This window comes from Nitrosovibrio tenuis, from assembly GCF_900109785.1.
Lineage (GTDB): Bacteria > Pseudomonadota > Gammaproteobacteria > Burkholderiales > Nitrosomonadaceae > Nitrosospira > Nitrosospira tenuis_A.
This window is the reverse complement of sequence record NZ_FOBH01000006.1, coordinates 57672-166163: the sequence shown is the minus strand read 5'-3', so window position 1 is coordinate 166163 and position 108492 is coordinate 57672. Positions and strand designations below refer to the sequence as shown.

At 53.5% G+C, this 108492-nt stretch carries 79 protein-coding genes, 5 tRNA genes and 3 rRNA genes (1 of these 87 cut by a window edge); 41 read left to right on the top strand and 46 right to left on the bottom strand.

The genetic code is table 11. From position 1 onward, the window contains the following. Positions 1 to 1079 precede the first annotated feature (1079 nt). Positions 1080 to 3281 (top strand): primosomal protein N', encoded by a 2202-nt coding sequence (locus BMX00_RS09550; RefSeq protein ID WP_090828776.1) that lies wholly within the window; start codon positions 1080 to 1082, stop codon positions 3279 to 3281. A 75-nt stretch (positions 3282 to 3356) separates the two neighbouring features. On the opposite strand, the gene BMX00_RS09545 is transcribed toward BMX00_RS09550, so the two are convergent. From BMX00_RS09545 to BMX00_RS09515, 7 genes are all read right to left on the bottom strand, one after another. Continuing rightward, positions 3357 to 4244, bottom strand: coding sequence for a fructosamine kinase family protein (locus BMX00_RS09545; RefSeq protein ID WP_090828775.1), 888 nt, complete (start codon positions 4242 to 4244; stop codon positions 3357 to 3359). 25 nt (positions 4245 to 4269) lie between these two features. Then, positions 4270 to 5697 (bottom strand): argininosuccinate lyase, encoded by a 1428-nt coding sequence (gene argH, locus BMX00_RS09540; RefSeq protein ID WP_090828774.1) that lies wholly within the window; start codon positions 5695 to 5697, stop codon positions 4270 to 4272. A gap of 250 nt (positions 5698 to 5947) precedes the next feature. Next, positions 5948 to 7618 (bottom strand): peptide chain release factor 3, encoded by a 1671-nt coding sequence (locus BMX00_RS09535; protein WP_090828773.1) that lies wholly within the window; start codon positions 7616 to 7618, stop codon positions 5948 to 5950. Next, positions 7618 to 9801, bottom strand: a complete 2184-nt coding sequence (locus BMX00_RS09530; RefSeq protein ID WP_090828772.1) for an ABC transporter ATP-binding protein — start codon at positions 9799 to 9801, stop codon at positions 7618 to 7620. Before BMX00_RS09530 ends, BMX00_RS09535 begins: the two co-directional genes overlap by 1 nt. 8 nt (positions 9802 to 9809) lie before the next feature. After that, positions 9810 to 11303 (bottom strand): ABC transporter permease, encoded by a 1494-nt coding sequence (locus BMX00_RS09525; RefSeq protein ID WP_090828771.1) that lies wholly within the window; start codon positions 11301 to 11303, stop codon positions 9810 to 9812. Between the two features lie 19 nt (positions 11304 to 11322). Next, positions 11323 to 12300 carry an ABC transporter permease gene (locus BMX00_RS09520; RefSeq protein WP_090828770.1) on the bottom strand — a complete coding sequence of 326 codons (978 nt, stop codon included), beginning with the start codon at positions 12298 to 12300 and terminating at the stop codon, positions 11323 to 11325. 64 nt (positions 12301 to 12364) lie between these two features. Next, positions 12365 to 14590, bottom strand: a complete 2226-nt coding sequence (locus BMX00_RS09515) for an ABC transporter substrate-binding protein (protein ID WP_090828802.1) — start codon at positions 14588 to 14590, stop codon at positions 12365 to 12367. Positions 14591 to 14781: 191 nt separating this feature from the next. On the opposite strand from BMX00_RS09515, the gene BMX00_RS09510 reads away from it, so the two are divergent. Continuing rightward, positions 14782 to 15576: an enoyl-ACP reductase FabI gene (locus tag BMX00_RS09510; RefSeq protein WP_090828769.1), complete on the top strand. Its 795-nt coding sequence runs from the start codon at positions 14782 to 14784 to the stop codon at positions 15574 to 15576. 39 nt (positions 15577 to 15615) lie between these two features. Here BMX00_RS09510 and BMX00_RS09505 read toward each other — a convergent pair whose 3' ends face one another. From BMX00_RS09505 to groES, 13 genes are all read right to left on the bottom strand, one after another. Then, a complete protein-coding gene (locus tag BMX00_RS09505) occupies positions 15616 to 17505 on the bottom strand; it encodes a SurA N-terminal domain-containing protein (protein ID WP_090828801.1) in 1890 nt (629 codons plus the stop codon). Positions 17506 to 17566: 61 nt separating this feature from the next. Then, positions 17567 to 17643, bottom strand: a tRNA-Asp gene (locus BMX00_RS09500). Positions 17644 to 17663: 20 nt separating this feature from the next. Further along, positions 17664 to 17739: transfer RNA gene (locus BMX00_RS09495), tRNA-Val, on the bottom strand. Between the two features lie 12 nt (positions 17740 to 17751). Then, a complete protein-coding gene (locus BMX00_RS09490; RefSeq protein ID WP_090828768.1) occupies positions 17752 to 18024 on the bottom strand; it encodes an HU family DNA-binding protein in 273 nt (90 codons plus the stop codon). Positions 18025 to 18593: 569 nt separating this feature from the next. After that, the gene (lon, locus tag BMX00_RS09480; protein WP_090828766.1) at positions 18594 to 21005 is read right to left on the bottom strand and encodes an endopeptidase La; all 2412 of its coding nucleotides are present in this window, start codon (positions 21003 to 21005) and stop codon (positions 18594 to 18596) included. A gap of 89 nt (positions 21006 to 21094) precedes the next feature. Beyond that, the gene (gene clpX / locus BMX00_RS09475) at positions 21095 to 22372 is read right to left on the bottom strand and encodes an ATP-dependent Clp protease ATP-binding subunit ClpX (RefSeq protein ID WP_177171824.1); all 1278 of its coding nucleotides are present in this window, start codon (positions 22370 to 22372) and stop codon (positions 21095 to 21097) included. 58 nt (positions 22373 to 22430) lie between these two features. Further along, positions 22431 to 23066, bottom strand: coding sequence for an ATP-dependent Clp endopeptidase proteolytic subunit ClpP (gene clpP / locus BMX00_RS09470; RefSeq protein WP_090828764.1), 636 nt, complete (start codon positions 23064 to 23066; stop codon positions 22431 to 22433). Position 23067: 1 nt separating this feature from the next. Further along, complete coding sequence (gene tig / locus BMX00_RS09465; RefSeq protein WP_090828763.1) at positions 23068 to 24372, bottom strand: trigger factor; 1305 nt, start codon at positions 24370 to 24372, stop codon at positions 23068 to 23070. Between the two features lie 96 nt (positions 24373 to 24468). Further along, positions 24469 to 24553, bottom strand: a tRNA-Leu gene (locus tag BMX00_RS09460). A 260-nt stretch (positions 24554 to 24813) separates the two neighbouring features. Then, entirely contained in the window at positions 24814 to 25560 is a 747-nt protein-coding gene (locus tag BMX00_RS09455) for a YciK family oxidoreductase (RefSeq protein ID WP_090828800.1), read from the bottom strand. A gap of 120 nt (positions 25561 to 25680) precedes the next feature. Continuing rightward, positions 25681 to 26529 carry a presqualene diphosphate synthase HpnD gene (gene hpnD / locus BMX00_RS09450; RefSeq protein WP_090828799.1) on the bottom strand — a complete coding sequence of 283 codons (849 nt, stop codon included), beginning with the start codon at positions 26527 to 26529 and terminating at the stop codon, positions 25681 to 25683. 387 nt (positions 26530 to 26916) lie between these two features. Continuing rightward, positions 26917 to 28572, bottom strand: a complete 1656-nt coding sequence (gene groL, locus BMX00_RS09445; protein WP_090828762.1) for a chaperonin GroEL — start codon at positions 28570 to 28572, stop codon at positions 26917 to 26919. Positions 28573 to 28624: 52 nt separating this feature from the next. After that, positions 28625 to 28915, bottom strand: coding sequence for a co-chaperone GroES (gene groES, locus BMX00_RS09440; protein ID WP_090828761.1), 291 nt, complete (start codon positions 28913 to 28915; stop codon positions 28625 to 28627). Between the two features lie 306 nt (positions 28916 to 29221). On the opposite strand from groES, the gene bioA reads away from it, so the two are divergent. Beyond that, positions 29222 to 30532, top strand: coding sequence for an adenosylmethionine--8-amino-7-oxononanoate transaminase (gene bioA, locus BMX00_RS09435; protein ID WP_090828760.1), 1311 nt, complete (start codon positions 29222 to 29224; stop codon positions 30530 to 30532). An 84-nt stretch (positions 30533 to 30616) separates the two neighbouring features. Continuing rightward, entirely contained in the window at positions 30617 to 32221 is a 1605-nt protein-coding gene (dacB, locus tag BMX00_RS09430; protein ID WP_177171823.1) for a D-alanyl-D-alanine carboxypeptidase/D-alanyl-D-alanine endopeptidase, read from the top strand. Between the two features lie 142 nt (positions 32222 to 32363). Here the strand turns inward: dacB and polA are convergent, their stop codons facing one another. Next, complete coding sequence (gene polA / locus BMX00_RS09425; protein WP_090828759.1) at positions 32364 to 35081, bottom strand: DNA polymerase I; 2718 nt, start codon at positions 35079 to 35081, stop codon at positions 32364 to 32366. 19 nt (positions 35082 to 35100) lie between these two features. Here polA and BMX00_RS09420 point away from each other — a divergent pair, with 19 nt between their 5' ends. The 4 genes from BMX00_RS09420 (at position 35101) to BMX00_RS09400 (ending at position 38378) form a co-directional block, all read left to right on the top strand. Further along, positions 35101 to 35829, top strand: a complete 729-nt coding sequence (locus tag BMX00_RS09420) for an LOG family protein (RefSeq protein WP_090828758.1) — start codon at positions 35101 to 35103, stop codon at positions 35827 to 35829. A gap of 22 nt (positions 35830 to 35851) precedes the next feature. Next, the gene (locus tag BMX00_RS09415; protein ID WP_245727991.1) at positions 35852 to 36250 is read left to right on the top strand and encodes a DUF2782 domain-containing protein; all 399 of its coding nucleotides are present in this window, start codon (positions 35852 to 35854) and stop codon (positions 36248 to 36250) included. A gap of 335 nt (positions 36251 to 36585) precedes the next feature. Then, a complete protein-coding gene (locus BMX00_RS09405) occupies positions 36586 to 37536 on the top strand; it encodes a homoserine kinase (protein ID WP_090828756.1) in 951 nt (316 codons plus the stop codon). Positions 37537 to 37655: 119 nt separating this feature from the next. Next, on the top strand, positions 37656 to 38378 hold the full coding sequence (locus tag BMX00_RS09400; RefSeq protein WP_090828755.1) for a BPSS1780 family membrane protein: 723 nt from the start codon (positions 37656 to 37658) through the stop codon (positions 38376 to 38378). An 18-nt stretch (positions 38379 to 38396) separates the two neighbouring features. Here BMX00_RS09400 and BMX00_RS09395 read toward each other — a convergent pair whose 3' ends face one another. Next, the gene (locus tag BMX00_RS09395) at positions 38397 to 40559 is read right to left on the bottom strand and encodes a UvrD-helicase domain-containing protein (protein ID WP_090828796.1); all 2163 of its coding nucleotides are present in this window, start codon (positions 40557 to 40559) and stop codon (positions 38397 to 38399) included. Between the two features lie 133 nt (positions 40560 to 40692). After that, complete coding sequence (locus BMX00_RS09390) at positions 40693 to 41565, bottom strand: phosphoribulokinase (RefSeq protein ID WP_090828754.1); 873 nt, start codon at positions 41563 to 41565, stop codon at positions 40693 to 40695. Positions 41566 to 42020: 455 nt separating this feature from the next. On the opposite strand from BMX00_RS09390, the gene rplM reads away from it, so the two are divergent. The 6 genes from rplM to erpA all read left to right on the top strand — a co-directional run bounded on the left by rplM (position 42021) and on the right by erpA (position 45979). Then, positions 42021 to 42455, top strand: a complete 435-nt coding sequence (rplM, locus tag BMX00_RS09380) for a 50S ribosomal protein L13 (protein WP_090828795.1) — start codon at positions 42021 to 42023, stop codon at positions 42453 to 42455. A gap of 4 nt (positions 42456 to 42459) precedes the next feature. Beyond that, the gene (rpsI, locus tag BMX00_RS09375) at positions 42460 to 42852 is read left to right on the top strand and encodes a 30S ribosomal protein S9 (RefSeq protein WP_090828752.1); all 393 of its coding nucleotides are present in this window, start codon (positions 42460 to 42462) and stop codon (positions 42850 to 42852) included. Between the two features lie 296 nt (positions 42853 to 43148). After that, positions 43149 to 44177, top strand: coding sequence for an N-acetyl-gamma-glutamyl-phosphate reductase (gene argC / locus BMX00_RS09370; RefSeq protein ID WP_090828751.1), 1029 nt, complete (start codon positions 43149 to 43151; stop codon positions 44175 to 44177). A gap of 204 nt (positions 44178 to 44381) precedes the next feature. Then, the gene (locus BMX00_RS09365; RefSeq protein WP_245727989.1) at positions 44382 to 45122 is read left to right on the top strand and encodes a DUF6776 family protein; all 741 of its coding nucleotides are present in this window, start codon (positions 44382 to 44384) and stop codon (positions 45120 to 45122) included. 10 nt (positions 45123 to 45132) lie between these two features. Continuing rightward, a complete protein-coding gene (locus tag BMX00_RS09360; protein WP_090828750.1) occupies positions 45133 to 45552 on the top strand; it encodes a bactofilin family protein in 420 nt (139 codons plus the stop codon). A 58-nt stretch (positions 45553 to 45610) separates the two neighbouring features. Then, positions 45611 to 45979, top strand: a complete 369-nt coding sequence (gene erpA, locus BMX00_RS09355) for an iron-sulfur cluster insertion protein ErpA (RefSeq protein WP_245727987.1) — start codon at positions 45611 to 45613, stop codon at positions 45977 to 45979. 234 nt (positions 45980 to 46213) lie between these two features. On the opposite strand, the gene BMX00_RS09350 is transcribed toward erpA, so the two are convergent. Then, a complete protein-coding gene (locus BMX00_RS09350) occupies positions 46214 to 47314 on the bottom strand; it encodes an anhydro-N-acetylmuramic acid kinase (RefSeq protein ID WP_090828792.1) in 1101 nt (366 codons plus the stop codon). Positions 47315 to 47378: 64 nt separating this feature from the next. Beyond that, entirely contained in the window at positions 47379 to 48695 is a 1317-nt protein-coding gene (locus BMX00_RS09345; protein WP_090828749.1) for a M23 family metallopeptidase, read from the bottom strand. Between the two features lie 389 nt (positions 48696 to 49084). Between BMX00_RS09345 and BMX00_RS09340 the strand changes: the two genes are divergently transcribed. The 7 genes from BMX00_RS09340 to BMX00_RS09310 all read left to right on the top strand — a co-directional run bounded on the left by BMX00_RS09340 (position 49085) and on the right by BMX00_RS09310 (position 57096). Then, positions 49085 to 50257 carry a sensor histidine kinase gene (locus BMX00_RS09340; RefSeq protein WP_090828748.1) on the top strand — a complete coding sequence of 391 codons (1173 nt, stop codon included), beginning with the start codon at positions 49085 to 49087 and terminating at the stop codon, positions 50255 to 50257. Between the two features lie 99 nt (positions 50258 to 50356). Further along, positions 50357 to 51844 carry an apolipoprotein N-acyltransferase gene (gene lnt / locus BMX00_RS09335; protein ID WP_090828791.1) on the top strand — a complete coding sequence of 496 codons (1488 nt, stop codon included), beginning with the start codon at positions 50357 to 50359 and terminating at the stop codon, positions 51842 to 51844. A 110-nt stretch (positions 51845 to 51954) separates the two neighbouring features. After that, on the top strand, positions 51955 to 52860 hold the full coding sequence (glyQ, locus tag BMX00_RS09330; RefSeq protein ID WP_090828747.1) for a glycine--tRNA ligase subunit alpha: 906 nt from the start codon (positions 51955 to 51957) through the stop codon (positions 52858 to 52860). After that, positions 52827 to 55046, top strand: a complete 2220-nt coding sequence (glyS, locus tag BMX00_RS09325; protein WP_090828746.1) for a glycine--tRNA ligase subunit beta — start codon at positions 52827 to 52829, stop codon at positions 55044 to 55046. Before glyQ ends, glyS begins: the two co-directional genes overlap by 34 nt. A gap of 10 nt (positions 55047 to 55056) precedes the next feature. Then, positions 55057 to 55596: a D-glycero-beta-D-manno-heptose 1,7-bisphosphate 7-phosphatase gene (gene gmhB / locus BMX00_RS09320; protein ID WP_090828745.1), complete on the top strand. Its 540-nt coding sequence runs from the start codon at positions 55057 to 55059 to the stop codon at positions 55594 to 55596. Further along, the gene (locus BMX00_RS09315) at positions 55593 to 56324 is read left to right on the top strand and encodes a lysophospholipid acyltransferase family protein (protein ID WP_090828744.1); all 732 of its coding nucleotides are present in this window, start codon (positions 55593 to 55595) and stop codon (positions 56322 to 56324) included. The genes gmhB and BMX00_RS09315 overlap by 4 nt, the downstream gene beginning before the upstream one ends. A 13-nt stretch (positions 56325 to 56337) precedes the next feature. Continuing rightward, entirely contained in the window at positions 56338 to 57096 is a 759-nt protein-coding gene (locus BMX00_RS09310; RefSeq protein ID WP_245727985.1) for a M48 family metallopeptidase, read from the top strand. A gap of 875 nt (positions 57097 to 57971) precedes the next feature. Here the strand turns inward: BMX00_RS09310 and BMX00_RS09300 are convergent. Further along, a complete protein-coding gene (locus BMX00_RS09300; protein ID WP_090828742.1) occupies positions 57972 to 58343 on the bottom strand; it encodes a hypothetical protein in 372 nt (123 codons plus the stop codon). A gap of 82 nt (positions 58344 to 58425) precedes the next feature. Between BMX00_RS09300 and lptM the strand changes: the two genes are divergently transcribed. Together lptM and lysA are read left to right on the top strand one after the other, a co-directional pair. Further along, entirely contained in the window at positions 58426 to 58599 is a 174-nt protein-coding gene (lptM, locus tag BMX00_RS09295) for an LPS translocon maturation chaperone LptM (RefSeq protein ID WP_090828741.1), read from the top strand. After that, positions 58596 to 59888: a diaminopimelate decarboxylase gene (gene lysA / locus BMX00_RS09290; protein WP_090828740.1), complete on the top strand. Its 1293-nt coding sequence runs from the start codon at positions 58596 to 58598 to the stop codon at positions 59886 to 59888. Before lptM ends, lysA begins: the two co-directional genes overlap by 4 nt. A gap of 15 nt (positions 59889 to 59903) precedes the next feature. Here lysA and mgtE read toward each other — a convergent pair whose 3' ends face one another. From mgtE to BMX00_RS09265, 5 genes are all read right to left on the bottom strand, one after another. Next, entirely contained in the window at positions 59904 to 61337 is a 1434-nt protein-coding gene (gene mgtE / locus BMX00_RS09285) for a magnesium transporter (protein WP_090828739.1), read from the bottom strand. Positions 61338 to 61477: 140 nt separating this feature from the next. Next, positions 61478 to 62176 (bottom strand): monofunctional biosynthetic peptidoglycan transglycosylase, encoded by a 699-nt coding sequence (gene mtgA / locus BMX00_RS09280; protein WP_090828738.1) that lies wholly within the window; start codon positions 62174 to 62176, stop codon positions 61478 to 61480. Positions 62177 to 62209: 33 nt separating this feature from the next. Continuing rightward, entirely contained in the window at positions 62210 to 63028 is an 819-nt protein-coding gene (gene aroE / locus BMX00_RS09275) for a shikimate dehydrogenase (protein ID WP_090828737.1), read from the bottom strand. A gap of 26 nt (positions 63029 to 63054) precedes the next feature. Then, positions 63055 to 63972 (bottom strand): energy transducer TonB, encoded by a 918-nt coding sequence (locus tag BMX00_RS09270; RefSeq protein ID WP_090828736.1) that lies wholly within the window; start codon positions 63970 to 63972, stop codon positions 63055 to 63057. Between the two features lie 327 nt (positions 63973 to 64299). Continuing rightward, positions 64300 to 66153 (bottom strand): ribonuclease catalytic domain-containing protein, encoded by a 1854-nt coding sequence (locus tag BMX00_RS09265; protein WP_090828735.1) that lies wholly within the window; start codon positions 66151 to 66153, stop codon positions 64300 to 64302. A gap of 536 nt (positions 66154 to 66689) precedes the next feature. Here BMX00_RS09265 and BMX00_RS09255 point away from each other — a divergent pair. Both BMX00_RS09255 and BMX00_RS09250 read left to right on the top strand, forming a co-directional pair. Then, complete coding sequence (locus BMX00_RS09255; protein WP_281245904.1) at positions 66690 to 68867, top strand: di-heme-cytochrome C peroxidase; 2178 nt, start codon at positions 66690 to 66692, stop codon at positions 68865 to 68867. Positions 68868 to 68918: 51 nt separating this feature from the next. Continuing rightward, positions 68919 to 70187, top strand: coding sequence for a cytochrome P450 (locus BMX00_RS09250; RefSeq protein ID WP_090828733.1), 1269 nt, complete (start codon positions 68919 to 68921; stop codon positions 70185 to 70187). Between the two features lie 290 nt (positions 70188 to 70477). Here the strand turns inward: BMX00_RS09250 and BMX00_RS09245 are convergent, their stop codons facing one another. Then, complete coding sequence (locus tag BMX00_RS09245) at positions 70478 to 71155, bottom strand: ankyrin repeat domain-containing protein (RefSeq protein WP_090828732.1); 678 nt, start codon at positions 71153 to 71155, stop codon at positions 70478 to 70480. Between the two features lie 179 nt (positions 71156 to 71334). On the opposite strand from BMX00_RS09245, the gene BMX00_RS09240 reads away from it, so the two are divergent. Further along, entirely contained in the window at positions 71335 to 71850 is a 516-nt protein-coding gene (locus BMX00_RS09240; protein ID WP_090828731.1) for a DUF3617 domain-containing protein, read from the top strand. A 146-nt stretch (positions 71851 to 71996) separates the two neighbouring features. Here the strand turns inward: BMX00_RS09240 and mpl are convergent, their stop codons facing one another. Beyond that, positions 71997 to 73352, bottom strand: a complete 1356-nt coding sequence (gene mpl / locus BMX00_RS09235) for a UDP-N-acetylmuramate:L-alanyl-gamma-D-glutamyl-meso-diaminopimelate ligase (RefSeq protein ID WP_090828730.1) — start codon at positions 73350 to 73352, stop codon at positions 71997 to 71999. A gap of 349 nt (positions 73353 to 73701) precedes the next feature. On the opposite strand from mpl, the gene BMX00_RS09230 reads away from it, so the two are divergent. The 7 genes from BMX00_RS09230 (at position 73702) to BMX00_RS09200 (ending at position 82246) form a co-directional block, all read left to right on the top strand. Continuing rightward, a complete protein-coding gene (locus tag BMX00_RS09230) occupies positions 73702 to 76515 on the top strand; it encodes an LPS-assembly protein LptD (RefSeq protein ID WP_090828729.1) in 2814 nt (937 codons plus the stop codon). A gap of 37 nt (positions 76516 to 76552) precedes the next feature. Beyond that, a complete protein-coding gene (locus BMX00_RS09225) occupies positions 76553 to 77869 on the top strand; it encodes a peptidylprolyl isomerase (protein ID WP_090828788.1) in 1317 nt (438 codons plus the stop codon). A 13-nt stretch (positions 77870 to 77882) separates the two neighbouring features. Next, positions 77883 to 78890, top strand: coding sequence for a 4-hydroxythreonine-4-phosphate dehydrogenase PdxA (pdxA, locus tag BMX00_RS09220; protein WP_090828787.1), 1008 nt, complete (start codon positions 77883 to 77885; stop codon positions 78888 to 78890). A gap of 109 nt (positions 78891 to 78999) precedes the next feature. Then, positions 79000 to 79767, top strand: a complete 768-nt coding sequence (rsmA, locus tag BMX00_RS09215) for a 16S rRNA (adenine(1518)-N(6)/adenine(1519)-N(6))-dimethyltransferase RsmA (RefSeq protein WP_090828728.1) — start codon at positions 79000 to 79002, stop codon at positions 79765 to 79767. Positions 79768 to 79885: 118 nt separating this feature from the next. After that, entirely contained in the window at positions 79886 to 80689 is an 804-nt protein-coding gene (locus BMX00_RS09210) for a lipase family protein (protein ID WP_090828727.1), read from the top strand. 151 nt (positions 80690 to 80840) lie between these two features. Continuing rightward, a complete protein-coding gene (locus BMX00_RS09205; RefSeq protein WP_090828726.1) occupies positions 80841 to 81332 on the top strand; it encodes a c-type cytochrome in 492 nt (163 codons plus the stop codon). A 260-nt stretch (positions 81333 to 81592) separates the two neighbouring features. Next, positions 81593 to 82246, top strand: coding sequence for a lytic transglycosylase domain-containing protein (locus tag BMX00_RS09200; protein WP_090828725.1), 654 nt, complete (start codon positions 81593 to 81595; stop codon positions 82244 to 82246). Positions 82247 to 83726: 1480 nt separating this feature from the next. On the opposite strand, the gene lpdA is transcribed toward BMX00_RS09200, so the two are convergent. From lpdA to ttcA, 7 genes are all read right to left on the bottom strand, one after another. Next, positions 83727 to 85571, bottom strand: coding sequence for a dihydrolipoyl dehydrogenase (gene lpdA / locus BMX00_RS09190; RefSeq protein ID WP_090828723.1), 1845 nt, complete (start codon positions 85569 to 85571; stop codon positions 83727 to 83729). 51 nt (positions 85572 to 85622) lie between these two features. Continuing rightward, a complete protein-coding gene (locus tag BMX00_RS09185; protein ID WP_090828722.1) occupies positions 85623 to 86888 on the bottom strand; it encodes a glutamate-5-semialdehyde dehydrogenase in 1266 nt (421 codons plus the stop codon). A 179-nt stretch (positions 86889 to 87067) separates the two neighbouring features. Then, positions 87068 to 88084, bottom strand: coding sequence for a DNA polymerase III subunit delta (gene holA, locus BMX00_RS09180; protein WP_090828721.1), 1017 nt, complete (start codon positions 88082 to 88084; stop codon positions 87068 to 87070). Between the two features lie 79 nt (positions 88085 to 88163). Further along, the gene (locus BMX00_RS09175) at positions 88164 to 88655 is read right to left on the bottom strand and encodes an LPS-assembly lipoprotein LptE (RefSeq protein ID WP_090828720.1); all 492 of its coding nucleotides are present in this window, start codon (positions 88653 to 88655) and stop codon (positions 88164 to 88166) included. Between the two features lie 30 nt (positions 88656 to 88685). Beyond that, positions 88686 to 91283, bottom strand: a complete 2598-nt coding sequence (gene leuS, locus BMX00_RS09170; RefSeq protein ID WP_090828786.1) for a leucine--tRNA ligase — start codon at positions 91281 to 91283, stop codon at positions 88686 to 88688. Positions 91284 to 91478: 195 nt separating this feature from the next. Beyond that, the gene (locus BMX00_RS09165; protein WP_177171822.1) at positions 91479 to 92843 is read right to left on the bottom strand and encodes a DegQ family serine endoprotease; all 1365 of its coding nucleotides are present in this window, start codon (positions 92841 to 92843) and stop codon (positions 91479 to 91481) included. A 54-nt stretch (positions 92844 to 92897) separates the two neighbouring features. Further along, positions 92898 to 93791 (bottom strand): tRNA 2-thiocytidine(32) synthetase TtcA, encoded by an 894-nt coding sequence (gene ttcA, locus BMX00_RS09160; protein WP_090828719.1) that lies wholly within the window; start codon positions 93789 to 93791, stop codon positions 92898 to 92900. Between the two features lie 326 nt (positions 93792 to 94117). Here ttcA and BMX00_RS09150 point away from each other — a divergent pair, with 326 nt between their 5' ends. The 8 genes from BMX00_RS09150 (at position 94118) to BMX00_RS09115 (ending at position 103103) form a co-directional block, all read left to right on the top strand. Further along, positions 94118 to 94354, top strand: coding sequence for a YezD family protein (locus BMX00_RS09150; RefSeq protein WP_090828717.1), 237 nt, complete (start codon positions 94118 to 94120; stop codon positions 94352 to 94354). Positions 94355 to 94494: 140 nt separating this feature from the next. After that, positions 94495 to 96168, top strand: coding sequence for an alginate export family protein (locus BMX00_RS09145; RefSeq protein ID WP_090828716.1), 1674 nt, complete (start codon positions 94495 to 94497; stop codon positions 96166 to 96168). Positions 96169 to 96625: 457 nt separating this feature from the next. Continuing rightward, positions 96626 to 98326 (top strand): alginate export family protein, encoded by a 1701-nt coding sequence (locus BMX00_RS09140; protein ID WP_090828715.1) that lies wholly within the window; start codon positions 96626 to 96628, stop codon positions 98324 to 98326. Between the two features lie 46 nt (positions 98327 to 98372). Beyond that, positions 98373 to 99371 (top strand): sulfate ABC transporter substrate-binding protein, encoded by a 999-nt coding sequence (locus tag BMX00_RS09135; RefSeq protein WP_090828714.1) that lies wholly within the window; start codon positions 98373 to 98375, stop codon positions 99369 to 99371. 62 nt (positions 99372 to 99433) lie between these two features. Then, on the top strand, positions 99434 to 100288 hold the full coding sequence (locus tag BMX00_RS09130) for an EAL domain-containing protein (protein WP_090828713.1): 855 nt from the start codon (positions 99434 to 99436) through the stop codon (positions 100286 to 100288). A gap of 17 nt (positions 100289 to 100305) precedes the next feature. Beyond that, positions 100306 to 101139 carry a sulfate ABC transporter permease subunit CysT gene (gene cysT, locus BMX00_RS09125; protein WP_090828712.1) on the top strand — a complete coding sequence of 278 codons (834 nt, stop codon included), beginning with the start codon at positions 100306 to 100308 and terminating at the stop codon, positions 101137 to 101139. A 10-nt stretch (positions 101140 to 101149) separates the two neighbouring features. Continuing rightward, a complete protein-coding gene (gene cysW / locus BMX00_RS09120) occupies positions 101150 to 102049 on the top strand; it encodes a sulfate ABC transporter permease subunit CysW (RefSeq protein WP_090828711.1) in 900 nt (299 codons plus the stop codon). Next, complete coding sequence (locus BMX00_RS09115; protein ID WP_090828710.1) at positions 102030 to 103103, top strand: sulfate/molybdate ABC transporter ATP-binding protein; 1074 nt, start codon at positions 102030 to 102032, stop codon at positions 103101 to 103103. The genes cysW and BMX00_RS09115 overlap by 20 nt, the downstream gene beginning before the upstream one ends. Before the next feature lie 141 nt (positions 103104 to 103244). Here BMX00_RS09115 and BMX00_RS09110 read toward each other — a convergent pair whose 3' ends face one another. From BMX00_RS09110 to BMX00_RS09085, 6 genes are all read right to left on the bottom strand, one after another. Then, positions 103245 to 103682, bottom strand: coding sequence for a cupredoxin domain-containing protein (locus tag BMX00_RS09110; RefSeq protein ID WP_090828709.1), 438 nt, complete (start codon positions 103680 to 103682; stop codon positions 103245 to 103247). A gap of 176 nt (positions 103683 to 103858) precedes the next feature. Beyond that, positions 103859 to 103971, bottom strand: a 5S ribosomal RNA gene (gene rrf / locus BMX00_RS09105). Between the two features lie 164 nt (positions 103972 to 104135). Next, positions 104136 to 107025: ribosomal RNA gene (locus BMX00_RS09100) — 23S ribosomal RNA — on the bottom strand. 389 nt (positions 107026 to 107414) lie between these two features. Beyond that, positions 107415 to 107490: transfer RNA gene (locus BMX00_RS09095), tRNA-Ala, on the bottom strand. 5 nt (positions 107491 to 107495) lie between these two features. Then, positions 107496 to 107572: transfer RNA gene (locus BMX00_RS09090), tRNA-Ile, on the bottom strand. 129 nt (positions 107573 to 107701) lie between these two features. Next, positions 107702 to 108492 (bottom strand): 16S ribosomal RNA (locus BMX00_RS09085) (it continues 745 nt past the right edge of the window). Together the 16S, 23S and 5S rRNA genes with 2 tRNA genes alongside form the textbook arrangement of a ribosomal RNA operon.

The window sequence follows — 108492 nt, the reverse complement described above, 5'->3', positions numbered from 1 at the left end:
ATGGTGATGAGTCCGAATTTGTACCACCTCGAGTCGTACCACAGCGACATGTCATAGTCGCGGCCACCAGACTTCGCCTGGCTTGACGTTCCTAGGGTTGTTGCCATTTTACTTTTCTCCTATTGCGTTAATCGGGTAATGCTTGACTTCCAAGGCAAATCCCATGGCTTCATCCAGCCTCTTGACCTCCCCGGCCATAAGCCCCGGGCTTGCCTCTACCTCTATATGCTCCTTGTACTGCACCGCACAACTTGTCTATCTGTTCCAAAACTTCTGCTTGCGCTTGAACTTCCCGTAAGGCTTAAGCTCTTACCCTTAAATAGCTTCTTACACCTAAAGCTTAACCTAAGCTTCTTACATTTACACGGGGTCCTTGCACTTGCCATTCCTTGCTTATCGTTCGTGCTGCCACTACTCAAATCTTTAAACCTGAATCTGTAAACCCAAGCTCATGCAGTGGTTGTAATTACAGCCCAGTACCGTCCCTATAAACTGTTGTAAATACAATACACTGTTGCACATACTATTACGGGCACGTTACATACCCACAACCCTGTAAAGACTATCCGCGAAGATCCCCCAAGTCAAGCGGTTTGTCGTGGATGCCCAGGCTGGAACATAACGCAATTTCCGTGCCCAATCGCATCCCACCAATACCCAATCCGAAAGGCATGTTACGCTATCGTATCCATTGATCCAGGCAAACACCTGTTGCCATTCCAATCGTCCACAGTTTGAATTGCTGTGATTGTATTCACGCTAAACTCGCGCTAACGGATGCCTCTACATGGCAAATGGATTTGCGAAGCACGTTTTGTGCCATTATTTATATCTATTTAAAAATCCATGGGTTGGAAATAAACCAACCAGTTATTTTTACAGAACTGTAAAAACTCTCGACAGAAAATTCCCGCAAATGCCCCGAAACAACCGGGCGGCCAGGTAAAGGAATATCAGATAAAGAAATAAATCGTAGAAGCATGAGCTATCGAATCAGGTAATAACCCTTGGCTGGTTTCAGGAATATGTTGGCCCGCCTGCAAGGCTAACCTTGCCTTATTTTGTATTAATTCTCCTGTATGCCGATACTGCGCGTCGCACTTGATGTGCCCGTGAACACTTTGTTCGATTATCTTGGGCCGGATACCGTGGTAACGGAGCAGGATGTCGGCACCCGTGTACGAGTCCCATTCGGGAAACATCTCATGACAGGCGTGATCATGGAAGTGGCCACTTACTCTTCCATTGCTTCGCCTAAGCTCAAGCCGATAGCTCATATATTTCGAGACGTCCCACCTCTACCCGAAACACTGCTGGATCTGTTCCGCTTTTGCAGTGCTTACTATCATCACCCGCTGGGGGAAGTGGTGATGAACGGACTGCCCGGCAGGCTGCGCAGCAGCAAACCCTTTGTGCAGCAATACCGTCCCATTCTCGAATACCGGCTCACCGGAACCGGACGCGCGGCGGACCCATCCGTAATACCGCCACGCAATATCGTCAAGCGAAGGCTGTTGGCGAGGCTGAAGGAGACGGGTTCAATAACTATTGAAGAGGCAAAACAGTTATCGCAACGGGCGCCTGGCGTGCTCAAAGAATTTGCGTCGTTATGGTGGGTTGAAGAACGAGCCGAGATTGAGTCTTCCGCCATTGCTGCGGCCAACACATCATCCCCCGTTCCCGTGCTTACGCCAGCTCAGAAAAATGCAGTCGACGAGATTGTGCCCACAATCAAACAGTTCAACACCTGGCTGTTGCATGGCGTAACGGGCAGCGGCAAAACCGAGGTGTATCTGCGGCTGATTACACTCATGTTGCATCAACGACGGCAGACCTTGGTGCTAGTCCCGGAAATCAACCTGACCCCGCAATTGGAAGCCGTGTTTCGCGCGCGCTTTCCCGCCATACGGCTGATCAGCCTGCATAGCGGACTCAATCCTTCCGAACGCGCAGGCGGCTGGCTGCAAGCACAACGGGGAGATGCCCAAATCATACTGGGCACACGCCTCGCGGTATTCACCCCCCTGCCAGACCTCGGGTTGATTATAGTAGACGAAGAACAGGACATGTCGTTCAAACAGCAGGACGGCTTGCGCTACTCCGCACGAGATGTGGCGATTTTTCGGGCCAGGCAAACTGGCGTACCCGTGATACTCGGTTCCGCCACGCCCTCACTCGAAACGTATTACAACGCCATCAATGGCCGCTACCTCCGATTGCAATTGCCGTCCCGTGCGGTCAGGAATGCCACGCTGCCGCTGGTACGCTGCATTGACACCCGCATTGCTAAAACCGAAGAGGGCCTTTCCCCTCCTCTGATCTCGGCACTGGAAACATCCCTTGCGTTAAACCAGCAGAGCCTCGTTTTCATAAACCGCCGCGGTTATGCTCCTGTACTGCTGTGCAGGTCATGTGCATGGACAGCAGCCTGCCAACGGTGCGCCAGCCGTCTGGTCGTACACCTGCGTGAAAAGAAGCTACGATGTCATCATTGTGGCCACCAGGAGCGTTTTCCGACCAATTGCCCCGAGTGCGGAGACCAGGATATTGCGCCGTTCGGTCACGGCACACAACGGGTGGAAGAGGCTCTGTCCCGTCGGTTTCCTCATGCACGGATCATGCGTATCGATCGCGACAGTACACGCCGAAAGGATGCCTGGCAAAAAATGCTGGAAGAAATCCAGGGGCAGCGCGTGGATATACTGATCGGGACGCAAATTCTCGCCAAAGGCCATGATTTCCCCAATCTGTCGCTCGTGAGCGTCCTGAATTCGGACGCATCACTGTTCAGTTCCGATTTTCGCGCGTCGGAACGCCTGTTTGCACAACTGATGCAAGTTGCGGGGCGAGCCGGACGGGGGGGTATACCAGGTCAAGTACTGATCCAGACCGAGTTTCCTAATCATCCGCTGTATCAGGCATTATGCCGCCATGATTATGACTCGCTGGCGCAGACGCTGCTGGTCGAAAGAAAACTGGCACGGTTTCCGCCTTTCATTTATCAGGTTTTATTATGGGCGGAGGCGCCAAGCATCGATCTGGCGTTGGCTTTCCTGGCGAATGCAGAAGGCATCAGCGCAAAGCCAAAACATATCGAGATTTTCGATCCGGTTCCAGCACAAATGCCGCGGTTAAAAGGAATGGAACGCGCCTATTTGCTGGTGCAGTCGAGCTCGCGTAGCAAATTGCAGAAATTCCTGGGCGAATGGCGAACGCAGCTCGACGCCCTTCCTGATCGCAAGGTACGCTGGGCATTGGACGTGGATCCGCTGGAGTTTTGACTTGAGCCCGACCTGAATTATTCGCATTCAGGCCGCCTTTCCAGCTCGCCTACCGCGCTTGATGCGCGCCCGATATTATTTGACTTCGGCCAGTAATCTGCTCAACATCTGTTCCGCCTGGTGGCGATAGCTGCCCCCGAACAGGTTAAGATGGTTGAGGATATGATAGAGGTTGTAGAGGGTCTTGCGGATGTCATATCCTGGGTCGAGTGGATAGCTCTCCCGGTAAGCCGCGTAAAAGGCAGCGGGGAATCCGCCAAAAAGTTCGGTCATGGCAATATCGGTCTCGCGATCGCCATAGTATACAGCGGGATCAAATAATATCGGCCGCTCCCCTTCCCTATCGAAACCATAATTGCCACTCCATAGATCGCCATGCAATAGCGAGGCATCCGGTCCCGCTCCTGGAAAAAAAGAATCCAGCGTAGCCAACAATTTTTCGCCAGATATCTGTAGTTTTCCTGTATGACCGTTGGCTTGGGCTAATTTCAATTGATAGCCCAGGCGGTGTTCCCGCCAGAACTGGACCCAGTCCGTCGCATATGTATTGATTTGCTGGGTCGCACCGATCGTGTTATTACGTTTCCATCCGAACTTTTTTGAAGCGCAACGATGCATCGCCGCAAGTCCCAACCCCAGGGCCGCGGCACCGCGGGCGGAGGCTTTGCCCATCTCAAGATATTCCAGCACCAGCCATGCTCTGGAACTGGCTTTACCCCAGCAAACGGGCTCAGGCACATGCACGGTATGGGAATCGCGGATTTCCTGCAGACCCGCTGCTTCCGCTTCGAACATCGTCAGGCTTTCAGCATCATTTAGCTTGACGAAAAATCGCCGCCCGTTGCCTTCGATGCGTTGAGCCTGATTAATGCAACCGCCACCAATTGAAGAGATTTTTTCGACAACAAAAGGGATACCCGTGCAAGTGGAGATTTGCGCAGCAATTTCCGTCCAGGGCGACATTCAGATAACACTAACAGATAAAAAACTATCGGGTTTCCCGGCTATCTATCCATTCGCGTGCGCGGCTGATAGCGGCGCGCGTCTGTTCCGGCGCGGTCCCGCCAATATGATCGCGGCTATCGATCGAGCCTTCCAGCGTCAGCACGCAGAAAACTTCGGCATCAATTAATGGCGAAAACTTCTGTAACTCCGGCAGGGCAAGCGCGCTCAGGTCTCGGCCGCTTTCGGCCGCGAAGCGCACGGCTTGCGCTACCGCTTCATGCGCTTCTCTAAAAGGCAGGCCCTTCTTCGTCAGGTAATCGGCGAGGTCGGTGGCCGTGGCATAACCGCGCATCGCGGCCTCGCGCATCGTTAATGGATTAACGCGTATTCCGGTCAGCATGTCGGCATAAATACGCAGAGTATCGGTAAGTGTATCCACCGTATCAAACAAAGGCTCCTTGTCTTCCTGGTTATCCTTATTGTACGCAAGTGGCTGAGCCTTCATCAGCGTGAGCAGTGCAACCAGGTGACCATTGACGCGTCCGGTCTTGCCGCGTACCAGCTCGGGCACATCAGGATTTTTCTTTTGGGGCATGATGGATGAACCCGTACAAAAACGGTCAGCCAGTTCGATGAAACCGAATGAGGGGCTCATCCATAAAATCAATTCTTCGGATAGTCGCGACAGATGCGTCATGATGAGGGCGGCGGCGGCACAGAATTCAATGGCAAAATCCCTGTCAGAAACGGCATCCAACGAATTTTCGCAAACACTGTCGAACTCCAGCTGTTTCGCCACCATTTCCCGACTGATGGGATAGCTGGTGCCCGCCAGGGCGGCCGCGCCCAGCGGCAGTTGATTCACACGCTTGCGGCAATCCGTCAAACGCTCGGCATCGCGTTTGAGCATTTCGAAATAAGCCATGAGATGGTGACCGAAAACGACTGGCTGCGCCACCTGCAAATGCGTGAAACCGGGCATTACGGTATTGGTATGCTTTCCGGCAAGATCCAGCAGGGCATGTTGCATCCTATGGATGAGGCTGAGAATGCCATCAATCGAATCGCGCAGATAAAGCCTTATATCCGTCGCGACCTGATCGTTGCGGGATCGCGCCGTGTGCAGGCGTTTACCGGCATCCCCGATCAATGCGGTCAGGCGTTTCTCGATATTGAGGTGTACGTCTTCCAGCTCCGTACGCCAGACAAATTCCCCATTGCGGATTTCCTCACGGATCTGCCCCAGGCCATGCCTGATTGCGGCAAGGTCGTCCACGTTGATGATACCCACGGCGGAAAGCATCTGCGCGTGAGCAAGGGATCCCTGGATGTCATAATCCGCGAGCCTCCGATCAAAGCCCACCGACGCCGTATAACGCTGCACCAGCGCTGAAACCGGCTCGCTGAAGCGCCCTGACCACGGGCTATTGCTTGTTTCCACCGGCGTGATTATATTTTTTGAGGCCGCCATATTGTCTTCTAAAAGATGAGGAGATCAACTCGTTCCCAGGATCGTCATAAAGCGCAAAATCCGAGGCCGCTCCACTGCCCCGCTAGATATCCGTGACTCGTGGCGTTCGAACGACGAGTATAAAGCAAAACCGGCCGCCCAATGGCCCGCCGAACCCCTCGTCCGGCGCGGATGTAAATTTCGGAATATGAATATGCTGGTTTCGTATACCTGTACTATTCGTCAGCCCAACGACAAACGGTCAATCGTGCTACGCGTCAAGATGAGTCTGAAATTCCAGTCCGGCGTGTTCCCGCATTTTATGGAATTGAATCGACTCCCAGTTTTCCTCGGCGACGCTCAGTTCCGCCCCGAATGCTGCCAGAAAGGTGGGAGCATCAACTGCATCATAGGCGACCCGGTAGGCATTAATGTCGATGAAGCGCTTGAGTTCGCGGGAGTTGTCGGAGGTTATCCACCGCGCTAACTGGTACTTCGCGGGAACAAGCCGAGCCTCCACGCCGTACTCATGCTTGAGCCGATGCGCCACAACTTCGAACTGTAGCGTACCGATAGCGCCGAGCAGTAAAGCGCCGCCGGAGTGCGGCCGGAACACTTGAATCGCTCCCTCCTCGCCCAATTGGGCGAGCCCCAGTTTGAGTTGTTTGCTGCGCATTGGATCCCCGATCTCGACCGTCTGGAAGATTTCGGGCGCAAAAAACGGCAGGCCGGTAAACTGAAGCCGTTCGCCTTCCGTCAGGGTGTCGCCCAGCTGCAGGGTTCCATGGTTAGGAATCCCGATGATGTCGCCAGGATAGGCGATATCGAGCAAATCGCGCCTCTGGGAGAGAAAAGATACTACCCCGTTCGTGCGAATATCCTTACCGTTGCGCACGATCCTCAGATTCATGCCGCGCTCGAACCGACCCGAGCAAACTCTTACAAACGCAATGCGGTCGCGGTGTGCCGGATTCATATTGGCCTGAATCTTGAATACTACGCCCGAGAATCCGGGTTCGGCGGGTTGTACCTTCCGTTGAAAAGCTCTGCGCGATCCCGGTGGCGGGGCGAGATCGACCAATGCATCCAGTACCTCCCGCACTCCAAAGTTATTGATGGCTGAGCCAAAAAATACCGGAGTTTGTAAACCTGCAAGGAAAGCGGCATGATCGAATTCCGATGATGCGCCGCGTATCAGCTCGATTTCCGCCCGCGCACCGGCAGCAATCTCGGGAAAACGCACCGAAATCGCCGGGTTATCCAGTCCTTCAATGTTTTCATCTTCGTCGCTCAGCTTATCCTCGCCCGGACGGAAAACGCGCATACTGTCGCGTCGCAAGTCGAATACGCCGCGAAAGCCCCGGCCCATGCCCATCGGCCAAGTGAACGGTATCACTGCCATGCGCAGCGTGCGTTCGATCTCGTCAATGAGGTCCAGCGGTTCACGCACTTCGCGATCCATTTTGTTCACAAACGTGATAATAGGTGTGTTCCGCGCACGACATACTTCCAGCAGACGCAGTGTCTGCGCTTCCACGCCGTTGGCGGCATCGATTACCATTAGCGCCGCATCCACGGCAGTCAGGACGCGGTAGGTATCCTCGGAGAAATCCTGGTGACCGGGCGTATCGAGGAGATTGATAACACAATCTCCATACTCCATCTGCATAACCGAGCTGGCAACGGAAATACCCCGCTGCTTCTCGATTTCCATCCAGTCCGAGGTAGCATGGCGGCTCGCCTTTCTTGCCTTGACGCTGCCCGCGATATGAATTGCGCCGGCAAACAACAGCAACTTTTCCGTAAGCGTGGTCTTGCCCGCATCCGGATGGGATATGATGGCGAACGTGCGGCGTCGCCCTACTTCCCTGCCGACGTCCTTACCCGGGTCCTTACCCGCGTCCTTACCCGCGTCCTTACCAACTTCTTTACCCAACGTCATTAACCTACTCCTGTGCTTGTTGATTCGGGCTCCTGTTTCTGCCCTTGTTTCTGCCCTTGTTTCTGCCCCTGTTCCTGTTCCTGTTCTGGCGGATAAAGATAACACCGCGCGCTGTGCGTTGAACTGAATGTGCTGGTTGCCGGATAAGTCTTGCGGCATATCGGCATAACGTGCGGACAGCGGGGATGAAAATGACATCCGGGTGGCGGATTGGCCGGTGAGGGTAGATCGCCGTGGAGGTGGATGATGTGGCGTCTGGATTCGAGTTCGATCACAGGGACCGCCGACAGCAGCGCCTGGGTATAAGGATGCCTGGGATTGTTCAATACTTCATCCACGCTTCCGTATTCAACGATTCTGCCGAGATACATGACGGCCACTTCATCCGCGAGATATTCCACCACCGAGATATTGTGGGTGATGAACAGATAAGCCAAGCCCAGGCTGTCCTGCAGCTGCTTCAGCAGATTCAGAATCTGGGCCTGTACCGAAACATCCAGCGCGCTGGTCGGCTCGTCGCAGACGATCAGTTTGGGATGGACTGCCAGAGCACGGGCAATTGCGATACGCTGGCGCTGGCCGCCGGAAAATTCATGCGGATAGCGCCACTTGGCTTCCGGCGGCAACCCCACGCTCTTCAAAAGTGCATCGAGCCTTTCCGCACTGGCTGTCCCCGATTGGCGGGCTGCCGTGTTTTCCTCTCTGTCGTCTCCGGCATTCAAGGAATTGATGCCTTCCTCGATAATCTCAACGATTCGCATCCTCGGATTGAGGGAAGCGTAGGGATCCTGAAATATGAGCTGAAATTGGGCACGCATTTCCCGCAAACGCTTGCGTTCCAACCCGACCAGCTCCAGCCCGTTATAACGCACGCTACCCGCGGTAGGTGGGATCAATTGCAGTATGCTCTTGCCAACGGTGGTTTTGCCGCAGCCGGACTCCCCTACCAGCGCCAGCGTCTTGCCCTGTTGTATGGAGAGAGAGACACCGTCCACCGCTTTGACATATCCTGCCACGCTTCTCATCAGGCCCTTGTATATCGGAAAGTAGACTTTGAGATCTTTGACAGACAACAGGCATGAATCGGGGGTTTCAGTTGCAGCAACCGCTGGTCTGATCTGGGAATCAGGCTTAAGCCAACTTCCTGAATCCTGAGTTCCGGATTCCGGTTTTGTACCCTTGAATCCCCCCTCCCGGATCACCGCCGGCATATCCTTGTCAAAAAGATGACATCGAACGCGATGTCCATCAGTCACTGTTATCCACTCCGGCGCGACTTCATGGCACAATTCCCAAGCATGATCACAGCGGTCCGCGAAGCGGCACCCGACGAATTCGCGCGACAGCAAAGGCACGTTTCCCTGAATAGCCGAGAGCGGCAATCCCTGCCGGCGCCGTTCCCTCCGGGGCAGCGAAGCAAGCAATTTCTTCGAATAGGGATGTGCAGGACCGCGGAAAAATTCGTCGCGTGATGCGGTCTCTACAATTTCCCCCGCATACATTATTCCCACCCGATGCGCCGTTTCCGCCGCTATGGCAAGATCGTGGGTGATGAGTAGGATCGACATGCCGTTGCGCTGCTGCACCTCACGCATGAGGCCAAGCACCTGGGCCTGAATGGTAACGTCCAATGCCGTGGTAGGCTCGTCAGCGATCAGCAATTCAGGTTCCCCGGCTAACGCCATGGCGATCATGATCCGCTGCTTCATCCCGCCCGAAAATTGGAAGGGATATTCGCTCATACGACGCGCTGCGTCTGGAATGCCCACCTGATTCAGTATTTCCAGGATGCGCTTTTGCGCGGCTGCTCCGCGCAAACTGAAATGCCGCTGCAATACTTCACCGATCTGTTCAGCCACCGTCATGACCGGGTTCAGGCTTAGCATCGGCTCCTGAAAGATCATGCTGATCCGTCGCCCGCGAATTCCACGCATTGCGGTTTCCGGCAGCAGAAGCAGATCCTCGCCATGCAGACAAACGGAGCCCGAGGCAATTTCCCCCACTTCGGGCAATAGCCGCATAACGGAAAGGGCTGTCATGGACTTACCGCATCCCGACTCACCAAGCAGCGCGAAAGTTTCGCCCTTCATGATGTGCAGCGTAAGCCCGTCGACCGGCCATGCCAGCGCTGCAGCACTATGGATAACCGTTGTCAGATTGTTGATTTGCAGCAAGGGACTCATGAAAGGGGCTAATTTCCTGTTCCGGAAAGAGACTCAGCCGACTCGGCTTTTGATTGTTTCGCGCCCCGCCTGCGGAGTATCCTCACCTTTGCAGGCGCGATCCTCATTCGCGGATCAAACGCATTCTGTACCGCATCGGCAAACAGATTGGCGCTCAATACCAGCGCAAACATGAAACTGAAGGCAGCGAGCAACGCCCACCACACCATTGGCTCACGCGCCATTTCCAGCCGTGCGGCATTGATCATTGTGCCAAAACTGATCATCGAAGGGTCAACGCCGACCCCCACGTAGGAGAGTACCGCCTCGGCCAAAACCAGCCCGCTGAAATCCATCACGGTAGTGATCAGAACGATATGCATCACGTTGGGCAGAATGTGCCGGCTGATGATGCGCCAATGTGATACGCCGAACGCGTGAGCTGCCTGTATGTATTCCATCTCGCGCAGCTTCAGTGTCTCGCCGCGCAGCAGGCGGCATAAACCGGTCCAACTGGTGACTCCGAGTATGATGCAAAGAAACAGCAGGCGCAGATCGGCGCGTGCTGCAATTGTATCGAACAGCTCGGGATGCGTTTCCATATATACCTGCATCATCAATACGGCGGCCGCGATCAGCAAGACACTCGGAATCGAACTCAGCGTGGTATACAGGTACTGAATCACATCATCGACCCAGCCCTGAAAATAGCCCGCCGTAATTCCGAGAAGGAGCGCAAAGGGAAGCATCATCAGCGTGGTAAGCGTTCCGATCACCAGCCCCGTACGAATGCTTTTCAAGGAGAGATAAAATACGTCCTGCCCGACCTTATCGGTGCCGAAGATATGGTAATCGCCGCACAGAGCCAGCGCAGCACCACTGAGTAACAGCATCAATGCAAGCGTGATGCATATGGCATTCCATGGAACATCAGTCGCGCCTCGCCAGATGCCGGCAAGTGCGGACAGGAACGTTTGGCGACCACGGCGCGCCAGTGACACGCTTAACGAAGCTACGATGAGACACCAGAGAAAAAGCCCCAGTGCGCCGCCGCGCGCAGCTCTCCAGATGACATCCCCGATAAGTTGCGCTTCTGGATCTTCCAGATGTGCACCGCCGAATTTCAGTCGAGGAAATTCCCGTGCCTGTCCGCCATCCGGAAGCTCTACTGTCTCCTTGGCGTAGAGATGCGCGGCGAACGGCGCGGAATAAGTCTTTTCCACCCGTGTCCGCAACGGCGCCGCAATCACGTCAAGCAGGCTTAATACCTCGATGCTGTACGCTTTTTCGGTGGCTGCATTATTGGTCACGGCTGGACGCATATGCACGGTATCGAGCAGCCCGATGACCATAAAGAATGTCAATATTGTCAATGCCGCCATGCCGCTTGCGCTGTGCCCCACACGACGCCACGGCACCAGCAGATGCTCGCTGCGCCGCACATGCCAGACGAACACACCTATTACCGTTACCAGCAGGTAAACGAGTGCATCTGTCCAGAGGATGATGGGTTCGAAGGGCATCGTCAGCCTTGGGGGAAGATCATTGCAGCCTTATCCTGGGATCAACCAGGGTGTATGAAATATCGGTCAATATCAGGCCAAAGATATAGAGCAGGGACCCCAGAAAAACCATGGCGCGTACCACCGCGAAATCCTGGGAATTGATCGCGTCGATCGTGTAGCTGCCCAACCCGGGAATACCAAAAAAGGATTCCGCAAGGAGACTCCCAAGGAACAATAACGGAATGACCACGACGGCCCCGGTAAGTATGGGAATCATCGCATTATTGAGCACATGCCTGAACAGTACGATGCTTTCCGGCAACCCTTTGGCACGAGCAGTACGAACATAGTCCTTGCCCATTTCCTCCAGAAAAATGGTGCGGTACCAGCGCGTGTTGGAACCTGCCGCGCTGATCACGCCGACTATGACCGGCAAAACCAGAAATTTGGTAGCGTTCAACCCTTCTCCGTACCCTGAAATCGGCACCAGGTGCCATAGCTTGCTGATCAGAAATTGTCCACCAATGATATAGAACAGACTGGAGATGGACATCAGCGCCACGCACAGGACCACGCCTACAAAATCAACGTAGGTCGCCCGAAAAAATACCATGATCAACGCGGCCACAATATAGACCCCGAGTCCCAACACAAATACCGGTAGTGCAATAGCGAGGCTGGGCATCATTCTTGTCTTGATTTCGCGACCAATGTCGCGGCCATCGTCGGCCTGCCCGAAATGGAACGCAAACATGGCAGCCGATTTCTCGAAAAAAATGGTACGGGTAAATTTGGCGATGCCCTTCTCCGAGCCGTTGAACATGAGCGGTTTGTCATAGCCGCGCTCCTGCTTCCACTTTGCAATGGCATCGGGCGTGACACGCTTGATTCCCAACTGCATCCGCGCCATGTCGTCCGGTGTGTTCACGACAAAGAACAACGTGAAGGTAATCAAGTTCACCCCGATCAGAATGGGAATAGCGTAAAGGATGCGCCGAATGATGTAATTAAGCATTCAACGAACGGGTGAATAAGATACCGTAGCAGTATTCAATAACCGAGCGGGTAAGATCGGGTTGTTACTCAGAGGTTCCATAAGCCCCTGCGTTATCGATTTTTCCCGAATCACTTTTGATCCCCACGCCCCGTTCCTTGCGGCGGTAGACGACTATGGCGGGGATCAGGATCATCGCTAAAAGAATCATCCCCAATACGACGGGCCACATCACCGGCTCATTCCATTCGCGCCGCTTCTGCTCTCTCAAGGCGGCATCTATACGGAAGTATTTGGTGTTGTTGTTGGATAACCTGTTGGGCTTAACATTGTCATACCAGGCGTGATACAGCCCGTAATCCTTGGGATGGTATCCCCAGAGCCAAGGTGCGTCATGACGCAGGATATTTATCATTTTGTCGATAATGTGCTGCCGTTCCGGGCCGTTTTCCATATTCTTCATTTGGTCGAACAACCTGTTATATTCAGCGTTGAAATAGTTGGCGGCATTTTCACCTTCATTGCCGACCTTCAACTGCAAACCATGCAGCAGGAATAGGAAATTCTCCGGATCGGGGTAATCCGCGTTCCAACCCCATTCGAAAATTTGCGCATTCCCCTTGCGTATCTTGTCCTGGAAACGGTTATAGTCAGTACTCCGGACCACCAGTTGGATGTTGAGCTTTTGGAATTGTTTACGCATCCAGTCGAGACTGGATTTGTCCTCCGCGCCACGGGCCGTCACATCAAAATACAGTACCAGGGGCGCGCCCGTTTTAGCATCCGTCCCTCCCGGATACCCTGCCTCGGCCAATAACGCCCTGGCAGCTTCTATCGGTTTACGCTGTGGCCGTCCGTTTACCCAATCATATACCACGTGATTAAGCCCTTCCCTGCCCTCGCGGTGACCGAAAATTCCTGGTGGGATCGGTCCTTGTGCCGGCACCCCCCGGCCATTCGCAAATATCGAAACATACTCTTCGTAATCCACTGCAATCGAAATCGCCTGGCGCAATTTTCTTGCGGACTCGCGCCCATGCTTGCCGGTACCGCCTACCACCGGGTCCAGCATATTGAAACCCATGTAATTCGTGGAAGCCGCCACTGCCGTTTCCAAGCGGATCCCCTGCTCCTGCATCGCCTCAGTCACTGTCGCTTCACCTTGCCCGGTCAGTTGCACTGCCTGATCAAAACTGTCGGAACCAATGTTCGAGGCATCGTAGTATCCTTGGAGGAATTTGTTCCAGCGCGGAATGCTTTCCCTTTCGCGGCTGAATATGACTTTGTCAATGAACGGCAACGGCTTTCCGGCATCGTCGAGGAAACCCGCCTTTGCATCACCGGGCATCCCTTCAGCTGGATAAGCTTCGCCATGGAAGTTGGGGTTCCTTTCAAGCGTCATTAAACGATTGGGGTTGTTCTCGGTAAGCATGTAAGGCCCGGTGCCCACGGGATACCAATCAAGATTGATATTTTTTTGGGCCAATCCCTTCTGGCTATAAAAGCGTTCGGCTTCCCATGGAATAGGCGCGAAAAATGGCATGGCCAGCCAGTACATGAATTGAGGATACTTGCCCTTTATTTTTACGCGGTAGGTATGGGAATCCACTACCTCCGCGCCTTCCAGAGGGTAATTGTTCAAATCCAGATAAGCTTCTCCATTTTCTTGGAACTGCCCCACGGTAGCGGTCTGCAGCAGGATCGAGTATTCCTTGAGACCAACGATATAGTCCGACATCAAGCCCAGAATCGGTGAATGCAGACGAGGATGTGCCAGCCGCTTGATCTGGAAAACATAATCTTCAGCAGTCAGCTCGCGTGAGCCTGTATGGGGAAAATCGCTCAGTTTATAAATCGTCGCCAGTTCCTTCGCACCGAGGCGATGGTAGAGCAACTCGCCCTGTTCGTTCCTGGCGAAAGCCGGATGAGGCTGATAGCGGATACCCGGCTTGATGGAAATCTCGTATATCGTATAAGCAATCTGTGCGGCGTCCGCCGTGGCAGGCAGGCGCTTTCCCTCACGGTCGAAATATCGCGCTTCCGGCAATTCCGCCGCCGCTAAAGGAATCAGTTCATATGGACGCTTCAGGTAATGATATTGCAATGGCGGCTCGTAAATCTGCGCAGTAAACTGGATCTCGTTGGAGCTGTAGGATTGCACCGGATCCAGGTGCTTTGGACGTTCGGCAAACGCGCTATACAGAATGTTTTTTCCTGCATCGGTAGCAGGATAGGGGCTGTTCCACGGGTTGCCACTGCAAGCACACACCGAAACCGCAAGCAGCGCCAGTAAGCGTTTGAGTAATGACATTATCGATGTGGCAGAACTAGGCGGGACTGAATCAATGCTCGGCAAATCTCCATAATTTTGCAAAATCATTTGAGTAGCGCGATCGCAGGAGGGTTCCGCGATTATCTCCAACCGATCTTTATGATTCTATAGTCGGTTACTTGAAGCTATAATCCCCGAATCGCAAAAACCGTTATCGCAAAGGAACTGAAATGGCTTTTCTCGCAGGTAAGCGCATCCTCATCACCGGATTGCTCAGTAATCGCTCCATTGCTTACGGTATCGCAAAAGCGATGCATCGCGAAGGGGCCCAACTCGCCTTCACTTATCAGGGGGAAGGAGTACGTGAACGGGTTGCAAAAACCATCGCCGAATTCGGCAGCGACCTGCTTTTTCCGTGCGATGTCTCGAATGATGCTGAAATCACCCGCTGTTTCGACGATCTGGGAAAGCAGTGGGACAGCCTCGATGGAATCGTCCATTCAATTGCCTATGCCCCGCGAGAGGCGTTAAGCGGGGACTACCTCGAAAGCGTAAATCGCGAGGCTTTTCGCATTGCGCATGATGTCAGCTCCTATAGCTTCGCCGCTTTGGCAAAAGCCGGCATACCGTTGATGCAGGGCCGGAATGGCTCGCTTCTGACACTTACGTACCTGGGTGCGGTGCGAGTCATGCCGAGCTACAACGTGATGGGGCTGGCCAAAGCCAGCCTTGAAGCTAACGTGCGCTTCATGGCGTCCAGCCTGGGCCCCAAGGGAATTCGCGTTAACGCGATTTCCGCCGGACCGATCAAGACGCTTGCTGCTGCGGGAATAAGCAATTTCGGAAAACTGCTCGGCTATACCGAAAAGGTCGCTCCATTGCGGCGTAATGTTTCTATCCATGAAGTCGGTAACGTTGCAGCATTCCTGTGCAGCGATCTGGCGAGCGGCATCACCGGGGAAATTACCCATGTTGACGCGGGGTTCAATACCGTCGCTTTCGACATCGTCGAACCCTGCCCCTGATCGTGCGTGCTGTCCGTCCTGCCGTTCTTCAGTCGCTCTTCACTTCTTATCCAAGCTCTCACTCTTCACGGATACGTCGTACCGCTTTCTGACTCCGGCCAGATAAGATGAGAGCTCCTCCTCGGTGACCACCTGGTGTAATTGTCTCTCAAAAGCTTTGCGCCCGGCCGCATCCGGCAATGTTGGTTCAATCACGCGGCTGACGCGTATCAGGGTGAAACCGCCTTGGGGATTGGGGAGACCGGTGAAGGCCGGCAATCGGGTTGCCCCGATCATGAAAGCGGCCCGGAGCGTTTCATTGTCAAGACCCTGAGGCTCCCTTCGGGAAACCTGTTGGGCAGGACTCCAGGAAATATTTACGTTTTTCCCATCCTGTAACTGTGCAAGCTTCTCCCTGCCGTCTTTTATAGCCGCTCCGGCCGCTTCCTGCCGTGCTACCAGCCCGACAATTTTATCCCTTAGCTCTGCAATAGAGGGGGTCGATGCCGGCCTATGGTCCAGCACTCTCGCTGAAACGAGGGTGTTCGGCGCGACTTCGACCGCCTCGGTATTTTGCTTGTTCCGGATTGCGCCATCTGAAAATACCGCCTGGAGCAGCCTCGCATTGTTGAAGTAAGGAGGCTCACCGGTATTTTTCCCTATCCAGCCGCTTTGCTGCAGAGGTAAATTGAACCTTTCCGCAGCAGGCCGCAGACTATCGCTTTGTTCATAGACTGCATTGCTAAAGCCCTCCGCCCTCTCGTCAAAGAGCGTCCTCGCTTTTTGTTTTTTGATTTCCTGCTCAACCTGGCTCTTAACTTCATTAAAACTGACCGGTTTCCCGGCTTTGATTCCCGTGAGCCTGATAAGATGAAAGCCGTGGTCTGTCTCAACCACATCGCTGATCTCGTTCAGCTTCATCTGAAACACTGCATCTTCAAACGACTTCACCATCATATTACGTGAGAAAAACCCAAGGTCGCCCCCTTTTTCCGCAGTGCCCGGATCCTGGGAATGCTGCTTGGCAAGCTTCTCGAAATCCTGCGGAGCCTGTCTTAACTGACCGAGCAACTGCTCGGCCTTGGCGCGCGCCGCAGCCTTCTGCGCATCCGAAGCATTTGCCGGCGCGCTTATCAGAATGTGGCTCGCACGGCGCTCTTCCGCCTGTTCGAACTCGGCTCTATGCTCATCGAAATACCTTGCCCCCTCGTCGGCACTGACCGTTGCCTGTTTCGCCAGGTCGTCAAGCGACAGTACGATATATTCAACACGAACTTGTTCCGGCAGCTGAAACTCAGCTTGATGACGCTCATAATATGCCTTGACGGCAGCATCGTCGGGTTTCATTTGCGCCCGGAATTGCTCCGGCTGTATCTGGGCAACGCTCACTTCACGTTTCTCTTCGCTTAACCGCATGATTTTGTCCGCTACCGAGCTGGGAACGAAGCCATGCTCGCTATATGGAGCAATTAATTGTTGACGCATCAGTTCCTGGCGAACACGAGCTTCAAATACGCGCGGACTCATTCCCTGGCCGCGCAGTAACTCTTCATAACGTTTTTTTGAAAATTTTCCGTCTTCCTGGAAGGCAGAAATATTCTGGATCATCTCCACCAACTGCGGATCCCCCACGGACAGCCCCACGCGGGCCGCCTCATGCTTCAGTAGCCGCTGTTGAATCAGCCCTTCCAGAACCGCAGAACGTACTTCCGGTCTATCCAGCATTGCTTCATTGAAATTCGCCCCCAAGGTAGCCCGCATGCTCTCCTGCTGGTTCCGAAGCGCCTGCTCGAATTCCTGGGGGGAGATTTTTTCCCCTGCGGCCGATGCAACGTAATCTTCACCACCCGAGCTGCGGTAAGACTCGATCCCCCAGAACAGGAATGGCAGCGTAGCCAGCCCCAGGATGATCTGAACTATACGTTTTTTCCTGTGAACAAAATCAAACATTGCGAACTCGAAAACGAACAAAAAAGGCGAACTTGCGTTCGCCCTGGTTTAGTATGAAATCTGGCGGAGTGGACGGGACTCGAACCCGCGACCCCCGGCGTGACAGGCCGGTATTCTAACCAACTGAACTACCACTCCAACAAAAATAAAACCACTGATGGTGGGTGCTGACGGGGTCGAACCGCCGACATTCGCCTTGTAAGGGCGACGCTCTACCAACTGAGCTAAGCACCCGTCAAAAACGTATTAGTTTACTGCATCCTTGAGCGCCTTGCCAGCGGTAAACTTCGGAACTTTCGCGGCCTTGATTTTGATAGCGGCACCGGTACGGGGGTTACGACCGGTGCGAGCTGCTCGCTTGCCCACTTTAAAAGTTCCGAATCCAACGAGGGTTACACTTTGGCCTTTTTTTAATGCGTTTTTTATTGCCGTTAATGCTCCGTCCAGCGCGTTCCCTGCAGAGGCCTTGGATATGTCGGAAGACTTTGCGATGGCATCGATCAGTTCAGATTTATTCACGTGATTCCCCTTTCATTATTGTAGAGAGAGTTACAAAAACCCTGCAATTGGTTTTATATCAAGCCACTTGTGCTTGGTCAAGCGATTGTCGAAATATTTCAATAACATTATGCATGAGTCCACTGCGCCGATTTCATGCTGCAATTCCCCGCAGGCTGAATCTCATTTTCATGATATCAGATAGAACAGGCTGGAAAAAAACCGCGTGAATGTACGTATCCACTATAGTATTTTATCGCGTACATATCATTGGTGCGGCTGGGTTAGCAGGTGGATGGGCACCCAGGCTTCAATTATTCAATTGGACAGAAGCCAATGGAGCTCTTGAGATCCGGCCGCACGACACTCAGCGCCGGGATCTCGATGCCCTCCAGAGCCGGAGCCAACGGTTCCCAGCAAATGGTGGTGGACAGACATACAATGGTATGAAACCAACGGTACTTGGTCAATGACAAAAACCGATGGCATGAGACCTATGATCGTATGAAACCTCGGAGGCCAACCTTATCCGACCTGAAACCGAATCTGCCCAGCGCATGCTGGGGCCCTAACCGATACTGGGGCGATCCCTAGTGCTTGATAACAGTATTGGATGCGTCTCCCTCAACCGCAACAGGCGCAGGTACCGGCGGCGGAACTACAGGAAGCGCCTCCGGCTTACGCTCCAACGCCAGCTCCAGTACCTGATCTATCCATTTGACGGGGTGGATATCCAGGCGGTTTTTGATGTTCTCGGGAATTTCCGTCAAATCCTTGACGTTGTCCTCGGGAATCAGGACCGTTTTTATCCCACCGCGATTCGCCGCCAGCAGTTTTTCCTTCAGCCCGCCGATAGGCAATACTTCGCCGCGTAATGTTATCTCACCCGTCATCGCCACGTCCGCTCGCGCCGCGATGCCCGTCAGTGCTGATACCATTGCTATGCAAATACCAATCCCTGCGCTGGGACCGTCCTTGGGCGTCGCGCCTTCCGGCAAGTGAATGTGAATGTCGTTCTTCTGGTAGAAATCGTCAGCAATGCCTAATGCCCTTGAGCGGCTACGCACTACCGACAGCGCAGCCTGAACCGATTCCTGCATCACCTCTCCCAGTTTCCCGGTGGTAATGGTTTTCCCCTTGCCCGGTAGCACGACCGTCTCGATAGTCAGCAATTCTCCACCCACCTCGGTCCAAGCAAGACCGGTGACCTGGCCGACCTGGTTTTTCTCTTCCGCGACACCATAGGTATAACGTCTTACCCCCAGATACTTGTCCAGGTTCCTGCCATTGATAACTATTTTTTTCTGATCACTTTTCAGCAACAACGCTTTCACCACCTTGCGGCATATTTTCGAGATTTCCCGTTCCATCGCGCGTACACCGGCCTCCCGAGTATAGTAGCGTGTAATATCCCGCAAGGCCGATTCCGACACGGTCAATTCATTTTCCTTCAAACCATGGTTTTTGATCTGCTTGGGCAGCAAATAACGTATCGCGATATTAAGTTTTTCATCCTCGGTATAGCCCGACAGCCTGATCACTTCCATACGGTCCAGCAATGCCGGAGGTATGTTCAGTGTGTTTGCGGTAGCGACGAACATGACGTCGGATAAATCGTACTCAACCTCGACATAATGGTCCACGAACGAATTGTTCTGCTCCGGATCGAGCACCTCCAGCAGCGCCGATGATGGATCACCGCGGAAATCCATACCCATTTTATCGACCTCGTCCAGCAAGAATAATGGATTCTTGACGCCGACCTTAGTCATGTTCTGCAGGATCTTGCCGGGCATTGAACCAATATAAGTGCGGCGATGCCCGCGAATCTCGGCCTCGTCGCGGACTCCGCCCAGGGACATGCGCACAAATTTACGATTGGTAGCGCGAGCTATCGATTGACCCAGTGAGGTCTTTCCTACCCCCGGCGGGCCAACCAGGCAAAGAATGGGGGCTTTCAACTTATCCACGCGCTGCTGCACCGCCAGGTACTCGACGATGCGCTCTTTGACCTTTTCAAGACCGTAATGATCCTGCTCCAGCACCAATTCGGCGGCATGAAGATCTTTGCTGATTTTACTTTTTTTCTTCCATGGCAGGGCCACCAGCGCATCAATATAATTGCGCACGACCGTTGCCTCGGCTGACATGGGCGACATCATGCGCAATTTTTTAAGCTCGGATTCTGCCTTGGCGCGACCTTCCTTGGACATCTGCGCAGCCTTGATTTTTTTGTCGATCTCTTCCAGATCCGCGCCGTCCTCGCCCTCCCCCAACTCCTTCTGGATAGCTTTCACCTGCTCGTTGAGATAGTAGTCGCGCTGGCTTTTTTCCATCTGGCGTTTGACACGCCCGCGGATGCGCTTCTCCACCTGGAGTATGTCAAGTTCGGTTTCTAGCAGCCCCAGCAGGTGTTCCAGTCGCTTCGGTACATCAAAAATTTCCAGAACTTCCTGCTTTTGCTCGAGCTTTAAAGGCAGATGGGCAGCGATTGTGTCAGCCAAGCGCCCCGCTTCATCTATTCCAGTCAATGAAGTCAGTATTTCGGGAGGGATCTTCTTGTTGAGCTTCACATATTGGTCGAATTGTGCAAGTGTTGCACGGCGCATTGCCTCAATCTCATGATTGTCGACGGCATCAGGAGGAACCAGCGAAGCCTGGCCGGAAAAGTAACTGCCGTCGTCGACTACTTTTAAAATTCGCGCACGGCGACTGCCTTCCACCAGCACCTTTACCGTGCCATCGGGCAATTTGAGCATTTGCAGCAGATTCGCAACGCTGCAGACACCATAGAGGTCTTCCGGTACCGGCTCATCCTTGGCCGCAAATTTCTGAGCCACTAACAAAATGCTCTTGCCGGACTCCATGGCAATTTCCAGTGCCTTGATGGATTTTGGCCGTCCGACAAAAAGCGGAATTACCATGTGCGGGAAAACCACTACATCCCTCAATGGCAACAGCGGTAGGGATATCTGATTGGGATCGTTAACTGGAGAGGGCATATCGGCTCACCTGTAAAGGAGACAAGCAAAGGTTATGGGGATGCCACAGGAAAATTCAAGGCGTGGGATCAGGCAACCTGGAACTGGAACTAGAAGCTCTTGGCCACCTTCGGCTTATCCGAATAGATCAGGATTGGTTTGATGTCGCCGTTGACCGAGCCGTGATCGATCACGACTTTGGCGACGTTTTCCAGAGAAGGGAGGTCGAACATCGTATCCAGCAGGGCGCTCTCCAGAATGGAGCGCAATCCTCGCGCCCCTGTCTTGCGCGCGAGTGCTTTCTTGGCGATCGCTTTGAGAGCCTGCTCGCGAAATTCGAGATCGACCCCACCTTCCATGTTGAACATCTTCTGATACTGTTTGATCAGCGCATTCTTCGGTTCGGTCAGAATTTGAATCAACGCTGCTTCCCCCAACTCTTCCAAGGTCGCGACCACTGGCAAGCGCCCGACGAACTCCGGAATCAGGCCATATTTGACCAGATCTTCCGGCTCTACACCACGCAGCAACGTACCGAAGTCCTTGCGATTCTCCTGGGTTTGCACATTTGCGCTGAACCCTATCCCTCCCTTCTCGGAGCGGGCTCTAATAATCTTGTCAAGCCCGTCAAATGCACCACCGCAAATGAAAAGGATATTGGTAGTGTCAACCTGCATGAATTCCTGGTTGGGGTGCTTTCTTCCGCCTTGCGGCGGTACTGAAGCAATAGTTCCCTCGATCAGCTTCAGCAACGCCTGCTGCACACCTTCACCGGAGACATCGCGCGTTATCGACGGATTGTCCGATTTGCGGGAAATCTTGTCGATTTCGTCGATATAGACAATACCTTGCTGAGCTTTTTCCGCATCATAATTGCATTTTTGCAGCAGTTTCTGGATGATGTTTTCCACATCCTCGCCGACATAGCCTGCTTCGGTAAGCGTCGTGGCATCGGCCATGACGAAAGGCACATCGAGCAGTCGCGCCAGCGTCTGCGCGAGCAGCGTCTTGCCGGAACCTGTCGGACCAATAAGCAGGATGTTGCTTTTCGCCAGTTCAATGTCGTCAGCGTCGCCAGCTTTGGCAAGGTTTCTCAGACGCTTGTAATGATTATATACAGCAACGGACAGGATTTTTTTCGCCGGCTCCTGGCCGATTACATATTGGTCAAGAATTTGACGTATCTCGTGCGGAACGGGCAAATCCGACTTGGTGAGCTTCGCAGCTTCGGCCCCTTGTATTTCCTCACGGATGATGTCGTTGCACAGCTCGATACACTCGTCGCAAATAAATACTGATGGACCGGCAATAAGCTTCTTCACTTCATGCTGACTTTTGCCGCAGAAAGAACAGTAAAGCAGTTTCTCGCCGCCAGTTTTCTCTGACATAGTTTTATCTCGCATTATCCGAGCCGGTACGCTCGTTGTTGATTCCTGGCTCCCATATTCAACCCGTGCTCTCACTTCTGGAGGTTAGCACAGCATCCACCAAACCATACTTTACTGCTTCGTCCCCGCTCATGAAGTTATCCCGATCGGTATCTCTCTCAATGGTTTCTATACTTTGACCGCTGTGGTTTGCCAGGAGCTCATTCAGACGCTTTTTAAGAAACAGGATTTCCCGCGCATGGATTTCGATGTCCGAAGCCTGCCCCTGGAACCCACCCAGTGGCTGATGAATCATGACGCGCGAATTAGCCAGGCAGAAGCGCTTGCCCTTTGCGCCCGCCGCCAGCAGCAGCGATCCCATGCTCGCAGCCTGCCCTATGCAAAGCGTGCTGACATCAGGTTTAATATACTGCATGGTATCGTAGATCGCCATCCCCGCCGAAACCAGGCCGCCAGGCGAATTAATATAAAAATGAATATCCTTGTCCGCGTTTTCCGATTCCAGAAACAGAAGTTGCGCCACAATCAGGTTGGCTGAAACTTCAGTGACTGGACCTACCAGGAATATCACCCGTTCTTTGAGTAAGCGGGAATAGATATCGTACGCACGCTCGCCCCTTCCACTGGTCTCGATCACCATGGGAACCAGGCCTAGACTGCTGGGCTCGAAGCTATTCTGTTTCCAATGCATCATGTCATGCTCTTCCCATCAATTCGTCTAAGGTCATGGACTTATCTTCCACCTTGACCTTTTCCAATACCCATTGTACGACGTTGTCTTCCAGCGCCAGGGACTCGGCCTCGTTAAGGCGATCCGGAGCCGCATAGTGCCATTTGACCACCTCAGCGGGATTTTCGTAGCCCTGGGCAAGATCCTCCACCATTGCGCGCACCTGTTCAGGTTTGGGGTGCAGACTATGCATCTTTACCAGTTCCGCCAAAATGAGGCCAAGATTTACGCGCCGTTGCGCGCGCTCGTAAAATAAATCATGGGGCAGTGGCACGTTCTTCGCGTTCATTCCGCGTGATGCAAGGTCGTGTCGTGCGTCATGCATCAAACGTTCCAGTTCAACTTCCACCAACGCTTTGGGCGCCTGGCTTTTAGTCGTGTCAAGCAAGCATTGCATGACCTGTTCTTTAATTCGCGCTTTTATCCTGTTGGCGACTTCCCGTTCAAGATTGGCGTGAATTTCTCCGCGCAGCCGTTGGATATCGCCCTCTTCAACCCCTAGCGATCGGGCAAATTCCGCATCTACCTCGGGCAGTCTGGGCGCTTCGACCGCGTTGAGTTTAACGTCAAAAGTAGCGGTCTTGCCGGCGGCCTCTTTACCATGATAGTCCCCCGGAAAGGTAACTTCAAACGTTTTGCTCTGCCCGATGCTCATGTCGGTCAGCGGTTCCTCGAAGTCTTTGAGAAGCCTGCCTTCACCGAGCACGAGCGAATAATTCTCGGCATTGCCCCCGGCAAACTCTGCTCCATCAATGACGCCATGGAAATCGATATTGATCCGATCGCCTTTTGCAGCAGGCCGTCCCACGGGCTCATACTGGACACGCTGCTTGCGGAGGGTCTCTATTGTCTTGTCAACATCTGTTTGAGTCACCTGGACCACCGGCCGCTCGACCCCGGTCGCGCCCAGGTCGCCCAGAACCACATCGGGGTAGACCTCAAACGTCGCACTAAATTCAAACTGAGAGGCATTCTCCGCAATATTTTTTGGTTCAAAACGCGGATAACCTGCAACTCTCAGGTTCTTTTCCCGTACAGCGTCGCTGAAATTCTTCTTCAGCACGTCGCCTATTACTTCCTGGCGCACCTGCGGTCCATATTGCTGCTTCACAATTTTCAGCGGGACCTTGCCCGGGCGAAAACCATGTATTTTTGCCGTGCGCGCCAGACGCTTCAGGCGGCTTTCCACTTCCGTTTCGATTTTTTCCTGAGGGATTGAAACGTCGAGGCGGCGCTCCAGTGCACCCAGCTCTTCCACATTTGATTGCATTGAATTTCCTGACTATTGATAAGATTCATGCGGCGTTAGCGACCAGGGTTACAAGGGGATGAACTACAACACCGCCCGCAGGCTTATTGACTCCCCTGGTGCGAAAGGGGGGACTCGAACCCCCACACCTTTCGGCGCCAGAACCTAAATCTGGTGCGTCTACCAATTCCGCCACTTTCGCGCCGCTTTCTTCATTGGTGCGAATCAATTATACCTATTTCTACTGGAGACAGCAGCCTATACCGCAGGCTGTACAAAGGACCCCCATACCGAGCACTTTCCATTCTTGACTTCCGGATAAAGCCCGCGAGCTTGCCAGGAGGGCGTACCGGGCGTCATGCCGTGCATAGCGGCTTATGGCTTATATAATAAAGGCCGTCCATAGGGCAGGCAGCAAGGCGGATAGCGTATGGCTGAACGAGTGACAGCCGGGAAGGTGATCTAACAGAATATCGTCTTGCCGCTCACCGCTTTACTATCCGGACCCATCAGGTACAAATAACTGGACATCAAATCCTGCGGCTGTCTCAAGCTTTGCTTAACTTCGCCCGGATGAGTCCGGTTTCGTTGCGGGGTATTCACGGGCCCTGGTATTACACAATTGATGCGCAGATTTGAGAACATTTCCCATTCCTGCGCCTGTATTTTGACCAGAACCTCTACGCCCGCCTTGGCCACGGCAAATCCCCCCCAATAGGCTGAGGGTTCATGACCATGTGTTTCCGACGTCATGATAACACTGGCATCCGATGAAGCTTTCAGCAACGGCAAGCAGGCTCGCGTCAATGCAAGCGGGGCGATCAGATTGACGCGGAGCAGCGCCAGCCATTGTTCCAGTGTCTGGGTTTCAAGTGGGGACAGATTCAGCAGCAAAGATGCGTTGTGCAATATCCCATCCAGCCGGCCTAACTGTTCCTTGATGGCGCCGGCGATAGCGGTAAAATCGTTATCTCCGGCCTTTTCCAGATCAAGCGGGAAAATCGCTGGCTGTGCGCCCCCCTGTGCCTCAATTTCATCGTAGACCTTTTCCAGCTTCTTGATGTTGCGCCCATGCAGAATGACGGTGGCGCCGTGAGAGGCATACGTCAGCGCGGCGGTACGGCCCAGGCCTTGCCCCGCGCCGGTCACAAGGATGACACGGTTTTTGAGCAGATCCATGGGAGCGTGGTAGTTTTTGGAATTATCCATTTGAGAATCTATGATAAAGAAGCCCGACTGTAACATTGAAGACGCGAAATCCCCCTGGAGCGCGGTAACCAATGTGTCGGAATATCGGGAGCGGGGAAGTAAAACGAAAAATGCCGTTATTCAACCCTTCATCCAGGTTGTCCATGCGATCCATAACTTACGCAATGGTGTGAGGCTTACGCGCTGCCGCATAACGTGACAACCATCGGTTTTTATCTCGGTCAGCAGGGCACGGTAAATTGCGGCCATAATGATCCCCGATCGCTGGCTTTTACGGTCCTCCGCAGGCAATGCCGCGAAAGCTTCGGCATAATAGTGTTCCGCCCGCTCAATCTGAAACTCCATCAGGCGCCTAAAATTGTCGCTTTCGCGAGCGCGCAGGATATCTTCCTCGGTGACCCCAAAGCGTGAAAGCTCATCCTGAGGCAGATAAATGCGGTTACGGCGCGCGTCCTCGCCGACATCGCGTATGATGTTGGTAAGCTGGAAGGCGAGCCCCAGATTTTCGGCATAATTCAAGGTCTGCGGATTACGATAGCCGAATATACCGGCGGAACACAATCCGACCACGCTTGCCACGTGATAACAATAGCGCCGCAAGGTGTCGAAATCGGCGTAGCGATTATAGTTGAGGTCCATTTCCATACCGTCTATGATCGCGTTCAGCCGCTCGGCCGTAAGGTCAAAAGTTTCTGCTATATTCGCCAACGCCTTTGCAACAGGGTGGCTGGGTTTATTCCCGTCGTCTGCCTTGTTGAATATGGCATTGATTTCCTGGCGCCACCATGCAAGCTTGGTGCGCGCTACCGACGCGTCGGTGCATTCATCGACCACATCGTCCACTTCGCGGCAGAAAGCATAGAGTGCGGTGATAGCGCGCCGCCTCTCCAATGGCAGATAGAGAAAGCTGTAATAGAAGCTGGAACCACTCTGTATCGCTTTTTCCTGACAATACTCGTCTGGAGTCATAATAAAATTTAAGATATTTGCCGTTGCATACGGCCGCCAAGTGCCGCCCGGTCCGCCCGGTCCTTTACGCACCGTCCTGAATAAAACTGGGTATTTTCATGAGTACCTGCTCGCCTCTTCGGTAGCCAGCGGCAAAGCGAAGATCACGCCACAACCATTCGATTTTACTCGATCGGGCATCCCAGTGGGCAGGAGTGGGCATGAGCGGCCAGCACAGCTGACAGATAAGTTCCAGCTCAATCCGGCCGGGCCCCTGGCAGTATGCGCTTGAGTCTGGCGTGGGGTGGGGAAGATAACATATTCGGTCGACCCGGTACACTTTCCAAATAAAAACCCCGCCGAAGCGGGGCTTTTATGCTGCATTCGGAATGAGCAGCCAAGGGCTTCTTACATGTCCATCCCGCCCATGCCGCCCATGCCACCCATGCCGCCGCCCATGCCGCCCATTCCGCCCGCGGATTCTTCCTTCGGAAGCTCCGCCACCAGAGCGTCGGTTGTAAGCATCAGGCTTGCTACCGAAGCAGCATGCTGCAAGGCATAACGCGTGACCTTGGTTGGATCGAGAACCCCCATTTCAACCATGTCACCATATTCGCTGGTCGCGGCGTTATAGCCAAAGTTGCCATGGCCTTCCAAGACCTTGTTGATGACCACGGATGGCTCATCGCCGCAATTCGCGACGATCTGGCGCAGGGGTTCTTCCAGCGCCCGCAGGACGATCTTGATGCCGGCATCCTGATCGGTGTTATCACCCTTAATTCCGGCTACCGCGGCACGGGTACGCAACAGCGCCACGCCGCCACCGGGAACGATGCCTTCTTCCACTGCCGCACGGGTTGCGTGCAGGGCGTCCTCAACGCGGGCTTTTTTCTCTTTCATTTCTACTTCCGTGGCCGCGCCCACTTTAATCAACGCTACTCCGCCGGCCAACTTGGCCACGCGCTCCTGTAATTTCTCTTTGTCGTAGTCGCTGGTGGCTTCTTCTATCTGAGCACGAATCTGCTTCACCCTGCCTTGAATGGCCTGGGGATCGCCGGCACCGTCGATGATGGTGGTTTCTTCTTTGCCGACCTCGACGCGCTTCGCCTGACCCAACTCCTTCAACGTCGCTTTCTCCAGCGACAGGCCGACTTCCTCGGCAATTACCGTGCCGCCCGTGAGAATGGCTATATCTTCGAGCATGGCTTTACGGCGGTCGCCAAAGCCCGGGGCTTTGACGGCGCAGGTCTTGAGAATGCCGCGGATATTGTTTACCACAAGGGTCGCAAGCGCCTCGCCATCCACATCTTCAGCAATAATCAGCAGCGGCTTGCCAGCCTTGGCGACCTGTTCCAGCACGGGGAGCAATTCCCTGATATTCGAAATTTTCTTGTCATGCAGAAGGATAAAGGGATTTTCCAGCAACGCGATTTGCCTGTCGGGGTTGTTTATGAAATAGGGGGACAGGTAGCCGCGATCGAATTGCATCCCCTCGACTACTTCGAGTTCATTTTGCAACCCCGAACCATCTTCAACCGTAATGACCCCTTCCTTACCCACTTTTTCCATGGCATCAGCGATGATTTTTCCAATCTCCGGGTCCGAATTGGCGGAAATGCTGCCTACCTGTGCGATCTCTTTCCCGGTCGTACAGGGTTTAGAAAGCTTCTTGAGCTCTTCAACCGTTGTGGTAACGGCTTTATCGATGCCGCGCTTGAGGTCCATTGGATTCATTCCGGCTGCAACATACTTCATGCCTTCCTTGATGATAGCCTGAGCCAGCACGGTAGCGGTGGTGGTCCCGTCGCCCGCTACATCCGAAGTCTTGCTTGCCACTTCCTTAACCATCTGCGCACCCATATTCTCGAACTTGTCTTTCAGTTCGATTTCTTTAGCGACAGAAACACCATCCTTGGTAATGGTAGGGGCGCCGTAAGAACGCTCCAGCACTACGTTACGACCCTTCGGTCCCAGGGTGACCTTAACCGCATCAGCAAGGATATTTACCCCATTGACCATTTTGTGACGGGCGGAATCTCCGAATTTAACTTCTTTCGCTGCCATAATCTCTTTCTCCTAATTTTCAGAAATGTTGTGTAAGGCCGTCGCTCGCAAATTAACCTTCAACGACACCCATGATGTCTTCTTCGCGCATCACGAGAAGTTCTTCTCCGGATACCTTCACCGTTTGGCCGGAATATTTGCCGAACAGCACCTTATCGCCGACTTTCACTTCCAGCGGGCGGACTTTGCCATCGTCGCCGACCTTGCCTTTGCCCACAGCGACAATCTCGCCTTGATCGGGCTTCTCCGCAGCACTGTCAGGAATGACGATACCGGATGCGGTCTTGCGTTCTTCTTCCAGCCGCCTGACAATAACGCGGTCGTGTAAGGGACGAATCTGCATGTTTCTTTCTCCTGTTGAAAAAATTAAGGTAATGAAGACGTGAGGAAACTGACGCTGGCCAGATTCCCGGAAATAATTCCATTCTCATTCTGTTCTGTTAGCACTCACCGCTAACGAGTGCTAATAATAGGGGCTGCTGCCGGGAATTTCAAGTGCGTGAGAACTAAATACTTGTTGGAACGCAGCTTTGGAATCGAAATCGAGTAGTAGAATTCACGATCAGCGTCCCGGTTTGCAATAATCAAGTCAAGTGTTTATACCTGACTTCATTCAACTCATCCCTGACCCACACAGCCTCATTCAATAATGACTGATAACGCTTTACCTGAACGCAGCCGGAAGGCGGTCTGGCATCCATGCACTCAGATGAAGCAGCATGAAACGCTGCCGCTGATCGCACTCGCCCGGGCTGAAGGTGTTTGGCTTTACGGCCATGACGGGAAACGCTACCTCGACGCCGTTGGTTCCTGGTGGGTGAATCTGTTCGGTCATGGTAACAGCCGTATCAATGCTGCCATCCGCAGCCAGCTCGATACAATGGAACACGTTATGCTGGCCGGTTTTACGCATGAGCCGGTGGTGGAATTATCCGAGCGCCTGAGCAAGCTCGTCCCGGGAAAACTCGGCCATTGCTTTTACAGCAGCGATGGCGCCTCCGCAGTGGAAATAGCCTTAAAGATGAGCTTTCATTACTGGCGCAACAGCGGTCATCCTGAAAAAAGTGTTTTTGTCAGCGTGCAGAATGGCTACCATGGGGAAACGCTGGGCGCCCTGTCGGTCACTGATGTTGCACTGTTCGCGGATGCCTATGCGCCGCTGCTGCGTCAAAGCGCGCACGTCAGCACCCCCGACTGGCGTTATGCATCCGAAGGCGAATTCCCTCGGGATCATGCGCTGCGGGCGGCCGCAACGCTTGAAGCCTATCTGGCAGAACATCATGCCCAAACAGCGGCATTCATTGTCGAACCGCTCGTGCAGGGCGCGGCGGGTATGGGCATGTATCACCCCGATTATCTCAAGCGCGCACGGGAGATTTGCGATAAGTACCAGGTCCATCTCATCGCCGATGAAATCGCTGTCGGTTTTGGCAGAACCGGAACCCTGTTTGCATGCGAGCAGGCCGGTATTGCAGCGGATATTATGTGCCTCGGAAAGGGTTTGAGCGGGGGCTATTTGCCCTTATCCGTCGTGATGACTACCGAAAAAGTTTATGAGGCATTTTATGATGACAACGTCGCCCGCGGTTTCCTGCATTCTCATACCCATGCAGGGAATGCACTTGCCTGCCGCGCCGCGCTGGCGGTGCTGGATATTTTTGAGCAAGAACATATCATTGACGCCAATCGCGTGAAGGCAAGCTATCTCAACCATGCAGCGCGTCCGATCGCATCCCATCCCAAGGTGAAAAACTTTCGTAACTGCGGCATGATCTGGGCATTTGACGTGGAAACCTCCGATCCTGCTTTTGTCGGAAAATTCTCACAGGCGGCGCTTAAACAGGAATTGTCGTTGCGCCCATTGGGCAACACCGTCTATTTCATGCCCCCCTACATCATTGATCAGCCGCAAATGGATCTGCTCGTCTCAGGGACGTTGCGGGTATTGGAGTCATGCTAAAGGCAGATGACGAGCACCGCAATTCGTGCGGTTGTACTGGCGAATACCGGGCGCTGTGGCAAATTGCACTGGTCGAGCTCTAGCATGATTTGGTGCAAATGCCTCGGGCCGCTGCTTACGCCTGTTCCCCACTTCATCCCATACGCGGTTTCATATTTCGCGGTTGTTCTCACGTTTTTGGTCCAGGCAGCGCCCGCGTTTTCCCATAACCTGCCAGCTCCAGTTCGCCAGGCGCTCAAGCAAGCGGGCATTCCGGAGTCCGCAGTGGGTGTGTATGTTCATGAAATCAGCGCAACGCAGCCGCTGCTACAGCTCAATGCGGGGGTAGCGATGAATCCCGCATCGGTCATGAAACTGGTCACGACGTTTGCGGGACTGGAACTGCTAGGACCGGCTTATACCTGGAAAACCGAGTTATACGCAGATGGTCTTCGAAATGGCGATACCCTTCAGGGGAACCTCATAATCAAGGGCTACGGTGATCCCAAGCTGAACCTCGAAAATTTCTGGCTGCTCACGCGGCGCCTGCGCCAGACCGGCTTGCGCGAAATTGCCGGGGACCTGATGCTGGATAACAGCCATTTCGATCTACCCAACGCACACCCGGCTGACTTCGACGGCAAACCCCATCGCGCCTACAACGTGCTTCCGGAAGCACTGCTAGTGAATTACCGGACGTTGGCCATACGCCTGATTCCGCAACCCGAAAGCAAGACCATTCGAATCGTGGTGGACCCGCTACCTGCATTACTGGACCTCAAGAACAATCTGATGCTGAGCAATGGGCCATGCAGCGATTGGCGCGATGCCCTTGCCACCGATATTCGCATTGACCCCCAGGATAATAGCCGCGTATCAATTATTTTTGACGGCAATTATTCGACCCATTGCGGCGAAAAAACGTTGTTTCTCAGTATTCACGATAACGCTTATTACATCCTGAGTCTCTTCAGGCAATTATGGCAAGAACAGGGTGGGACATTCCGGGGCAGGGCAATAAGCGGCACAGTGCCGGAAGGATTGCTTCCAGTTGAGATCCATCAATCGCCTCCACTTGCCGACATTGTTCGCGATATCAATAAATTCAGTAACAATGCCGCCGCACGGCAACTCTACCTGGCATTGGGGCTGGCCGCCAGCGGCGCAAATGGTGCCACTGCCATGACCACGGGGGTGACAAGCGGGATGACAAGCGGATCAGCCGGCAATACACGGGGCAGTGCGGAAAAAGATTATGGAGTACCTGGAGTACCGCCTGCGACCCTCGCGAAGTCGGACTTTGCAATCCGGCGATGGCTGACATCGAAACGGCTCAGTTTCCCTGAACTGATCATCGAAAACGGCTCGGGGTTATCAAGGAACGAGCGCATCAGTGCCCGTCATCTGGGGCAACTTTTACTCGCAGCCTTTCAAAGTCCTGTCATGCCAGAGTTCATTTCTTCTCTGCCCATCGCGGCAGTGGATGGCACCATGAAAAAAAGGCTTAACGGCAGCGCCACTGCAGGCCAGGCCCACATCAAGACCGGGTTGCTGGACGGCGTGCGAACCATGGCAGGTTATATGCTCGATAGATCGGGTAGGCGCGTGGTGATCGTGTTTTTGATCAACCATCCAAAATCAGGAAATGCTCAGTCCGCAATGGATGGGCTGGTTGATTGGGTGTATGAATTTCCGGATAAGCGGAGCTAGGTCTGGGACAGGGCCTCGAACAAAGGGCCTCGAACCAAGGATCTCAAGCCAGGGCCTATCGCGCAGTCAGCCGAAAAGCTCAAGCCCGAGATATGAATTTTGGCTATGAATTTGAGGTTTATTAGTCCGTCAAGTGTTGAACTCAATGCGCTCTTTCCCAATTCGGTCCTATGCCCATTTCCACCAGCAACGGTACCTCAAGCTCGGTGACTGCGCCCATGAGCGACGGTAACTCGTTTTTCATCTTTTCAATTTCATGATCCGGCACTTCCAATACCAACTCGTCGTGCACCTGCATGATAACTTTGCTGAGCAGATTTTCGCGCTCCAGCCAACCATGCACTGCAATCATGGCGAGCTTGATGATATCTGCCGCGGTGCCCTGCATGGGCGCATTAATTGCAGCCCGTTCCGACGCTTGCCGGCGGTTGGCGTTGGAACTGTTGATCTCCGGCAGCCATAATCTGCGCCCGAAAACGGTTTCGACAAAGCCTGTTTGCCTGGCTGTTTCCCTCGTGCGCTGCATGTAGTCCGCCACCCCGGGATAACGGGCGAAATAACGGTCCATATAAGTTCTGGCAGCAGCGCGTTCGATGCCGAGTTGCGACGCGAGTCCGAATTCAGACATCCCATAGATCAACCCGAAATTGATGATTTTGGCATAGCGGCGCTGCTCGTTGCTTACCGCCTCCGGTAAAATGCCGAATATCTCCGCGGCGGTGGCACGATGGATGTCCTCACCCGCCCCGAATGCTCTCAGCAAGCCAGAATCGAGGGAAATATGGGCCATGATGCGCAACTCGATTTGTGAGTAATCGGCCGAGACGATACTGTGACCGGGCGATGCGATAAAAGCTTCGCGAATACGGCGGCCTTCGGCGGTGCGTACCGGAATGTTTTGCAAATTGGGTTCGTTGCTGGCGAGCCGGCCCGTCACGGCCACGGCCTGCGCATAATTGGTGTGCACCCTCCCGGTTGCGGCATCCACCATGCGTGGAAGCTTATCCGTATAAGTGGATTTCAGCTTGGCAAGACCGCGATAATCGAGCAGCGCTTTTGCCAGTGGATAATCCGGGGCCAGACGCTGTAGCACGTCTTCATCCGTGGATGCCGTGCCGCCCGGCGTCTTTTTCAAGACGGGGAGCTTGAGCTGGTTGAACAGCACCTCCTGAATTTGTTTCGTGGAATTCAGATTGAATGGCTGCCCGGCAATCATACACGCACGATCCTCCAGCACCAGCATTTTCTCGGCCAGTTCGCGGCTTTGCGCTTCAAGCAACTTCAAGTCCAGCAGTACACCGTCGCGCTCCATTTCGAACAGTATTTCCATCACCGGCATTTCGAGGACGCGATAAACATGATCAAGCTTGCTATCGCACGCAATTTGCGGGTAAAGATGCTGATGCAATCGGAGCGTGATATCGGCATCCTCCGCGGCATATTGCGTTGCCCGCTCAATGTCCACCTGATCAAAACTTATACGGCTTGCGCCCTTGCCGGTGACGTCATCATAACTGATGGTTCCGACATCGAGGTGCCGCAACGCCAGGTTGTCCATATCGTGCGAACGATGGGGTTCAAGCACATAAGACTGCAGCAGGGTGTCATGAACGATACCGTTCAAGGTAATGCCATGATTGGCAAAAACATGCTTGTCGTACTTGAGGTTCTGCCCCAATTTGAGCCTGGCTGGATCCTGCAACCAGGGTTTAAGCTTGTTAAGCACAAAATCGATGGGCAGTTGCGGCGGCGCGCCGGCATAGCGGTGCCCCAGGGGCACGTAGGCGGCGCGGTGGGGTTCTATGGAAAAGGAAATACCGATAAGTTGCGCCCGCATCGGATCCAGCGACGTGGTCTCGGTGTCAAGCGAAACCACCGGCGCGGTATTGAGACAAATTATCCATTCTTCCAGTTGGGATTGGGTGAGAATTGTCTGATAGTCTGCCTGTACCACATCCGGGCTTTTCCGATATCCGGGAGCGGCAACAGATCCGCCTTGTTCGCTCGTGCCCGATTGCTGCCCCAGTTCTCGCAGCCAGGTTTTAAAATCCAGCCGCTCGTATAACTCTGCCAATTTTGCCGTGTTTTGTGGTTGCAGCCCAAGGTCGTGCAAGCCGACCGGGAGAGGGACGTCGCACTTGATGGCGAGGAGTTCAGGTGACTTGCTCAACCAACCGAGCGCGTTGCGCAAATTTACCCCCACTACACCGCCAATTTCGTCGGCATGGGCGATGAGATTATCCAGAGTGCCATACTGGGCAAGCCATTTCACCGCTGTCTTGGGACCGACCTTTTCTACACCGGGGATGTTGTCGGTCGCATCACCCACCAATGCCAGATAATCGAGCATGCGCGCCGGCGTCACGCCGAACCTGGCTACTACGCCGGCTTCATCAAGAATCTCGTTAGTCATCGTATTGACCAGTGTCACGCGCGAATTCACCAGTTGCGCAATATCCTTGTCGCCGGTGGAAATGATGCAGCGGATATTTTCGGGCTCCGCCTGTTTAGCCAGCGTACCGATCACGTCGTCCGCCTCCACCCCTTCCACGATCAGCATCGGCCATCCCATCGCACTGATGCATTCAAACAGCGGCGTGATTTGCGCCGCGAGATCGTCGGGCATGGGCGGCCGGTGTGCCTTGTATTGGGGGAACAAGTCGTCGCGGAAGGTCTTGCCTTTTGCATCAAATACGCACGCGCTATAATCAGCGTGATAATCCTTATGCAAACGGCGCAGCATATTGAGAACGCCGTAAATCGCTCCGGTCGGCTCGTTGCTGCGGTTACGTAAATCAGGCAGCGCGTGAAAAGCACGATACAGGTAAGATGAGCCGTCGACCAACAGCAAAGTTTTCATTTAACTCCAAAGGCTTTCGATGAACTCGCAAGAGAAATTAGCCCGTACTCTGACATCTGATTTTCTGGAAAAAACCTGGTCCGCGCGTGAGTCATGGCGTGTGTTCGGAATTATGGCAGAATTTGTGGAAGGGACGGAACGTCTGAATTCGATCAGGCCGGCTGTCAGCATTTTCGGCAGCGCACGTACCTCTCCCGAACATCCCTACTATAAATTAACCGAACAGATCGCCCGTCAATTGTCGGATGCCGGTTTCTCGGTAATCTCCGGCGGCGGACCGGGCATCATGGAAGCGGCCAACAAGGGTGCCTATTTTGGCACATCGCCCAGTGTCGGTCTGAATATCCAACTCCCCCATGAACAACACCGCAATATTTATCAAGACATCAGCCAGACCTTCCGCCACTTTTTTGCGCGCAAGTATATGTTTGTCAAGTTCGCTACCGCATACGTGGTATTACCGGGTGGTTTTGGAACGCTGGACGAACTCATGGAGGCGCTTACGTTGGTCCAGACGGGCAAAACCAGAAAAATGCCGATTATTCTGGTCCGTTCGGAATTCTGGCGGGGCATGCTCGATTGGCTTCAGCAATCCCTGGTGGCTGAGGGCATGCTTTCTCCGGAAGATATGGATTTAATCCAGGTAATTGATGAACCCGGTGAGGTGGTCAATGCAATATTCCGATACTACGAAACCCGCGGCTTCGAACCTTCACCAGCAGAACGGGAGGTGCAGCTCAATCTGTAATCCCGGCCCTTTTTCGGATAGAATGGAATATCAATCCCTGACCCTGCCGGGAGGCGCCATGCGTCGAGTAGTCGTTGCATTGTTGTTGAGCTTTGCACTGCCGGCGTCAGCGCAGTCCAATCAGCCCAAGGATTTACGGCCTCTGCCGGAAGTGCCGGAACCGCCGGAACTCGCGCTGCCTGCGCCTGGCACCGATCAGGAGGATGCTTCACTTGAACCGCAGATTACAATCACCAGGCGCGGAGAGGACAAGGTCGAAGAGTATCGCATCAATGGCCGGCTCTACATGATCAAGATCATTCCGAGGATAGGTCTGCCGTATTATCTGATCGATAATTATGGGGACGGTACATTTGCAACGGGTAGTGGCGGTCTTGACCAGCATATTCGGCCCCCGATGTGGGTGATACGCCAGTTTTAATTTTTTCGAAAGGCGGTAAGACTATTTAGGAGCAGCCCTGAACAAGTTCAGCCGGCGCTTGGTGAAGTCCGCTTGGTGAAGTCAGATACCTGATGCGTTGCGCCTCCCTGGCACAGGAGAATCGTAAAAGCAACTCAGCCTGTGTCGTTGCTCGTGCGGGTTTTCCTGTCCCGAAGTTATAAGTCGTTAGCCCCTTTGCTGTTGGCTTTGTTGTCAAGCTTATTGCCGACTTGGTTATTGCGAACTTAGCGGGCAGGTCGCCTGCCAGCGCACCGCATAATATATTTCGTAAAATCCCCGGCTTATACTGCTTCTTCTGTCTTTCTCTCATCCTCATGTCAGTCTTTACTACCGTTACTCCACATCAGCTTTCCGTTTGGCTAAAAAAATATTCGCTCGGCACGCTGATCGATCTGCAGGGCATCTCTTCGGGCATCGAAAATACGAATTATTTCGTGACGACCAGCCACGGCAAATATGTCCTGACGCTGTTTGAGAAACTCACCTCTTCCGAATTGCCTTACTACCTTAACCTGATGGCCCATTTGTCGCGCCACGGCATTCCCTGCCCCAGCCCTGTGGCCGATCTCGACAATAAATTCCTCGGTGAACTCAACGGTAAGCCGGCAAGCATCGTCACCTGCCTGCCCGGCAAATCGCAGGAACATCCGGGGCTCTTGCAATGCGCCGAAGTGGGCGACCTTCTGGCGAATATGCACCTGTGTGGCTTTTCCTATCCCGAAAAAATGGAGAACTTGCGCGGGCCGAAATGGTGGAAAGCTGCCGCGCTGGCGGTTATGCCATATTTGACGATGGAGGAAGCGGCCGTGCTCAGGGAAGAGCTACGTTTCCAGTCGTCATATCGCCTCGAGGAGTTGCCGCGCGGAGTGATCCATGCCGATCTGTTTCGTGACAATGTCCTGTTCAATAACGGCGCCTTGGGGGGTGTCATAGACTTCTATTTTGCCTGCGATGATGTCTTGCTGTACGATCTCGCCATCACCGCCAATGACTGGTGCCTGGATAAAAATGCAGAACTGGACGCAGAGCGAACGTCATCCTTGCTCCAAGCGTACCATCGCACCCGCCCGCTTATTGATGCCGAACGCAGTGCCTGGCCGGTAATGCTGCGGGCCGCCGCGCTACGCTTCTGGTTATCGCGACTGCATGATTATCATTTGCCTCGTATGGGAGAGCTTACGCATGTCAAGGATCCTACCCACTTCATGCATATATTGAAAAATCATGCGGCGTCTCACTCCCAACTTGGGAAAGTCTGGGTTTAAGGAACCTCCGAACAAGTTCTCGCGCCCGCGTGGGACTTGTTCAGAGGTTCTTCAAGCATCGCGCATTGCGCGGGAATCAAGGGTTGGAGCAGGGATTGCAAGCATCGGAGATATGGAGAATGGAAGTCAGGCAAGTCGATGGAAAACACGGTTGGCAGTGGATAGTAACCGGATTTCTTCTGTTCCGCAGAGTTCCAGTGGTATGGATCATACTATGCACCACTTTGCTGCTCATCGCCGCGACACTGGCGCTTATTCCCGTGGCTGGGCAATTTATTTTCACCCTGCTCTCCCCGGTATTTTTAGCGGGGTTGATGTTGGGATGCAGAACTCTGGATCAAGGCGGAGAACTCGAAGTCGCTCATTTGCTTGCGGGCTTTCGCAACACCGCCACGCCGCTTATAACGGTCGGCGGAATCTACCTGGTAGGACAAGTGTTGATCTTCGGTGTGGCCATGCTGATCGGTGGAGAAACGATGAGAGATCTACTGATCGACGGAAGGCGGGTTGACGAGAACGAGTTGCAGGAAGTCATGAGCAGCAGTTTATCTGCTCTGCTGGTTGCGCTGACACTTTCGATTCCGTTAATGATGGCTGCCTGGTTCGCGCCTCTGCTCGTCATATTCAAGAACCTGCCCGCCATTGAGTCAATGCGGCTAAGCTTCTTTGCGTGCGTTAAAAATATCGTCGCGTTTCAGATATACGGCTTTATCCTGGTAGTACTGACCATAATCGCAACCATACCCTATGGTCTGGGGTTATTCGTGCTGGTGCCGACCCTGTTCGCTTCGATTTACGCAAGCTACAAGGATATCTTCGGCGACAGTCCTGAAGCAGCATGAAAGATTGGTCGCATCCCGTCAGACCGGGATCAGTTTGGCATATTCCAGCAATAGCCATTTCGTGCCAGCCCGGCCGAATCGCACCTCAACGCGAGCATCCGCACCACGACCTTCGCAATTGATAATCACGCCCGCCCCGAACTTCGCATGGATCACATTCTGCCCTATCCGCCAACCCGGGGCGGAGTCACCTTCAGGTCCCCGCGCTGGCATCCCGCGCGCAAGTTCAGTATTCGAGTCGCTTCGTTGCTGATTCCGGCTCACTGTCTTTTGAACCGGTTGGAGGCTTTTGAGCAAGCGATCAGGGATTTCCTGCAGGAAGCGCGACGGAACGTTGTATCGGGTCTGCCCGTGCAGCATTCTACTTTGAGCAAAACTCAAATATAACCGCCGGCGCGCCCGCGTCAATGCAACGTACATCAGGCGCCGCTCCTCTTCCAACCCCCCCGCCTCGTTACGACTGTTATCATGAGGAAAGAGACCTTCTTCCAAGCCGCTCAGAAAGACGCTGTGGAACTCCAACCCCTTGGCCGAATGTACAGTCATCAACTGCAGCGCATCCTGCCCCCCGCCAGCCTGATGTTCGCCCGCTTCCAGCGATGCGTGACCAAGAAATGCCACGAGGGTATCGTCTTCCGCTTCATGCACGAAGCTGGCTGCCGCATTGATCAATTCGTTCAGGTTCTCCAGGCGGTCGGCGCCCTCGCGCTCGGCGCGATAATGTGCCGTTAATCCGCTATGCTCCAGCATGTGCTCGACAATTTCCGGAAGCGGTAAGCGCTCACAAGCCCCACGCATCGCATCGATCAGTGCGACAAAGCCTGGAATTCCTTTTTTTTGCCTATCCGGTCCCTTGCCTGTTCCGAGCATTGCAGACCACAGGCTGCTCCCCTGGCGCTCGGCCTCATCCTGCAGCTGTTCCAAACCGCGCAGGCCAATACCGCGCGTGGGAAAATTGACGACTCGGAGTAGCGCATTATCGTCGTCCGGATTGGCTATCAACCGTAAATATGCCAGTGCATGCTTAATTTCCTGCCGTTCAAAGAATCGCATGCCGCCGTATACCCGATAAGCCAGCGAAGCATTGAATAAGGCGTGCTCGAGTACCCGCGACTGTGCGTTGGAGCGATAAAGCAGCGCCATCTGGGACAATGGCACGCCTTCCGCATGCAGCGATTTCACCTCTTCCACGATAAAGGCAGCTTCATCGAAATCCGTAGCCGCGTTATAGACGCGTATCGGTTCGCCATGTCCTTCCGAAGTCCAGAGATTCTTTCCGAGACGGCCACTATTATTGCGTATCAATGCGTTGGCGGCATCCAGGATATTGCCGTGCGAGCGATAATTTTGTTCCAGCTTGATGATTTTCGATACACGGAAATCTCTCTCAAACTCTTTCATATTGCCGGTGTTTGCACCACGGAATGCATAAATGCTCTGATCGTCATCCCCCACCGCGAACACGGCCGCGCGATTGCTGGCAAGCAGCTTCAGCCATTTGTATTGCAACCTGCTGGTATCCTGGAATTCATCCACCAGAATATGGCGGAAGCGCATGCCATAATGCTCCCGGATGATTTCATTGCGGGTCAGCAATTCGTAGCTGCGCAATAGCAGCTCGGCAAAATCCACCACGCCTTCCTTATTGCATTGCTGCTCATAACATAGGTAAAACTCGACCATCTTGCGCGCGAAGTCATCGTAAGTTTCCACTTGCGAGGCTCTGAGTCCCTCTTCTTTCGCGTTATTGATAAACCATTGCACCTGGCGCGCGGGAAATTTTTCATCATCCGCACCCAGACTTTTTAGAATGCGTTTTGTTACCGCCAACTGATCGGCAGAATCAAGAATCTGGAAAGACTGCGGTAATCCAGCATCCTGATAGTGAGCACGCAGCATGCGATTGCACAGGCCATGAAACGTACCTATCCACATGCCATGCGTATTGATCGGCAACATGGACGAAATGCGAACAAGCATTTCCTTTGCAGCCTTGTTGGTAAATGTAACAGCCAATATACCGTGGGGACCGACCTGCCCGGACTGGATTAAATGAGCAATGCGAGTGGTGAGCACCCGTGTCTTGCCGCTGCCCGCACCAGCCAGCACCAACACCGGCTGGTGCGGCAAAGTGACTGCTTCGAGTTGTTCGGGATTGAGGGCTGAAAATAGGGAAGACATTGGGAAAAGCGCTGGAGCCGCTACCGGGGGATCATCTAAAAAGATCCCCATTCGCGGCTAAGCGTGTAAAACAGGTTTATCCAGGGAAATGGCAAGCTCAAGGTTCCAGCCGGGCTTATCCATGGGCAGCCGACTACTTGTTCCGGCTTGCTTTGACCAGATCCAGAATCAGCGGCGTTAATATCAGCTCTATCGCCAACCCCATCTTTCCACCCGGCACAACAATTGTGTTCGGACGGGACATGAATGAGTTATGAATCATCGCAAGCAGGTACGGAAATTCCACGTTTTTGGGGTCGCGGAAGCGAATCACGACAAAACTCTCGTCCAGGGTCGGAATATCGCGCGCGACGAAGGGATTGGACGTATCCACCGTCGGAACCCGCTGGAAATTGATGTGGGTACGCGAAAACTGGGGAGTAATGTAATGCACATAGTCGTGCATGCGGCGGAGTATGGTATGGGTCACGGCCTCCGCTGAGTAGCCACGCGCATTCATGTCGCGATGGATTTTTTGAATCCACTCCAGATTGACAATGGGTACAACACCCACCAGCAGATCCACATATTTTGCGGCATCGGCGGTTTCACTTTTCACTCCGCCATGCAGGCCTTCATAAAAGAGCAGATCGGAACCCGGTTTGATCGAGCTCCATGGGGTGAATGTACCCGCCTTCTGCTGATAAGGCGCAGCTTCTGCATCATTGTGCAAATAGAGGCGGGTCTGGCCGGCTCCGCTCTCACCATATTCCTTGAATAATGCTTCCAATTTCTCGAATTCGTTGGCTTCGGGACCGAAATGACTAATCGGATGGCCTCCGTCCTTCTCAGACTCGGCTACGGCCTTCTTCATTTCATCCCGATCATAGCGATGGAAACTGTCGCCCTCTACCACCGCAGCAGTCAGTTTCTCACGGAAAAAGATGTGCTCGAAACTATTCTTGACTGTCGACGTACCGGCGCCGGACGAGCCAGTAACGGCGATAACCGGGTGTTTTTGTGACATACAACTTTCTCCTCAGGACAATAAGATGATAAGACGCGCTATGCGTTTGCACTATTTGTAATGACTGCATTTCGGCAAGTCAAAAAGAATCCTCTGAACAGGTTCTATGCACGACGGCCGCACGCAAGAGCTCCGGAAATAGATGGGTTCCGGAGAGAGCTGCCTCATGCATGATGAGCAATGCTGGTGATGGTCGGCCGGAAGACTTGTTCAGAGGCTCCTTGGCTTTATATAATACCGTTTTCCCAATAATTTTGGTAGGAACTGGGACTAGATCGGGGGGCCAGGATCGACGCATCTGCGAACGTGCGTCGGTGCACAGCGAGCGAGCCATCGTTCCGGGCGTTAGTTGGGAACGATCAGAACGATCGAAAAGAGGAAACGGCTCAAGTTTGACAATCATGCGAGCCTCCCATAGAATAGTCGGCTTTACTGAGATAGCAGGGGTAGGTTTCGTGAAGACCTTTTCAGCCAAACCACATGAAGTGATTCGCGACTGGTTTGTGATTGACGCAGCCGACAAGGTGCTGGGGCGTCTCGCCGCAGAGATCGCCTACCGTCTGCGCGGCAAGCATAAGCCTATCTTTACTCCACATGTAGATACTGGTGATTATATTGTTGTGATTAACGTCGATAAGCTGCGTATCACCGGGAATAAGGCAGAAGACAAGCGTTACTACCGCCATAGCGGTTACCCGGGCGGTATTTACGAAACTAGTTTCGCTAAAATGCATGCCCGCTTTCCCGGGCGGCCATTGGAAAAAGCGGTCAAAGGTATGTTGCCGAAGGGCCCCCTGGGGTACGCGATGTTAAAGAAACTCAAGGTTTATGCAGGTGCTGCGCACCCGCACGCGGCGCAACAGCCGCGTCAACTCGAAGTCAGGGCTTGATATCATGGGCGAAAATCATAGTTACGGTACCGGACGGCGCAAAAGCGCTGTGGCACGGGTGTTCCTCAAACCGGGCAGAGGCCTGATTACTGTCAATAACAAACCGGTGGACGAGTTCTTCTCTCGTGAAACAGGCCGCATGGTGATTAGACAGCCGCTTGAGTTGACTGGAAATCTTACGACTTTCGACATCATGGTCAATATTCACGGCGGGGGTGAATCAGGGCAGGCGGGTGCGGTACGGCACGGCATAACCCGCGCGTTGATTGACTATGACGCCACCCTCAAACCAGTATTGAGCAATGCGGGTCTGGTTACCCGCGATGCCCGTGAAGTGGAGCGCAAAAAAGTAGGTCTGCGTAAGGCGCGTCGACGCAAACAATTTTCCAAGAGATAAGTTTCATGCGCTCGATACCAAAGCCGCCTGTTCTGGCGGCTTTTTTATTTGTTGTTATAATCGATGAGCCGATTTAGTGTCTCTGGCGAGGGAGCGAATAAAATTATAAATAGGGGCTCTTACAGGGAATTCAAAGGGTCCGCTATCTGTCTCCTTGAAAGAGTCAGCCCAAGGTGCTGTTTAGAGTGCTGTGTTGAGGTGCCTGGGGTAAGGGGAGCGAGAAGACAACCAGCGGTGGATGCAGCTTGAACTACTCTTAATAGGTTTGTCCCTGCTCTATAAATCCGAGGATTTCTATGCTTAAAGTCGGTATCGTAGGCGGAACGGGTTACACCGGTGTAGAACTACTGCGTATTTTGTCGCAGCATCCCGAGGTCAGCATACATGCCATCACCTCGCGCAACGAAGCCGGCCTGCCGGTGGCTGATCTGTTTCCCAGTTTGCGCGGACGAGTGCTGCTTGCATTTTCTGATCCCGCCACAGCAAGCCTGGACAAGTGCGATGTCGTATTCTTTGCGACACCCAACGGTATTGCCATGCATCAAGCCCGGTCTTTGCTGGAGGGTGGAGTACGCATCATAGATCTGGCCGCCGACTTCCGTATCAAGGATATAGCGGTGTGGGAAAAATGGTACGGCATGACTCACGCCTGTCCTGACCTAGTAGCGGAGGCTGTCTATGGCCTGCCGGAAATAAATCGCGAAAAAATCAAGCATGCCCGCCTTATCGCCAATCCCGGTTGTTATCCTACTGCGGTGCAACTGGGCTTTTTTCCCCTGATCGAAGCGGGTATCGTGGATCTGGATCATCTCGTCGCTGACGCGAAATCCGGCGTCTCAGGCGCGGGACGCAAAGCAGAGGTACATACGCTATTTTCCGAAGCCACCGATAATTTCAAAGCATATGGTGTGCCGGGACATCGGCATCTGCCGGAGATCAGGCAGGGTTTATCTCAGGTAGCAGGCAAGCCGATCGGGCTGACATTTGTGCCCCACCTCACGCCCATGATCCGTGGGATTCATGCAACACTCTACGCACAACTTACGGCAGGTGCCGATTTACAGGCGTTGTATGAAACCCGGTACGCCGATGAACCATTCGTTGACGTGTTGCCGCCGGGCGCTCATCCTGAAACCCGCTCAGTAAGAGGCTCAAACCTCTGCCGTATCGCGATCCATCGACCGCAAGGTGGCGACACGGCCGTTATACTTTCGGTAACTGATAACCTCGTCAAGGGTGCGGCTGGACAAGCGGTACAAAACATGAACCTGATGTTCGGGTTGCCGGAGACCTTGGCCATCGACCAGGTTCCGTTGCTGCCGTAATTCTTCGTCAAACGTTGCCGTTAAACGGTGAGGCGCTGCCGATGTTTGTCTCTCTGTGAGAGTAATGAAGCTTCACTGTCTGATGTTAATCCGGCATTTCATCCCGCACGCAGGGAAATTTGGCAGCTACTTGATTGAACAGATTTCCGCGATGATTTCCAGGCTGAGCTCGGCATTGTTGCTGTCATAGGCATACAGATTGTTATGATGAAATCGCTTAAAAGAAAGTTCGGGATATCAGCGTCGCGAGTGGCGGTGCGTCCGCAGATTCCTGCGTACGTGCGCTGGTTGGCTATTACAGTCCTGGTGGCTCTGGCAATGGTCCTGTCGTGGAGTATGTACGATGCCGGGCGCAAGTTTGCAGGCTTTGACAAGAACGAAATAAGCTATGAATTGGAACGGCTGTCACAGTTGAATACCCGTCTGCAACGGGATAACGACGAGCTGCGCATGAAGGTGGCAAGCGTCGATCGCCAGTTGCAAATGGACCACGTGGTGCGCGAGGACATTACCAAACAAGTCAAAGCTCTGGAAACCGAAAATATCCGCTTGAAGGAAGATCTCGCGTTTTTCCAAAACCTTGGATCGGTTCCGGGAAAAACGGAACAGCGCGTTTCCATAGGGCGTTTAAAGCTGGAACGAGGCCAGTTGCCTGGGGAATATCATTACAGCCTGCTGTTGGTCCAAGGCGGGCAGCGCCAGAAGGATTTTCAGGGTAGCCTGGAATTTACGATCAATTTCCAGCAAAATGAAAAAAAATTGACCATGCCTCTGGCAAGCGAAAGCCCTTCAAAATTGTTTGATGTTCGCTTCAAGTTTTACCAAAGGGTAGAAAGGAGCTTCCGTATGCCCTCGGACGCCACTGTCGAGAGCATGCAGGTGAAAGTGTTTGAAAACGGTATAGCACAGGCAAGATTGATGCAAACCGTGAATCTGTCTTTATAAGGAGAGGAAAATGTTTGGGAAAAAAACGGGCAAGCCCCAAAACCAGATTGATTCGCTTATCGGAGCAGACACTCACATCGACGGCAATATTAACTTCAGTGGAGGTTTGCGCGTCGACGGTCATGTCAGAGGAAATATTATTGCGTCAAGCGACAAGCTCAGCACCCTGGTCCTGAGTGACGAGGCGATTATTGAGGGAAAAATACAGGTCTCTCATGCCATTATCAATGGCACTGTAATCGGCGCCATACAGACGAGCGAATATGTGGAACTCCAGGCCAAAGCGAAAGTCTCGGGAGATGTACAATATAAGACCTTGGAAATCCACGTGGGTGCCTCGGTCCAGGGAATGTTGCTTCACCGGGACAGGGATGATATACAACCCGGCAATAAGGTGGTGCCGCTGATACCAGCGGCCCATGGGGATTGACCATTATTCAGGAGCAGAGGATAATTTTTTTACTTATTTTTTCATTCGGGAATTCAATATGAACACAGCAGCCGAGGCAGACTTGGTCGCCGGAATGCAGGTTCCGTTGATCTTCACCGATAGCGCGGCAAATAAGGTCAGAGAATTGATCGAAGAAGAAGGAAACAACGATCTCAAACTGCGAGTATTTGTAGCGGGTGGCGGATGTTCCGGCTTCAAATACGGCTTCACGTTTGACGAGCTAACGAACGAAGATGATACGGTAATGGAAAAGAATGGTGTAAAACTCCTCATCGATGCGATGAGTTTTCAATATCTGGCCGGATCGGAAATCGACTACCAGGAAAACGCTGAAGGTGCGCAATTCGTTATCAAAAACCCAGGCGCTTCCAGTACCTGTGGCTGTGGATCTTCATTTTCTGTTTGAGCGTTGAAATAACTTCATGAAAAAACGAAAGCCTCGGCTTCCGTTTTTTGTTGCTGTTTTTGCGTTTCGAGTCATTGGCAACAGCAAAGTAAACTTGAATCTCAATCTGGCCAATCCGGTAGTTGACCCGCTTATTTTTTAGTTGGCACTATCATCTCATCGCAATTTTTTGCGCTACTTGACCTTCACCTTTCTGGTTGATCGCTATAAGGCGGATGTGGGTCCAAACCGGGTTCAAGCCCGGTAAATCGCGCCGAGCACTCTGGCACCTTTTGCACCTGTTACCTTGGGAAGGCTACCGGGTATTCCGTTAACGGCCTGTTTTGCCAACCACGCAAAGGCAAACGCTTCCAGCCAGTCCGCATCGATGCCGAGCTTATCTGTCAGTTCTATCCTCTTGCCGGGCATGGCTGCTCGCAATCGGGCAACCAACGCCCTGTTTCGTGCTCCACCGCCACAGAGATACAGTTCCGAAGCATCTGGACAATACGCGAACACTGAATTGGTAATTGCGTCTACGGTCAATTGTAAAAGCGTTGCCTGCACGTCCGCTGGCTTCTCATTCCCGGTCAGGCAACTCTCCAGCCACGCAAGATTAAATAATTCTCTTCCAGCGCTTTTAGGCGGCGGGCGAGAAAAAAAAGGAAGCGCCAGTAACTTCTCAAGCAACGCTTCGATGACTTCGCCCGATTCAGCCCACATCCCGTTTTCGTCATATGTTCTGCCGGTATGACGCAAGCACCACGCATCCATCAGGGTGTTGCCGGGTCCACAGTCATATCCGCTGGCACCTTCACCGGGAATAAGACTGGTCAGATTGCAAATTCCGCCGATGTTAATGACGAGGCGGTGAATGTGCGAGTCGTTGAATAGCATCTGGTGAAAGGCCGGAACCAGGGGCGCGCCTTCCCCACCAGCGGCGATGTCACGGCTTCGGAAGTCTGCCACCACGGTGATACCGGTGAGTTCAACCAGCAATGCGGGATTTGATAGCTGAATAGTGTAACCCATCTCCGCTTGCGGGCAGTGACGTACAGTCTGCCCATGGCAGCCTATCGCAACAATTTCGCTCGGTTTTACCCGTCCAACGTCAAGCAGACCGATCACTGCCTCCGCATAATGCCGCGCAAGCTCATTACCAAGCATGGCTGCGCGGTGCAGCTCATCAGGACCCGGTTGATGCAGATCGAGCAATCGGCTGCGCAGATCCGAATTGAAAGGCAAATAAAAGGAGTTCAGCAGGGACGGCAGTGAAGGAGTGAAATCAGCCAGCACTGCATCGATTCCATCAAGACTGGTGCCTGACATAAGGCCGATATAGTAAGCGGATTTCAACCCGCCCACCGTTGCGCTTGAAGTCTGATTTTGGCTGATCTGGCTGATTGGCCGCTCGTTGAAGCTAATCCAGGAACGCGAGATTGGTTCCCCGTAGCATATCCAGCCGTGCCATCAGCGGCTTCGTATGCTCGTAAAACGTCGGCATGTGCCTGGCTAAAACGGGATGCGCGGCGGGCATCGCAACCTTCAATGGGTCGCGCTGGACGCCGTTGAAGCGAAATTCATAATGCAGGTGGGGACCTGTAGCCATTCCAGTAGCTCCGACGTGGCCGATAACGTCACCCTGGCTGACACGCTGGCCCTTGCGCAAGCCTTTAGCAAAGGCCGACAAATGGCCGTAAACGGTGGAATACGTTCCTTGATGTTGCAGGATAACGACATTTCCATAACCGCCCTGCCAGCCTGCCAATGCCACAGTCCCATCGGCTGCGGCTTTTACTCGCGTGCCAGTTGGGGCGGCGTAGTCTATGCCGCTATGGGCGCGCCATGTTTTCAGGATTGGATGGAAACGAGCGCTGGAAAAACCGGAACTGATGCGAGAAAACTCAAGCGGAGAACGCAGGAAGGCCTTTCGCAAATTCTTGCCGTCGGGGGCGTAATATCCGCTTTCACCACTTTCAGCCTGGAAATATAAAGCCCGATGAGGCGTACCCTGATTGACGAACTCCACCGCAAGCACTCTCCCCGGCCTGGCGGGCTCGCCGTTACAATAGAGCGAATCGTACACTACGGTAAAGCGGTCGCCTTTGCGCAAATCCCGGTGAAAATCGATGTCAGACGCCAAAATATCGACAATCTGCAAGGCGATGCTTTCAGGCACACCCGCGCTATCTACGGCTGCAAATAACGAGCTGTTTATGACGCCGGATTTCATCTGGATGTGCGTCTCCAGTTGAGCCGGCTGCTCACTGGTTTTGAAGCCGCCATCGGATTTTTCCATCATCAACTGTTCACTACCACCGGGAAAATAGCGCAGCCAAAGCAATTGCCCCATCGCATTGGTCTGTACGTGCACTATCTTGCCAGGCACCAGTTGATGCATGGCTTTGACATTCCGTGCATCACGCAGAAAGCTGACTACATCCTTATTATCCACCTCAAGGCGGGAGAGCAGGGTTGCAATCGTGTCGCCGCGCTGGATGCGTTCCTGGCGCCGGAACTCCAGATTGGTATCGAAAGACGGATGAATTTCAGGAAGATCGAGGCCGAGGACGACCTGCTGCACAGGCAGATCTTCCAGCGAAGTATCCGGCGCGATACCAAAGGCGGCCATCATGCCGAATAACGGAAAGCTCGATAACAGAATCAGCCAGCGCAACCTTTTTTTTGTCAGCGCCAGTGGCTTTTGTGCAATAAGCCCGCTTTTATCGTCCCGCATGCTCCCCTCGTGCTTTTGAGAGGCAGAGTCTAACATAAAATAGTCGTCGAGCGTGAAGCCCGGGTCATGCCGGACCGATGTAACCGATCCGCCTTTCCGTGCTGTTCGGCCATCGCTCCGCCCGACCGCGCGGCCGCGAGAATGCTTAATTTTATCTTCAGAAGCAACTATCGTATAATCGCGGCTCCCAGAACGGCGGCTTTCTAAAGGAAGCTCCGAGAATCTTTATAGTGCGCCACTCCCTCCCACCAGGCCATATTCGGCATGAATCACGTTCACGGCGTCTCATCCATTCCGACCCTAACTCCAACCCGGGCGTGACTTGGCTTAACATCTTTTTGGATTCCTATTCATCATATTAACCATCTTATTTACACGGGGAGCCGCACATGTCCACAGAAGATCTGACGCTTGATTTACTGGCATATCATGCCTTTCCCCGCCTTGCAACAGCCGTGCGTATGCGCTCAGATGCTATTATCCAGTCGTGGGAAGTGGCAGTGCGTCAAACACTTCCCGCTGCGGACAAACTCACCCTTCAGCAGCTTAAAAATTCGCTGCCTGCGATTCTGCAAGAGATCGCGGACGCATTTGCTTCAGATCAACCCCGGGATACCCAAGAACTTATCGAAGGCAGCAAAAGCCACGGCACCACTCGCTTTCACGAGAATTACAACATAGGGGAATTAATTGTCGAATACCGGCTGCTCAGGAGAATAATCATTGACCAAGTCTCTGAGGCCCTGCACGAAGAATTGGATACAAGGTGCGTGGTCGCCCTGAACATGGCTATTGACGCTATTCTCCAGGGCGGAATCACCACATTTACCGCTCACCTGCAACAGGAGATTAAGGCCTCGGCAGAAATCCAGGCCAAGTACCTTTCATTTCTTTCACATGACCTACGGAATCATCTCAACCATGCCACGGTCCAGTTGCAGCTGCTCGCCGCAAGGCTAGCTCGAGCTCCGGAATATGCGGACAGCGCGGAGAGTATTCAATCGATCAAACGGGCAATCCTTCATACGACCGCTGGAATGGACCAGTTGCTGCAGGCAGAGCGGTTGCGGCATCATGCCGTTGACTTCGATGGGCAGACCGTGGATCTGCGTCTACTGTTGTCGGAAGTGGCCCAACAGTGCTTGCATCAGGCACAATCCAAAGGATTACGGTTAGAAGTGGAAGTGCCTGATGAGGCCCTGATCACGAGCGATGAGGGGCTGCTAACGCTCGTATTGCAGAACCTGTTGGGTAACGCGGTAAAATACAGTTCCAGGGGCACCGTAAAAATATCAGCTCACAATTTATCTAACGGCGATGCCACCGGTTGGGTACTCAGCGTGAGCGACCAGGGACCGGGCATTGCGCCGCACAACCTGACAAATCTATTCGATGCCTTCAAACGCGGCGATACGTACGGCAAACCGGGCGTGGGGTTAGGGCTGACCATCGCAGTGCATTCCGCCAGGCTGTTGGGTGGCGAACTGGAAGTAGAATCGGAGCTCAACGTCGGCTCAACCTTCCGGCTGGTTTTGCCAAACCGTGATGCTTCGGCTGCCTGATCATTCCCGCTGCGTCTATTTGTCTCGTTGCCGCCAGTATTTTAAGATGGTATCAGTCTTTAAAGTCCCGACGCAGAACGCGTTATTGAAGCACGATTGATTAAATTTCGCTCGGAACCCTTCACCGCTTTTCCGCTCGGCGCGTTCACCGTTTTAGGTTTCGCACCGTTTTATCTTTTTCCCGTCCCCCTCTTCACGCTCGCACTGCTGTGCCATTTCTGGCGGAGGAGCACAACACCCAGACAGGCGGCTGTGCTGGGATTTTCTTTTGGCATGGGCATGTTCAGCGCGGGCGTGACATGGATTTATGTGAGCCTGCACGATTTTGGCGGGATGCCGATGCCAGCCGCAGTGCTTGCACTGTTTGTTCTTTGCGCCTACCTGTCCTTATTCCCTGCAGTGGCAGGCTGGCTGCTGAAGAAACTGAATATCGTTATGCCTTTGGTTTGGTCATTGGCTGCGGGAGCGCTATGGGGATTATCCGATTGGCTGCGTAGCGTATTGTTCACCGGATTTCCGTGGTTGACAATGGGATATTCCCAAGCCCCTGCGAGCCCCCTGGCGGGCTACGCCGCCGTGCTGGGTGTCTACGGTATTTCGCTGATTCTGGTTTCAAGCGCAGCACTGATGTGTCTGCTTTTTGAAAAAGAATTTCGTAATCGGCGGTATCTGTTGCCTCTGTCTGCAATCTGGATTACCGGTTTCGGCTTGCAACACGTCCATTGGACCGAACCACAGGGAGAGCGGGTAACGGTAAGCCTGTTGCAGGGAAATATTTCGCAAGACATGAAATGGCGAGCGGATCAAATCGTCAATTCGATGGAAACTTACGCCAGACTCGCGCTGGAAAGCAGCAGCCGCCTGATCATCACGCCGGAAATCTCGATACCACTGCATCGCAACGAGGTCCCTTCAAGCTATCTGGCCCAACTTGCCACCCATGCTAAACGAAATAATGGTGATATTCTCGTCGGCATGGTTGAAGCGCCCGGTGGCGGCGACGAATATTATAATTCCATGTTCAGCTTTGGCGCCTCGCCCGATCAGACCTATCGCAAGCACCATCTGGTGCCATTCGGTGAGTTTATTCCGTTAAAATTTTTGTTCGGCTGGGTCGCCAACGTTTTCCCGTTGTCAGATTTTTCCCGGGGCGGCCTTGATCAGAAACCCATGAGTCTGGCCGGTCAAAAAGTGGCGGTGAATATTTGCTACGAGGATGTTTTTGGAGAAGAGATCATCAAGCAGTTGCCCGAAGCCACGCTGCTTGCAAACGTCAGTAATGATGCGTGGTTTGGCCGATCCATCGGCCCCCGGCAGCACTTGCAGATTTCACAAATGCGCGCGCTGGAGACAGGCCGCTATATGCTGCGCGCGACCAATACCGGCGTTACGGCCATTATTAATGAACGCGGAGTCGTTTTGCAGGAAGCGGAGATATTTACCACAACCGCCCTTCATGGTGCAGTCCAGGGGTTTTCCGGCTCAACTCCTTACGTACGCTTCGGCAATATGCTCTTATTCGGGCTCTCCGGCTTGCTGCTGGTTATAGCCGTCTTGTCCCGGTTTCGCGGTAAAACGAAAAGATAAACGAAAAAAACCGGTAAAATCTCATCCTTATGCGCAGGACACGGCCGTCGGCCGTCCGCCATATGCACGAGTCTCTGCCCGAAATTTGCCGTACGTCTGCCGGAACCTCTATGCATACTTTTCAGGAAATCATACTTTCATTGCAACATTACTGGGCCAGGCAAGGCTGCGCGCTGCTGCAACCGTATGACATGGAAGTGGGCGCGGGCACTTCGCATACCGCCACCTTTCTGCGGGCGCTTGGACCGGAGCCGTGGCGTGCCGCCTACGTGCAGCCTACGCGCCGCCCCAAGGATGGCCGATATGGTAAAAACCCCAATCGCTTGCAACACTACTATCAGTTTCAGGCTGTGCTGAAACCTGCGCCATCCAATATCCTCGAACTGTATCTCGGCTCGCTGAAAGAACTCGGGTTCGACCTGAAACAAAATGACATTCGTTTCGTCGAGGACGATTGGGAGAACCCCACCCTCGGCGCCTGGGGTCTAGGCTGGGAAGTGTGGTTGAACGGCATGGAAGTGACGCAGTTCACCTACTTTCAGCAAGTCGGCGGCATGAATTGCAAGCCAATCACGGGCGAAATTACCTACGGGCTGGAACGGCTGGCCATGTACCTGCAAGGTGTGGAAAATGTATTTGATCTTACCTGGACGGAAGGTCTTTCCTACCGGGATGTATACCACCAGAATGAAGTCGAGCAGTCAGCATATAATTTCGAGCACAGCGATGTGGATGCTTTGCTGAGCGCTTTTGCCAACCATGAAAAACAGGCGAGATATGTTATGGATCAGGGTCTGGCGTTGCCCGCCTATGAACAGGTATTGAAAACCGCGCACACCTTTAATCTGCTGGATGCGCGCGGTACGATCTCCGTTACAGAGCGGGCTGCATATATCGCGCGAATTCGCGACCTCGCTCGAAGGGTAGCGCACGCCTATTACGAAAGCCGCAAGCATCTGGATTTTCCCATGGCGCCGCGCGAATGGGTCGAACAGTTGACGGAGAATGCGGCTTGACTCTCGCGACCGGAAACGCAACCAAAAATTTGCTCGTTGAGTTGCTCGTTGAGGAATTACCGCCCAAATCGCTGAAGAAGCTCGGTGACAGTTTCGCGGAAAACTTGCTTGCTAGCCTCCGAATGCAGGGCTTGGCCTCGAACGATTCTGTCAGCATCTCTTTCGCCTCACCTCGGCGTCTCGCCGCACATATCCGCAATGTAGCGTTCGAAGCCCCGAATAAATCCATCTCGCATAGGCTGATGCCCGTAGCGGTCGGCCTGGACGCGAATGGAGAAGCCACACCGGCGTTGCGCAAGAAACTCGGCGTTCTCCTCGGCGACTGCGCGTTGGTGCCAGTGCCCCAGCTTAAGCGTGCTTTGGATGGTAAAGTGGAAGCATTGTTTTTCGACAGCATAGTGAAAGGCGCGAGGTTGGCTGAAGGTTTACAGAAAGCACTCGAGGAAGTGCTCGCGAATCTCCCGATCGCCCGGATGATGACCTACCAGCTCAGCGACGGCTGGACCACTGTGGATTTCGTGCGGCCCGCGCATGGCCTCGTTGCTCTGCATGGCCCGGAAATCGTGCCGGTCGGCGTGCTGGGCTTGACCGCCGGGCGCGAAACGCAAGGGCATCGGTTTGAAAGCCGCTTGAACCCGATCGTGCTCAAAGACGCCGACAGTTATGCGCAGCAACTGGAAAGCGAAGGTGCGGTGATTGCCGGTTTTGCGGAGCGTCGGCTTGCGATAATCGAGCAGCTTAATAAGCTTGCGGGCAACGACTTAAAATGGATTGACGACAGGCAGCTGCTTGATGAAGTCACCGGGCTGGTTGAGCACCCCAACGTTCTGATGGGCAGATTTGAATCCGACTTCCTTGAGGTGCCGCAGGAATGCCTGATTCTGACCATGAAAGTGAACCAGAAATATTTTCCGCTGCTGGACACGAACGGCAAGCTTTCTCATAAATTTCTGATCGTTTCCAACATCTGTCCGGCTGATCCCAGCCACATCATTGCCGGCAATGAACGTGTGCTGCGTTCCCGCCTGGCGGATGCGAAATTCTTCTATGATCAGGATCGCAAGAAGACGTTGGCTTCGCGCGTGGAAGCCTTGCGCGAGGTGGTTTATCACAACAAGCTGGGCACTCAAGCCGATCGGGTGGAAAGAATCTGGGCCATCGCCCAGGCGATTGGTCTGCAATTAGGCGGTAGTGAACTGGCGGCCGAGGCGGGCGAAGCCGCCATGTTGTCCAAGGCCGATTTGCTCACCGACATGGTGAATGAGTTTCCCGAGTTGCAGGGTATCATGGGGGGCTATTACGCGAAACATGATGGGCTGGCTGAAGATGTCGCGCATGCAATCGAAGATCACTACAAACCTCGATTTGCAGGTGATGAATTGCCGCGTAATATGGCAGGGGTTTGCACGGCATTGGCTGATAAGCTGGAAGCACTGGTGGGCATGTTTGGCATCGGACAAATACCGACAGGCGATAAAGATCCGTTTGCGTTGCGCCGTCACGCGTTGGGGGTTATCCGCATATTGATCGAAAAAGACCTACCGCTGTACCTGGATACGCTGCTGGAACAAACATCGGGTATTTTTGGCCACAGGATTAACCACGCATCGGACACGCTGAGTGATTTCATTTACGAGCGGCTTCGCCACTATTTCAGTATCAGATATTTTGATGATGCGGCTTTTTCCTCGGGTAAAGACTACTATGGAGCCGACGCTACGGATCAGGTTGGTTTTTCCCCCCAACAGATTGACGCAGTACTCGCATTGCGGCCCCAGCGCCTGGATGACATCAAAAAACGCCTTACGGCAGTGCGTGCCTTTGCCTCGTTACCGGAAGCGGAAAGTCTCGCGGCAACCAACAAGCGCGTCGGGAATATTCTTAAAAAAGCTGCGATCAGCGGCGCAGGCAAAGTGGATGCGGCACTGTTACAGACGCCTGCCGAACATGCTTTGCATCAGGCCTTGTGCCACATTGCGCCGCAAGCTGACGCGGCATTCGCTGCGGGCGACTATACCGGTTCACTGCAGCTTCTGGCCGCGTTAAAACAGCCGGTGGATGAGTTTTTCGATCATGTGATGGTAAATGTAGAGGATGAAATATTACGTAACAATCGGCTCGCCTTACTTGCTCAGTTGCATCAGGCAATGAATCGCGTGGCCGATATTTCCAGACTGGCTGTTTGACAACACGACTATGAAACTGGTCATTCTCGATCGCGACGGTGTCATCAATTATGACAGCGAAGCCTTCATCAAGACACTGGACGAATGGAAACCCATCCCAGGCAGCCTGGAAGCCATTGCACATCTTACCCAAGCGGGTTATCGGGTCGTTGTTGCCACCAACCAGTCGGGTATCAGCCGAGGCCTGCTCGACATGGGCACACTCAACGCCATCAATGACAAGATGTGCAAGGCGGCCAACCAGGCTGGCGGTCGTATCGACGCGATGTTTTTCTGCCCGCACGCCACTACGGATAACTGCGATTGCCGGAAGCCCGCGACCGGAATGTTCAAGGAAATCTCGGAGCGCTTCGGGCTGGAGTTGAACGGCGTTCCTGCAATCGGTGACTCACTGCGCGATTTGCAAGCCGCGGCCGCGGTGAACGCAATCCCGGTTCTGGTATTAACCGGCAAGGGCGAAAAAACCAAGGCGGAAGGGGGACTGCCGGTAAACACCTTGATATTTCCAAACCTTGCGGCCGCCGTTGATGCGCTGACAGAACAAGCATGATCCTTGCAGTGCTGCGCTCGGCGATTTACACGTTATGCCAGATTGTCATTACCCCGCTCTATTTCCTGATTATACTGGCCGCGTTTCCGCTGTCTCCACTCAGCCGCTACCGTATCACTTCCGGCTGGGCACATCTGATGCTGTTCCTGCTGCGGATTATCTGTGGCATCCGTTACCGCGTTATCGGGGCGGAGCGGATTCCGCAAACGCCGAGTATCATACTGTCCAAACATCAATCGGCATGGGAAACGCTCGCATTTCAGCAGATTTTTCCACCCCAGGTCTGGGTGCTGAAAAAAGAGCTGCTGCGTGTTCCGTTTTTCGGTTGGGGACTGGCGATGACAAGTCCGATCGCGATCGATCGCAACTCGGGTAAAGCAGCGCTTAAGCAGATTGTCGTTCAGGGAAAAGACAGGCTTAAACGGGGGTTCTGGATTGTGGTTTTTCCGGAGGGCACCCGCATTCCGCCCGGACAAAAAGGCAAATACCGCATTGGCGGCGCATGGCTGGCCACTCACACGGGTGTGCCCGTGGTCCCGGTAGCGCATAATGCGGGGCGGTTCTGGGGTAGGAACGCCCTTGTCAAGCTGCCTGGCACCATCACAGTAAGTATCGGGACGCCGATAGATCCCACTGGAATGGAACCCGACGACCTCAATGCCAAAGTGGAATCATGGATAGAAGCTGAGGTGGCGCGGATTGACCATGGGGCACCGGACGCTTTATGACTCTGGAAAGACCATGAGAGAGACATTAGCCCAGACCTCGGCAGCAGCCAGATTATCGACAGGTGAGGTTCGGCGCGTCAGCCTCAACGGCAAGGAGGTCGCCTACACCCTCATGCGCTGCAAGCGGAAAACCATCGGCATGAGAGTGGACGGCACCGGCCTGACCGTTCGTATCCCGACGAGAGAATCGTTACGCTGGGTCGAATCGGTGCTACAGAACAAAGCCGACTGGATCGTCAAAAAACTGGACGAATGGACACAAAGAAAACCCCGCGGTCCGGAGTGGGAAGAAGGTGCCGTCTTTCCGCTGCTGGGTGAGCCCTGGCAATTGGTGCCCACCCCGAACGGATCGGCGCAATTGGTTCCGGCGGCGAAAAATATCAAGGCTGAGCAGGCACAGCTGCAATTATCGCTGCCATCCGTACTGACTGCTCAGCAAATCGAGCGCATCGTAATGAACTGGTACCGCAGCCACGCCCTGGCATGCTTCAGCGAACGTATCGCCTTGTACGCGCCCAGGCTCGGCGTTGAACTGCCGCGATTGCGGTTATCGTATGCCCGAACCCTATGGGGCAGTTGCACATCGCGCGGAGTGGTCCGCCTGAACTGGCGGCTGATCCAAAAGCCACTCCATCTGGTAGATTATGTTGTCGCGCATGAATTGTCCCACCTCATTGAAATGAACCATTCCTCGGCGTTCTGGCAAACGGTGGAACGTGTATATCCCAACTATGCGGCGGCGAGAAAAGAATTGAAGAGTGATGGACCATAGCAGAGCTATTGTCTAGCAAGTACTTCTGTTATTGATTAGCCGTAGCAGTCCCATTTTAGTTGGACCGAGCGGAGAATCTGCCATTGACAGATCGGAGGGCCTCGCGCCAGAGTGTCTCAAATATAGACCCCAAGCGGATGAAGGAGGTTTCCCCAGACCAATGTCCACTATGGGCGGTGGAGCAGCCTATGCCGAAAGGACCGTATCTTGGCCTTGGAGGTCATTCTGGACAGTTCTGTACCCACTTATCGACGAGCTTGAAGCCCCGTTAGCCAGCGGCCCACATCTTCCGTAAGCGTTGACACCCTTCACCGTTCTGCATGTATCGGATGTGCCTGATGTGGGCTACGTCGAACGGAACATCAGCCGCTGATTGGGTCTGATTGGGTGATCATGATCACATCTTTACCAAGCGTGTGTGCAATCCCCCATTTCGTAGAACACGTTAGCATTGCGTCCCGTCAAGTCACAAATCACAATACTTGCCCTATAAATCAGCGACACGACATCTTGAATGATGTGGTCGCGCACCCAGATGTCATCCACTCGCTGACAGTCCATGCCAGCTGCAGTCACCGCAGACTGCAACGCATTGTAAACAGAGTTGAATCGTGCCTCGAATGCCATCATGACTGCCACTAGGTTAATGTCCTGTAATGGCACATTTGAGATATTTGTATTTATAAGTGGCCGACTTGACCCAATTCGTCCGGTAATCTATTCACAGTGGACACTCCATATTCCACTTAGCCGCTGGCCCTTCGCGTTTCCTTCGGTCGCGCTCCCGTCCAGCCGGCGAGTTGGATCCCAGTTAGCCTTTCATAGGCTTGTGTTCATGTTGGACAGGCCTTTGCCCGTTTCAACTGAAACGCTGTCTACACGATTTTACAGGGCACGATAGCGTCCTCATCATAGGGGTAGATCGCGCACAACCGATGATAGCCATCGGCAATGGTAACCCTGCCATTGGCTGAATCCCGTACCAGCAAAAGCGGCCGGAGCGCCTGCCCCGACTCTATTTTCTGTTGATCTTTTTCGACGTGCGCGTTGCTGATCCCAAGCAGGGACAGACGGGATGCCCTGAAAATGTCTTTTGCCTTGAACTCCGATAGCGAGCCGCGTCTCAATTTTTCCACATACGCGTTTGCCATAGATTGCTCATATATCAGGCTCAGATACGACTTCGCCGCCAGGTAGTCGTGTTCTTCCGGTTCGCTCAGCCACTTGATTTCCACTTTCTTCGCCATTTCCAGTTCTCCCAGGAATTGAAAGGAGCTACCGCTGCCGATATTGCATGGCCGTAGTTTGAGCTAATACAGATTAGCCGTTATGTTAGTATTTCTCATCCATATTCATTATTGTTTATTTGTCATGCGTAGCTTCTTCACTACTGTTCTGATGGTCTTGCTGCTAAACGCCTGCGGTCTCAAGGGGCCGCTTTATCTACCCCAACCAGCCGCACCCGAATCGGGACAAGCCCCGGCTGATGGGAAAAAGAAGTGAGCGGTTGGCCGTTCGATTATCGCAGCAACAGGCTTTGGGGTGAATCGGTTCCCCTGGATCGCATTGCCGAGGAAATTGGCACTCCGTGTTATGTTTATTCCCGAGCGGCGCTGGCTGCCGCTTACGAGGCATTCGATGCCGCGTTTGGCGGGCGCGACCATCTGATTTGCTATGCGGTGAAAGCCAACTCCAATCTGGCTATTCTCAACTTGTTCGCCCGGCTCGGCAGCGGCTTCGACATTGTTTCGGGCGGTGAACTCCAGCGGGTTTTGAAAGCGGGAGGCGATCCGCAAAAAATCGTATTTTCCGGTGTGGGCAAGCGGCCTGATGAAATGCGGGCCGCGCTTGACGCGGGGATATTCTGTTTCAATGTGGAATCCCGGTCAGAGCTGGAAATGCTGGATCGCGTTGCGCGCGAAGTGAAGAAGACAGCGCCGGTGAGCCTGCGCGTCAACCCGGACGTGGACGCGAAGACTCACCCTTATATTTCCACCGGCCTCAAGGAAAATAAATTCGGAATTCCCTTTGAAGAAGCGGAATCCCTATATGCCTTGTCTCGGCAATTTGAGAATTTACGCATCACCGGGCTGGATTGCCATATTGGCTCACAACTGACAGAACTCGCTCCTTTCGCAGAAGCCTGCGGGAAAATGCTGGAATTGCTTGATCGCCTGCAGACTCAGGGGTTGGAAATCGATCACCTCGATTTGGGCGGTGGGTTGGGTATTCGCTATTCCGGAGAAAGCCCGCCATCCGCCCGCGACTATGTCAACGCGTTATGCGGCCAGATCGGCCAGCGCAAGCAACGCGTATTGATCGAGCCTGGACGGGCGCTCGTGGGAAACGCCGGTGTGTTGCTGACGCGCGTGGAATACCTGAAACACAGTCCCCATCGCAACTTCGCCATTGTGGATGCGGCAATGAACGACCTTATGCGCCCTGCCTTGTATGATGCCCACCATGAAATCGTTCCAGTAATTTCGAAAAATGATGGGAACGTAAAAACCTATCAGGTTGTCGGCCCTGTTTGCGAAACCGGGGATTTTCTTGGGCATGACCGCGATCTGGCCCTGTCTGAAGGAGATTTGCTCGCCATCATGTCTGCCGGAGCCTATGGCATGAGCATGAGTTCGAATTACAATACGCGCCCGCGGGCCGCCGAGGTGATGATCGATGGGGACCGGATCCATGTCATACGCGAACGCGAGTCCATAGACCAGTTGATCGCTGGCGAAACAATACCGTCCTGGCGGACTGCGGGGTTGGACTGCTTTCTGTCACCTCTTTGAAAGCGTCACTGGCCGTTACAACAGAAAAAGGGTAGCCAACCCGAGGAAAATGAAGAAACCGCCGCTATCAGTAACGGCTGTTATCAGTACGCTCGAACCTGTTGCCGGGTCACGGCCGAGTTTATGAAGAGTCAGGGGTATCAGCACGCCCAATACCGCCGCCAGCAGCAAGTTCAACAGCATTGCCAATGTCATCACCAGGCCCAGGGACGCGCTCCGGTAGATCAGAAAGGCGAACAATCCGACGATACTCCCCCATACCAGACCGTTTACCACGCTCACGCCCATTTCCTTGGCAAACAGCTTGCGCGCGTTCGCTGCATTAATCTGGCCCAACGCGAGCGCACGCACGATCATCGTAATGGTCTGGTTGCCTGAATTGCCGCCAATTCCGGCAATGATCGGCATCAGCGCCGCCAACGCTACCAGTTTTTCAATCGAGTCCTCGAATATGCCAATGACACGGGAGGCAATAAACGCGGTGACCAGGTTGATAGCCAGCCAGGTCCACCGGTTTTTCAGGCTTTTCCATATCGGCGCGAACAGATCCTCTTCTTGCCGCAGACCACCCAGATTGAGCGCTTCGCTTGAGGATTCCTCCCGAATAAAATCCATCACCGCGTTAACGGTAACACGCCCCATCAGTTTGTCTTCTCCATTTACGACGGCGGCCGAAACAAGATCATAGCGCTCGAATGCCTGCGCGGCTTCGTGCGCCTTCTCGTTGGGATGAAATGCCACCGTTTGACGGGTCATAACCGAGTCCACGGTTGCGTTCGGATCGCTTACCAGCAACCTGTTCAATGGCAACACACCCTTGAGGTGCTCGCCTCGATCCACTACGAACAATAGATCGGTATGATCAGGGAGTTCATCAAGGCGTCGCAGATAACGCAATACCACTTCCATTGTCACGTCTTCGCGGATGGTCACAACGTCAAAATCCATCAGCGCGCCAACCGAGTCTTCCGGATAGGACATCGCGGCGCGCAACTTCTCGCGCTCCTCCATCGGAAGGGACTGAAACACATCATGGATCACTTCACTTGGAAGATCGGAGGCGATGTCGGCGATTTCGTCGGCATCCAGCTGTTCTGCCGCAGCGAGCATTTCCCCGCTGTTCATGGTAGCGATCAGCGTTTCACGTACCGCATCCGAGACTTCCAAAAGGATTTCACCGTCGCGCTCGGCCTTGACCATATCCCAGACGATCAGGCGCTCTTCAAGCGGCAAGGCCTCCAGAATGTGCGCGACGTCGGCGGGATGGAGCCTGTCGAGAAGGTTCTGCAATTCCGCCAGATCCGGTTTTTTTTCTACAGACTCGCCCAGGTCCGGATGCGCAACATGCGCGCGCTCTTCCGCCAGTTCCTGTTGGCGCAACAGGTGGATTATTCGCTGCAAGTGCTCTTGCAGGTTTTCCGTTTCCCTGAGTTTATTTGCTTTTGTCATGACAGATCGCTTTATCGGAGCGGCGGGAGCGACGGAACGGTGGGAGAAAATCGGGCGCTATTATGACAGGACGGACGAGGAACCGAAAGTATGCATGGCTCTCCCGACCCTTATACTCTGCCTTTGAGACAGCGAGAATACTATGGAATTTCCACCAGGGCCATGCGGCTGAGGATGATGCCGGTTTTCTTCGATAACCACGGTGTATTGCGGTGACGGTCGTAGAAGCGAGGATTCGGAACCATTGCCGCGAGGCGGGCTGCCTGTTCCGCGCTGATCGAAGAAGCCGAGGCGCCGTAATAATGGCGGATCGCAGCCTCCGCGCCAAACACGCCATTTCCCCACTCAATCACATTCAGATAGATTTCCATGATGCGGCGTTTGGACATCACGTTTTCAAGCATCAATGTGATGAGCGCTTCCTGGATCTTACGCCATGGGGTCTTTTGACCCGAGAGGAATAAGTTTTTTGCGAGCTGCTGGCTGATGGTGGAGCCGCCTGCCACCAGCCTGCCTTTTTTCAGATTTTTTTCGTAGGCTTTCTGGATGGCCTCGAAATCAAAACCCTCGTGCTCCAGAAATTTGCTGTCCTCGGCAGCAACGATTGCCCGCTTGAGATTGGGTGAAATTCGTTCATACGGCATCCATTTCATCCTCAGCGTGGCGCCGGGATCTTTCTGCCGCAATATCTCCAGCCGATCCTGCATGAAAGCACTGGTCGACGGGTTATAAAAGTTCCAGTAAACAACGTGGCCAAAGATCCATAACTGGTAGATCAACGCCAGGCCGATGAGAAATAGAGGGATGCGCCAGAACCAGCGCCGGAGAAACGGCTTCATGCGTTTGACGCACTATGACGTTTTCAAGGTATTTCACGCATGGGACCTGAGCATTTCAATGACCGTATCCGTTCTTGGCCTGACCCCCCGCCAGAGAAAGAATGATTCCGCTGCCTGCTCTACCAGCATACCAACCCCATCGGAGAAATGCGTAACGCCCTGCAGCGCTGCGAATTGCAGAAAAGGAGTATCTCTATTTCCATACATCATGTCATACGCCAGGGACTCGGCGGCAAAAACGCCGGCTGGCAGCGGCGGCAGTTCCCCATTCAGACTGGCGGAAGTGGCATTAATGACGAGGTCGAATTGCTCCCCATGAAGATCAGCGTAATCAATGGCTACGACGTTCCCTGAACTGGAAAACCGCTGCTGCAGCTCATATGCTTTTTCTTGCGTACGATTGGCGACAGCCAGAATAGACGGTTCATATTCAAGCAGCGGCATGATTACCCCGCGCGCAGCGCCCCCCGCGCCGATCAGTAATACCCGTTTGCCTGTAAGCGAAAATTTCAGGTTGGCCGTAATGTCACGCACCAATCCCGCGCCATCGGTGTTGTCGCCAAGAATTGCTTCGTCTTCCAATACGAGCGTATTGACCGCCCGTGCAGCGTCAGCCCGCTCGGTGTGATGGGTAGATATCCTGAAGGCTTCGAGCTTGAATGGAACAGTCACGTTCAAGCCTTTACCCCCGTGCTGGCGAAACTCGGTTACCACGGTGGGGAATTCGCCAATCGGTGCAAGTATCTTTTCATAACGCATGTCCTGGCCAGTCTGCCGGGAAAACTCACCATGAATCAGGGGTGATTTGCTATGGGCAACAGGGTTGCCGATAACGGCGTAATAATCAGACATGAGGGAAATGCCCGGCTTGAAATTGGCTATTCACTCGTCAGTTCGTCTGAACGAGTAAATGCCCAAGTGCGCGTGATGTGCAGGATGTCAATGTCCCGGCTGATATCGGGTGGAAAAGGGGCAAATCCATTTTGTCCAGCCAATTTCACGATGCGTACCGCCGCCTCATCCAAAACGGTTTTGCCCGACGGCCGGTTGATTTCGATAGATTCCAGGCTGCCATCGGACCTGATGCCAACGGTGAGCTGCAGGTTTCCGTAGAGTTTTTCGCGTTTCGCTGCTTCGGGATAATTGAGATTCCCGATCCTCTCCACCTTGATGCGCCAGTCTTCAACATAACGGGCAAAGCGGTATTCCTGTGTGCGGGCACCGATGAATTTGCGTTTTGGACGCTTCTGATAAGCTTCGTAATCCTGCGCAGTCTGCGCTTCCAGGCGTGCAATCTCGAGGCTTCTTTGAACCAGATCGCCGGCATCGGTAATTTTTGAGTCTTGCTCCAACCGATCCGAGGGCTGAGCGGTTTGCTTCACCTCCTCGTCGCTGCTGATCGCTGTCATCAGCCGTTTCGCTTCCTGCTCAAGCTGCTCTGTTCGTTGATTGACAGCGGCCGCCTCGGTTGCATTCTCAGGCTTCGGCATGAGCGAAACAGGCGTTTTCGCCCGGCGATTGCTATCGGTGTTGCCCCCCCCGTCCAGGTTGGCCTGCGCCAGCGCATCTGCTTTTCGCGGTTTCGATGCTGACTGGCTGTTTACCAATACGACTTCCAGCGGAACGCTGGCATGCTCTTTTTTTGCAGAGGGGAGTTTGAAGTTGATACCGAACAGGACAATGGCATGAATTACTATTGATACCGCTATTGCCACGTTTAAGCGTGACGAACGGTTCAGCAGCCAATCATGGACATAGGCTGAATGAAAATCGGAAATATTTGAGGTTGCGCTCAATTGGTCAGCAGAGTATCGGAATTACGCTGGAAAAATATTTTTCAGGATTTACCGGAATGCTTGGCATGGAGCGTCTGGCAGGCAACTGAGCGGGCAACTGAGCGTACACAACGAGAGAGGACAGTCGGGGTCATTTGCGCGCGGATTGTAGCGTGTGCACATCCATTGACGACGTTCAACCCAATGCGAATTCAACCTAATGAGAGCCGGCTCCTGTCTCAGCAACCAGGATGAGATCTATGTTCATTCTATCTTCAGTACCCATCTATTCTAAACAATAAAAAACTTTTTTGTCACGTTAGAATGATCTTACTGACGGTCAACCTCTCATGCCTGAAGTTTATGCAGAAACCGTACGCTGAAAGTGAGTTCCAGCAGGTCAATCTGGGACACTTCCACTTCAATGCTTGTTTCCGGCGGCATATCCGGTAGTGAGGATACCCGCGCTATCAACGGTAAATGGTCCAGCTTTACCAGGTTCTCCTTCAACACCTGCGCACCGGTTATTTCAATTTTTTCCTGCAACAGCCACCGCAGGCACCAGTAGCGCTCCATGCTGCGTTGAAAATCTCCATAAATTTCGTACGCCGCCTCGAAATCACGCATGAATGTATGCAGGCTCTCGCTCTCTCGGGTGTAAGGCGGAATTTCGCCGCGCAACAATGCAACCAGCTGACGCTGATTGATGAAATCGACATAGCGGCGCATCGGCGAACTGATCCAGGAATACTGGGATACGCCCAAACCCTGATGCGGCGCGGGCGAAGTGCTCATTCTGACCTTGCCCCCGCCCTGACTGCGATAGATGCCCGCAACCCCGGCATCGGCAAGCTGCTTGCCCCACTCGGCGTTAACGTAAATCATCAGTTCCGACACCACCTTGTCAATCGGCGAGCCCCGCCGGCGCTGACTGATGGTAATGCGATCGTCTTTGACATAGAAACTGTAATCGATCCGCTCATTATTGCTGTCATTGGTCTTGCCCCGAAGCGCTTCCAGCCTGGACGCAAAATTCCACAACGCCAGCAATTCCTTTCCGAAAGGATGGTCGAGGTGACCACCCGCCAGAGTGGACTCATTGAAGTGTTCCTCCAATGTGTCGTGCCTGAGGTTTGCGGCGACTTTCACCCGCTCGATCCGGCTGCTTGTCGCGATGACCGTAAAATCGTCGGTCACGTCGAGATACATTGAAAGTGCGGGGCACAACCCATCTTCGCGCAACGTGTAGTGCTGTATCACGGCATCCGGAAACATGGTAATTTTACTTCCGGGAAGGTACACCGTGGACAGGCGCTGTGCCGCTACTGTATCCCACAGCGAACCCGGCGGGATTCCCAAAGTGGGAATGGCGATGTGGATACCCACGCGAAAACTGCCCAGAGTAAGTGGGGTTACAGAAAAAGCATCATCGATTTCTGTAGTGGTGACGTCATCGATGCTGAAGGCAACCACATCCGCGACCGGTATATCTGCCGGGTCGATCAACTCGCCCGCATCAAGTTCGCCAAAGTCCGGGCCTTCGGGAAAATGCTCCAGCACGAACCGGTTGACGTGGTATTCATGCGTAGAAGGGATGGCGCCACACTTCTCAAGCAGTTTGGATACGCTCAGTTTGGTTGCATTGCATGCGGCATCGAGCGCTTTCCACTCGACTGTATTCTTTTCCGGCCGATAGAGGAGACTGGATAATAATGGCCTGAACTCTTCTGGCAGCGTGAATGTGCTTAGTAATTGCGTATAGCGGGTCTGCTGTTCTGCCTGTAGTCGCCTTTTTTCCTGGCTGGCCAGAGCCGCCTCGAGCGCTTTCGGTGGCGCAGCCTTATACCGTCCCCGGCCTTTTTTGTAGAAATACATCGGCGCGCTGTGCAGCCGGATCAATATTGCCGCCGCTTCCTCGGGAGTTGCCGTATGGCCGAAATAATCCGCAGCCAATTTATCGCTCGCGAATTCCGCCTCGCTCTCGCAGCATTCCCAGAGGAAATTCGGATCCAGGTCCTCTGCCGTTTTTTGGGCAAGATCCATGAATTCGGATAGTGATGGAGCGTCAAACCGCAGCAATACCGAAGCAGCTTTTATTTTAGCGCGCCTGCCATGGGGCGCCTCCACCTGCAGCGACGTTGTGTTGTCGGCAAGGACAGCGCCCACTTTGAAAGTGCCTTCCTCTTCGTAAAATACATTCATGAGTTCTATTTGCGGCTAGATCAGCCGCACCTGGACAACGCTGGGCAGGATTGAAAAACTTCCGAGTTATTCTCTGATTACTAATTACTATATGGCCGAGGCCTATTTCAGAGATTTCCAACTTTTGGATATTTCAAATTATAGCCCGAAAGACGACCTTCACGTGCTTGACTCGGTCCGGCCGGTAAACCTTCGGGTATACGAATCCGAGCCTTAAGCTCTTGGGATAATGATTGCTCTCAGAAGTAATATTTTATAAAAGATACCGGTACCACTTTATAAAAGTACCGCGATTAGAGGAAAATACAGGCGAGAAGTTTGCATGCACGATTAATTTATTATCACATATCGCTATCAGATCTCCAGAATGACTCGCCGCATGCAACGGCGTCTTTGTCGATAGCATTACCCGGCCGATGGCTTATGCTCAGCTCATCATTGCCTGATAATTCGCAGGAATCGACTATAATGTTTAAAAAAGGATATTCCCGAATTCCCGCATCGTCATTACCATTTCCGCTATAAGGGGGGCCGCTTTGAACCAAGCTTCTGTTGCGCTGAACGTACGGCGTACATATCTCGTTCCTGTGGTGTTTCTCGTGATCGCACTCTTGCCTTCTTGCGCAGCGCTGAGTGACACCGATCCGGATCGAGGCGCAACGACCGTCAAGCAGGATGTTTTTGGCGATCATTTCAGCACTGTCGAGTATCTTCCCCAGAATTGGGCGCCCGCCGATAGTCTTTGGTTTTATACCGTCACGCAGGGATCGAACATGATGCCCTACGATTTTTTTCTTACGTTGGAGCAAGCCGGCAAGACCGAGCTGTTTCGGTCCAACGAAAACATGAACTTCTACCGGTACCTGCCGCAGAAAGCTACCTCCAGTAATCCCGATGGGCTACCGGTTGGCTTCGTCAAGGATACCTATAAGGGCAAGGATTACGTCGGCTTGACATGCGCCGCCTGCCATACCGGGCAACTGAACTATCAGGGCAAAGGCATACGCATTGACGGAGGTCCGGCGATCGCTGATATGGAAGGTTTTATGAGAGACCTGGTCAAGGCGCTCCGGGTCACCCAGAACGATGACGAGGTTAAAAAGCGTTTTGTGCAGAATGTATTGGCCAAAGGTAAGTATAAAACCGAAGCCGAGGTACTTGCCGACCTTGGCCGATATGAAAGGCGCCTCGCGAATTACATAACGATCAATTACAGTACGACCCACTATGGCCATGGACGGCTGGACGCATTCGGACGCATATACAACCGGGTACTGGAGCACATCATAAGTGTAAGAGAGCTTAATGAACTGCTGCGGGACCCGAGGGTAATGGGTGATCGAGCCTTGACCGAAGCGGAGCTGACATCAATGACGGATCAAACCGGTAACGTCCTTACCGGTGCTCAGCGTGATCAAATGGGGGAGGATATTGTTACCCGACTGAATGAGACCAACGGATGGGAAGCACTCGGAAAACTACGCAAAAAAATATTCAACCCGCCTAATGCGCCGGTCAGTTATCCATTCCTGTGGGACACCCCTCAACATGACTACGTTCAATGGAATGGCCTTACCGAGAATGCCGGGTTGAAAGCCATCGCCCGCAACGCGGGGGAGGCGATTGGCGTATTCGGCACACTTGACTGGACGGAACGGGATGGGTTTTCGTTGCCCTCTTTTATCACGGGGCAGGGGCTCTCTGGCAAACATATCAGCTTCGACTCTTCGGTGAACGTTATGAACCTGCGCCGGATCGAAGCCCGTCTCTGGAATTTGCAGTCCCCGGAGTGGCCGCAGAATATTCTTGGCGGTTTCGACGAGAAACGCCTGGCGAACGGAAGATCGCTGTTCAATAAACATTGCGTAAGCTGCCACGCGAGAATTGTTCGCAACGATACGGATCGCCGCGTCGTGGCGCATATGTCGAGAGCCAGCGATGCCGGAACCGATACGCAGATGGCGCACAACGCGGTAACTTACCAGGGTTTTTCCGGTATTCTGCGTAACCAGTACGTGAGCCTCGGTGTGGGTGACATTCTGCTTGATCGCAAAGCACCGGTTGCGGCTCTGCTGACTAAAGCAACAGTCGGTGTCGTCGCGACGCCAGAACCGGACAAGTGGTTTCTGCAACGCTGGGCCGAGTGGGCCTATAACCTGGCAACCGGATTTCGCGACAACCAGATCAAAGCATCTATGAAACAAGGGGAATATGACCCGGACACGACTGCCAATCCGGTGGCTTCGCTGAGCGCCTATAAAGCGCGTCCCTTGAACGGCATCTGGGCAACAGCGCCTTATCTGCATAATGGCTCGGTGCCCACTCTCTATGATTTATTGCTTCCCAAGAAACGTCCCGGGGACCCTGAAGATGGCGAGTACCGGCCTGACGAGTTTGAAGTGGGGTCGCGCGAATTCGACCCGGTCAAGGTTGGCTTGAAAAGCAGTGGTTACGGAGGCTTCATATTCAGCACGCAAGGTATTAAGGACGACATGGGAGGCTATACCAAGGGAAACAGCAATGCCGGGCACGAGTATGGGGCCCGTCGCGTGGCCAATGAGGCTGACGGGCGTGTAGACCAGAAAATTCGGGAACTCTGTGCAAACGAGCAGATTAAGGATGGCGACCTGGATGCATCTGCCAAGGAAAAATGCCTGTACCCCATGTCCAAGCAGGAACGGCTCGATTTGCTTGAATACCTGAAGACATTGTGATCGAACCGCACACATCATTATTTAAAACAAACTTCAATAAGGGAGCAACCGATGACAAGCTACCTGGAACAGTATGATGCAGCTGCCGAGGCAGACAAATCTTTTCTGGCTCGCCGCTGGATCGATACCGAACCTCTGCCGTTTTTTAAGGAATTACGCGAAAAGCGGCCCATACTGATAACTCCAAAATTCACCCTGATCACGCGCTTCGATGATTGCAGGGAAGTGCTGAACATGCCGAAGGTATTTACGGTAGAGCCCTATGTTTCAAAAATGGGCGATTACCTGATGATGCACGACGACGACGCACTGCATACGCGCGAAAAATCCCTCATGCAATGCATGTTGAATCGCGACGATCTGCCGGCAGTCCGTGACATGGTCGGCAGGGTTGGCAAGGAGATACTCGACAGCGCCAATGGAAATATCGAGGTAGTCAATAGCTATTGCCGCATGGTGCCGGCAACCTTGGTACGGGAGTATTTCGGGCTGACCGGGGCCAAAAGATCAGACTTGATTGAATGGTCCTACTGGAATCAGTATGACACGTTCCACAACCAGCCCTTCGATTTGCTACCCCCTGAAAAATCCCAATCCATCATCGATCGGCACGATGAAACTTCCAAGGACCTGGGGAAGTTCATAGTCGAGCTTATTGCCCGACGCACGTTGCAAGTGAAAGCGGAAGAACTAACACTCTCAACGCTCGTGCGGCTGGATGACGATATCGTAACCAGAATGTTGCGGACGGATTACCCGAAGCAATTGAATTTCGATATCAAACGCCTGGGAATCAACGCTGGCGGACTGTTGATTGGCGCGGTCGAGACGACCTCACAGGCAGTCGCGCAGGTTATCCAGTACCTGATGCAGCATCCGGAGTGGCTTGCCAGGGCAAAAGCCGTGGCTCCCTACGCTGACCCCAAAGAATTTGATGGCATCGTCTGGGAAGCTCTGCGCTTCGTCCCCATCACTCCCTATTTATTTCGGCGCACCGCAAGCGACTACACCGCGGCCAAAGGCACAGGGCATGAAACGGTTCTTCGCGCCGGCACTTATGTGCTGCCGGTCACGCTGTCGGCATCATTCGACGAGCGGGCATTTGAATCACCGGATGAGTTTATACCGCAGCGCAATTGGTATAATTATTGCCATTTCGGCTTTGGCAGTCATGAGTGCCTGGGGCGCTACGTGGGCGGGGTTATGATTCCCGAAATGGTGCGTCAGGTCTTATTACGGCAAAACATAACCGCCAAAGCGCCTATCGATTACAAGTCCGGCCCCTTCCCCGAGCAGTACGATCTCTCCTGGACCATGTAATAAAGCGCCCTCCCGTATAAGTGCCCGCCACGCTTGACAGCCAACAGCTATGGCGGACCGCGTGACTGGCAGCAGGTAGCTATCGATCCGGCACGCAGATACTACAAATCCCTACCGGAGGAAGCGGGTATCCGGTGCATGCGAGCATCTCATTCCTGCTGAACGGGTTGGATTCGGGGTGGATTCCGGTTGAATTCTTAAGCCCGGCATGACGAATTCACAGTATTATCTCGCCAGAATAATTTGTTTCCGCTTGGTTGCGTTGCCCGCGTTGCGTTCCCCCGATTGCTCTATTTCGCACCGGCTTCCTTAAGGAGTTTTACCACATCCTGGTGACGATACTTCGATGCCAGCACTAGTGCCGTAGCACCATTGCCGGCTTTTGCATTCACATCGGCCTTGCCGGCGAGCAGTGCCCGTATCACCCCGGTGTGGCCGATTTGCGACGCTAGCATTAATGCGGTCGCGCCATTGCTCAGCCGGGCGTTCACATCAGCGCCGGCGTCGAGCAACATCTGTACTATCTCGGGCTGTCCCTCTTGTGAAGCCTGCATCAGTACCGTTACGCCATCATTCCTGCGGGCATTCACATCCGGTTTGGCGGTAAGCAACTCTTTCACTACCTGTGGATGGCCCCTTTGCGTCGCTCGCAGCAATGCAGTATTGCCATTGTCTGTCTTCAGGTTTACATCCGCTTGGGCCCGAAGCAGTGTTTGCACTACGTCTTCGTAACCGTTTTCAGATGCCGCGATCAGCGCGGTGGTGGTGCCATCGTCCGTTTTTGCATTCACATTGGCTTTGGCAGCAAGCAGGGCTTTAACGCGGGAGAGGTTTCCATTCCCTGCCGCAGTGATAAGTTCGATGTCGCCCGTGCTCGCCCAGGTGCTGACCGAAGCGCCGAACAAAGTTAACAGGATGAGTAAAAGACGCGTATTGTGCGGCAACTTCATTGCAATTCTTTTCTGCATGGCATGCTCCTCAAATTCCCCACCCCAGCTCTAAAAAAATAACTCACGGCCCCAAATTCTTCCGTTGGTTGGACACAACCATTGCATGAACGAATCTCTCACGTTATATCGAACTTACGACAGACGGGTGTATCATCCACCACATTTCCAGATGACGTGTTAGCGCTTAAGGAGATTCCATGCGCAAAGCCCATTTTATCGGCTTATTGTTGCTGTTGGCGCCGTCAGTAAGCTCAGCGGATTTTACGGCGCGCCCAGGACTTTGGGAAGTAACGACCACTTCGGTGTTACTCAATCTGGTGCCCGAAATTCCCCCGGATCAAGTACAAATGTTGTCTAAGCTGGCCAAGCAATATGGCGTTGTCATGCCTAAAATCCAAAACGGTGCAGCTATGTCTAAAATTTGTATCACACAACAAATGGCTGAGCAAAAGATTCCCGACTATTTTCATCAGCGCCAATCGGGCTGCAGCGTAAAAAAAACGGCGCAGACAGAAAACGGCTATAAGCTTGATCTCGTTTGTGCGGGACCGGAAATTAAGGGAAGCGGAAAAGCCGAAGGAATGTTCACGAACCCCGAGACGTTCTCAGGTCAAACCGAATTTAATGGCGTTGTGCGGGGAACTCCCGTCAATGATCGGGCCGATACGAGCGGCAGGTGGATTGGTGAGAATTGCACGACGGCAAGTCCGTAATAACATCCGAATAAGAATCGCCTTGCGATAGCTGAGCTGACAACTGGGCTACTGAAAACTGGCTGGCAACCGGCTGACAGCTCGGCGAACAACCGCGCAGGCAATTGAGGAGCCGAAAAGCGCGTTTAGGTTAAAGAAGGGCGAATTCACTTTGCACCAATTCCAGCGATGGCTTTGAGCAGCTTTTCCTGAATTCCGCCAAAACCGCCGTTGCTCATTATAAGTATATGGTCGCCCGAATGAGCGGCGCTTGCGATAGCCACAATAAGCGGCTCCAGGCTGTCATGAGCGCGAGCCTTTGCGCCGATGGGGGCCAGCGCGCTTTCCACGTCCCAACCCAGGCCGGCGGTATAGCAGAACACCAAGTCTGCTGCAGCGAGACTGTCTGCTAAGCTGTCTTTCCAAATACCCATTTTCATTGTATTGGACCGGGGTTCCAGCACAGCGATAATTCGCGCGCCCTCCACCTTATCGCGCAGACCCTGGAGAGTTGTCCGGATCGCCGTGGGGTGATGAGCGAAATCGTCATAGATAGTAATGCCTTTAACCTCTCCACGCACTTCCATGCGGCGCTTGACGTTTCTAAATTGTGACAGTGCGTCGATGGCTGTGTTGACCGGCACGCCCGCATGACGGGCGGCCGCCACCGCAGCGAGCGCATTCATGCGGTTGTGTTCCCCCAATAACTGCCAGTGCAAGATCCCCTGAGGCTGGCCCCTGAAGGAAACGGCAGTACTGCCGGCGGTGACCATGTCAGACTGCCAGCCATCTATAACCCCTACTTTTTCAACGGGTGTCCAGCAACCCCTGGCTAGCACACGTCCAAGGCTCTCCTCCCGCCCATTGCTGATGATAAGCCCGTTTCCGGGAATTATTCGTACCAAATAGTGAAACTGCTGCTCAATCGCCGCAAGATTCGCAAAAATATCGGCATGATCGAATTCGAGATTATTGAGTATCGCCGTCCGCGGCCGAAAATGGACAAATTTCGAGCGCTTGTCAAAGAAGGCCGTGTCATATTCATCCGCTTCAATAATAAAGAAAGGGGACGCTCCAAGCCTGGCGGACAGACCAAAATTTTCTGGAATGCCGCCGATAAGAAATCCGGGCGCCATGCCTGCATAGTCAAGTATCCAGGCAAGCATGGAACTGGTCGTGGTTTTGCCGTGCGTCCCCGCGACAGCCAAAACCCATCTGTCATGGAGCACATTTTCTGATAACCATTGAGGTCCGGAAATATACGCAAGATTACGGTTGAGGATCTCCTCCATGAGAGGGTTGCCTCGTGTTACCACGTTACCTATTACGTACAGGTCGGGGTTCACCTTGACCTGTTCCGGAGAGTATCCTTCGCTCAGTTCGATTCCCAGAGAACTCAACTGGGTGCTCATGGGGGGGTAAACACTTGCATCGCAACCGGTGACCTTATGGCCGGCTTCGTGCGCTATTGCCGCTATCCCGCCCATAAAGGTGCCGCAAATGCCGAGAATATGGATATGCAAGCCTCAACTCCTGAATATTAACTGTGCGCCCTACCAACAGCCCATTATGAGGGGAAATAGATCTATCTGATCTGCTGAATGAGAATCTGGAAAAGAACGGTATAACCATCGCCCGCCCGGTTTTTTGTTACACTTACAGCTTTGCTTTCGTCAATTCGCCATCAAGTCCAGCTGAGCGTCGGGCTCGGTGCAGGCATCCCAGATTTTCACAATATTAACTCTAATACAACTCTAATACCGCTACGTGCCCTCATGCCCCGATAACTGTGATGCGAGACTTATTACTCTGAAAACGGCAATTCATCCATCCGCATAGAAGTGAAATGTTTCTCAGGATGAATACCTTCACATGAAATCGCGTTTTTCCCGCCCTGTTTGTTGGTCAGTCTTGTTGTTTTGTCTTGCATGTGATGTACGTGCCGAAACACCATCAACCGAATCGAAGAACAAACAGGAACGCGTAGCTCGTCCCGCCCAGAAGGAGACCAACGGTAATAAACCCGTGCTTATCGATACCGAGCCCATACGGGGACGACATGAGTATGAAACCGAAGCCAAAGGCGATGCTGATCTGCGCAGCAGCTCCGTAATCTCGGCCGAAGAACGGCCTGACAACCTGCCGGAAAGTATCCGCCCCAAGCCACAGCAGAACTATACATCGCCGGCAGTAAAAAATGCACCTGCCAAAAATGAACCTACGGTTGGCGTTTCAGCCGTCGATGCCGAACATAAGGAGAATCAGCCTGTGACTGCCGGCGTTGAGAGCGTGGCGGAACATGCCCTGCATGAAGGTGAACCCGCGCTGAGGACTACTACAAAGAGGCCCTCGGGCATTGCAGCGACACCTCCACAAGAGGGAAGCAGATTGGCAATGCCCGGTCCGGAAATGGGTAAAAATAGATTTGCCCGTACTGAGACCGATCAGATCCGTGGGCATTTCGAGCAGGAAAGCGACTTCAAGCTGCGCCTCGGGGGTCAGGTTGAACCAGACACTGGAACCAGGGTGGGAGTGGCCGGCGCCCCGGTTGAATCTGCCAAAAACAAACCGATATTCGTAGCGGCTGACCGCTTGCAAGGTCACCCAGGGCGGGACATCGAAGCAATCGGCAAGGCTGAACTGACTAACGGCGACCAATTTATCTCCGCAGATCGAATGAAATATTATGAAACGACCGAGGACGCAGAGGCAGAAGGTGCGGTGCGTGTCGAACAACGCGGAGACATCCTTGAGGGTTCACGCCTCAAGTTTAATCTGGCAAGCAAAACCGGTGAATTGAGTCAACCGAGCTACCAGTTAAAGGACGCCAGTAGCCGGGGCTCCGCCGATTTGCTGCGATTCGAAGGGGAGAACAAGTATCGGCTGCAACACGCGACTTATACCACTTGCCCGGCAGGAGATGAATCCTGGTTCATCCAGGTTACAAACATAGTACTCGACAATTCCACAAAAACCGGCACGGCCCGCGGCGTTAAGCTTACATTCAAGGATGTGCCACTCTTTTATACGCCCTGGATGAGTTTCTCTTACGGCAAGGAACGCAAATCCGGGTTGCTGGCCCCAACGTACGGTACCAATGTTAAAACGGGGCTCGAACTCACCTTACCATTTTATTGGAACATCGCGCCCAACTACGACGCAACAATTTCGGCGCGCATGATGTCCAAGCGCGGCGTCGCATTGAACAATGAATTTCGCTATCTGACCAAATATTCAAGCGGTACCGCGCTTCTGGACGTGCTGCCGTATGATCTGGATACAAAGCATAACCGCTGGCGCACGTCGTTCTGGCACGATCAGAACCTGACCAACGGCTGGTGGAGCCGCCTTGACTATAACCGGGTATCCGATGATAACTACTTCCGCGACCTTGGCAATAACCTGAATCTTACTTCCAGAACTAACCTGTTGCAGCAGGGTGTGGTGGGGTACAACCGCAACCTCGGGGAAGAAGGTACATTGAGTCTTACCGCGATGGCGCAACAGTTCCAGACGATCCAGGATCCGCTTGCGACAATCGTAGCGCCTTACAAGCGCCTGCCACAAGCAACCTTGATCATAAATAAACCGAATGTTTTTGGAGCGGACTTCAATTTCTTAGGCAGCGGGACGAATTTTTCCCACCCAACGCTGGTGAGCGGGCAGCGCCTCGTGCTCTTTCCCAGCGTCAGCTACCCCATGCAGAGCGCATTTGGCTACATCACGCCCAAGATCGGAATACACCATACCCGGTACTACCTGGATGCCCTCGGCACGTCGCCCGAATCGAATCCAACCCGGACCTTGCCGTTATTCAGCGTGGACACCGGCGTTATGTTGGATCGCAACATTGCTCTTCGTGGGGAGCAATTCACCCAAACCCTTGAGCCGCGCCTCTTTTACGTTTATGTGCCGTTCCGCGACCAGAGCAGCCTACCCAATTTCGACTCGGCCAAGACCGATTTTAGCTTCGCGCAGATGCTGACCGAAAACCGCTTCAGCGGCAGTGACCGCATCAACGATGCGAATCAGGTTACCTTTGCGCTTACATCGCGCCTGATAGAGCCTGGCTCCGGCAAAGAACGCTTGCGCCTTGCCGTTGGCCAGCAAGTAAGTTTCACAGATCGGCGAATTTCATTGGACGCACCGAATACCATCAGCAGAAGGCCAGATTTTATTGCCGCAGTTTCAGGGTTTATCACGCCGACAATCAGCACGGATAGCAGCATGCAGTTTGATCAGAGAATGTTCCGCACCGAGGTGGTACGGTCCGGCCTGAGCTACCGCCCCGAACCCGGCAAGGTGATCAATGTGGGATACCGTTTTACCCGGGATGTTTTGCATCAGGTCGACGCTTCGAGCCAATGGCGGTGGGCGGAAAAATGGCAGACTGTCGCACGGATAAATTACTCCTTGCAGGATCATAGAATTCTGGAAGGACTTGCCGGACTTGAGTATAATTCCTGCTGCTGGTCATTGCGATTCGTAGTCCAGCATCTTACTACCGCCACGCAAAGAACAACCACAGCGGCTTTTTTACAGCTTGAGCTGAACGGACTGATGCAAATCGGATCAAACCCCCTCCAGGTGTTGCAACGCAGTATTCCAGGCTATACCCAAATCGGCAGTCAGGGGAGCAGCCCGGTCGAAGGCCCGCAAAGCGGGGAACATAGACTTTCACAATGAGTTCAATCCCCTGCAATTTGTAATAATGCTTATGCGCATGGGCACCCAATTTTTGGTGCGCTATTCTATTCTGCTGACCATGCTGGTGATTGGAGCAGCCGTTGCTCAGCAACCTTCCGCAGGCGGCATCGAAACCATAGATCGCATCGTGGCGGTTGTGAATGAGAATGTGGTTACCCGCCAGGAACTCAATGAGGTGCTCAGAGCCACCCTCAAGCAACTCCAAAAGCAGGGCGTGCAGCCGCCCGCCCCTGCGATATTGGAAAAACAGTTGCTGGAGCGCATCATCCTCAACCGCGTCCAGTTACAGCTTGCAAAAGAAACCGGCCTTACCGTAAGCGATACGGAACTCGACCAGACCCTGCGGCGTATCGCCCAGGAAAACAAAATGACGATGCCGGAATTTTATAGCGCGCTTGAACGGGACGGGATCAGTTTTAACAAGTTCCGGAACGAGATTCGCGACGAGATCATTCTGGTACGGCTAAAGGAACGCGAAGTCAATAATCGGGTTAACGTAACCGAAGGAGAAGTCGACAATTTTCTCCACAGCCAGGAAGGCTCATCCAATCATGACGATGAATACCGTTTGGCCCATATTCTGATACAACTGCCCGAGCAGGCTAATGTGTCACAAATCGCCGACAGGCGGCTGCGTGCAGAAGCCGCCCTTGCGCAATTACAAAACGGTGCTGACTTTGCGCGGGTAGCTGCCGAATTCTCCGAATCCTCGGACGCAATGGACGGCGGCTTGCTTGACTGGCGCCCCGGCGGCCAGTTGACCAAAAAATTTGCGGAGATATTGGCACCCATGAAGCCCGGCGAGATCACCCCGGTCATTCAAACCCAGGCCGGCTTACATATTCTCAAGCTGGTCGATCGCCGTAATCAGAAATCGGGCGAAACAACAGTGAATCAGACCCATGCCCGCCATATTCTTGTAAAAATAAGCGAGCTGACTTCCGAAGCCGACGCAAGACGCCGCATTGTAGAGCTGAAGGAACGCCTGGATCATGGCGGTAAATTTGACGAACTGGCCAGACTTCATTCCGAGGATGCCAGCGCTCCTTCAGGCGGGGACTTAGGCTGGCTCTCACCCGGCGATACTGTGCCAGAATTCGAGCGTGCCATGAGCACGCTTAAACCCGGCCAGATCAGTGAGCCGGTGCAGAGTCCGTTTGGCTGGCACTTGATCAACGTTATTGACCATCGGACTAAGGACGTTAGCCAGGAACGCCAGCGTCAATCGGCACGCCAGGCGATCAGAGCGCGCAAGGCGGACGCCGCTTTTCAGGAATGGCTGCAGCGATTGCGCGACCGTGCTTACGTCGAATACAGGCTTGAGGAAGGTTAGAATCGAAAAACCGCTGAATACATCTCCGAGACCGCAGTCGGATGCGAAGCCGATACTCGCTCTTACAGCGGGCGAGCCGGCGGGAATCGGCCCCGACCTGTGCATTCAGATTGCCCAGCTGGATCTGCCATATAACCTGGTCGTCATCGCCGACCGTGAACTGTTGCAGGAACGTGCCAGTTTATTACGGCTTCCCCTGGAAATAATCGACTACCCGCCCCCCGCTAATGCTGAGCACAAGGCGGGTGCGTTACGTATCCTGCACATCCCGCTCGCCGGACCTGCAACGCCGGGCAAACTGGATGCGGCCAATGCGCGTTACGTTCTAAATACGCTGGAATGCGCTGCTGAGGGGTGCCACAGCGGCGAATTCGATGCAATGGTTACCGCGCCAGTGCATAAGAGCATCATCAACGATGCCGGCATTGCGTTTACCGGCCACACGGAATACCTGTCCCATCTCATGAACGGCCAGGCAGTCATGATGCTCGTCGGGGGGGGAATGCGGGTAACGCTTGCCACCACCCATCTACCGCTCAAGGATGTGTCCGGGGCTATTACACAGCGCCTGCTGGAGCAGAAACTCAGCATAATTCGGCAGGACTTGATCGCACGCTTTGCGATCCCCAAGCCACGCATCGCCGTGGCTGGGTTGAACCCTCATGCCGGTGAATTGGGCCATCTTGGCCGAGAAGAGATAGATATCATCATCCCAGCGCTCGACAGGCTACGCGCGATCGGGATGGATTTGATCGGCCCCTTGCCCGCCGACACCTTGTTCAACCCATCCAAACTAAAAGGATATGATTGCATTCTCGCCATGTATCACGATCAAGGCTTGCCGGTTCTCAAACACGCCAGCTTTGGCACGGCAGTCAATGTAACGCTGGGCTTGCCGATAATTCGCACCTCGGTGGACCATGGCACCGCGTTGGAGTTGGCCGGAACCGGGGAGGCCGATCCGGGCAGTCTGATTGCCGCAATCCAAATGGCGGCGGTACTGGCTGAAAACCGGAAATAGATTGGAATAGATCGGAATAGATTGGAATAGATCGTCTAATTGATGCCACCCGAAAACTCGTGGCGGGCATCTCAATACATAAGAACAGGTTCTGCGACCCTGGCATATTATGCGTCACGTACCCCGTAAGCGCTTCGGCCAGAATTTTCTCGTTGATCCTCAGATCGTAACCGACATTGTTCGTGCTATTCATCCATCCAAGGACGACCTACTGGTTGAGATCGGCCCTGGACTGGGTGCGCTGACGCGGCCTTTGCTGCAATTTCTCCGTTGTCTGCATGTGGTGGAAATCGACCGGGATATCGTCGAACGCCTGCGCGGGGCGTTTTCCCAGGACACGTTGGTTATATACACGGGCGACGCCCTTGAATTCGACTTCTCAACCTTGGGGAACGATCTTCGGGTGGTAGGCAACCTTCCGTACAATATTTCCACCCCCCTCCTGTTTCATTTGAGCCAATTCGCAAAAGGGGTCCGGGACATGCACTTCCTGTTGCAAAAGGAAGTAGTGGCGCGCATGGTAGCTGCTCCTTCCAACTCGAATTACGGACGGCTTTCTGTCATGCTTCAATGCCGTTTCGAAATGGAACAGCTTTTCATTGTCCCACCCGAGAGCTTCTGCCCCGCACCAAAAGTAGAGTCCGCAGTAGTCCGCATGATCCCGCGCAGACAGCCGCTTATCGCGGCAGACAGGGAAAAACTATTTTCCGCCATTGTGTCCGCCGCATTCGCGCAACGACGCAAAACCCTGCGCAACACGCTGCGCGACCATCTCAAACCGGAGGATTACCAGCGGCTTGAAATCGATCCAGGCCAGCGGGCGGAGAATCTATCGGTAGCGCAGTTTGTGGCGATTGCAGAACATCTAAGCAAATGATAGCGCGGTGGTTCGCCCTATTTGTTAACGTCTCCCACTGTGGAGCTGCAACCTCGATTTTGCCATTTGCAGTCATACAGCCTATAAAAAAGCTTGGGTCGGATGCAAAGGAGAAACGATGTCGGCCGTTACAACATGGGAGGACCTACTTCAGCCAGGAAAAGCGACCGACTTCTTCGCCCGCAACAAATTTCCGCCATTCAACCCGGAAGCCAAATCTGTCTATAGCCGTGGGAATGCGCTGTGGCTCGCTGAGCTCAGCAGGCTAGTCTATCGGCATGACATAGAGGAAGAAGACCCGCCCCGGCAGCCGACCCGAACCAGTTTCCTGGAGAACGTGGGATTCAAACAGCGCCGTTTCTTTATTTCGCAGAATACGCAAGCAATGCTGGTCGAATCCGCAGCAGAGCCGTTATTTGCCGTTCTGGTATTTCGGGGCACTGAGCAAAACATTAACAGCTTGATCACCGATTTTGAATTTGGAATACTCCCGCTCGATCAAAATACCGTGGGCGTACACCAGGGTTTCAGGAAAGCGCTTGACTCGGTCTGGAATAGCATGGAAAAGGAGCTTGCCACGCTTGCCTGTCCGGTTTTCTATACCGGGCACAGCCTGGGCGCCGCGCTTGCCACGCTTGCGGCGCTCCGCCGCGCCCCCCAGGCAGTTTATACTTTTGCCTCGCCACGAGTCGGGAATGAAGCGTTCGCGGCTTCATTGGGCAGCTTGCCTATCTTTAGAATTGTTGATGACGAGGATGCGTTGACCTCGCTGCCCCCGGAAGTATTGGGATACCGCCATGTTGGTGCTCTGCAATTGTTAAAAGGACCGGAGACAGGTTCCGCTCTTGGATGGACCGGTTTTTCTGCGCCACCGAAGCCCCTGGCTGACCATGCGCCCGTGAATTACGTGGACAGAATATGACAAATAAACCGCCCGGCGGGTTTATTTTATTGCGGCAACACACGCACTGAGCTGTAACTGATGGGGCTGCATCCCAGTCTTCTTTGTTCGGCCCGAGGAATATACTTTCGAAACATTAATAAAAACGGTAAAACTGCTGATCCTTGCCGCCGTGATTGGGATTCTCGGCATTGCCGTGTTCATTTACTCCGGTATATTCAATATTGCGGCAGACGACCCCCATTGGCCGGTAACCTTCAAAATCCTCAACACAGTACGCGATAGTTCGGTGCAGGCGCGTTCCGGGGCACTAACGCCGCCCGATTTGAACATCGACACTCGCATCAAGCTGGGTGCCGGGAACTACGACGCGATGTGTACCAACTGTCACCTCGGACCCGGTATGGAAGAATCGGAGTTGAGCCTGGGCCTGTATCCCAAGCCTCCGTCATGGCGCAAGATCGGCAAGGTCGATCCGCGTGAAGCTTTCTGGGCAATCAAGCACGGCATCAAGATGAGTGGCATGCCGGCTTGGGGCAAGAGCATGGGTGACGGCGACATCTGGAATATCGTCGCCTTCCTGCAGAGGCTGCCGCATTTAACCCCTGACAATTACCGCGAACTCGTTGCCAGTAGTAATGGACACAAGCACGACAGCAAATGAAACCCAACCGCATTATCATGGCGAAATGCGAAGGTGAATATGCCGCGCCCCAGCGATATTTTCACAATGATTTCAATTATTCTGAAGGAAGGTGGAAAAACGGAAAATAAGGTCAGGCGTTGCCTGAATACATCCTTATGTCAATATATGAGTACAAAATGGCCCTATCAATCGCATCCGTTCCCATAGGCATGAGTATAATTGTGAGTCAGTCGGATTACAGGAGAAGAAAGCAACCAGGGTTGGTTGGTTCACCACACATGATCAAGAAACCCGTCCTACATCCTTTAATCCTTGGAGTCTTGCTGGCATGCGGCCTGGCACAGCCAGTCCACGCAGAAATCTATTCGTTTATCGACGAAAATGGCGTAACGCATTTCAGCAACGTACCAACGGATCGCCGTTACGTTCCACTTACAGGATCAGCGTCAGACCGCAGCGCTGGCTATCAATTCATCACGCGCCCGCGCATCAGGCGGCCTGAGCCGGCTGTTAAAGTTCAGTACGGTTCAATCATCGACACGATCGCCCGGACTTACGCCCTGGAAAGCGCACTGCTACACGCGGTAATATCCGCCGAGTCGGGGTACAACTCCGCGGCGGTTTCAAAAAAAGGCGCTGCGGGACTGATGCAGCTCATGCCCGAAACCGCGCAGCGGTACGGCGTCACCGATCGGTTCGATCCCGTGCAAAACCTTCATGGCGGCGCCCGCTACCTGAGCGACCTGCTGAGAATGTTTGATGGCAATTTAAGCCTGGCGCTGGCTGGCTATAATGCCGGAGAGAACAGCGTGGTCAAACACGGATATCAGATCCCGCCGTATGTAGAGACCAGAACTTATGTGCCGAAGGTACTGAATCTCTATCGCAGGTATCAGTTAAGCAAACTGCCCCAAACAAAACGGGGAGCATAAAAAGCTCTTTGAACCAATCGAGTCTGACACCTCTCGATCCAAATGGAGGTGTAGCCACGCGCTTTGTGAGCCCGCTAATTAAACGTTAGCGCAAAGAAGGTATACGGTTAAGTCGAGAGTGCTTGCACCCGTCGGTTCCCCCGCCGCAACCTCCCCACCCGAACGGTCATTCTTGGGGATTGCATACAGAACCGGAACATATTTGCCCGGGTAGGTAACATATGCCGAGCCGGTAACATACAACACTTTTTTCCCTGCGGGACAAGCTACACTCTCCGTTCGAACGGATGCTGCCGAGTGATGAAAGGTCTGCTTAACAAGTTCCAGATTCATGTTTGTGGTTGGCTGGTTGCAGTTTACGTTGTCCCCGCAGAGCTTGTTGAGAGCATTTTGCAACGAGCTAACCTTGTTCTGCAGCGCGTCAATCTGCGTTTGTAGCGACTGCAGAGAGGGATTGGGAGATTCCCCAAAAGCATTCTGGCTGACCATCAATATCGATAAGCATATGCATGCCAACGATGCGGCACGGGGTCGACTGTGTCCAAGCATGGTAACCTCCATTGAACGAGACTGTGCTGAATCAAGTGAGGGCTCGTCGGTAAGGCTGGCCAGCGTCGTGCGGCATAGCCAAACCCGCGCGGAACCGTAACGCCAAAATCAACTGCAACGGATTTATACCGCCCGTTTCGTTATAACAAGTGAATAATGGATAGACTAAATTAACACATGATGCGTGAAGAATATATTTTGTATGCGTGAGCAATTTGTGAATGTTACAAGTACCAAAGGTATCCTTTTATATCTTTTATCCAGCGTTTTTTTCCAGAATTTGCAATACGCTTACAGAATATGTCCAGGAGACTATAGGGCTCCTCATCAATTCCGCCCGCAATCCTGCATTAGCAGGTAAATTGACCTATTCTCTAAAAGAACAGGTTTTCAGGTTACCGTCAAATTGCTTTTGCCGTCGTCAAGCACTGGCACATAAGTTGGCTCGGGCGAGCTAGCACATCCTGAGCAGCCCCGTCTGACGGGAAGCGCTATGCTTCACCTGATGCGTTTAAAAGTGGCGCAGCGCGTCTGAGTGGATGCTGCCATCGCCTGGCTGTTGTACTCCGGTCGTCTGCCCGGTGAGCCAGTTGGGGATTGGACACAAACGAACAAGCCATGGGTCTGTGACCATGACCCCGGGTATTCTGGGCGGCACCAAGGTTTCTTTAGAGCGGAATGCTTCCGCCAATGCAGATCCAGAATATCGGAGCCTGCTTGATCCACATCGGAGAGGCACGACTCGGTCGTAGCTGTTAACGTGGAAACGTGTTCGACTTGAGTAACAGCCAGGTCCGAAAAAAGAAAACCTTGCTGTCAGAAAAATAAAAGGATCAGATTCAGTTTGCCCTTGATCCAAGGCCGACTGATGAGTGACCAATTAATGGAGTTACGATTCGTTGGGAAGGATTACATGCAGGATGCTCGCGAGTTATTTCTTCGGCATATAAAGATCGGTAATCAACCCCTCTGCAATTTCCGCCGCGAAAAAGATTGTTTCCGATAATGTCGGGTGCGGGTGGATGGTGAGCCCAATATCTTCCATATCCGCTCCCATTTCCAGGCCCAGGACGGTTTCAGCAATCAGTTCGCCGGCGTTGACGCCCACCATTCCCGCGCCGAGGACGCGCCGGGTCTTTTTGTCCAGCAGCAGCTTGGTCATGCCTTCGTCGCGCGCCATCGCAAGTGCCCGGCCGCTTGCCGCCCAGGGGAACACGGCTTTTTCATATTCCAGGCCCTGTTTGCCGGCCTCGGTTTCGGTCAGCCCCATCCAGGCAATTTCCGGATCGGTGTAAGCCACCGAGGGGATGGCGCGTGCATCGAAAGCGGCCTTGTGCCCCGCAATGATTTCCGCCGCGAGCTTGCCCTCGTGAGAGGCCTTATGTGCCAGCATGGGTTCCCCCACGATATCGCCGATGGCATAAATATGCGGGACATTGCTGCGCAACTGCTTATCCACGGGAATGAATCCGCGCCCATTCACGATGACGCCTGCATTTCCAGCGCCGATATCGCCCCCGTTGGGGCGGCGACCCACTGCAAGCAGAATGCGGTCATACACTTGCGGTTCGGGCGCAGGAGTATCTGAAACGCTCTCGAATGTAATCCTCAGGCCGTTTTCATGAGCCTCGATGCCGGTAACTTTGGTTTTGAGGTAAATCGCTTCGTAGCGTTTTTGTATGCGCTTATGCAAGGGCCTGATAAGGTCCGCATCCGCACCGGGAATCAATTGATCCATCAGTTCCACCACGCTGATCCTGCTCCCGAGCGCGTCGTAAACAGTTGCCATTTCCAGGCCGATGATGCCACCGCCTATGATGAGCATGCGCTTGGGTATATCCTCCAGCTTCAGCGCGCCGGTCGAATCCATGAGGCGGGGATCGTCGTAGGGAAAACCGGGAATGCGTGCCGCGCTTGAACCTGCGGCAATGATGCAGTGTTCGAACGACACGGTTTTTACCCCCCCCTTTGTTTCCACCTGGATCATATTCGCTGAGGTGAACTTGCCTTTCCCCTGCACCACCGTCACTTTGCGTTGCTTTGCCAGACCCGTTAGTCCCTTGGTCAGTTTGCCGACCACAGATTCCTTCCAGTCTCTCAGCTTATCCAATTCTATGCCGGGCTTGGCGAAACCAATGCCCTGGCGCGCGGTTTCCTCCGCGTCCGTAATGACCTTGGCGATGTGCAGCAGAGCCTTGGACGGTATGCAGCCGACATTGAGACACACACCGCCGAGCGTGGGATAGCGCTCGATCAACACCACTTTCTTGCCCAGGTCGGCCGCGCGGAATGCGGCGGTATAGCCGCCAGGACCCGCACCCAGCACCACCACATCGGCATGAATGTCTCCGCGCGGAACAGAAGGAGCGGCTCGGGACGGCACTGATTCCGAAGTGATCGCAGCGGTGGACTCCTGCATGCGTTCTTTTTCCAGAGCAGAAGGAGCGGGCTTCTTGACCGGCTCAGTCGATTCCGCAGGTTCAGCAGCTTTAACGGATTCAGCGGCTGGGGTAGTTTCCGCCTTGGCTGCTGGTGCCTCTGCTTCCAAAGTAAGTATTACAGAACCTTGAGATACCTTGTCGCCCACCTTGACGTTGATTTCCTTCACCACGCCAGCTTGAGGTGAAGGAACTTCCATTGTCGCCTTGTCGGTTTCCAAAGTAATAAGGGGGGTTTCCTTCTCGACCGTGTCGCCGGGCTTCACCAACACTTCGATAACGGGAATATCTTTGAAGTCGCCAATATCCGGGAGTTTGATTTCGCTAAGCTGAGCCATGGAATCCTTGATTTAAAAACGGGGCGCTTTTTAAGACTATTGTTGCGCCGCTTATTGCCTGATGTGTCCATCGCCCAGCACAATGAATTTCTGGCTGGTCAATCCTTCCAGCCCGACTGGGCCGCGGGCGTGGATTTTGTCGGTCGAGATGCCGATTTCCGCACCCAGCCCATACTCGAATCCGTCGGAGAAGCGGGTGGAGGCATTCACCATTACCGAACTGGAGTCTACTTCGCGCAGAAACCGGCGCGCATGGCTGTAGTCCTCGGTAATGATTGAATCGGTATGCTGCGAGCCATAGACGGCAATATGTTCGATGGCATGATCCACTCCGCTAACCACCCGCACGCTCAGAATCGGCGCGAGATATTCGGTGTACCAGTCTTCTTCCTTGGCTTCACTCATTGTTGGAACGATGGCCCGGGCAGCCGCGTCACCGCGCAATTCCACTCCCTTGTCGTGGTAGATTTTACATAGAGGAGGCAGTACTTCGCCGGCGATTTCTTCGTGCACCAGCAAGGTTTCCATAGTGTTGCAGGTCCCATAGCGCTGAGTCTTTGCATTATCGGCAATGCGTATGGCCTTCTCCAGGTCGGCGCCCTGGTCGATATATACATGGCACACGCCATCCAGGTGCTTGATGACCGGAACGCGTGCCTCATTGGAGATGCGTTCTATCAGGCCCTTGCCACCGCGCGGTACGATGACATCGACAAATTCCTTCATGGTGACCAGCTCGCCCACGGCTGCGCGGTCGGTGGTTTCGATCACCTGTATCGCCGTTTCAGGCAATCCCGCGGCTTTCAACCCTTCCTTCACGCAAGCCGCGATGGCCTGATTGCTGCGAATTGCTTCCGATCCACCCCGCAGTATCGCCGCATTGCCCGCCTTGAGGCACAATCCCGCGGCATCCGCGGTAACGTTGGGTCGCGCCTCATAAATAATGCCGACCACACCGAGCGGCACGCGCATTTTTCCGACCTGAATACCTGAGGGTCGATAATTCAGGTCGCTGATTTCGCCCACCGGATCAGCCAGTGCCGCGATTTGCAGCAGACCTTCCGCCATACTTGCAATACTTTTGGGTGTGAGGGACAGACGGTCGATCATGGCGGGCTCCAGCCCTCGGGCTTTGGCGTTTTCCACATCCCCGGCATTCGCATCCAGCAACCGCTGCTCATCGCGCTTGATGGCCATGGCCATTTGAGTGAGCGCGCGATTTTTGGCCCCGGTCTCGGCCTTGGCGACCAGGCGCGATGCGGCACGCGCTTCACGTCCAATCGATTGCATGTACGTTTTGATATCTATGATATCCATCAGAGTTCCTTTCATTCGAGAGAACGAATTAATCTATGCGGGTGGGTGCATCAAGGTAAGCGGCATAAAGTGGGGCGCAGTGCATCGTATGAGAAATTGTTTACACACTCTGCCGCTTTGTCGCAGCTGGTCGGCAGGACCGGCCCCGATCAGCCTGGGGAGCCATCGCCGGCATTCTCTTATTGCCGACGCGCAACTGCAGCAAACCGCAACCCCAATTGCAGCAATTCATCCCAGGCATCACCTTGTGCAGCACCTTTGCTGATCCTGTCTATTTTTGCCGCGTGCAATAATGCCGCGACCAACTGTTTAAGGTCAAGACGCCTGGCTGCGCTTTCCATCGCTTTCTGTTGATCTATCCTCGCCCTGATTTGATTCATCAGTTGGGCGAGCGGTCTGCCTGAATCCAGTCCCTTGCGAATCGTAATCAGGGAGCGGATGAATCCCGCGAGTGTGAAGACAATGAACGGCAACGCTGTCCCCTCTCCGTGCAATTCCTCCAGCACGCGATTGTAGCGCGCTGTGTCGCCAATCATCATCGCGTCCGATAGTTTGAAAACGTCATAACGCGCCACATCCAGTACCGCGTCTTTAACCTGACCAAAGGATAACGTTCCTGCCGGATACAGCAAAGCAAGTTTCTGAAGCTCCTGATGGGCTGCAAGCAGATTGCCCTCCACCTTTTCGGCAAGAAAGTGCAAAGTATCCGGGCTCGCATTTTGACCTTGCCTGTCCAGGCGCTGGCCAAGCCATGCTGGCAAACGGGCGCGTTCCACCGGAAATACCGGAACCATTACGCCCGCGCCTTCAAGCGCTCTGAACCATTTTGCCGCCGAGCCTTGCCTGTCGATTTTGGGCAGCATGACAAGCGTGACAGTATCCGGTGGCAGTGTACTGCAATATTCCTCAATAACCGCGCCACCCCTATTTCCCGGTTTTCCGGAAGGGATACGCAGGTCCATTATCCGCCGCTCCCCAAACAGCGACAGGTTGCTGCTGCGTTGCTGAAGCTCCGCCCAATTGAAATGGTGGTCTATCGCAAAAATTTCGCGTTCCACATAGCCCGACTGGCGCGCCTTGGCGCGGATCAGATCGGAGGCTTCGATCGTCAGCAGCAATTCGTCGCCGAATACCGTGTAAAGCGGTGCAAGCTGTTTGTGAAGATGCTGGCGAAGCTGATCGGAGGCAACACGCATGGCTATGCACGGCTCACGGAATTTGAAATATGTTCCGGATGCGGAGCCATTACTGACAGAACCATTACTGAGGGAGCCATTACTGAGCCGAAGCTGTTTTCACCGCCTCCATGCGGCGCACGATTTGCGCCGCGGAATCGCCCTGCATTTCCCTGACCAGCATGGCTTCCTCTCCCTCTTTCGCCACGACTTGCGCATCGGTAAAGGGGATGATCCGGCGCAGGGCAATTTCATTCGTGGGAATGAGTTCAACGCCTTTGGCATTTATAAGCCGGAATGAGACCCGGTAACGCAATTCGAACTCCCGCACCCGCCCTCCGCCTGAGACGGACATGATTTCCTTGTCATTAGTCACGCTGATGATTTCGAGTGTAGCTTGCGCGGTTTTCGCTTCCCCGACAATACGGGTCTTGGTGCCTGCCTTGACAAGGCGCTTGAGATCGGTACCAATAGGATGCCCCGCGGGAGCTGATATAAAAAGCGTCTCAAACGGCAGTGTAGCCTGACCGCGCAACTGAAAGCCGCACGCCGTGAGCAAAACACAACACATAACCAGAAGAATATTTTTCATGATAAGTCCTGATGTTCCAGTCTCGTGCGGTTAAACAACGATATTGACCAATCGGCCCGGTACCACTATCACTTTCTTCACCTTGCGCCCTGCGACGAACTTTTCCACCTGATCGCTTTCCAGCGCGAGGCGCTCGATAGCCGCGGGTTCCACATCACTTCCAACGCAAATCCTGCCGCGCAGTTTGCCGTTGACTTGCACGACCAGTTCAATCTCGTCCTGCACCAGAGCAGCACTATCGGCTTGTGGCCATGGCTGATCGAGAAGTTCCGTACCCGGCCTGAGTTCACGCCACAACGCATGACAAATGTGGGGGACTATCGGCGACAGCAGCAACACAATTTTTTCCAATGCTTCCTGCATCAGGCTGCGCGCGGCGGCGCTGGAATTATCCAGCTTTCCTAGGGCGTTCATGAACTCCATCACTGCAGCGATAGCGGTGTTGAAGGTATGGCGCCTGCCCAGGTCGTCGCTAACCTTGACGATAGTTTGATGCAATTGGAAACGCAAGGGCCTCAGGTCCCCACCGAGGTGTTCGCTTCGCCCCGGACCCGCTGTCTCGCCCTGCTCCATATGTTCATGAACCTGTTTCCATAACCGCTTTAGGAAGCGGAATGCACCCTCAATCCCGGTGTCCGCCCATTCGAGCGTCTGCTCCGGCGGGCTGGCGAACATCATGAACAAACGTGCAGTGTCGGCGCCATATTGATCCACTATTTTTTGAGGATCGACCCCATTGTTCTTGGACTTCGACATGGTACCGATGCCATCCGAGTTCACCGGCTGCCCATCCGCCCGCAGCACGGCACCAATCCGCCTCCCCTGCTCATCGGTTTGTATGTCCACGTCCGCCGGGTTGAAATAAATCATGCGCCCGGTTTCAGTTCTGCGGAACATGATTTCATTCAGTACCATCCCTTGGGTCAGCAAATTGGCAAATGGTTCATCGAACTTTACCAATCCGAAGTCGCGCATGACCTTGGTCCAGAAACGTGAATAGAGCAGGTGCAAAATGGCGTGTTCGATGCCACCAACGTATTGATCAACCGGCAGCCAGTAATCTACCCGCTCATCCGTCATGGCGTTTTTCTGGTCGACGCAGGCGTAGCGGATGTAATACCAGGAAGAATCCACAAAGGTATCCATGGTATCGGTTTCGCGCCGTGCAGGCTTATTGCAACGCGGACAGGAACACTCGAAAAACGAGGGGGTCTTTGCCAGCGGATTGCCTGACCCATCCGGCACAAGGTCTTCCGGAAGCACTACGGGGAGTTGGTCATCCGGCACAGGTACCACGCCGCATGCATCACAATAAATGAGAGGAATGGGACAGCCCCAGTAGCGCTGGCGTGAAATACCCCAGTCGCGCAGGCGGTAGTGCACTTTTTTTTCGCCCAGTCCCTTCTGTTGCAGCGTCTCGGCAATGGCATCCACCGCTGCCTGAAATTCAAGACCGGAAAAATCATCCGAATCGAACGTAACGCCGTGCTCCACATAAGCCTGAGTGAGAGGAACCGGTAAAGGTGAATCACTCGGCCTGATCACCGGCTTGATAGACAGCGAGTATTTCGTCGCGAACTCGAAATCGCGCTCGTCGTGGGCAGGTACGGCCATCACCGCGCCTTCGCCATAGCCCATCAGTACATAATTGGCAATCCATACTGGTAGTCTCGCCCCGGTTAGCGGATGTATGACAGACAGTCCCGTATCGATGCCTCTTTTTTCCTGCGTGGCAAGTTCAGCCTCCATCGTGGCGCCGTGCCTGCACGCCTCGATGAACTCGGCCAGTTGCGGGTTGTGTTTTGCCGCGTGCAGCGCAACAGGATGTTCGGCCGCCACCGCAACATACGTGACCCCCATCAAGGTGTCGGCACGGGTGGTGAAAACCTTGAGTGCCTGAGTCATGCCGGACTCGGCATCAGGAGGAAACGTGACATCGACACCAAAACTCTTGCCGATCCAATTGGCCTGCATGGTTTTTACCCGCTCCGGCCAACCGGGCAGCGTGTTTAATGCTTCGAGCAGTTCATCGGCATATGCTGTAATTTTCAGGTAATACATCGGGATTTCGCGCTTCTCCACCAGCGCCCCGGTCCGCCAGCCGCGCCCGTCGATAACCTGTTCGTTGGCAAGCACCGTCTGATCGACCGGGTCCCAATTGACAGTGCCCGTTGTCCGGTATGCCAGATCTTTTTCCAGCATCCGCAGAAACAGCCACTGGTTCCATCGGTAATAATCCGGCTGGCAGGTCGCAAGCTCACGGCTCCAGTCTATAGCCAGCCCCAGGCTTTGCAGCTGTTTGCGCATGTATGCGATGTTATCGTAAGTCCATTGCGCGGGAGATACGTTGTTTTGCATCGCCGCATTCTCCGCTGGAAGACCGAATGCATCCCACCCCATCGGCTGCAACACATTGTAGCCCTGCATGCGCCAGTATCGCGACAGTACGTCACCGATCGTGTAATTACGCACGTGCCCCATATGCAGCTTGCCTGAGGGATAGGGAAACATCGACAGGCAATAATATTTTTGCTTGCCGGGAGTCTCAACGGCTTTAAAAGCAGCGGTTTTCTCCCAGTGCTGCTGCGCTTCGGATTCGATCTCCCGTGGATGATATTTTTCCTGCATAAACCGGCTTTTCAGCAATAAAAACGTGGGATTATACCGTGAACGAAAAACCTCGATGTCACTCATGTCAACCGTAACTAAAGATAAATTTGCGGACGTCTTAACCAGAGCACGCAATATGCAGCTGCAGCGTGGCAGATGTCAGTGGCGCTTGAGGGTTGTTTACGCGTTTACGCCGTTTAGAAAAGACCCGTTTTAGCGGATCATGACGGTCAGCCTGAAATCGCCGCGCAGCAGATTGAGAATGATGGCCTCTTCGCGCGCTTGCACAGCCGTGAGAAATTCCTGCACCGAGCGCACTTTTCTCCGATTGACCCCGACAATGATATCGCCGGGTCTGAGGCCGTGCATCCAGGCGGGACTGTTTGCATCGACCTTTGTTACCACTACTCCCTCGGGTCCGCGTGACGACCCGGCTTTGAAATTTGCCACTGTTGCGCCCGCGAGCTGAGGCACTGTCTCGGCCTCGGTGCCAGGCATATCCAGCGGCTTGGCAATCTTGACCTTTGTAGTCACGGGCTTGCCGCTCCTTATCAGTTCCAGGCTGACCGTCTCCCCGATCGGCATCAACCCTATCTTGTTGCGTAAATCAATGGAATTTCTAATGCTCTTTCCGTTAATGGCTATTATCACGTCCCCTGCCTTTAAACCTGCTTTTTCCGCTGGCGAGCTGGGCTCGACTGTATTAATGATGGCGCCTGCGGTGGAAGCCAGCCCGAGGGATGCCGCCAGGTCATGCGTAACGTCTTCGCTGCTCGCCCCCAGTCTGCCTCGGCGCACTTCGCCAAAGCGCACGATCTGATCCAATACCGCCTTGACCATCACGCTGGGCACGGCGAAGCCAATGCCTACGTTAGCGCCGGAAGGACCGATAATGGCCGAGTTGACGCCGACCAGCTCGCCCTTGAGGTTGACCAGCGCGCCACCGGAATTGCCGGGATTAATGGATGCGTCGGTCTGGATGAAGTCCTCGTAACCCTCGATATCAAGCCCGCTCCTACCCAGCGCGCTGACAATACCGGAAGTGACGGTCTGCCCCAGGCCAAACGGATTGCCGATAGCCACGACAAAATCGCCGACGTTAAGCAAATCCGAATTGCCGAGGCGCAGGGACTGCAATTTCTTTGCATCGATTTTCAAAAGCGCAATATCGGTTCCTGGGTCGGTTCCCACCAGCTTTGCCTGAAACTGACGCCGGTCTTTGAGCGTCACAATGACCTGCTGGGCATCCTTGATCACATGATAATTGGTAACCACATATCCATTGGCCGCATCCACGATTACGCCCGATCCGGCACTGCGCTCGGGGCGCTCCGCCTGGTCGGGAAGATTGAAAAAACGCCGGAAAAAGGGATCACGGAACAAGGGATTGTCTTCGATAGCGGAGCGCGTCTGCACCGAAATATTGACTACTGCGGGGGTCACCTCCTGAAGCAGCGGAGCCAGCGTGGGAACACCATTTTTACCGTCCATGATCGGCACGGCCGAGTAGGCGGACGGCATCAGGGCCGCACCCATAACGAAGATGGCCGGGAGCCAAGCGAATTTATGCTTAGTCATTGATATGCTCGAGTTTTGCCTGACTAATGAATGGTGGTCCTGATCAGGCGCTGTTCAATCTCTCGTCGAATGCAGGAGTTCCTCCACATCAGGCTCGAATGTTTCGGAATCGAAGGCTTTGTCGCCATCGGGGAAAGGCTCGTTTCCAGCCTTCAGTCGTTTAAAATCATAGAGCGCGGGATCGAGCAGATGCGAGGGCTGGATATTCTGCAACGCGGTAAACATGGTTTCCAGCCTGCCCGGGAATTTCCTATCCCACTGCTGCAGCATTTCCCCCACGACCTGGCGCTGAAGGTTTTTCTGGGAACCGCACAAGTTGCACGGAATGATGGGAAAATTTTCCATTTCGGCATAGGCCGCCAGGTCTTTCTCCTTGCAGTACGCGAGCGGGCGGATCACGATGTTCCGGCCATCGTCGCTCACCAGCTTGGGTGGCATGGTTTTGAGCTTGCCGCCGTAAAACAGATTTAGAAATAGCGTTTCCAGGATATCGTCGCGGTGGTGTCCCAGCGCAATTTTTGTCGCGCCCAGCTCCCCCGCCACGCGGTACAGCGCTCCCCGACGCAAGCGCGAGCACAGGCTGCAAGTCGTCTTGCCTTCAGGAATCAGGCGCTTTACCACGCTGTAGGTATCCTGTTCGACGATGCGGAACGGCACGCCAATAGCGGAGAGATATTCCGGCAATACGTGTTCGGGAAAACCTGGCTGTTTCTGATCCAGATTCACGGCGATCAACTCGAACCGTGTTTGCGCGTGAGCCTGCAAACTGCGCAGGATATCGAGCAGGGCGTAGCTGTCCTTGCCGCCCGAGAGACACACCATCACGCGGTCTCCCTCCTCGATCATATTGAAATCGGCAATAGCCGTACCGACGAGCCGCCTTAACCGCTTGTGCAGCTTGTTCATGTCATGTTGCGCTTTTCTGGAAACAGCTTCCGTTGTGCTCATTGTAAAAATCCGCTCTTGAAAATAGGTGACGAATGGTGACGAATGAACCGATCGGTCCGATTGGACGGATCCTTTATGCGAAGCGCTTGAGGCTCGCCCGCCCCGGCAATTGCCTGCATTTTCCCAGATTAGATGAGGTTTGGACAGTACCGGTGTGCCTGAAGCATTCACCTGCAAAGATAACCTGCATCGCTTGCGCAATGGCTGCCTATGTCAATCTAAATATGCAAAAAACAGATAAGCAAATGAAATGTTATTAGTTTCAATTATAAAGAGCCACTGGTAATTTTCTGCTGTGCTGTGCTGTTCATCTCAAGAGAACTCGAATGTCCGGGAATATAAAAATTGCTGACGTGGAAGAAAAGCAGCTTTCGCCAGGACAGACTGGCAGATGCATTCCCATGGATGTCAGACAGCAAATTCTGCGCGCAATCGCCAATATCGAATATGGTTCGGTGGAGGTGGTGGTTCACGATGGCAAGGTTGTGCAGATAGAGTGCCGCGAAAAAATTCGCGTGGCCCGTCACCCACCCGGCCGGACTGATTCCGTAAAACAAAGCTGAGGAATTCAGGCTGATTCAGAGCCGACGAAAAGGCCCGACAAATTAAAACGATTACACCGATCAAGCAATTGGGGGCAGCAGGGAAACAGCCGTATCTCTGCATCCGGCCGAATCAGCGGAGGGGCGCTTCGGGAAAGAGAATGAAGTATTTTCGGCGCATGGCGCTTGCGTCCGCGGTCGGCATCTTATCTATAAACCCGCTTCAGGCAGAGGTGGGCAGAAAATTGTCGGGCGATTCCGGGGCAACCCAACAAGGAGCGCAGGGAGTTGGCCAAGCCAGGGTGTCTGACGTAGATAAATGGTTGAGCCAATCGGATGGCAATTATAAATGGGCGCTCCCATCATTGGATACATCCGCTGCATCCGATAAACCGGCTGCCCCACTTCCAGCCCAACCGGAAGCAAGCAAACAAAACACGAGCTATTACCGCCGTGCAGACAGCTATGCTACCAATCCTGACTCCGATCCACCCAGATATGTACGCAGGTTGAGCGAGATTGGCGTTGATGCACTCAAGGATATTACATGGCTGGAAATTGGTTTCGAGCACCGCACTCGTTATGAAATGCGCCACAATGATATACGCCATGTTGAAGGCGGGTTCGATAACCCTTTCTTTCTGCGTTCCCGCGCATATCTGGGAATAAAAGAAATCCTCGATCCATTCCGCTTCGCAGTCGAGTTTCAGGATTCACGAGTTTACAACCACAAATTTCCCCCGACCGATCAGGAAAGAAACCTCTACGACCTCATCCAGGGATATGGCGAATTATATCTCAAGGACGCGTTGGGTGAGGACGATCGCAAACAGAACCGGCCGCTGAGATTCCGGGCGGGACGCATGGCCTACGAAGTGCTGGACCGGCGTTTCCTTGCGCGCAATGAATGGCGTAATACCACCAATACCTTCGAAGGCTTTCGCCTGAATCTAGGTCAGCAAGATAACGACTGGGAAGTCGATATGTGGGGGATGCAGCCGGTCAGGCGCCTGCAAACCGAATTTGATGAGGCTAACCATCACCTGTGGTTTTTTGGTGCAATCGGTCACTGGCGCAAGTGGTCCGACATCATCACGCTTCAGCCCTATTACATGGGTCAGAAGCAAACGGCTGACCCCAATGGCTTTACCGCAACAAACCGGCTCGATCGGGAAATCCACATGCCGTCGTTGCGCGGCTACGGCAGGATTGGAAACCTGCTGGACTACGATCTCAATTTCAGTTATCAGTTCGGTACGAATGGTACCCAGGTGCATGATGCATATGGATACACGGCCGAAGTAGGGCGGAACTTCAATTACGCCTGGAAACCGCGTGTAAGTGCTTTTTATGGTTACGCAACCGGTGATCGTAATCCCAACGACAACCAGAATAATCGTTTTGACCGTTTTTTTGGTTTTGCCCGACCTTGGTCGTCAGATCATTATGTTATTTATGAAAACATCAAGGCCCCCAGAATCAGGTTTGACCTGCAGCCGACCCAGAAACTGGGGTTTGAAGCCAGCTATGCCTGGTTCTGGCTGGCCAGCAAGACGGATCGTCTTTTCGATTCATTCGACGGCAACATCAGCGTCACCAAGGATCCCGGTTTCAATCGGGATAGGACCGGGAGAAGCGGCGATTACGTCGGGAGCGCGCTGGAATTGCGCGTACGTTATCAGCCCGCATCGCGAGTTAACATCGTCGTGGGTTACTCCCACTTTATCGCTGGCGAATTCGTTAAAAATGTAATAGCGGCACATCCTACCCAAATCGACCAGCGCTCAGGAAACACCGACTTTTTTTACGTTGAAGTGTTAGTCAGTGCCTTTTAAATGATCTTGAAACGTCACTTGGTTTTTTCGGAAGCAATCGGGCTATATAAACCCTCTATATGAAAAAAAGAGATAATAAAATCAAATCTTATTAGTTCCTCATATAAGGGGAGACTGGTAACTTCTACCCCATCAATACTTCTTTGCGGTGACTGAAGGTACTGACTACTGACCGCCAGGCGTCGCCTTCTCGTATCCCAGAGCAGTAGTCAGACAAGACCGCGAGAAAGTTTGTTTGTTGGCTCGTAAGTGCCGATAGCGTGCCGAAAAAATTAGCGTGGGACGGTATCAGCGAGGCTACCGAAGCATTCCATAAAACACTGCCTCCTAAATCCTGAAGCGGAAACATTGGCCCAACAATCTAGAAATTACACCGACCAAACAGTTGGAGGTGACATAAAAATAACCCATGTTCGCACCCGACCGAAACAACGGAGGAGCGGTTCAGGAGAGAGGAATGAAAGTTTTTTGGCGAGTCGGACTTGCCTTCGCAATCGGTGCATCACCTATCAACCCGCTTCAGGCGGACGAGAGTAACAAGCAATCCGGGAATTTCCCGGCAACTCAACAAGGCGTGCAGACAATGGCCCAGGCCGAAGTATCCGATTCAGATAAATGGTCAATCAAATCACCCCCCGAGAATCTTAAGTGGGCGATCAGGCCGTCGGATGAAAATTACAAATGGGCGATTCCGCCCTCGGGTACACCTGCGTCATCGGATAAGCCAGCCGCGTCAGCTTCGCCCAAACCGGACGCCGGCAAGAAATCGACAAGCTATTTCAGGCCTGCCAGCAGCTACTCTACCCAGCCGGAATCCGATCCGCCGAGATATGTACGCAACCTGAGCAAGACGGGTATCGAAGCATTCAAGGATATCACCTGGCTGGATGTCGGCCTGGATCACCGGACGCGTTACGAATTTCGCAGTAATGATATACGCCGTACTGACCTCCGACTGGACGAGCCATTCCTGCTGCGGACCCGCGCCTATTTAGGGGTTAAGCAAATCCTTGATCCGCTGCGCGGGGCTATCGAATTTCAGGACTCGCGGCGCTACAACGGGCATTTTCCGCACGATGACCGTGACTTCAATGAATTCGAACTGATCCAGGCATACGGCGAATTGTACTTTAAAGGAGCGCTAGGTGAGGATGATCGGAAGCAGCAACGCCCGATCAGGTTTCGGGCAGGCCGCATGGCTTATGAAGCCCTGGATCGGCGCCTGATCGGTCGAAACGAATGGCGCAACACCACGAATACCTTTGAAGGCTTCCGCATCAATCTGGGACAGGAAGTCAATAACTGGGAGATCGATACATGGGCTTATCAACCGGTCAAACGCTTGCCGACCGAATTTGATCAGCGCATCGAGAACCTGTGGTTTTATGGTGTGATCGGCCATTGGCGCGAGTGGTCGGACATCATCACGCTCCAGCCTTATTACATGGGGCTCGTGCAGGACGGCAGCAAGGGACAACCTGGAAATGGGCAAATCGACCGTGAGATTCAGGCACCGGCCTTGCGCGGTTACGGAAAGATCCCCAATACCAACCTGGATTACGACTTTAATCTGATTTACCAGTTTGGCCGAAACAGCGGACAGCGCCATGAGGCCCATGGCTATACTCTTGAGGCGGGGTATACCTTCCAGCACAGCTGGAAACCGCGTCTCAGCGCTTTTTATGGCTATGCCACCGGCGACCGTCATCCTAATGACAACGTGGACAACCGTTTCGAGCGCTTCTTTGGTTTCGCGCGGCCGTGGTCCGCGGATGATTACATCGTGTTCGAGAATATCAAGGCTCCAAAAATCAAGCTTGAATTTCAGCCTGCGAAAGATCTGCGCATAGACGGGGGCTACAGCTGGTACTGGCTTGCAAGTCGTACGGACCGCTTCAATAACCTCATGGATGGCAACAACAGCGCCATCCAAAACCCTGGTTTCAATCGCGATCCCTCCGGAAGAAGCGGCGACTTCATCGGTCACAACTTCGATATCCGCGCACGCTACAAGCTCACCCCGAACATCGACACTACCGTGGGTTATTCGCACTTCACCAGTGGCGAGTTCACGCGCAACCGGCAAATCGCAGCGCTTGGCAGAAGTCCCGGCAGCTCGGATTTTTTCTATGTCGAGGTTGTACTCAGTGCGTTTTGATGGAATATCTGAACTTTTCTCATAGCTAACTCAAAAAGGAACAATGATGAAATTCAAAGCTCGGCTGGCGTCCAGCCTACTGGCAACCGGCCTTATCATCGCGGCCAATGTATGGGCCGATAAAACGATACTGAATGTTTCCTACGATCCAACGCGGGAACTTTATCAGGAGTTTAATGGCGCGTTCGCTAAATACTGGGAGCAAAAGGCCAAGGAGAGGGTGACCATAAAACAATCCCATGGGGGTTCCGGCAAACAGGCGCGCTCGGTGATCGACGGTCTTGAGGCTGATGTGGTCACGCTCGCGTTAGCCAATGATATCAACGCGATTGCGGAGAAGGCCCAGTTGCTGCCGGCCGATTGGCAGACGCGCTTACCGCTTAACAGCACGCCTTATACCTCAACCATCATCTTTCTGGTACGCAAGGGAAATCCAAAGGGTATCAAGGACTGGAACGATCTTGCGCGCCCAGGCGTATCCGTGATTACTCCCAACCCGAAAACCTCTGGCGGCGCGCAATGGAATTATCTGGCGGCTTGGGAGTTTGGAAAACGGCATTTCGGCGAAGCCAGAGCAAAAGAATTCGTTGCCGACATCTATAAGAATGTTCCGGTGCTCGACTCCGGTGCGCGTGCCTCGACCACCACTTTCGTGGAGCGCGGCGTCGGAGACGTCTTCATCTCGTGGGAAAACGAAGCTTTTCTGGCGATCAAGGAACTGGGTCCCGGCAAGTTCGAGATTGTGGTGCCGTCACTGAGCATTCTCGCAGAGCCGCCGGTTGCGGTAGTGGATAAGGTAGTGGACAAGAAACGGACGCGAGCAGTTGCTGAAGCGTACCTGCAGTATCTTTATTCGGATGAAGGCCAGGAGATCGCAGCAAAGAACTTCTACCGTCCCACCAATGCCAAGATTGCTGCGAAATATGCCCATCAGTTTCCCCCCATCAAACTGTTCAAGATCGATGACGCGTTTGGCGGATGGAAGAATGCCTATAAGGTCCACTTTGCCGATGGTGGGACCTTCGATCAGATTTACCAGAAATAATTACGCAGACCTCGCTATCCGCGATGCAGACAGCCTGTAATGATTTTGAAAGGAGTGGAAAAATGAACGTTTCCGTGAATGAGACAAAGGATGAATTGGCACGCATTCAGGAGGCCACGGACTATCCGGTTCAACGTTCTGAGGATGGCTGGATAGTCGGGCATTTTTTCAATTGCTGGCTATCGAGCGTCTTCCAGCCGGTCTTCGACACGAGTGGACGTACGGTAACTGGACACGCCGCTTATATTCGCTCCGCAACGGATGGTACAAGCGTCCTGTCCCCCTGGAAGGTCTTTGCCTTGACTGAGGGAGATGCGCTGCTGGTGCGTTTCGATCGCCTCTGCCGTGTGATTCATGCTCTCAATTATTTCGCCAACGCTTCACATGGCGATCTTTTTGTAACGGTTCAGCCGCGTCTGTTGGAAAGCGTCAAGGATGATCATGGCCGTGCGTTCGAGAGAATACTCAATATCATTGGAGCAGAGACTTCGCGAGTGGTCATCGAAATCCCCACCGAGGTGAATCGGGACTCACGGTTGCTCAAGCACGTGATCAGCAATTATCGGTCGCGTGGTTATCGAATAGCAGTCAATCACAGCGGTGCGAGCGAGGATTGGATGGCGGAACTTGCCAGCCTTTATCCTCTGTATCCCGATATTGTCAGGCTGGAGGCTTCCATTCTCCTGCGCCGTTACGGAACGGGCTCTCTGGTGGACGCAGTGCATCACTTTGGCGCGTCGGTTCTGGTGCATGAGATCGAAACAACACAGCAGATGACCGCCGCCATCCAGGCGAGAGCGAATTTTCTGCAGGGGCGCGCTCTCGGTATGCCGGTCCGCGCGATTGAGTCGGTTGTGCCAGTGGTCGATAACAGAACAATATCCGGCGCTGGCTGGAAATCATCGGTAAAGCCTTGATTCAGGGGTAATTTCTAATGCATACATTTAAACAGCACAGTGTGCTTCCGGGATTCAATCTTGCGCTTGGGTTCACGCTGCTGTATCTGAGCCTGATTGTACTGATCCCTCTTTCGGCTGCGTTTATCCGGACGGCATCCCTCACCTGGGCCGAATTCTGGGATGTGGTCACTACGCCCAGAGTGCTCGCGTCCTATCGCCTGACATTTGGCGCGTCCTTTGCGGCCGCGCTCGTCAATGCCGTATTCGGGCTTCTCGTGGCATGGGTTTTGGTACGTTATCGTTTTCCAGGAAAAAAACTGGTGGATGCTCTGGTCGATCTTCCGTTTGCGCTGCCCACCGCGGTGGCTGGTATTGCGCTGACTGCGCTCTATGCCGGGAATGGATGGATCGGCCAGTTTTTTGAACCGCTCGGCATAAAGATCGCTTTTACGCCGCTCGGTGTTTTTGTGGCGTTGACCTTTATCGGGTTGCCTTTCGTGGTGCGGACGGTTCAGCCGGTGCTCGAGGACATCGAGGCGGAACTGGAGGAGGCGGCGGCCACGCTGGGCGCAAACCGGCTGCAAACATTCTCGCGGATTATTTTTCCCACGCTTTTTCCAGCGCTGATTACCGGCTTCGCGCTTGCTTTTGCACGCGCGATCGGCGAATACGGATCGGTTATTTTTATTGCCGGCAATATGCCCATGATCTCTGAAATCACGCCGCTTCTGATTATTACCAAACTTGAACAATATGACTACACAGGCGCCACTGCGCTGGCGGTGGTGATGCTGATCATTTCGTTCGTGATGCTGTTGATCATCAATCTGCTGCAGTGGTGGAGCCGCCGCCGCAGGGCCTCAGCATGAGAAAGATCCGATGAATACCGTCGTTCTTCCTGCACCTTCAAGCGCGCGCCCTTCAAATACCCACGGGCGGTCAACGCAGGAGCCTGTCTGGGTGCGCTGGGCCTTGATAGGCCTGGCTTTGTCCTTTCTCACGCTGTTTCTTTTCGTTCCTCTGATCTCGGTATTTTATGAAGCGCTTAAAAAGGGTATAGACGTGTATGTCGCTGCGATTACCGATCCGGATGCGGTATCGGCGATCCAGCTTACCCTCACTGCTGCCGCGATCGCAGTGCCGCTCAATCTGATTTTCGGCATAGCGGCTGCATGGGCTATTGCCAAATTCGAATTTCGCGGCAAGAACCTGCTCATCACGCTCATCGATCTGCCATTTTCAGTCTCGCCGGTTGTGTCGGGGTTGATTTACGTGCTGATTTTCGGCCTGCAAGGCTGGCTCGGGCCGTGGCTGGCGGAACAGGACATCAAGATAATTTTCGCCGTGCCCGGCATCGTGCTCGCCACCATATTTGTAACGGTTCCCTTTATCGCACGCGAATTGATACCGTTGATGCAGGCGCAGGGTACCGAGGAGGAAGAAGCTGCTGTGGTGCTGGGCGCAAATGGCTGGCAGACGTTTTTTCATGTGACGCTGCCGAACGTCAGGTGGGGGTTGCTCTACGGCGTTATTCTTTGCAACGCACGCGCGATGGGTGAGTTCGGCGCTGTATCTGTCGTATCCGGCCACATACGCGGCAGTACCAACACCTTGCCGCTTCACGTCGAGATTCTGTATAACGAATACAATTTCGCGGCTGCGTTTGCCGTGGCGTCGCTGCTGGCGCTGCTGGCGCTGGTAACACTGGCGCTGAAAACGGTAGTCGAATCGAAAAATAAAGGAAACAAGGAATATACCGATGAGTATACAGGTACGTAATCTCTCCAAGCAATTCGGGACTTTTTCCGCGCTGCGCGACGTCAGCCTGGAAGTAAGATCGGGTGAACTGCTCGCGCTGCTCGGCCCTTCAGGATCCGGAAAAACCACGCTGCTGCGAGTGATTGCCGGGCTGGAGGCCGCGGATACCGGGCAGGTGCTGTTTCAAGGTGAAGACGCAACGGACCAGCATGTGCGCGAGCGCCAAGTGGGATTTGTCTTCCAGCATTACGCACTGTTCAGGAATATGACTATCTTTGAAAACGTGGCGTTTGGTTTGCGTGTACGCCCGAGGAAATTCCGCCCGACTGAGGCGGAGATTCGCAGCCGCGTTCATGAATTGCTGAAACTCGTACAATTGGACTGGCTGGCCGACCGCTATCCGCACCAACTCTCGGGAGGACAGCGCCAGAGGATCGCCCTGGCACGGGCACTGGCGGTGGAACCAAAAGTTTTACTGTTGGATGAACCCTTTGGAGCGCTCGATGCCAAGGTACGGAAGGAGCTCCGCTCATGGCTGCGGAGACTTCACGACGAGATGCATATCACCAGCGTGTTCGTAACTCATGATCAGGAAGAGGCTCTGGAGGTTGCGGACCGCGTGGTAGTCATGAATGAAGGCCGCATTGAGCAGATCGGCACACCGGACGAAGTATACGAGCGCCCGGCGAGCCCCTTCGTTTACGAATTCCTTGGCAAGGTGAATTTGTTCCATGGCCGACTCCACCGCGGGCGCGCCTGGATAGGGGGAATTGAAGTCGATGCGCCTGAACATACCCAAGCCGAGGAACTTTCAGCCGTGGCCTACGTGCGCCCTCATGATATCCATGTGGACCGGGTAGTTAACGGCGATGGAGCGATTGCGGCACATGTATTTCACATTCTCTCGGTCGGCCCGGTAGTTCGCCTTGAACTGACACGCGACGACAGCGAGGATAAGGAATTGATTCAGGTTGAAATCAGCAAGGAGCGCTTCCGTGAACTGAAATTGGCGCGGGGCGAGCAGGTTTTTATTAGACCTGCACGATTCGATCTTTTCCCCGCTCAGATACATTAGAGGTTTGCCAGTTTGAAGTTATCGGCGGCCAGAGGGCAGCGAGGCTCTATCGCCCAATATTGCTGTTCATGCCGCTTACCCTAGAACAACGAAGCGATCGGACTGAAAACAAGAAAAACAACAACGCGCAATCCATGCCCGCTACTCAACAACTTCCAGAATGCCTTCCATCCCGTGTTCCCTGTGGCTTTTGAAAAAGAGCAGCTTCTTGGGGCAGTAGAAAGCATACTTGCCGGGCATGCTGGGGGTAAAAGCGAATGTTTGGGACTCCTGGCTCAGATCCCCATCGATCGAGATACTCGCTTCGGGCGCTTTGAGCACAAGTCCGTGAGGGATGATCCCACGCTCCACGCGAACCACAAACATTACGGGCTTGTTGACTTTGACGATGATGTGGCTGGGCCTGAAAAAATAATCACCCGCCACGATGTTCACGTGTTGCACGCCATCAATGTCCATTACTGCGCGATAGGGTTTATTGCCGGGCTGCGCGCCCAGCCGCCCCGCTGCGCAGCAGACGGCCAACGCCAGCACAACGAGGGATAAAAAACGGAAGGATAAAAATCGCACTGATTTCATGTTGATTTACTCACCACATGGTTCCGAATCCCGACAAGGCCCGCGGCATCGCTTCGGTCACCCAGGTTGGTGGAGAGGAAGCAAATGCATCATCTGTACCATACCCAGAATGCTTGCCGGGCGCAGCAACAAAAAAGCCCCGCTCGTGAGAGTCGGGGCTTTTTTTATTGTAAGGTGCCTGGCAGTGACCTACTTTCGCATGCGAATGCACACTATCATCGGCGCGACTCCGTTTCACGACCCTGTTCGGGATGGGAAGGGGTGGGTCCAAAGCGCTATGGCCGCCAAGCGTAGCTTTTACCGTAACGAGCAATACAGATCGTGACAATAAGTCACGACCTATCGCACGTCCGGCTTGGAAGAAGTAAGTAATAAATAATCAAGAATTATATGAGTAATGGATCAGTTGTATCTGGCAATACCTATATTACTACCTGTTTTGCTTAAGGTTATAGGATCAAGCCGCACGGTCAATTAGTATCGGTTAGCTTAACGCATTACTGCGCTTCCACACCCGACCTATCAACGTCGTGGTCTACGACGAACCTTTAGGGAGGTTTAACCCCCGGGAAGTCTCATCTTGAGGCGAGTTTCCCGCTTAGATGCTTTCAGCGGTTATCTCTTCCGCACTTAGCTACCCGGCGATACGACTGGCGTCATAACCGGTACACCAGAGGTGCGTCCACTCCGGTCCTCTCGTACTAGGAGCAGGTCCCCTCAAACTTCCAACGCCCACGGCAGATAGGGACCAAACTGTCTCACGACGTTTTAAACCCAGCTCACGTACCACTTTAAATGGCGAACAGCCATACCCTTGGGACCGGCTACAGCCCCAGGATGTGATGAGCCGACATCGAGGTGCCAAACTCCCCCGTCGATATGAACTCTTGGGAGGAATCAGCCTGTTATCCCCGGCGTACCTTTTATCCGTTGAGCGATGGCCCTTCCATACAGAACCACCGGATCACTATGACCTGCTTTCGCATCTGCTCGACTTGTCAGTCTCGCAGTCAAGCACGCTTTTGCCATTGCACTATCAGCACGATTTCCGACCGTACCTAGCGTACCTTCGTACTCCTCCGTTACACTTTGGGAGGAGACCGCCCCAGTCAAACTGCCTACCATACACGGTCCCCGATCCAGATAATGGACCCAGGTTAGAACCTCAACAACATCAGGGTGGTATTTCAACGTCGGCTCCATGAGCTCTGGCGAGCCCACTTCAACGCCTCCCACCTATCCTACACAGATATTGTCAAAGTCCAATGTAAAGCTACAGTAAAGGTGCACGGGGTCTTTCCGTCTAGCCGCGGGGAGATTGCATCTTCACAAACATTTCAACTTCGCTGAGTCTCAGGAGGAGACAGTGTGGCCATCGTTACGCCATTCGTGCAGGTCGGAACTTACCCGACAAGGAATTTCGCTACCTTAGGACCGTTATAGTTACGGCCGCCGTTTACCGGGGCTTCGATCAAGAGCTTGCACCCCATCACTTAACCTTCCGGCACCGGGCAGGCGTCACACTCTATACGTCCACTTTCGTGTTTGCAGAGTGCTGTGTTTTTATTAAACAGTCGCAGCCACCATTTCTTTGCAACCCCCATCCGCTTCACACGCGAGGTGCTACACGTACCGGGGGCACACCTTATCCCGAAGTTACGGTGTCAATTTGCCGAGTTCCTTCTCCTGAGTTCTCTCAAGCGCCTTGGAATTTTCATCCCGCCCACCTGTGTCGGTTTGCGGTACGGTCTTCATCCAACTGAAGCTTAGTGGCTTTTCCTGGAAGCAGGGTATCACTCACTTGGCGCCCCGAAGGGCGTTTCGTTATCACGCCTCAACTAAGCCGCCCGGATTTGCCTAGGCGGCACGTCTACACGCTTCAACCGGGACATCCAACACCCGGCCGAGCTAACCTTCTCCGTCCCCACATCGCATTGGACAAAGGTACTGGAATATTAACCAGTTTCCCATCAGCTACGCATTTCTGCCTCACCTTAGGGGCCGACTCACCCTGCGCCGATGAACGTTGCGCAGGAAACCTTGGGCTTACGGCGAGGGAGCCTTTCACTCCCTTTATCGCTACTCATGTCAGCATTCGCACTTCCGATACCTCCAGCAGCCTTCTCAAGCCACCTTCGCAGGCCTACGGAACGCTCTCCTACCATCTACACTTGCGTGTAAATCCCTAGCTTCGGTGCACAGTTTGAGCCCCGTTACATCTTCCGCGCAGGACGACTCGATCAGTGAGCTATTACGCTTTCTTTAAAGGATGGCTGCTTCTAAGCCAACCTCCTGACTGTTTTAGCCTTCCCACTTCGTTTACCACTTAACTGTGTCTTGGGGACCTTAGCTGAGGGTCTGGGTTGTTTCCCTTTCGACACCGGACGTTAGCACCCGATGTCTGTCTCCCACGCTCGCACTCTTCGGTATTCGGAGTTTGCCATGGTTTGGTAGGCCTAAACGGCCCCCTAGCCATAACAGTGCTCTACCCCCGAAGGTGATACGTGAGGCACTACCTAAATAGTTTTCGGAGAGAACCAGCTATTTCCAGATTTGTTTAGCCTTTCACCCCTACCCACAGCTCATCCCCTAATTTTTCAACATTAGTGGGTTCGGACCTCCACGAGGTGTTACCCTCGCTTCATCCTGGCCATGAGTAGATCATCTGGTTTCGGGTCTACACCCAGCAACTAATCGCCCTATTAAGACTCGCTTTCGCTGCGCTTCCCCTATTCGGTTAAGCTCGCTACTGAATGTAAGTCGCTGACCCATTATACAAAAGGTACGCAGTCACGGAACAAGTCCGCTCCCACTGTTTGTATGCATGCGGTTTCAGGATCTATTTCACTCCCCTTCCGGGGTTCTTTTCGCCTTTCCCTCACGGTACTGGTTCACTATCGGTCGATTACGAGTATTTAGCCTTGGAGGATGGTCCCCCCATGTTCAGACAGGATTTCACGTGTCCCGCCCTACTTGTTCCAATCCTAGTTCCACACCCAAACTTTCGTCTACGGGGCTATCACCCGCTATGGCCCGACTTTCCAGACGGTTCGGCTGGTTCGAGTGCTAAAAATTGGAGGCTCCTCCCATTTCGCTCGCCACTACTCTGGGAATCTCGGTTGATTTCTGTTCCTCTGGCTACTTAGATGTTTCAGTTCACCAGGTTCGCCACGCTTGGCCTATGTATTCAGCCAAGGTTGACCCTTGCGGGCCGGGTTTCCCCATTCGGACATCTCCGGATCAAAGCTCGTTTGCCAGCTCCCCGGAGCTTTTCGCAGGCTTCCACGCCCTTCATCGCCTGTAATCGCCAAGGCATCCACCACATGCACTTATTCGCTTGATCCTATAACCTTAAGGGCTCTGGAGTCCAAAATGGGATGTCAGCCACATATGGCTTAATCCGAATCTTATTTTCCGAACCAATCGGCTACAGGTGTTTGCCCGTGTCGCATCCGACTAAAAATGCGACGCGTCGATACAATCTAACCCATTACTCCGCATCGGGAAATTATGGCTCAATCAAACAGCCATGCATCCACGACGCGAAATACTTTACTTCTTCCAAATTGTTAAAGAGCATCGAGACAGTTAGTGTGGAACAGGCTTGATGCAAAACGCCTGATTCCCTAAAACTTCACTTCTATCCCTAAATACAGCCGCTGGTTAAAAACCAGAAGTAAACGCTTCCGTTTACTTCTGGTTTCTAAATTATTATTTTCCGGATTTCTGAATTGGTGGAGGTGAACGGGATCGAACCGATGACCCCCTGCTTGCAAAGCAGGTGCTCTCCCATCTGAGCTACACCCCCTTAGCTGGTGGGTCTGGGTGGACTTGAACCACCGACCCCACGCTTATCAAGCGTGTGCTCTAACCAACTGAGCTACAGACCCTGAACAGAGCCCAAGAGTCAAGGACCAAAGGGCTGGGCTTAGTTTCTCCAGCCTTCCACTCCCCGGCCCCCAGTCTTGCTTTTCAAAACAACCGATAGGTTGTGGACACTTGAACCAGGAATTTCTCTGAAAGGAGGTGATCCAGCCGCAGGTTCCCCTACGGCTACCTTGTTACGACTTCACCCCAGTCATGAATCTCACCGTGGCAGGCGCCCTCCTTGCGGTTAGACTACCTGCTTCTGGTGAAACCCACTCCCATGGTGTGACGGGCGGTGTGTACAAGACCCGGGAACGTATTCACCGCGACATGCTGATCCGCGATTACTAGCGATTCCGACTTCACGGAGTCGAGTTGCAGACTCCGATCCGGACTACGACGCGCTTTCTGAGATTAGCTCCCCCTCGCGGGTTGGCAACCCTCTGTACGCGCCATTGTATTACGTGTGAAGCCCTACCCATAAGGGCCATGAGGACTTGACGTCATCCCCACCTTCCTCCGGTTTGTCACCGGCAGTCTCATTAAAGTGCCCAACTGAATGATGGCAATTAATGACAAGGGTTGCGCTCGTTGCGGGACTTAACCCAACATCTCACGACACGAGCTGACGACAGCCATGCAGCACCTGTGTTACCGCTCCCTTTCGGGCACGCCCACCTCTCAGCGGGCTTCGGTACATGTCAAGGGTAGGTAAGGTTTTTCGCGTTGCATCGAATTAATCCACATAATCCACCGCTTGTGCGGGTCCCCGTCAATTCCTTTGAGTTTTAATCTTGCGACCGTACTCCCCAGGCGGTCAACTTCACGCGTTAGCTGCGTTACCAAGTCCGTTAAGACCCGACAACTAGTTGACATCGTTTAGGGCGTGGACTACCAGGGTATCTAATCCTGTTTGCTCCCCACGCTTTCGTGCCTGAGCGTC

Excerpts from the sequence above, each read along its gene's own strand:
- BMX00_RS09550 (WP_090828776.1), top strand. The coding sequence starts at position 1,080 with ATGCCGATACTGCGCGTCGCACTTGATGTGCCCGTGAACACTTTGTTC.
- BMX00_RS09545 (WP_090828775.1), bottom strand. The coding sequence starts at position 4,244 with ATGTCGCCCTGGACGGAAATTGCTGCGCAAATCTCCACTTGCACGGGT.
- argH (WP_090828774.1), bottom strand. The coding sequence starts at position 5,697 with ATGGCGGCCTCAAAAAATATAATCACGCCGGTGGAAACAAGCAATAGC.
- BMX00_RS09535 (WP_090828773.1), bottom strand. The coding sequence starts at position 7,618 with ATGACGTTGGGTAAAGAAGTTGGTAAGGACGCGGGTAAGGACGCGGGT.
- BMX00_RS09530 (WP_090828772.1), bottom strand. The coding sequence starts at position 9,801 with ATGAGTCCCTTGCTGCAAATCAACAATCTGACAACGGTTATCCATAGT.
- BMX00_RS09525 (WP_090828771.1), bottom strand. The coding sequence starts at position 11,303 with ATGCCCTTCGAACCCATCATCCTCTGGACAGATGCACTCGTTTACCTG.
- BMX00_RS09520 (WP_090828770.1), bottom strand. The coding sequence starts at position 12,300 with ATGCTTAATTACATCATTCGGCGCATCCTTTACGCTATTCCCATTCTG.
- BMX00_RS09515 (WP_090828802.1), bottom strand. The coding sequence starts at position 14,590 with ATGTCATTACTCAAACGCTTACTGGCGCTGCTTGCGGTTTCGGTGTGT.
- BMX00_RS09510 (WP_090828769.1), top strand. The coding sequence starts at position 14,782 with ATGGCTTTTCTCGCAGGTAAGCGCATCCTCATCACCGGATTGCTCAGT.
- BMX00_RS09505 (WP_090828801.1), bottom strand. The coding sequence starts at position 17,505 with ATGTTTGATTTTGTTCACAGGAAAAAACGTATAGTTCAGATCATCCTG.
- lon (WP_090828766.1), bottom strand. The coding sequence starts at position 21,005 with ATGCCCTCTCCAGTTAACGATCCCAATCAGATATCCCTACCGCTGTTG.
- clpX (WP_177171824.1), bottom strand. The coding sequence starts at position 22,372 with ATGTCAGAGAAAACTGGCGGCGAGAAACTGCTTTACTGTTCTTTCTGC.
- clpP (WP_090828764.1), bottom strand. The coding sequence starts at position 23,066 with ATGATGCATTGGAAACAGAATAGCTTCGAGCCCAGCAGTCTAGGCCTG.
- tig (WP_090828763.1), bottom strand. The coding sequence starts at position 24,372 with ATGCAATCAAATGTGGAAGAGCTGGGTGCACTGGAGCGCCGCCTCGAC.
- BMX00_RS09455 (WP_090828800.1), bottom strand. The coding sequence starts at position 25,560 with ATGGATAATTCCAAAAACTACCACGCTCCCATGGATCTGCTCAAAAAC.
- hpnD (WP_090828799.1), bottom strand. The coding sequence starts at position 26,529 with ATGACTCCAGACGAGTATTGTCAGGAAAAAGCGATACAGAGTGGTTCC.
- groL (WP_090828762.1), bottom strand. The coding sequence starts at position 28,572 with ATGGCAGCGAAAGAAGTTAAATTCGGAGATTCCGCCCGTCACAAAATG.
- groES (WP_090828761.1), bottom strand. The coding sequence starts at position 28,915 with ATGCAGATTCGTCCCTTACACGACCGCGTTATTGTCAGGCGGCTGGAA.
- bioA (WP_090828760.1), top strand. The coding sequence starts at position 29,222 with ATGACTGATAACGCTTTACCTGAACGCAGCCGGAAGGCGGTCTGGCAT.
- dacB (WP_177171823.1), top strand. The coding sequence starts at position 30,617 with ATGATTTGGTGCAAATGCCTCGGGCCGCTGCTTACGCCTGTTCCCCAC.
- polA (WP_090828759.1), bottom strand. The coding sequence starts at position 35,081 with ATGAAAACTTTGCTGTTGGTCGACGGCTCATCTTACCTGTATCGTGCT.
- BMX00_RS09420 (WP_090828758.1), top strand. The coding sequence starts at position 35,101 with ATGAACTCGCAAGAGAAATTAGCCCGTACTCTGACATCTGATTTTCTG.
- BMX00_RS09415 (WP_245727991.1), top strand. The coding sequence starts at position 35,852 with ATGGAATATCAATCCCTGACCCTGCCGGGAGGCGCCATGCGTCGAGTA.
- BMX00_RS09405 (WP_090828756.1), top strand. The coding sequence starts at position 36,586 with ATGTCAGTCTTTACTACCGTTACTCCACATCAGCTTTCCGTTTGGCTA.
- BMX00_RS09400 (WP_090828755.1), top strand. The coding sequence starts at position 37,656 with ATGGAAGTCAGGCAAGTCGATGGAAAACACGGTTGGCAGTGGATAGTA.
- BMX00_RS09395 (WP_090828796.1), bottom strand. The coding sequence starts at position 40,559 with ATGTCTTCCCTATTTTCAGCCCTCAATCCCGAACAACTCGAAGCAGTC.
- BMX00_RS09390 (WP_090828754.1), bottom strand. The coding sequence starts at position 41,565 with ATGTCACAAAAACACCCGGTTATCGCCGTTACTGGCTCGTCCGGCGCC.
- rpsI (WP_090828752.1), top strand. The coding sequence starts at position 42,460 with ATGGGCGAAAATCATAGTTACGGTACCGGACGGCGCAAAAGCGCTGTG.
- argC (WP_090828751.1), top strand. The coding sequence starts at position 43,149 with ATGCTTAAAGTCGGTATCGTAGGCGGAACGGGTTACACCGGTGTAGAA.
- BMX00_RS09365 (WP_245727989.1), top strand. The coding sequence starts at position 44,382 with ATGATGAAATCGCTTAAAAGAAAGTTCGGGATATCAGCGTCGCGAGTG.
- BMX00_RS09360 (WP_090828750.1), top strand. The coding sequence starts at position 45,133 with ATGTTTGGGAAAAAAACGGGCAAGCCCCAAAACCAGATTGATTCGCTT.
- erpA (WP_245727987.1), top strand. The coding sequence starts at position 45,611 with ATGAACACAGCAGCCGAGGCAGACTTGGTCGCCGGAATGCAGGTTCCG.
- BMX00_RS09345 (WP_090828749.1), bottom strand. The coding sequence starts at position 48,695 with ATGCGGGACGATAAAAGCGGGCTTATTGCACAAAAGCCACTGGCGCTG.
- BMX00_RS09340 (WP_090828748.1), top strand. The coding sequence starts at position 49,085 with ATGTCCACAGAAGATCTGACGCTTGATTTACTGGCATATCATGCCTTT.
- glyQ (WP_090828747.1), top strand. The coding sequence starts at position 51,955 with ATGCATACTTTTCAGGAAATCATACTTTCATTGCAACATTACTGGGCC.
- glyS (WP_090828746.1), top strand. The coding sequence starts at position 52,827 with ATGGGTCGAACAGTTGACGGAGAATGCGGCTTGACTCTCGCGACCGGA.
- gmhB (WP_090828745.1), top strand. The coding sequence starts at position 55,057 with ATGAAACTGGTCATTCTCGATCGCGACGGTGTCATCAATTATGACAGC.
- BMX00_RS09315 (WP_090828744.1), top strand. The coding sequence starts at position 55,593 with ATGATCCTTGCAGTGCTGCGCTCGGCGATTTACACGTTATGCCAGATT.
- BMX00_RS09310 (WP_245727985.1), top strand. The coding sequence starts at position 56,338 with ATGAGAGAGACATTAGCCCAGACCTCGGCAGCAGCCAGATTATCGACA.
- BMX00_RS09300 (WP_090828742.1), bottom strand. The coding sequence starts at position 58,343 with ATGGCGAAGAAAGTGGAAATCAAGTGGCTGAGCGAACCGGAAGAACAC.
- lptM (WP_090828741.1), top strand. The coding sequence starts at position 58,426 with ATGTTAGTATTTCTCATCCATATTCATTATTGTTTATTTGTCATGCGT.
- mgtE (WP_090828739.1), bottom strand. The coding sequence starts at position 61,337 with ATGACAAAAGCAAATAAACTCAGGGAAACGGAAAACCTGCAAGAGCAC.
- mtgA (WP_090828738.1), bottom strand. The coding sequence starts at position 62,176 with ATGAAGCCGTTTCTCCGGCGCTGGTTCTGGCGCATCCCTCTATTTCTC.
- aroE (WP_090828737.1), bottom strand. The coding sequence starts at position 63,028 with ATGTCTGATTATTACGCCGTTATCGGCAACCCTGTTGCCCATAGCAAA.
- BMX00_RS09265 (WP_090828735.1), bottom strand. The coding sequence starts at position 66,153 with ATGAATGTATTTTACGAAGAGGAAGGCACTTTCAAAGTGGGCGCTGTC.
- BMX00_RS09250 (WP_090828733.1), top strand. The coding sequence starts at position 68,919 with ATGACAAGCTACCTGGAACAGTATGATGCAGCTGCCGAGGCAGACAAA.
- BMX00_RS09245 (WP_090828732.1), bottom strand. The coding sequence starts at position 71,155 with ATGCAGAAAAGAATTGCAATGAAGTTGCCGCACAATACGCGTCTTTTA.
- BMX00_RS09240 (WP_090828731.1), top strand. The coding sequence starts at position 71,335 with ATGCGCAAAGCCCATTTTATCGGCTTATTGTTGCTGTTGGCGCCGTCA.
- BMX00_RS09230 (WP_090828729.1), top strand. The coding sequence starts at position 73,702 with ATGAAATCGCGTTTTTCCCGCCCTGTTTGTTGGTCAGTCTTGTTGTTT.
- BMX00_RS09225 (WP_090828788.1), top strand. The coding sequence starts at position 76,553 with ATGGGCACCCAATTTTTGGTGCGCTATTCTATTCTGCTGACCATGCTG.
- rsmA (WP_090828728.1), top strand. The coding sequence starts at position 79,000 with ATGCGTCACGTACCCCGTAAGCGCTTCGGCCAGAATTTTCTCGTTGAT.
- BMX00_RS09210 (WP_090828727.1), top strand. The coding sequence starts at position 79,886 with ATGTCGGCCGTTACAACATGGGAGGACCTACTTCAGCCAGGAAAAGCG.
- BMX00_RS09200 (WP_090828725.1), top strand. The coding sequence starts at position 81,593 with ATGATCAAGAAACCCGTCCTACATCCTTTAATCCTTGGAGTCTTGCTG.
- lpdA (WP_090828723.1), bottom strand. The coding sequence starts at position 85,571 with ATGGCTCAGCTTAGCGAAATCAAACTCCCGGATATTGGCGACTTCAAA.
- BMX00_RS09185 (WP_090828722.1), bottom strand. The coding sequence starts at position 86,888 with ATGGATATCATAGATATCAAAACGTACATGCAATCGATTGGACGTGAA.
- holA (WP_090828721.1), bottom strand. The coding sequence starts at position 88,084 with ATGCGTGTTGCCTCCGATCAGCTTCGCCAGCATCTTCACAAACAGCTT.
- BMX00_RS09175 (WP_090828720.1), bottom strand. The coding sequence starts at position 88,655 with ATGAAAAATATTCTTCTGGTTATGTGTTGTGTTTTGCTCACGGCGTGC.
- leuS (WP_090828786.1), bottom strand. The coding sequence starts at position 91,283 with ATGCAGGAAAAATATCATCCACGGGAGATCGAATCCGAAGCGCAGCAG.
- BMX00_RS09165 (WP_177171822.1), bottom strand. The coding sequence starts at position 92,843 with ATGACTAAGCATAAATTCGCTTGGCTCCCGGCCATCTTCGTTATGGGT.
- ttcA (WP_090828719.1), bottom strand. The coding sequence starts at position 93,791 with ATGAGCACAACGGAAGCTGTTTCCAGAAAAGCGCAACATGACATGAAC.
- BMX00_RS09150 (WP_090828717.1), top strand. The coding sequence starts at position 94,118 with ATGTCCGGGAATATAAAAATTGCTGACGTGGAAGAAAAGCAGCTTTCG.
- BMX00_RS09145 (WP_090828716.1), top strand. The coding sequence starts at position 94,495 with ATGAAGTATTTTCGGCGCATGGCGCTTGCGTCCGCGGTCGGCATCTTA.
- BMX00_RS09140 (WP_090828715.1), top strand. The coding sequence starts at position 96,626 with ATGAAAGTTTTTTGGCGAGTCGGACTTGCCTTCGCAATCGGTGCATCA.
- BMX00_RS09135 (WP_090828714.1), top strand. The coding sequence starts at position 98,373 with ATGAAATTCAAAGCTCGGCTGGCGTCCAGCCTACTGGCAACCGGCCTT.
- BMX00_RS09130 (WP_090828713.1), top strand. The coding sequence starts at position 99,434 with ATGAACGTTTCCGTGAATGAGACAAAGGATGAATTGGCACGCATTCAG.
- cysT (WP_090828712.1), top strand. The coding sequence starts at position 100,306 with ATGCATACATTTAAACAGCACAGTGTGCTTCCGGGATTCAATCTTGCG.
- cysW (WP_090828711.1), top strand. The coding sequence starts at position 101,150 with ATGAATACCGTCGTTCTTCCTGCACCTTCAAGCGCGCGCCCTTCAAAT.
- BMX00_RS09115 (WP_090828710.1), top strand. The coding sequence starts at position 102,030 with ATGAGTATACAGGTACGTAATCTCTCCAAGCAATTCGGGACTTTTTCC.
- BMX00_RS09110 (WP_090828709.1), bottom strand. The coding sequence starts at position 103,682 with ATGAAATCAGTGCGATTTTTATCCTTCCGTTTTTTATCCCTCGTTGTG.